Source organism: Konateibacter massiliensis (assembly GCF_900184995.1).
Taxonomy (GTDB): domain Bacteria; phylum Bacillota; class Clostridia; order Lachnospirales; family Lachnospiraceae; genus Lachnotalea; species Lachnotalea massiliensis.
Map to the genome: position 1 here is coordinate 401,487 of NZ_LT860099.1, position 115,343 is coordinate 516,829.

Annotated in this window: 102 protein-coding genes and 1 other annotated feature (1 of these 103 only partly in view); of the genes, 94 read left to right on the forward strand and 8 right to left on the reverse strand. The window is 40.9% G+C overall.

Translation table 11 applies throughout. From position 1 onward, the window contains the following. Nucleotides 1-354: 354 nt before the first annotated feature. The 9 genes from CTY48_RS07645 to CTY48_RS07685 all read left to right on the forward strand — a co-directional run bounded on the left by CTY48_RS07645 (nt 355) and on the right by CTY48_RS07685 (nt 12,204). Nucleotides 355-2,238, forward strand: coding sequence for a hypothetical protein (locus tag CTY48_RS07645; protein ID WP_099467917.1), 1,884 nt, complete (start codon nt 355-357; stop codon nt 2,236-2,238). An 88-nt stretch (nt 2,239-2,326) separates the two neighbouring features. Then, on the forward strand, nt 2,327-2,668 hold the full coding sequence (locus CTY48_RS07650) for a zf-HC2 domain-containing protein (RefSeq protein WP_099467918.1): 342 nt from the start codon (nt 2,327-2,329) through the stop codon (nt 2,666-2,668). Nucleotides 2,669-2,683: 15 nt separating this feature from the next. Further along, the gene (polA, locus tag CTY48_RS07655) at nt 2,684-5,317 is read left to right on the forward strand and encodes a DNA polymerase I (protein ID WP_099467919.1); all 2,634 of its coding nucleotides are present in this window, start codon (nt 2,684-2,686) and stop codon (nt 5,315-5,317) included. A gap of 28 nt (nt 5,318-5,345) precedes the next feature. Further along, complete coding sequence (gene coaE / locus CTY48_RS07660; protein WP_099467920.1) at nt 5,346-5,942, forward strand: dephospho-CoA kinase; 597 nt, start codon at nt 5,346-5,348, stop codon at nt 5,940-5,942. 1 nt (nt 5,943) lies between these two features. Further along, a complete protein-coding gene (locus CTY48_RS07665; RefSeq protein WP_328587796.1) occupies nt 5,944-8,013 on the forward strand; it encodes a cell division protein FtsA in 2,070 nt (689 codons plus the stop codon). Between the two features lie 6 nt (nt 8,014-8,019). Continuing rightward, nucleotides 8,020-9,675 (forward strand): GGDEF domain-containing protein, encoded by a 1,656-nt coding sequence (locus tag CTY48_RS07670; RefSeq protein WP_099467921.1) that lies wholly within the window; start codon nt 8,020-8,022, stop codon nt 9,673-9,675. Between the two features lie 26 nt (nt 9,676-9,701). Continuing rightward, nucleotides 9,702-10,499, forward strand: coding sequence for an MBL fold metallo-hydrolase (locus CTY48_RS07675; RefSeq protein ID WP_099467922.1), 798 nt, complete (start codon nt 9,702-9,704; stop codon nt 10,497-10,499). A gap of 46 nt (nt 10,500-10,545) precedes the next feature. Further along, nucleotides 10,546-10,818, forward strand: a complete 273-nt coding sequence (locus CTY48_RS07680; RefSeq protein WP_099467923.1) for an ACT domain-containing protein — start codon at nt 10,546-10,548, stop codon at nt 10,816-10,818. A 21-nt stretch (nt 10,819-10,839) separates the two neighbouring features. Then, nucleotides 10,840-12,204 (forward strand): PFL family protein, encoded by a 1,365-nt coding sequence (locus tag CTY48_RS07685; RefSeq protein WP_099467924.1) that lies wholly within the window; start codon nt 10,840-10,842, stop codon nt 12,202-12,204. Between the two features lie 46 nt (nt 12,205-12,250). On the opposite strand, the gene CTY48_RS07690 is transcribed toward CTY48_RS07685, so the two are convergent. Further along, entirely contained in the window at nt 12,251-13,495 is a 1,245-nt protein-coding gene (locus CTY48_RS07690; RefSeq protein WP_099467925.1) for a nucleotidyltransferase, read from the reverse strand. Nucleotides 13,496-13,604: 109 nt separating this feature from the next. On the opposite strand from CTY48_RS07690, the gene CTY48_RS07695 reads away from it, so the two are divergent. The 25 genes from CTY48_RS07695 (at nt 13,605) to CTY48_RS07820 (ending at nt 42,463) form a co-directional block, all read left to right on the forward strand. Further along, nucleotides 13,605-14,012, forward strand: a complete 408-nt coding sequence (locus CTY48_RS07695; protein ID WP_099467926.1) for a CBS domain-containing protein — start codon at nt 13,605-13,607, stop codon at nt 14,010-14,012. A gap of 258 nt (nt 14,013-14,270) precedes the next feature. Beyond that, nucleotides 14,271-15,083: an FHA domain-containing protein gene (locus CTY48_RS07700; protein WP_099467927.1), complete on the forward strand. Its 813-nt coding sequence runs from the start codon at nt 14,271-14,273 to the stop codon at nt 15,081-15,083. Nucleotides 15,084-15,105: 22 nt separating this feature from the next. Beyond that, the gene (locus CTY48_RS07705) at nt 15,106-15,873 is read left to right on the forward strand and encodes a PP2C family protein-serine/threonine phosphatase (RefSeq protein WP_099467928.1); all 768 of its coding nucleotides are present in this window, start codon (nt 15,106-15,108) and stop codon (nt 15,871-15,873) included. A gap of 61 nt (nt 15,874-15,934) precedes the next feature. After that, a complete protein-coding gene (locus CTY48_RS07710; RefSeq protein ID WP_099467929.1) occupies nt 15,935-17,617 on the forward strand; it encodes a serine/threonine-protein kinase in 1,683 nt (560 codons plus the stop codon). Between the two features lie 12 nt (nt 17,618-17,629). After that, nucleotides 17,630-18,166 (forward strand): hypothetical protein, encoded by a 537-nt coding sequence (locus CTY48_RS07715; RefSeq protein ID WP_099467930.1) that lies wholly within the window; start codon nt 17,630-17,632, stop codon nt 18,164-18,166. 17 nt (nt 18,167-18,183) lie between these two features. Next, nucleotides 18,184-21,018, forward strand: coding sequence for a fibronectin type III domain-containing protein (locus tag CTY48_RS07720; RefSeq protein ID WP_099467931.1), 2,835 nt, complete (start codon nt 18,184-18,186; stop codon nt 21,016-21,018). A 929-nt stretch (nt 21,019-21,947) separates the two neighbouring features. After that, entirely contained in the window at nt 21,948-22,349 is a 402-nt protein-coding gene (locus CTY48_RS07730) for an Imm44 family immunity protein (RefSeq protein ID WP_099467933.1), read from the forward strand. A gap of 472 nt (nt 22,350-22,821) precedes the next feature. Next, on the forward strand, nt 22,822-23,130 hold the full coding sequence (locus tag CTY48_RS07735) for a hypothetical protein (RefSeq protein WP_099467934.1): 309 nt from the start codon (nt 22,822-22,824) through the stop codon (nt 23,128-23,130). A gap of 183 nt (nt 23,131-23,313) precedes the next feature. Next, a complete protein-coding gene (locus tag CTY48_RS19850) occupies nt 23,314-23,547 on the forward strand; it encodes a hypothetical protein (protein WP_236354814.1) in 234 nt (77 codons plus the stop codon). A 601-nt stretch (nt 23,548-24,148) separates the two neighbouring features. Then, the gene (locus CTY48_RS07745) at nt 24,149-24,805 is read left to right on the forward strand and encodes a hypothetical protein (RefSeq protein ID WP_099467935.1); all 657 of its coding nucleotides are present in this window, start codon (nt 24,149-24,151) and stop codon (nt 24,803-24,805) included. A 314-nt stretch (nt 24,806-25,119) separates the two neighbouring features. Continuing rightward, nucleotides 25,120-26,115: a phosphate acetyltransferase gene (gene pta, locus CTY48_RS07750; RefSeq protein WP_099467936.1), complete on the forward strand. Its 996-nt coding sequence runs from the start codon at nt 25,120-25,122 to the stop codon at nt 26,113-26,115. 31 nt (nt 26,116-26,146) lie between these two features. Next, nucleotides 26,147-27,340, forward strand: a complete 1,194-nt coding sequence (locus tag CTY48_RS07755; protein WP_099467937.1) for an acetate/propionate family kinase — start codon at nt 26,147-26,149, stop codon at nt 27,338-27,340. 122 nt (nt 27,341-27,462) lie between these two features. Beyond that, nucleotides 27,463-27,987, forward strand: coding sequence for a YceD family protein (locus CTY48_RS07760; RefSeq protein WP_099467938.1), 525 nt, complete (start codon nt 27,463-27,465; stop codon nt 27,985-27,987). Between the two features lie 63 nt (nt 27,988-28,050). Then, the gene (gene rpmF / locus CTY48_RS07765) at nt 28,051-28,230 is read left to right on the forward strand and encodes a 50S ribosomal protein L32 (RefSeq protein WP_099467939.1); all 180 of its coding nucleotides are present in this window, start codon (nt 28,051-28,053) and stop codon (nt 28,228-28,230) included. Nucleotides 28,231-28,312: 82 nt separating this feature from the next. After that, nucleotides 28,313-28,963 (forward strand): lactate utilization protein, encoded by a 651-nt coding sequence (locus CTY48_RS07770; RefSeq protein ID WP_099467940.1) that lies wholly within the window; start codon nt 28,313-28,315, stop codon nt 28,961-28,963. A gap of 137 nt (nt 28,964-29,100) precedes the next feature. After that, nucleotides 29,101-30,114 carry a phosphate acyltransferase PlsX gene (gene plsX, locus CTY48_RS07775; RefSeq protein ID WP_099467941.1) on the forward strand — a complete coding sequence of 338 codons (1,014 nt, stop codon included), beginning with the start codon at nt 29,101-29,103 and terminating at the stop codon, nt 30,112-30,114. A 20-nt stretch (nt 30,115-30,134) separates the two neighbouring features. After that, nucleotides 30,135-30,365, forward strand: a complete 231-nt coding sequence (acpP, locus tag CTY48_RS07780) for an acyl carrier protein (RefSeq protein WP_099467942.1) — start codon at nt 30,135-30,137, stop codon at nt 30,363-30,365. 119 nt (nt 30,366-30,484) lie between these two features. Continuing rightward, nucleotides 30,485-31,177 carry a ribonuclease III gene (gene rnc, locus CTY48_RS07785; RefSeq protein ID WP_099467943.1) on the forward strand — a complete coding sequence of 231 codons (693 nt, stop codon included), beginning with the start codon at nt 30,485-30,487 and terminating at the stop codon, nt 31,175-31,177. Between the two features lie 12 nt (nt 31,178-31,189). Continuing rightward, nucleotides 31,190-34,750, forward strand: a complete 3,561-nt coding sequence (gene smc / locus CTY48_RS07790; protein WP_099467944.1) for a chromosome segregation protein SMC — start codon at nt 31,190-31,192, stop codon at nt 34,748-34,750. An 11-nt stretch (nt 34,751-34,761) separates the two neighbouring features. Further along, complete coding sequence (gene ftsY / locus CTY48_RS07795; RefSeq protein WP_099467945.1) at nt 34,762-35,712, forward strand: signal recognition particle-docking protein FtsY; 951 nt, start codon at nt 34,762-34,764, stop codon at nt 35,710-35,712. Beyond that, nucleotides 35,712-36,923 (forward strand): threonine ammonia-lyase, encoded by a 1,212-nt coding sequence (gene ilvA / locus CTY48_RS07800; RefSeq protein WP_099467946.1) that lies wholly within the window; start codon nt 35,712-35,714, stop codon nt 36,921-36,923. The genes ftsY and ilvA overlap by 1 nt, the downstream gene beginning before the upstream one ends. 220 nt (nt 36,924-37,143) lie before the next feature. Next, nucleotides 37,144-37,677, forward strand: a complete 534-nt coding sequence (locus tag CTY48_RS07805; RefSeq protein WP_099467947.1) for a MarR family winged helix-turn-helix transcriptional regulator — start codon at nt 37,144-37,146, stop codon at nt 37,675-37,677. A gap of 13 nt (nt 37,678-37,690) precedes the next feature. After that, nucleotides 37,691-39,853 carry an ABC transporter ATP-binding protein gene (locus tag CTY48_RS07810; protein WP_099467948.1) on the forward strand — a complete coding sequence of 721 codons (2,163 nt, stop codon included), beginning with the start codon at nt 37,691-37,693 and terminating at the stop codon, nt 39,851-39,853. Continuing rightward, nucleotides 39,846-41,690 carry an ABC transporter ATP-binding protein gene (locus CTY48_RS07815; protein WP_099467949.1) on the forward strand — a complete coding sequence of 615 codons (1,845 nt, stop codon included), beginning with the start codon at nt 39,846-39,848 and terminating at the stop codon, nt 41,688-41,690. Before CTY48_RS07810 ends, CTY48_RS07815 begins: the two co-directional genes overlap by 8 nt. Nucleotides 41,691-41,821: 131 nt before the next feature. Beyond that, nucleotides 41,822-42,463, forward strand: coding sequence for a FlxA-like family protein (locus CTY48_RS07820; RefSeq protein ID WP_180272681.1), 642 nt, complete (start codon nt 41,822-41,824; stop codon nt 42,461-42,463). Nucleotides 42,464-42,580: 117 nt separating this feature from the next. Here the strand turns inward: CTY48_RS07820 and aroC are convergent, their stop codons facing one another. Further along, complete coding sequence (gene aroC, locus CTY48_RS07825; protein ID WP_099467951.1) at nt 42,581-43,675, reverse strand: chorismate synthase; 1,095 nt, start codon at nt 43,673-43,675, stop codon at nt 42,581-42,583. A gap of 217 nt (nt 43,676-43,892) precedes the next feature. Between aroC and CTY48_RS07830 the strand changes: the two genes are divergently transcribed. Together CTY48_RS07830 and CTY48_RS07835 are read left to right on the forward strand one after the other, a co-directional pair. Then, the gene (locus tag CTY48_RS07830; RefSeq protein ID WP_099467952.1) at nt 43,893-44,648 is read left to right on the forward strand and encodes a GTP pyrophosphokinase; all 756 of its coding nucleotides are present in this window, start codon (nt 43,893-43,895) and stop codon (nt 44,646-44,648) included. 264 nt (nt 44,649-44,912) lie between these two features. After that, nucleotides 44,913-45,344 (forward strand): MarR family winged helix-turn-helix transcriptional regulator, encoded by a 432-nt coding sequence (locus CTY48_RS07835; RefSeq protein ID WP_099467953.1) that lies wholly within the window; start codon nt 44,913-44,915, stop codon nt 45,342-45,344. A 111-nt stretch (nt 45,345-45,455) separates the two neighbouring features. Here the strand turns inward: CTY48_RS07835 and CTY48_RS07840 are convergent, their stop codons facing one another. Next, nucleotides 45,456-45,713 carry a hypothetical protein gene (locus CTY48_RS07840; protein WP_099467954.1) on the reverse strand — a complete coding sequence of 86 codons (258 nt, stop codon included), beginning with the start codon at nt 45,711-45,713 and terminating at the stop codon, nt 45,456-45,458. A 279-nt stretch (nt 45,714-45,992) separates the two neighbouring features. On the opposite strand from CTY48_RS07840, the gene CTY48_RS07845 reads away from it, so the two are divergent. The 27 genes from CTY48_RS07845 to CTY48_RS07975 all read left to right on the forward strand — a co-directional run bounded on the left by CTY48_RS07845 (nt 45,993) and on the right by CTY48_RS07975 (nt 73,692). Next, nucleotides 45,993-47,243 (forward strand): C40 family peptidase, encoded by a 1,251-nt coding sequence (locus CTY48_RS07845; protein ID WP_099467955.1) that lies wholly within the window; start codon nt 45,993-45,995, stop codon nt 47,241-47,243. 156 nt (nt 47,244-47,399) lie between these two features. Then, nucleotides 47,400-48,164, forward strand: a complete 765-nt coding sequence (locus tag CTY48_RS07850; RefSeq protein WP_099467956.1) for a tRNA threonylcarbamoyladenosine dehydratase — start codon at nt 47,400-47,402, stop codon at nt 48,162-48,164. Nucleotides 48,165-48,572: 408 nt separating this feature from the next. After that, complete coding sequence (locus CTY48_RS19665; protein WP_180272682.1) at nt 48,573-48,740, forward strand: hypothetical protein; 168 nt, start codon at nt 48,573-48,575, stop codon at nt 48,738-48,740. 80 nt (nt 48,741-48,820) lie between these two features. Next, nucleotides 48,821-49,465 (forward strand): YukJ family protein, encoded by a 645-nt coding sequence (locus tag CTY48_RS07860; RefSeq protein WP_099467958.1) that lies wholly within the window; start codon nt 48,821-48,823, stop codon nt 49,463-49,465. A gap of 72 nt (nt 49,466-49,537) precedes the next feature. Then, nucleotides 49,538-50,290, forward strand: coding sequence for a ZIP family metal transporter (locus CTY48_RS07865; RefSeq protein ID WP_099467959.1), 753 nt, complete (start codon nt 49,538-49,540; stop codon nt 50,288-50,290). A 128-nt stretch (nt 50,291-50,418) separates the two neighbouring features. Further along, nucleotides 50,419-51,546, forward strand: a complete 1,128-nt coding sequence (locus tag CTY48_RS07870) for a hypothetical protein (RefSeq protein ID WP_099467960.1) — start codon at nt 50,419-50,421, stop codon at nt 51,544-51,546. A 169-nt stretch (nt 51,547-51,715) separates the two neighbouring features. Beyond that, nucleotides 51,716-51,979: a binding site (T-box leader), on the forward strand. Between the two features lie 193 nt (nt 51,980-52,172). Then, complete coding sequence (gene tyrS, locus CTY48_RS07875) at nt 52,173-53,378, forward strand: tyrosine--tRNA ligase (protein WP_099467961.1); 1,206 nt, start codon at nt 52,173-52,175, stop codon at nt 53,376-53,378. 147 nt (nt 53,379-53,525) lie between these two features. After that, a complete protein-coding gene (locus tag CTY48_RS07880; protein ID WP_099467962.1) occupies nt 53,526-54,068 on the forward strand; it encodes a beta-class carbonic anhydrase in 543 nt (180 codons plus the stop codon). Between the two features lie 197 nt (nt 54,069-54,265). Then, nucleotides 54,266-55,747: a stage IV sporulation protein A gene (gene spoIVA, locus CTY48_RS07885; protein WP_099467963.1), complete on the forward strand. Its 1,482-nt coding sequence runs from the start codon at nt 54,266-54,268 to the stop codon at nt 55,745-55,747. Nucleotides 55,748-55,917: 170 nt separating this feature from the next. Further along, nucleotides 55,918-56,751, forward strand: a complete 834-nt coding sequence (locus CTY48_RS07890; protein WP_099467964.1) for a purine-nucleoside phosphorylase — start codon at nt 55,918-55,920, stop codon at nt 56,749-56,751. Nucleotides 56,752-56,764: 13 nt separating this feature from the next. Next, nucleotides 56,765-57,178 (forward strand): cytidine deaminase, encoded by a 414-nt coding sequence (cdd, locus tag CTY48_RS07895; RefSeq protein ID WP_099467965.1) that lies wholly within the window; start codon nt 56,765-56,767, stop codon nt 57,176-57,178. A 20-nt stretch (nt 57,179-57,198) separates the two neighbouring features. Continuing rightward, entirely contained in the window at nt 57,199-58,350 is a 1,152-nt protein-coding gene (gene cbiD / locus CTY48_RS07900) for a cobalt-precorrin-5B (C(1))-methyltransferase CbiD (protein WP_099467966.1), read from the forward strand. Continuing rightward, on the forward strand, nt 58,350-59,030 hold the full coding sequence (gene cobI / locus CTY48_RS07905) for a precorrin-2 C(20)-methyltransferase (protein ID WP_099467967.1): 681 nt from the start codon (nt 58,350-58,352) through the stop codon (nt 59,028-59,030). Before cbiD ends, cobI begins: the two co-directional genes overlap by 1 nt. Nucleotides 59,031-59,040: 10 nt before the next feature. Next, nucleotides 59,041-59,802, forward strand: coding sequence for a precorrin-4 C(11)-methyltransferase (cobM, locus tag CTY48_RS07910; RefSeq protein ID WP_099467968.1), 762 nt, complete (start codon nt 59,041-59,043; stop codon nt 59,800-59,802). Nucleotides 59,803-59,805: 3 nt separating this feature from the next. Then, complete coding sequence (locus CTY48_RS07915) at nt 59,806-60,912, forward strand: cobalt-precorrin 5A hydrolase (RefSeq protein WP_099467969.1); 1,107 nt, start codon at nt 59,806-59,808, stop codon at nt 60,910-60,912. Beyond that, nucleotides 60,905-61,636 carry a precorrin-3B C(17)-methyltransferase gene (cobJ, locus tag CTY48_RS07920; protein ID WP_099467970.1) on the forward strand — a complete coding sequence of 244 codons (732 nt, stop codon included), beginning with the start codon at nt 60,905-60,907 and terminating at the stop codon, nt 61,634-61,636. The genes CTY48_RS07915 and cobJ overlap by 8 nt, the downstream gene beginning before the upstream one ends. Further along, nucleotides 61,629-63,593 (forward strand): precorrin-6A reductase, encoded by a 1,965-nt coding sequence (gene cobK, locus CTY48_RS07925; RefSeq protein WP_099467971.1) that lies wholly within the window; start codon nt 61,629-61,631, stop codon nt 63,591-63,593. Before cobJ ends, cobK begins: the two co-directional genes overlap by 8 nt. A 9-nt stretch (nt 63,594-63,602) precedes the next feature. Then, nucleotides 63,603-64,949: a cobyrinate a,c-diamide synthase gene (locus CTY48_RS07930; protein WP_099467972.1), complete on the forward strand. Its 1,347-nt coding sequence runs from the start codon at nt 63,603-63,605 to the stop codon at nt 64,947-64,949. Between the two features lie 11 nt (nt 64,950-64,960). Next, the gene (gene cobT, locus CTY48_RS07935; RefSeq protein WP_236354815.1) at nt 64,961-66,043 is read left to right on the forward strand and encodes a nicotinate-nucleotide--dimethylbenzimidazole phosphoribosyltransferase; all 1,083 of its coding nucleotides are present in this window, start codon (nt 64,961-64,963) and stop codon (nt 66,041-66,043) included. Between the two features lie 17 nt (nt 66,044-66,060). Then, a complete protein-coding gene (locus tag CTY48_RS07940) occupies nt 66,061-66,597 on the forward strand; it encodes a bifunctional adenosylcobinamide kinase/adenosylcobinamide-phosphate guanylyltransferase (protein WP_236354816.1) in 537 nt (178 codons plus the stop codon). A 6-nt stretch (nt 66,598-66,603) separates the two neighbouring features. Next, the gene (locus CTY48_RS07945; protein WP_099467974.1) at nt 66,604-67,374 is read left to right on the forward strand and encodes an adenosylcobinamide-GDP ribazoletransferase; all 771 of its coding nucleotides are present in this window, start codon (nt 66,604-66,606) and stop codon (nt 67,372-67,374) included. A gap of 9 nt (nt 67,375-67,383) precedes the next feature. Continuing rightward, nucleotides 67,384-68,361, forward strand: coding sequence for a bifunctional adenosylcobinamide kinase/adenosylcobinamide-phosphate guanylyltransferase (locus tag CTY48_RS07950; RefSeq protein WP_099467975.1), 978 nt, complete (start codon nt 67,384-67,386; stop codon nt 68,359-68,361). Next, a complete protein-coding gene (cbiB, locus tag CTY48_RS07955; RefSeq protein WP_099467976.1) occupies nt 68,349-69,299 on the forward strand; it encodes an adenosylcobinamide-phosphate synthase CbiB in 951 nt (316 codons plus the stop codon). The genes CTY48_RS07950 and cbiB overlap by 13 nt, the downstream gene beginning before the upstream one ends. Nucleotides 69,300-69,310: 11 nt before the next feature. Further along, nucleotides 69,311-70,339 carry a pyridoxal phosphate-dependent aminotransferase gene (locus CTY48_RS07960; RefSeq protein WP_236354818.1) on the forward strand — a complete coding sequence of 343 codons (1,029 nt, stop codon included), beginning with the start codon at nt 69,311-69,313 and terminating at the stop codon, nt 70,337-70,339. Between the two features lie 9 nt (nt 70,340-70,348). Continuing rightward, nucleotides 70,349-71,881 (forward strand): cobyric acid synthase, encoded by a 1,533-nt coding sequence (locus CTY48_RS07965; RefSeq protein ID WP_099467978.1) that lies wholly within the window; start codon nt 70,349-70,351, stop codon nt 71,879-71,881. 22 nt (nt 71,882-71,903) lie between these two features. Next, the gene (locus tag CTY48_RS07970; protein WP_099467979.1) at nt 71,904-72,542 is read left to right on the forward strand and encodes a precorrin-8X methylmutase; all 639 of its coding nucleotides are present in this window, start codon (nt 71,904-71,906) and stop codon (nt 72,540-72,542) included. Between the two features lies 1 nt (nt 72,543). Further along, nucleotides 72,544-73,692 (forward strand): N-acetylmuramoyl-L-alanine amidase, encoded by a 1,149-nt coding sequence (locus CTY48_RS07975; protein WP_236354820.1) that lies wholly within the window; start codon nt 72,544-72,546, stop codon nt 73,690-73,692. A 7-nt stretch (nt 73,693-73,699) separates the two neighbouring features. Here CTY48_RS07975 and CTY48_RS07980 read toward each other — a convergent pair whose 3' ends face one another. Both CTY48_RS07980 and CTY48_RS07985 read right to left on the reverse strand, forming a co-directional pair. Then, nucleotides 73,700-74,482, reverse strand: coding sequence for a sirohydrochlorin cobaltochelatase (locus tag CTY48_RS07980; protein ID WP_099467980.1), 783 nt, complete (start codon nt 74,480-74,482; stop codon nt 73,700-73,702). A 146-nt stretch (nt 74,483-74,628) separates the two neighbouring features. After that, nucleotides 74,629-75,924, reverse strand: a complete 1,296-nt coding sequence (locus tag CTY48_RS07985; RefSeq protein ID WP_099467981.1) for a LysM peptidoglycan-binding domain-containing protein — start codon at nt 75,922-75,924, stop codon at nt 74,629-74,631. A 471-nt stretch (nt 75,925-76,395) separates the two neighbouring features. Between CTY48_RS07985 and hemA the strand changes: the two genes are divergently transcribed. From hemA to hemL, 5 genes are read left to right on the forward strand one after another with little or no spacing between them, the layout of a single operon-like run. Continuing rightward, nucleotides 76,396-77,625, forward strand: coding sequence for a glutamyl-tRNA reductase (hemA, locus tag CTY48_RS07990; RefSeq protein WP_099467982.1), 1,230 nt, complete (start codon nt 76,396-76,398; stop codon nt 77,623-77,625). Nucleotides 77,626-77,646: 21 nt separating this feature from the next. After that, nucleotides 77,647-78,111: a precorrin-2 dehydrogenase/sirohydrochlorin ferrochelatase family protein gene (locus tag CTY48_RS07995; RefSeq protein WP_099467983.1), complete on the forward strand. Its 465-nt coding sequence runs from the start codon at nt 77,647-77,649 to the stop codon at nt 78,109-78,111. Continuing rightward, nucleotides 78,104-80,476 carry a uroporphyrinogen-III C-methyltransferase gene (cobA, locus tag CTY48_RS08000; protein ID WP_099467984.1) on the forward strand — a complete coding sequence of 791 codons (2,373 nt, stop codon included), beginning with the start codon at nt 78,104-78,106 and terminating at the stop codon, nt 80,474-80,476. Before CTY48_RS07995 ends, cobA begins: the two co-directional genes overlap by 8 nt. Then, nucleotides 80,470-81,447 carry a porphobilinogen synthase gene (hemB, locus tag CTY48_RS08005; protein ID WP_099467985.1) on the forward strand — a complete coding sequence of 326 codons (978 nt, stop codon included), beginning with the start codon at nt 80,470-80,472 and terminating at the stop codon, nt 81,445-81,447. The genes cobA and hemB overlap by 7 nt, the downstream gene beginning before the upstream one ends. After that, a complete protein-coding gene (gene hemL, locus CTY48_RS08010) occupies nt 81,447-82,733 on the forward strand; it encodes a glutamate-1-semialdehyde 2,1-aminomutase (RefSeq protein ID WP_099467986.1) in 1,287 nt (428 codons plus the stop codon). Before hemB ends, hemL begins: the two co-directional genes overlap by 1 nt. Here the strand turns inward: hemL and CTY48_RS08015 are convergent. After that, nucleotides 82,711-83,526: a Cof-type HAD-IIB family hydrolase gene (locus tag CTY48_RS08015; protein ID WP_099467987.1), complete on the reverse strand. Its 816-nt coding sequence runs from the start codon at nt 83,524-83,526 to the stop codon at nt 82,711-82,713. The two genes, hemL and CTY48_RS08015, sit on opposite strands and share 23 nt — an antisense overlap. Nucleotides 83,527-83,921: 395 nt before the next feature. On the opposite strand from CTY48_RS08015, the gene CTY48_RS08020 reads away from it, so the two are divergent. The 5 genes from CTY48_RS08020 to CTY48_RS08040 all read left to right on the forward strand — a co-directional run bounded on the left by CTY48_RS08020 (nt 83,922) and on the right by CTY48_RS08040 (nt 89,875). Then, nucleotides 83,922-84,623, forward strand: a complete 702-nt coding sequence (locus CTY48_RS08020) for a response regulator transcription factor (RefSeq protein WP_099467988.1) — start codon at nt 83,922-83,924, stop codon at nt 84,621-84,623. A 43-nt stretch (nt 84,624-84,666) separates the two neighbouring features. After that, nucleotides 84,667-85,773 (forward strand): sensor histidine kinase, encoded by a 1,107-nt coding sequence (locus CTY48_RS08025; protein WP_236354823.1) that lies wholly within the window; start codon nt 84,667-84,669, stop codon nt 85,771-85,773. Between the two features lie 121 nt (nt 85,774-85,894). After that, nucleotides 85,895-88,066, forward strand: a complete 2,172-nt coding sequence (locus CTY48_RS08030) for a hypothetical protein (protein ID WP_099467989.1) — start codon at nt 85,895-85,897, stop codon at nt 88,064-88,066. Then, nucleotides 88,053-88,985 carry an ABC transporter ATP-binding protein gene (locus CTY48_RS08035; protein WP_099467990.1) on the forward strand — a complete coding sequence of 311 codons (933 nt, stop codon included), beginning with the start codon at nt 88,053-88,055 and terminating at the stop codon, nt 88,983-88,985. Before CTY48_RS08030 ends, CTY48_RS08035 begins: the two co-directional genes overlap by 14 nt. Continuing rightward, nucleotides 88,982-89,875 (forward strand): ABC transporter permease, encoded by an 894-nt coding sequence (locus CTY48_RS08040; protein ID WP_099467991.1) that lies wholly within the window; start codon nt 88,982-88,984, stop codon nt 89,873-89,875. Before CTY48_RS08035 ends, CTY48_RS08040 begins: the two co-directional genes overlap by 4 nt. 118 nt (nt 89,876-89,993) lie before the next feature. Here CTY48_RS08040 and CTY48_RS08045 read toward each other — a convergent pair whose 3' ends face one another. Beyond that, entirely contained in the window at nt 89,994-90,830 is an 837-nt protein-coding gene (locus tag CTY48_RS08045; RefSeq protein ID WP_099467992.1) for a PHP domain-containing protein, read from the reverse strand. A gap of 249 nt (nt 90,831-91,079) precedes the next feature. Here CTY48_RS08045 and CTY48_RS08050 point away from each other — a divergent pair, with 249 nt between their 5' ends. The 18 genes from CTY48_RS08050 to CTY48_RS08135 all read left to right on the forward strand — a co-directional run bounded on the left by CTY48_RS08050 (nt 91,080) and on the right by CTY48_RS08135 (nt 111,331). Beyond that, complete coding sequence (locus CTY48_RS08050) at nt 91,080-91,730, forward strand: redox-sensing transcriptional repressor Rex (protein WP_099467993.1); 651 nt, start codon at nt 91,080-91,082, stop codon at nt 91,728-91,730. Nucleotides 91,731-91,781: 51 nt separating this feature from the next. Beyond that, nucleotides 91,782-92,411, forward strand: a complete 630-nt coding sequence (locus tag CTY48_RS08055; RefSeq protein ID WP_099467994.1) for a coiled-coil domain-containing protein — start codon at nt 91,782-91,784, stop codon at nt 92,409-92,411. Then, nucleotides 92,408-92,770 carry a holo-ACP synthase gene (gene acpS, locus CTY48_RS08060; protein WP_099467995.1) on the forward strand — a complete coding sequence of 121 codons (363 nt, stop codon included), beginning with the start codon at nt 92,408-92,410 and terminating at the stop codon, nt 92,768-92,770. The genes CTY48_RS08055 and acpS overlap by 4 nt, the downstream gene beginning before the upstream one ends. Nucleotides 92,771-92,815: 45 nt before the next feature. Further along, nucleotides 92,816-94,294 (forward strand): NAD(P)H-hydrate dehydratase, encoded by a 1,479-nt coding sequence (locus CTY48_RS08065; RefSeq protein ID WP_099467996.1) that lies wholly within the window; start codon nt 92,816-92,818, stop codon nt 94,292-94,294. 32 nt (nt 94,295-94,326) lie between these two features. Continuing rightward, entirely contained in the window at nt 94,327-95,496 is a 1,170-nt protein-coding gene (gene alr, locus CTY48_RS08070) for an alanine racemase (protein ID WP_099467997.1), read from the forward strand. Between the two features lie 99 nt (nt 95,497-95,595). Further along, entirely contained in the window at nt 95,596-95,943 is a 348-nt protein-coding gene (locus CTY48_RS08075) for a type II toxin-antitoxin system PemK/MazF family toxin (protein ID WP_099467998.1), read from the forward strand. Between the two features lie 158 nt (nt 95,944-96,101). Beyond that, a complete protein-coding gene (locus CTY48_RS08080) occupies nt 96,102-96,830 on the forward strand; it encodes a YebC/PmpR family DNA-binding transcriptional regulator (protein ID WP_099467999.1) in 729 nt (242 codons plus the stop codon). 18 nt (nt 96,831-96,848) lie between these two features. After that, nucleotides 96,849-97,784, forward strand: coding sequence for a CFI-box-CTERM domain-containing protein (locus CTY48_RS08085; protein WP_099468000.1), 936 nt, complete (start codon nt 96,849-96,851; stop codon nt 97,782-97,784). A 107-nt stretch (nt 97,785-97,891) separates the two neighbouring features. Next, nucleotides 97,892-99,112, forward strand: coding sequence for a M16 family metallopeptidase (locus CTY48_RS08090; RefSeq protein WP_099468001.1), 1,221 nt, complete (start codon nt 97,892-97,894; stop codon nt 99,110-99,112). A gap of 60 nt (nt 99,113-99,172) precedes the next feature. After that, nucleotides 99,173-100,459: an O-acetylhomoserine aminocarboxypropyltransferase/cysteine synthase family protein gene (locus CTY48_RS08095; protein WP_099468002.1), complete on the forward strand. Its 1,287-nt coding sequence runs from the start codon at nt 99,173-99,175 to the stop codon at nt 100,457-100,459. Between the two features lies 1 nt (nt 100,460). Next, nucleotides 100,461-101,801, forward strand: a complete 1,341-nt coding sequence (locus CTY48_RS08100; RefSeq protein ID WP_099468003.1) for an MATE family efflux transporter — start codon at nt 100,461-100,463, stop codon at nt 101,799-101,801. A 99-nt stretch (nt 101,802-101,900) separates the two neighbouring features. Next, the gene (locus CTY48_RS08105) at nt 101,901-102,647 is read left to right on the forward strand and encodes a ClpP family protease (RefSeq protein ID WP_236354825.1); all 747 of its coding nucleotides are present in this window, start codon (nt 101,901-101,903) and stop codon (nt 102,645-102,647) included. A 177-nt stretch (nt 102,648-102,824) separates the two neighbouring features. Beyond that, the gene (gene tnpA / locus CTY48_RS08110; RefSeq protein WP_099466475.1) at nt 102,825-103,298 is read left to right on the forward strand and encodes an IS200/IS605 family transposase; all 474 of its coding nucleotides are present in this window, start codon (nt 102,825-102,827) and stop codon (nt 103,296-103,298) included. A gap of 339 nt (nt 103,299-103,637) precedes the next feature. After that, on the forward strand, nt 103,638-104,516 hold the full coding sequence (locus CTY48_RS08115; RefSeq protein ID WP_099468005.1) for an undecaprenyl-diphosphate phosphatase: 879 nt from the start codon (nt 103,638-103,640) through the stop codon (nt 104,514-104,516). Nucleotides 104,517-104,541: 25 nt separating this feature from the next. Next, the gene (locus CTY48_RS08120) at nt 104,542-107,151 is read left to right on the forward strand and encodes an FtsK/SpoIIIE family DNA translocase (protein ID WP_099468006.1); all 2,610 of its coding nucleotides are present in this window, start codon (nt 104,542-104,544) and stop codon (nt 107,149-107,151) included. 51 nt (nt 107,152-107,202) lie between these two features. Beyond that, a complete protein-coding gene (locus CTY48_RS08125) occupies nt 107,203-108,873 on the forward strand; it encodes a formate--tetrahydrofolate ligase (RefSeq protein WP_099468007.1) in 1,671 nt (556 codons plus the stop codon). 165 nt (nt 108,874-109,038) lie between these two features. After that, entirely contained in the window at nt 109,039-109,881 is an 843-nt protein-coding gene (gene folD, locus CTY48_RS08130) for a bifunctional methylenetetrahydrofolate dehydrogenase/methenyltetrahydrofolate cyclohydrolase FolD (protein WP_099468008.1), read from the forward strand. A 16-nt stretch (nt 109,882-109,897) separates the two neighbouring features. Further along, nucleotides 109,898-111,331: a chitobiase/beta-hexosaminidase C-terminal domain-containing protein gene (locus CTY48_RS08135; protein ID WP_099468009.1), complete on the forward strand. Its 1,434-nt coding sequence runs from the start codon at nt 109,898-109,900 to the stop codon at nt 111,329-111,331. A gap of 72 nt (nt 111,332-111,403) precedes the next feature. Here the strand turns inward: CTY48_RS08135 and CTY48_RS08140 are convergent, their stop codons facing one another. Then, nucleotides 111,404-111,979: a xanthine phosphoribosyltransferase gene (locus CTY48_RS08140; protein WP_099468010.1), complete on the reverse strand. Its 576-nt coding sequence runs from the start codon at nt 111,977-111,979 to the stop codon at nt 111,404-111,406. Nucleotides 111,980-112,311: 332 nt separating this feature from the next. Here CTY48_RS08140 and CTY48_RS08145 point away from each other — a divergent pair, with 332 nt between their 5' ends. The 3 genes from CTY48_RS08145 to CTY48_RS08155 form a co-directional block, all read left to right on the forward strand. Continuing rightward, the gene (locus CTY48_RS08145; RefSeq protein WP_099468011.1) at nt 112,312-113,202 is read left to right on the forward strand and encodes a sulfide/dihydroorotate dehydrogenase-like FAD/NAD-binding protein; all 891 of its coding nucleotides are present in this window, start codon (nt 112,312-112,314) and stop codon (nt 113,200-113,202) included. Beyond that, a complete protein-coding gene (gene gltA / locus CTY48_RS08150) occupies nt 113,202-114,587 on the forward strand; it encodes an NADPH-dependent glutamate synthase (RefSeq protein ID WP_180272683.1) in 1,386 nt (461 codons plus the stop codon). Before CTY48_RS08145 ends, gltA begins: the two co-directional genes overlap by 1 nt. Nucleotides 114,588-114,672: 85 nt before the next feature. Next, nucleotides 114,673-115,343: the 5' portion of an ABC transporter ATP-binding protein gene (locus CTY48_RS08155; RefSeq protein WP_099468013.1), read on the forward strand. The gene runs 73 nt beyond the window's last position; only the first 671 of its 744 coding nucleotides appear in the window; it begins with the start codon at nt 114,673-114,675; its stop codon lies off the right edge, out of view.

Sequence of the window (115,343 nt, forward strand, 5' to 3'; positions counted from 1 at the left end):
AGGATATGAAAGGAAGCAGTTTTTGATAAACTGCTTTTTTCTTTGAATTATAGAAGACTTACTGAAGACGACTTCTCCAATATAAGCATGGTAGATACAACTGTAATTACGTTACTTCCTACACCGGACAATTGAAAGAGTAAGCAATGATAAGTTTTCTAATGGTAAGAAAATAGTCTCCAGATATCTTTGAGGATTTGGGCTAAGAGGTTTACAGCACATAGAATTTCATGTAGAATATATAAGATATGGCAAAAAGAGGAATAAGGAAGCAAATAGTGGAAGAAGTGGTTTATGTTAAACTACTTCTTTGCTTACTAATATGGAATAGAATTTTAAAGAGGGGAAAATGAGATGACAATAATTGAAGATGCAAAAAAACAACTTGATAATTTGCTAGGGAAGGATGATATATGGAAAGAGGAACAACTTGATATGTATCTGAGATCCGCATTATTTTCGACGGCATGCAAGGAAGAAGAATTTTTAAGATACTTAACACATGCACTGTCTAAGGTAAGATTATCACCAAAGACAGCGAAGGCGTTTGTTGAAGTAATGGAAGAGATAGAGAGAAACGCTAATCTTTCAATGGGTGGTTCAAAAGCAAGGCTGATAGGGGATATAAAAAAACAGTGTAAAAATCCTTATTACAGAAATATAGCAATTGGAAAATCAATACAGGAAAAAGCTAAAATGCCTACGCAGCCTGAACATTATAAGCAACCTGAAAAACCAAAACAATACGAAAAGCCAAAGAAGAAAAATTCGATACCGGTTTTATTGATAGTTCTGTCAAGTGTTTTTGTTTTGGTTGTGATAGCGTTTATAGTGGGGGGGGTGAGATATGTTTATAATGATGCTTACAGTGTAAGCAGTGGACAGGTTTCGCTAAAAATCACAGAAGATGAAGCAAGGCAGATAGCGGTTGCCTATATGAATGAAAAGTATCCGAATTCCTATTATAATGTAAAAGACACCTATGCCAGCGAATATGGCGAATATGAATACAGTGAATATGAGGAAGTTGAAAACAGAATACTCGGATATAATGTTTATATGGGTGATAGCAATGATACAAAGGTTACGGTGGTAAGCGGAACAAGAGAGGCAGAGGATGCCATCTGTTTTGATGATTTGCAGGCAAATGAAATCGGGCTGGCATTGCAGGAAGAAATACTGGCAAGGCTGAACAAGGAAGAAGGGATGAGCTATCTCTCTACCGATAACAATAGTTTTATTTCGATTTTTCTTTCAAAAGTGGTTTATCATACGAATTATGAAGGTGATTTAAAGGATTTCTTTGATAAGGAGGCAGAATTCAGAAATAATATACGGATAAAAACAAACGATGGGACAGAGGAAGTAATAAAAAATCTGAACCGAAAAAATATAAACGGCAGTTGTGTTTTTTATTTTCCTGATGCAGAGGTAACTACGGTAACGCAACGTTTGAATAATCAGGTAAGCAGCACAACAGACGCGGTTGCTTCCGCATTGGAGAGTGTGGCAAGTGACTATCAAATTCAAATTGTGGGAACAAACCTGACTTACGATTTTTATCAAGCTCTCGCAATAAGAGCAGACGATCAAACGCAGTCTTATAATAAAACGGACTCTTACACTAAAATATCGAGCTGGTTAAGCGAGGGAGAAAGTTCATATATTAGCCCTTACTCAGCAAACCCGCCAATTATATCTCCGATGGTGGTAGACTGGTTCATAAGCGAAACTTATATTTTGGATAGAGATGCTTATTATGGCGGAATATATCATACGAATGCGGCTTCTATTTCGGATGGGATTTATGTGATGAAAAAAAATATTCAGATTGAAGAAAATGAAAAGCAGTTAAGTGCCGAAAATGTTGGAAAATTGCAAATGAAAGAAATGTCAGATGGAATGGAAAATTATTTGGAAGAAATAAACATTTCCACAGAAAATACGGTAAGTTTTCAAATAAATTCATATGAAGAAGATTATGATGGGAGTAATTATATTTTAGCAATTGACAAAGAAAAGTTTGGTATTGGAGACAGCGGCTGCTATGTTGCCATTGAAACACCAGAAACAAGCTATTCAGATGCCGAGTATGAGCTTTTTAGTACGGAAGCATATGATGAGAACCGTCAGACAGGATTTAGCGCTGCCGGGGAAGGAGAAGGATATATATTTATCGAATATAGAACTACATATAAAGACGAGCCTTCGCCTATTATTACATTAATTCGAGAATAACTTTTACAAAATTATTTAAAAAATATACATTTTAGTGTATAGTAGTTATGATATCTATATTTAAGTAATAAAAGTAGTGAGGCTCAATATGGAGTGTAAGGAAGCACAAGGATTAATAACAAAATACATATCAGGAAATATTAACGATAAAGAACTGGAACAGGTTTTAGAGCATGTTGGAGGCTGCAAGGAATGCTATGAGGAGCTGGAAATTAATTATACTATTTTTACGGCTCTTATGCAGCTCGAAGATACGCCGCAGGATTTTGACGAGTATGACATGAATTCCATGTTTTTAAAGGAATTAAATACGTCTAAGAAGTACATTCTAAGGAAGAGAACCTACAGACATATCAGAAATATCATTTACATGGTATTAGGGGCTGCCGCAATTCTTGCGGCAATCATACAACTATGGCTTTGGCTTTAAAAATAGGAGGCAGAAATGAAGGAAAAAATTGTTTTGATAGACGGGCATAGTATATTAAACCGTGCGTTTTACGGAGTGCCGGATTTAAGTAACAGCAGGGGCTTCCACACCAATGCCATATATGGATTCTTAAATATCATGTTTAAAATATTGTCGGAGGAGAATCCGCAGTATCTGGCGGTTGCTTTTGACGTGAAGGCGCCGACCTTCCGCCATGAGATGTATGCGGAGTATAAGGGAACGAGAAAGCCGATGCCGGAGGAGCTTAGAGAGCAGGTTCCGGCAATTAAATCTCTGCTGCAGGCGATGGGAATCAAGACGATTGAGCAGGCAGGCTATGAGGCGGATGATTTGCTTGGTACGATATCAAAGCGCGCGTCAAAAGACGGTCTGGAGGTATCTGTGATATCCGGAGACCGAGATCTTTTGCAGTTGGCAGAAAATGATATTAAAATTCGTATTCCGAAGACAAAAAGAGGAACGACTGAGATAGAGGATTACAATATGAAGGAAGTGCTGGAGACTTATCAGGTAACACCGGCACAGATTATAGAGCTTAAGGCACTGATGGGCGATGCGTCGGATAATATTCCGGGAGTACCGGGAATCGGAGAAAAGACGGCGACTAAAATCATAGTAGAGTATGGAAATATTGAAAATGCCTATGCTCACGTGGAGGATATCAAGCCGAATAAAGCAAAGGAAGCGCTGAAGGAGCATTTTGACAAGGCGCAGCTTAGCAAGGTGCTTGCGACAATCAATACAGAGTGTGAGATTGCATTTTCACTCGAAGAGGCAAGACTTGGAAATGTATATACAGACGCGGCATACCAGTTGTTCAAGGAATTTGAATTTAAGAATCTTTTGAGCCGTTTTGAGGCACCGGCAAACGATAACCGCCTTGAAGAGACGTTTCATCTTATCAATGCCCTTGACGAGGCAGAAACGATTCTAAATAAACTAAAAGAGTGCGAGAAAATAGGTCTGAAACTGATTACAGATAAAGGCCTGATTGGTGTGTCCTTTACCTTGAATGAAAAAGAAAGCTATTTTATTGCGGCGGAGGGCTTTATCACGGAGGACTATCTGCTTGGAAAAATAAAAGAGGTTGCAGCGAAGGCAAATCAAATAGCCACAATCGGCTTAAAAGAGCAGCTTTCCTATCTTTCGGTTACAGATATCAATCAATATTTTGACGTAGAAATCGGAGCTTATTTATTGAATCCGATGACTTCTGTGTATCCGTTCAGTGATATTGGCAAGGAATATCTGGGGCTTATGCTGCCGGAAAAAGAAGAACTGATTGGAAAGCTTTCCTTTGCGTCAGCATATGAGCAGAAGCCTGAGGAGCTTTACAAGATGGCATGCTATATGAGCTATGTTTCCTTTTGTTCCTCTGCGGTGATGGAGGAAAAGCTAAAGGAAGCGGGCGAGTGGAATTTATTCAAGGAAATCGAAATGCCGTTGATTGTGACACTCTATGATATGGAGAGAGCAGGAATTGCGGTTGAGAAAGAGACGTTAAAGGTTTATGGGGATCAACTGAGTGTAAAAATTATAGAGCTTGAAAAGAAGATTTATGAGCTGTCAGGAGTAGAGTTTAACATCAACTCACCAAAGCAGCTTGGAGAAATCCTATTTGATAAATTAGGACTTCCGTACGGAAAAAAGACAAAAACAGGCTATTCTACGGCGGCGGATGTACTGGAGCGGCTTGCACCGGAGTATGAGATTGTGTCTTATATTTTGGAATACAGGCAGCTTACCAAGCTGAAATCAACTTATGCGGACGGGCTGGCAAATTACATCGGAGATGACGGAAGAATTCACGGAACTTTTAATCAGACGATTACGGCGACGGGAAGAATCAGCAGTACTGAGCCGAATTTACAGAACATTCCGATTCGTATGGAGCTTGGCAGACTGATACGAAAGGTGTTTGTTCCGAAAGAGGGTTACGTTTTCGTAGATGCCGATTATTCTCAGATTGAGCTAAGGGTTTTGGCACATTTTTCTGGAGATGAGAAACTGATACAGGCATATAAGGAGGAGCAGGATATTCATAAGATAACAGCCTCCGAGGTATTCCACACGCCGCTTGATGAGGTGACAAGCCTCCAAAGAAGAAACGCAAAGGCGGTTAATTTCGGTATTGTCTATGGAATTAGTTCCTTCGGGCTTAGCCAGGACTTGAGTATTTCCAGAAAAGAGGCATCCGAGTATATCGAAAAGTATTTTGAGACTTATCCGGGTGTTAAGAAATTTTTGGATGAGGCAGTTTCGAAGGCGAAGGAGACGGGCGTTTCTACTACGATGTTCGGACGTATCAGACCGATACCGGAGTTGAAATCAAGCAATTTTATGCAGCGTTCCTTTGGGGAGCGTGTGGCAATGAATGCACCAATACAGGGAACTGCCGCAGATATTATAAAAATTGCGATGATACGTGTCAACGACCGCTTGAAAAAGGAGTCCTTCCGGTCACAGCTTATTTTGCAGGTGCATGATGAGCTTTTGATTGAAGCACATAAGGACGAAGTGGAAAAGATAAAGGAAATTCTGAACGAGGAAATGCACGGAGCGGCAAACCTCCTTGTTCCTCTGGAAATTGATATGAATACAGGAAATAGCTGGTATGAGACGAAATAAGGCATAGGCAGTCTTATCGGGGGACGATATGAAGATAATTGGCATAACCGGCGGAATCGGAGCCGGAAAAACGAGTGTTTTAAACTATATTCAAAAAAAATATAAGGCAAGAATCGTCATGGCAGATTTGGTTGCTCATATGCTTGAGGAACCGGGACAAAAGTGCTATTATAGTATCGTTGAGACGTTTGGAAGCGGCATTTTGAACTCTGACATGACGATAAATCGGCAAAAGCTTGCCCAAATTGTCTTTGATGATGAAGCAAAGCGCCTTAAATTAAACGCCATTGTGCATCCCGCTGTCAAAGAATATATCGTGAATGAGATAGGCGAGGAGCGAAAAAATAATAAAATTGATTATTTTATTATAGAAGCAGCATTGCTATTAGACGATAAATATGATTTAATATGTGATAAAGTGTGGTACATTTATACAGAGGAAAACCTGAGAAGAGAACGGCTGAAGGCTTCCAGAGGGTACAGCGACGAAAAAATTACTGATATTGTTAAGACCCAGCTTACAGAGTCGGCATTTCGGGAGAAATGTGATATGGTGATAGATAATAATTTATCAGAAGAGGATACATATGCGCAGATTGATGCGGCATTAAGGGAGGAGCATTAAGTTGGCAGATACAATGAAATATTCCCAGCACTTAGTTTTTGGACTTGATATCGGGACGAGAAGTATTGTGGGGACCGTTGGGTACAAAGAGAGAGAAAAGTTCAATGTAGTAGCTCAATATGTAAAGGAACATGATACACGTGCAATGCGGGACGGTCAGATCCATGACATCAACAAGGTAGGAGAAACCATAGCGCATGTAAAGGGAGAACTGGAACAGCAGATTGGACGTGGGCTTACCGAGGTCTGCATCGCGGCGGCGGGGCGTGTACTTCGAACCGTTACGGTGAATGTGGAGTATGAATTTCCCGAGGAAAGCGTTGTAAATCAGGAGCATATTTATTCGTTGGACATGCTTGGAGTTGAAAAGGCACATGATGAAATTAACGGCAATAAGGAGTCAGATATCCGTTTTTATTGTGTCGGCTATACGGTTGTAAGATATTATTTAAATAACTATATCATCGGCAATCTGGAAAATCACAGGGCGAATAAAATCGGTGCAGAACTGATTGCCACCTTTTTGCCGGAGGACGTTGTATCCGGTTTGAACACTGCTGTAAATCTTGCCGATTTGGAGGTTGCAAACCTCACGCTGGAGCCGATTGCGGCAATCAATATCGCGATTCCTGAGGTATATCGCATGCTGAATATTGCACTTGTCGATGTAGGTGCCGGAACCTCCGATATTTCTATTACAAAGGACGGAAGTATTATTGCCTACGGTATGATACCGAAGGCAGGCGATATCGTGACCGAGACACTCGCAAAACATTGCTTGATTGATTTTCAAACAGCGGAAAAAATTAAATTTGAGATTGGCACGAAGAAAAAAACGGTGACCTATAAAGATATTATGGGAAATACGATAAAGATTCCGCGTGAAGAGCTTTCAAAGCTTGCAGAGCCTGTTATAGAAGAAATCACAAAAGAGATTGCGGATAAAATCATTGAACTAAACGGCGGCAAAGCAGTCAGTGCTGTGTTTGTGGTCGGAGGCGGCGGAAAAATCAACGGCTTTGTTGAAAATCTTGCCCAATTCTTAAAAATTCAAAAAGAGAGAGTGGCACTTCGTGGAGAGGAAGTGTTGGGAGACGTGAACTTTTTCCAGAAGGAGATTAAGAAGGACCCACTTCTTGTCACACCGGTCGGAATCTGCCTGAATTTTTACAACCAGAACAATAATTTTATTTTTGTCAACTTTAACGGGGAACGCATCAAGATGTACAACAACAACCGCCTTACCATTGTGGATGTTGCAATACAGGCAGGCTTCCCGAATGACCAGCTTTTCCCGAGAAGGGGACCGGAGCTTAACTTTAAGGTGAACGGTAAAAACCGTATGGTGCGCGGTGAGTTTGGAGAAGCGGCAATCGTAACGCTGAATGGAAACCCTGTCGGCATCAACAGTGCGATTGAGGCAAATGACAAGATAAAGATTATCGGCTCAACAGCAGGAAAAGCGGCAGAACTTGATATTGAAAAGATACCGGAATTTCACGGAACCATCGATATTATCGTGGAGGGTAAGAAGATACCATGTCCTCAGTATGCGGAGGTAAACGGAAGTATTGTGTCCAACTACTACAGCATTCAGAACAATGATGAGATTGTGATGCGAAATTATTACACAGTGGCACAGATTTTAGAGTTTATGGATATTATTTTGGATGAGGATACCGAAATTTTCGTAAACAATAAGGCTGTGAAAAAGGATGAAAAGGTATATGAGAACTTTTCCATACACTGGACCCAAAAAAGCTGGGAAGAGCCAGAGGATACATATGCTCCGAATGAGGAGACTAAGATAGAAAAAGACAGCAAGGAAGAGACAGAAGTAGTGTTGCAGGAGAAAAAAGAGCCAATCAACTTAGAAGTGACGGTGAATCATAAACTAGTTACGCTGAGCGGAAAAACCGGCTACGTATTTGTCGATGTATTTGATCAGATTAATTTTGATTTAAAAGGTTCAAAGGGAAGAGAGATTGTGACACTGTTAAACGGTGAAAAGCCAAAATATACGCAGGAACTAAATGCTTTCGATGTGATTGAAATTTATTGGAAGGAATAAAGTAAAGTGAATTCTGAAAAAATAATTAAAATTCATACCAATATTGCGAGAATCCGTATTGCTTTCTGGATTGTATTTATGACTCTTTATGGGATAGGTGTCTCGATAGATGTTTGGGATATAAGATATTCACCCAAGCTGCTTCCCGGAATCATTGTTTTTATTTTTATTGTAATTGACGGTATATTTTCGATTAAAAATTATTACTCGAATTTTCGAATTATTCAAATTATTCGTATACCGATGGCAATATGTGCGCTGATTAATATAATTGTGAATCAAACGAACATGCACATTGCGTCGATGTCCGTCTTGTTTTTTGTATTGCTGATGATGCAGCTTTTGTATTTGACGGATATAGCCAGATTGAGGTGGAAGTTGGTCACGTTTTATGCGATGGCGGTACCGATGCTATGCTTAAGTGTGATTCAGATTGTGCAGAAGGGAGAAATCGGTTTTACCTTTAAGACATTGGCGTTTCTTGGTGTTTTTCTCTCTTATATGACATTTTTTATCATACTGGCTTCACGAGTTTTTGCAGAAAACAATCTGGTGATAAAAAAGCTAAAAGGTGAACTTATCAAGATAAAGCAGAGCACTGCCTCGGAACATGACACCAAAAAGGGGCAGGGAAATAACGATTATGAAAAGCTGAGCCATGAAAACTCAGAAATGCTCGTTGAGAATTTAATTCAGCAATATATTTCGTCCTCCCTGGAAATCAGCAATCTGATGAAGCTGATAGCAGAGAGTTTATCAGAGGCACTTGTTGTTAATCTGTGCAGTATCATTGTGAGGGATGAATATAAGGATACCTATCAGTATCATACCCGAACGATGTTTAATAATTTAAAGCTGGAGCATTTTAATTCATATATTGAAGATAAACGCTTAGTTGAAGTGTTTCGGGATTTAAAGGCACCGTTTATTGACAATGAGGTGGATTTTGATGATTACGATTTTTTGTCAGGGATGGATATCAGATCCTTGCTTGTCTATCCGCTTAGAAACGAGGAAGAATGGCTTGGTATGCTTATCATAGGAAAAGACATGTCGGATTACTTTGTGAAAAACATGTCATTCTTTGAGCGCGTGAGCACACAATTTTCCATTGCAATTATGAATGCCAGAACCTACACGAAGATGGAAAATATGGCGATGAAGGACGGACTGACAGGCATTTATAACAAGACTTATATGATACAAAAAATAAATGAGGGAATCACGGATGCGGTTTTAAACAAAAGCACACTTGCTGTTATTTTCTTTGACATTGATAAGTTTAAGAAGGTGAATGATACATATGGTCATATGTTCGGCGATGAAGTGATTCGTGTCTGTGCCAATATTTCAAAAGATGTTGCGAGAAAATACGACGGTTTTGCAGCCCGCTATGGCGGTGAGGAATTTGTTATTATATGTAAGGAGGGGTCAGTGGAAAAGCTTCGCGGTTTGGCGGAGACACTGCACGCAAGAGTCAAAGAGACGGAGATTTCCTATAGGGGGAGCTCAATTTTTGTCGATATCAGTATTGGGGTTGCTACTTTCCCGGAGACATGCAACAATCCTGCTGAGTTGATTGAGAGAGCGGATAGAGCAATGTATCAATCAAAAATCAGCGGAAGAGGGCGCATTACATTTGACGGGGAATATACACCGTAGAAAAAAGTGTGCCAATGGAGGATAAAATGAAACTATGCAGTATAACAAGCGGGAGCAGCGGAAATTGTATTTATATCGGTTCCGATAATACCCACTTAATGATAGACGCAGGCATAAGCGGAAAAAGAATAGAAAACGGGTTAAACCAGATTGGGCTAAAAACCTCGGACATGAATGGAATTTTAATTACACATGAACATTCTGACCACATAAGCGGGCTTGGTGTGGTTGCAAGAAAATATGGAATTCCGATTTATGCGACGCAAGGGACAATAGGGGAAATCAGGAGAAGCAGGTCTTTAGGGGCAATACCCGAGGAGCTGTTTCAGATAATCAGAGAGGACGAGGAATTTTGTATCAACGATCTAACCGTCCATCCTTTTTCAGTTTCCCACGATGCCGCACAACCGGTGGCTTACCGTATTTGCAAGGAAGAAAAATCCATTGCAGTGGCGACAGATCTTGGAAAATATGATGATTATACGATAGAGAATTTAAAGGACTTGGATGTATTGCTGTTGGAGGCAAACCACGATATTAACATGCTTCAGGTTGGCTCTTACCCTTATTATTTAAAACAACGTATCCTTGGAGACAAGGGGCATCTATCGAATGAGCTTTCGGGAAGATTGCTTGGAAGGCTTATGAGCGATAAGCTAAAGGCGGTAGTACTTGGGCATTTAAGCCGCGAAAATAACTATGAGGAGCTTGCCTATGAGACGGTGAGACTTGAGATTTCCATGAGTGAGACGGCATACAAGCCAGAGGATTTTTACATTACGGTAGCAAAGCGTGATGCAGTGTCAGAGCTGATAACGGTTTAAATATATTACATTAATAAATGCAATTGAAAAATGAGGAGATTAGCACATGAAAAAAACAATTATAACTGTCGTAGGAAAAGATACCGTTGGCATTATCGCAAAGGTTTGTACTTATCTGGCTGAGAACAACATTAATATTTTAGATATTTCCCAGACGATTGTACAAGACTATTTTAACATGATGATGATTGTGGATGCAAATAAAGCTGTAAAGCCTTTTGCCGATACAGCCGGAGAGCTTGATAAGCTGGGGGAAGAAATCGGAGTTAAAATTACCTGTCAGCATGAAGAAATTTTCAACAAAATGCACCGAATTTAAGCCAAAGGAGAACCGGATAGTATGATAAATATGTTTGAGGTCAATGAGACCAATAAGATGATAGAGCAGGAAAACCTTGATGTAAGAACCATTACACTTGGTATCAGCCTGTTGGATTGTATCGACTCAGATTTGATAAAGCTAAACAACAATATCTATGAGAAAATAACGAAAACCGCAAAAGATTTAGTAAAAGTCGGAAATGAGATAGAGAGGGATTACGGTATTCCGGTAGTGAACAAGAGAATTTCGGTAACTCCGATTTCTTTGATTGGAGCTTCCGCATGTAAAACGCCGGACGATTACGTTACCATTGCGCAGACACTTGATAAAGCGGCAGTTGAGGTAGGCGTAAATCTGCTGGGCGGTTATTCTGCATTAGTGTCAAAGGGAATGACAAAAAGCGATGAGCTGCTTATCCGTTCCATTCCAAAGGCGCTGGCAGTGACAGAGAGAGTGTGCAGCTCTGTGAATTTAGGTTCCACAAAGACCGGCATTAACATGGATGCGGTGCGTCTGATGGGTGAAATCCTGCTGGAGACAGCGGAGATGACCAAGGAGCAGGATTCTGTGTCTTGTATGAAGCTGGTTGTATTTTGTAATGCTCCGGATGATAACCCGTTTATGGCAGGAGCCTTCCACGGCGTGACGGAAGCGGATGCGATTATAAACGTAGGTGTCAGCGGACCGGGCGTTGTAAAGACTGCACTTTCCAAGGTACGAGGCGAGAGCTTCGAGGTTTTATGTGAGACAATTAAAAAGACGGCCTTTAAGGTAACCAGAGTAGGGCAGCTTGTGGCACAGGAGGCTTCCAAGCGCCTTAACGTACCGTTTGGTATTGTAGATTTATCTTTGGCACCGACACCGGCTATCGGTGACAGTGTTGCGGATATTCTGTGTGAAATCGGCTTAGAATATGCGGGTGCTCCGGGAACGACAGCGGCATTGGCATTGTTAAATGATCAGGTGAAAAAGGGCGGCGTTATGGCATCCTCTTATGTAGGCGGATTGAGCGGCGCATTTATTCCGGTCAGCGAAGACCAAGGAATGATCGATGCAGTACAGGCAGGCGCCCTTACACTGGAAAAATTAGAGGCAATGACCTGTGTTTGTTCCGTAGGACTTGATATGATTGCGATTCCGGGAAGCACGAAGGCAACGACAATATCAGGAATTATTGCGGATGAGATGGCAATCGGTATGATTAATCAGAAGACAACAGCGGTCCGTATTATTCCTGTTATCGGAAAGGATGTCGGAGAAACTGTAGAATTCGGCGGTCTGTTCGGCTATGCACCGATTATGCCGGTAAATCAATTCTCCTGCGATGCATTTGTAAACCGCAAGGGACGTATTCCGGCACCGATTCATAGCTTTAAGAATTAAAAATAAAAAGGAAAAGAATGTGCTGTGCACATTCTTTTTTTATTACTTATACAATAATAATCTGCTGTTTAAATTCATTTGGGATGCGGCAGTCGAATTTATCGGTCACGATTGTATTGTAAAGATCGGCTGCGAAAATATCTTGCTCAAGCATATGGATGCCGAGTGGACTTAACAGCTTCTTGTAATCCGCCAACTTGCTGATAAGAGGAATTTGGGCATTGTTTCCAAGTTCTGTCAGCAAAGGGGCGGAATTTCTTTTAAAGCCCAAAATACGGGCATAAAGGGCATAGCCTTCTTCGATATAGCGGGTCACCATATCACCTTCTATATGGAGGAGAATATGGGTCAGACTTCGGTTGATTCTCGTAAGTGTATATTGCTTATTTTTCAAAAGCTCCATAAAATCCTCTGCATTCCGATAATCAGGAAGCTTGTTCGCGATGGAATTTGCGAGAGCTTCGGAGACATCCCAATATTTTGCAAGTGGTTTCTGGTGCGACAGAATAAGCCTATATTTTAAAACAGAAGAAAAGTCGTTCATATAAATAGGAAAGGTTTTTTTATATTCTTTTGTTAGGATATCATAGACAGCGCTCGGAACCTGCTCCTTAAAATTTGTCAGCCCGCTTTCCTGCAAGGCAGCGCGGATGGCGGAAGCAGAACAAATCACATCGTTGATGCGCGTATCGTGGTAGCCCGAAACAACTCGTTTGATTGTAACTGGTTTGATAGAGCTGTCTAGCTTTTTGATTGCCTTGATATATTCAATTGCAAGAATATTGTTTGGCTCTGACAGAATTTTTTCAAATGTATCATAATCGGAGCCTGTCCTAGAAATAAAGTCAAGCAGTGCCTTCTGTCGCGCCGCAGGAAAGGAGGCTCCTTCCTTTAAATAGCCCTTTAATAGCTCCTGAAAGCGTTCCGGCTCCGTTGTCAGTATATCGGCAATCTCCTCCAAAGCGGCAATGTTACCGCATTCACTTCCAAAGCAGACAGAATCGACGCAGCCTAATTTATGAAAGAGTGAAACGGCACCCATTGCGAAAAACTCAGCGCTTCCTGTTGCAAAAGCACACGGAAGTTCAAGAACCAAGTCAGCGCCGCACTGCAATGCCATCTCTGTTCGTTTGTATTTATCAATAATGGCGGGAGCTCCCCGCTGTAAAAAGTTCCCGCTCATTACTACAATCACATAGTCAGCACTTGTTAAATTTTTAGCTAACTTAATATGGTGCAGATGACCATTGTGAAACGGATTATATTCTGTTATCAAACCTACTATTTTCATGGTCTGTTCGTCCTTTCTGTAACCTAAAAACTAAAACTTCTTCTTTGACTATAACATAAAAAGTTGTATAATAGAAGAATGACATACATAGATGTAGAAAGGAATATGGATGAATATATTATTTTTTTTAATACCCAAAAATAATACGGCATATGTTTACAGCGATTATTCTGTGAGACAAGCTTTAGAGAAGATGAAGCATTATCATTACACTGCCGTTCCGATGATAGACAGAGACGGGAAATATATTGGAAGCATAACGGAGGGCGATTTCCTGTGGGGAATGGCGGAGCAGGCTGATACAATAACGGATTGGGAGCATATTTCGGTTTTAGAGATTAAGAGAAGAGTGGATAATAAAGCAGTCAATATTGATGCTAATATTGAAGATTTAATTGATATGTCGTTGTATCAGAACTTTATTCCGGTTGTGGACGACCATGAAGTGTTCATTGGATTAGTGACAAGAAAAGATATTATACAATATTTGTGTAAAAGATGCTCTGAGCAGAAATAATGTGATAAAAATAATGGGAGTTATCCGGTTTTGTCGGATGACTCCCATTTCATATGAAGGTTTGATTTTACTGGTTATTTGAAACATCAAATGAAAGGCCTGAAGACATAGGATAACAGACATCTCGTCACAGCGTAACTTAAGTACTATTTACAATATGGAAATATTTGGGATATCATTTAAAGAAAAGTTTTTATTATCTAATAACTAAAATCAGATTAAATATAGCATAAATATATTCGTAAGGGGAGAAGACGAATGGATTGCACAAATATAGTAATAAAAAGTAATTTAGAATTATTGGTCGAAAAACTTAAATATCATGTAAATAGAGATACGTTTTTTAATATTATATTAGAAGCAGTAGAAGACTTGAAAAAAACGCAATACGATAATGAGAGAGTCAGAGACTTTTTCTATAATTTAGTGTTCGAAGCAATATTTAATGTAGATGAAGATTATGCATATGTAACAGAGTACTTGGCATATTTTAAAAGTAATGTTCCATTTAATTTAGACGATTTTGAGGTTATGGTGAAAAGGTTGAAAAATGGTACAGTACAATTTAAGAATGCGGAAGAAACCTCTGTACTGGATGAAGAGTTCTGGAAAGCGGATATAGCAGCATCATTTGCTGAGGGTGCGCAGAAAGAATATATGGACGATGACTTTTTATTTGAAGAACAGGAACAAATTGAAAGTGATGACACAATGATATTGAGTGAGTCGTTTTGGAGCGAAAGACAGCAACTCTTTAGCAATGAAGAACAAATGAATCATCAACCATATTTAATTCGAGGAAGCAGTGATGAACGCATAGAAATCGATAAACAGGTGTTTCGTATCGGGAAGGATAGAAACTTGGTTGATTATGCGATTGATGCAAATTCAGCAATAAGCAGACGTCATGCTGAAATAATCATAAAAGGAAAACACTATTTTATTTGTGATAAGTGTTCAACAAATAAGACCTATGTGGAAGATAAAGAGATACCGGCAGAAGAAGTGATTGAGATTTTTAATGGCACAAAGTTTAAAATAGCAGATGAACAATTCACATTTTATGTATAAGCACTGGGGAGAGTAATACAAAATGGATTTTGTAACGGTAGCATGCTCGGACATCGGGATAAAGAAAAAAGTGAATCAGGATAGTTATTGTATTAAGAGTGCCAGAACATGTATTGGAAATATTTTAATGGCTGTTATATGTGATGGAATGGGCGGACTTGCTAAGGGAGAAGTTGCCAGTGCCAGCGTCGTTACAAGATTTTCAAAATGGTTTGATTTAGAATTACCCAAAATAGTGGAAGATTTTTCGGTAGAAGCAGTAAAACAGCAATGGCAGAAGATTGTGAAAGAACAAAATCATAAAATCAAAACATATGGGGAAAGCCTAGATATCAATTTAGGAACAACGCTTACTGTCTTGTTAATCGTGGATGAGTATTATGCAATTATTGGACATGTGGGAGATTCAAGAGCATATAAAATAAATTCAACTGTTCAGATACTAACGGAAGATCAAACTATAGTGGCACGGGAAATGAAGGAAAACAAGCTTACAGCAGGGGAGGCAGAGCTTGATCCAAGAAGGAATATATTATTGCAATGCATTGGAGCGTCTAAAACGGTATTGCCGGATTATATTGTAGAAGGAGTTGAACCAAACTCTATCTATATGTTGTGTACGGATGGCTTTAGACATAAGATAACGGAAGAAGAAATATTTGAATATTTTAATCCTACGGCATTGACAGATGAGAAGTCGATGAAATCAAACTCGGATAAATTAGTTGAACTTAATAAAAAGAGATTGGAAAATGATAATATTACGGTTCTTCTTATTAAGGTGGTTTAAGCTAATAAGAAAAGGATTAAAAATACCGTTAGCATGGGGTTAATTGAGTGGAGGAATAACTATGGCAGAAATAGGGGCTGTTATAGATGGCAAGTACGAAATATTAAAGCAGATTGGCAAGGGGGGAATGTCTAAGGTTTATTTGGCGATGGATCAAAGGCTGAATAAGCAGTGGGCAGTCAAAGAAATTATCAAGTGTACGACAAACAAGAATAATGAAGTTGTAGTGCAAAGTCTAATCGCAGAAGCGAATCTTATGAAAAAACTGGATCATCCAGCATTACCCAGAATTGTTGATATTATAGAAAATAAACATACTATTTATGTAATTATGGATTATATTGAAGGTGAGACATTAAGTACCTTGCTTAAGGATTACAAGGTGCAGTCGCAAGAAGTTGTGATTGAATGGGCAAAACAGCTTTGCCAGGTATTGTATTATTTACATACAAGAAAGCCGCCAATTATTTATCGGGATATGAAACCGGGAAACATTATGCTTAGTCCAGAAGGAAATATTAAGCTGATTGATTTCGGGATTGCAAGAGAATTTAAAGAACAGCAGATGGCAGATACAATCAGTCTTGGCACAAGGGGATATGCCGCGCCGGAACAGTTTGGAGGGAAAGGGCAAACGGATGCAAGGACAGATATCTATTGTCTGGGAGTAACCTTATACCATTTGATAACCGGTCAGAATCCTTGCGAGCCACCTTATGAGTTATATCCAATCAGATATTGGAATCCTAATCTCTCAGGGGGGCTGGAGAAAATTATCACCAAATGCACACAACTAAATCCAGAGGATCGATATCAATCTTGTGCAGAAGTATTATATGCATTGGAACACTTTGAAGAAGTGGATGATGCATATCGAAAGAAACAAAAGAATAAGCTTAAGTTTTTTAGTGCATCAGTTGGAACATGTGCTTTTTTTCTGATTGTTGGTATTTGGGGCCAGCTTATGAAGAACCACGCAGATAATTCGAATTATGAAATTTTAATTACCAGAGCGCAGAACTCAGTTTCGAGTGTACAGTCTTTAGAGACTTACCAGGAAGCGATTGATATCAAACCAGAGGATTTGACCGCATATTTGGATTTGATTGAGTTGTGTAAAGAAGATGCCGTGTTCACAGTTGAAGAACAGGAATTGCTGCTGAAGAAAATAAATAATAACATCGGTGTACTAAGAGAAAATGAAAACTACGCAGACCTTGCTTTTGAAATGGGGAAATTATACTGGTATTACTATAATTATGGGGTTGATACGGGAGAAGACGATAACCAGATAACAAAGATGAAGAGCTCAATCAAATGGTTTGAAGATGTGATTACGTATTCGCCAGCAAACTATGAAAATATAGAAATGGCAAGTATCTATCATGATATTGGTGTATTTAACCGTGATATAACGTTAAATGTGCAGGAAGCATCGGATAAAGGTCAATATTTGCCTTACTTTGAAAATATTAAAAAGCTGATTAGTACCGTGAATGAAGATGAAAATGAAATTGTAAGTCTGGAACTATATAAACTGGCTATGTATTCCATTGACAACTACGCCAGAAAATTTAAAGCGGATGGGGTGTTAGAGGAAGATATCCGTACTGTATATGAGACTGTTAAAACCCGCACCCAAAATATGATTACGACAACGGACAAAACGACACAGATCAAGGAATACATTATGCAAAGATTTGATAGTGCGGATAAATCAATTGTAAATGCTTATACAAAATAGGGAGAGTAATAAATGAACGCATCATTTTATGGAATTGTATCAAACATTGGTTTTTCATTGTCAGGAATTATGTTTGTTGTAACAATTATATTATTTTTCAAGCTTAATGTATTAAAACTCATTGGGGAACTTTCCGGAAGAACGGCCCAAAAAGAAATACAAGAAATCAGCCAGCAGACAATGGCGTACAAAACCGGTTCACTTAGAAAGAGGAGAAATGGTGCATCGGCGTATCTGTCAAGGGGAATTCTGCAAGCCAGAATGGGAGCGGAGAATAATAGTAAAAGGGAGAATAACGTTTATTACGAAGAGGTGACGGAACCGCTTTTTATACAAAATGAGGGAATTGACGTAACACAGCCATTAGAAGAATATGAAGGGGATAATGAAACACAGTTGCTGGAAGTTACAGAAAAACTTGGTACATGGATGAAAGTGCCAATTAAAAATGCAGATACGAGATTTCAAATTGTTAAAGATGAAGTACTCGTGCATACAGAGGATACCGCTGAAACTGAGTTGTTAAATAAGGAAAATATTATATTTTAGGGGAGAAAAGCGTGAGGATGAAACAGGGGAGAAATAATAAGAGGATTGTAAAATGCGGAATAAGTTTAGTTATTTTATGTACGTTGCTAGTGCCAAATGCGCCGATGACAGCATGGGCAGTATCTAGTGCAGATATAACTAATCCCACAGAGGTTGAAGGGCAAATAAACGAAATTGGAGACCGTGAAGTTACAGGTTTAGATACAGATACAGAGGATGTGGGCGACAGCAATACTGAAACAGCAATAGATACAGAAACACAAGCAGAAACCGAAGTGGCAAGCGATATAAGTGAAGATGGTACTAGTTTAACAGATGTGAGCAGTGAGAAGGTAGGGTCTGTTGCTCTTAATAGTACTACCTTTCCGGATGAAATATTTCGAAAGTATATTGCGGATAGATATGATAAAGATAAGAACGGGGAGTTGTCACAGGCTGAGATTAGCAGTGCTGACAGTATTGATGCTAATAAAAAAGGAATCAAGTCTGTTAAAGGCGTTGAGTATTTAAGTGAACTTTTATATTTATGTATTACTAATAACAGCATTGAAAATATAGATTTAAGCAACAATAAAAAATTAATAAGACTTGAATGCTCATTAAATAAATTAACAAGTATAGATATTAGTGCAAATACGGAACTTAGGTTTGTTTGGCTGGTAGGAAATAATATCACGTCATTAAATTTATTGAATAATACGAAAATAGAGGAATTGTATTGTAATAATAATCAATTAACAGAACTTGATGTAAGTAATCTCTCGGAATTAGGTTGGCTAGCTTGTGGTTATAACAAGTTGAATGAACTGAATGTATCAAAAAACCTGAAGTTAAAGCAATTAAATATTAATAGTACAAATATAACAAAAATGGATCTTAGCAGCAATACAAAGCTAAATACATTTGCATGCGCTTACACAGACATGACGTCGATAGATTTAAGAAATAATAATCTTATGGGGAGTCTGATATGTGCATATTCTAAAGTTGCAATCATTCAATGGGGAGACATGTCAAATTATTGGTTTTTGAATTTGTCCGATTGCTTAGTTGGAAATATTGATGTTTCACAATGCCCAGACTTAGCAGTCATATACTGTGAAAATAATAATATGACAGAATTGGATGTTACAAAGAATTCTAAGCTATTGGATTTATATTGCAGTAATAATAATCTAACTAAGCTGGATGTTAGTAATAATCCGTTATTAAACACGCTGGAATGTAGTAATAACCATATCAGCAAATTAGAACTACCGAATCAAAAACAATTATACGATTTGTATTGTGAGTTCAATAACCTGTCGGCATTAGACTTATCAAATACAGATGTAGTACGTGGTGAGTATTACGGTAACAGAAGAGAATTAAGTGCTGATAAAGACGGATATGTAGATTTATCTGTTTTAGAGGCAGATGGATTTGATATCACAAAGACAAGTAACTGGAGCAGCAACGTAGAAGTAAATACGGTGACCAAGAAACTGAAAGTAGATTTTTCCTCATCAACTACAAGACCGAAACAAGTAGACGTAACCTACCATTATAATATTAACAACTCTTATTTGGAAGATGAGGAATTTATATTACGAATCACCCAGTACAGAACCGATATAGCAGATGCCGTAATTGAAATGTATGACTCCCAAACCTACTGGGGGTTGGAAATAAATGGGATAAAAAAGATTACCTATAATGGTGAGGAATTAATTCGCGGAGGTGCGTATTCAATTGAAGGCGGCGGAACAAACATTAATGTAGGAACAGCAACAGTAACCATAAATGGTATCAATGACTTTGCCGGTTCTGTAACAAAAACATTTGAAATTTTACCGGCACCAATCAGTAAAGCGGTACTGGAGAAAATAGGAGATCAAACCTATACAGGAACTGCAATTACACCGAATGTATCGCTAAAGTTAAAATATGCTGATTATATGGTGAAAGACAAAGATTATACATTAAGATACGCAAGTAATACTGCAGCAGGAACAGCCACGGTAACAATAACCGGAAAAGGAAATTATACAGGGGAGGTCACCACAAGCTTTAAAATCAATCCAAGTAAGATAGCGACAGGCAAAATAGGAGACATATCCAAGCAAGCCTACAGCGGAAGTGAGGTAAAGCCGAGTATTACCCTGACAGTGAATAATAGGACATTAATAAACGGTACGGATTATGACTTAAGCTACAGTAATAATATCAATCTTGGGACAGCAACAGTGACAGCAACAGGAAAGGGCAATTATACAGGAAGTATCAGCAAGACCTTTAAAATCAGCATTGCGACTGTTAATAATTTAACAAATTCCAAAGCAACAACATCATCAATTAAGTTGAAATGGGATAAAGCAAGTGGTGTAGATGGATACGAGATATATAGCTGCAAGACCGGAAGCAAGAAATACACAAAGTTAACAACGATAAAGAAAGCATCAACCACAACATATACCAATAAAAAACTTAAAATAGGAACTGCTTATAGCTATAAGATAAGAGCCTATAAGACTATAAATGGAAAAAAACAGTACGGAGAATATACGGCGGTTCTAAATACAGCAACATCCATGGCAAAGCCAAAAATTAATTTGTCAGCCGGAAGTAAGAAAGCAACCATAACCTATCAGAAGGTGAGCGGAGCGAATGGGTATGAAATCTATATGTCAACTTCCAAAAAGGGAACATATGAAAAAGTAAAGACATTAACTAAAGTGAGCAAAATAAAATATACAAAAACAGGTTTAAAGAAGGGTAAGACGTATTATTTCAAAGTAAGGGCGTATAAAAATATAAATGGAGCAAAAGTATATAGCTCCTACAGTGCGGTAAAGAAGATTAAGGTAAAATAGCGTGGAAATTCTAAAATTAATGAATGTGATATTGTAGGTAGGTTTCTAGATTATTCAAATGGAATGAAGAAATTTGATTTTCAATTAAATACTTTTAATGATGAGAAATTAATTGAATGTTTGGATTATAATATGAGTAGTATTGTAGTGCCTGTTATTAATGGGGGAATACAGAAATATTTTGAGTTATTTCCGAATGCTATTTTGACTGCAAAACTTAAGCTTAAAGATTATCTAAATAGCATGGAATAAATTCATTTATTGGAGGTATTAACAGAAATTGATATTGTTGACACACCAAATGACGCAAGAGTAGAGTATGTAGAAATACATACCTGCTCTTTTTGTGAGTAATAAAATAAAAAAGTGATTGACAAACCAACAAAAAATGTAGCACAGCCCTTGATTTATATACAATTCAGGGCAGTAACCTATATGCAAGATTATATTTCATTCGTAAAAGAGGGGGCCAGTCATTAAATTTCTGACGGAGAAACAGAAAGCTTACGCCATAATGTAGAAGAATGTTATAATAAGTTCAGATATCGAAAAAGCTAGAACTTATTATCAGTACGTAAGTGATGAAGCAAACAGCGTAACACACGTAACGGATGAAAATACTGTATTAAATAAGTATGAATATGATGCGTTTGGAAACACAATATCATGTGAAGAGAGCTGTGAAGAAAACGTACATATCCATTTCGGTACAAAGGTCAGCAATTTGCTTCTAATGCAGAAGCCGGTATTACTAAACCTACTGCAAGTACTACAAATGGGGTACATGGAAATTCATTATCAAATCCTAAAACTAATTATGTGATATACATTATTGGCAATATGATATGAATAAATATTATTTTGATAAATACGATATGTATCCGCCATTACTAAAATCTAATGGATGGTAGAAAAATAGGAGGTTTTCAATGGATGTAAATATTAACTCACCGTCATATTACAAAAATATTTATGGTGTGGATGATGAAGTATATTGGATGTGTAGAAGAATTAGTAAATTTTTTAAAGATAAAAAGTATAGTGATATTGTTGAGATTATAGGTATAACTCCAGTTGCAGCTCCAAAGGAATTAATTGCAAATGGTCAATGGAAAGAAGAGATAAAGTTCGATTTGAAATTCAAGCTAGTTTCTGTAAGAAAACAAATTGACTTTGATAAGTATATTAATTCAGATGCAGATGGAAAATGTAAATTAATTGTTGAGAATATCTTAAAATCTATAAAAAGTATTAGTAAGAAAGCTAAGATTGACTATAATCAATTTGAAAAAGATTTACTTGAATTTTTGAAGTACACAACGGATGATTGATGCTTTTAGGGAATGACTTTGATTGAACTATTGTGCTATCACTATCTTAGCATTTAGCGACAGGTTAGTATATGCTGGTGTTAAAGATGCTTTGCAATAGCTAAAAAGAAGGGGGATTGAGCTTAACTATCCGAGGATAATAATAAATTCTTGGGATTATTCTGATACACTAGAAATAGAGTTGGTTGAATTGGCGGAAACGTATAAAGAGGTCAAATAAGTTATGAAAAAGGAAATATTCCGCAGCTTCAAGCAGTGAAATATCTTCGATTTTTGTATCTATTATTCTATGTCCGCCAGTTGCATCAGTAGGGAAACCAAAACTGCATCCCCATGCGGAAAATGATGATAGAATTCCTATGCTTATGGTAGGGCATTAGAAGCATGGTATGTGCTGGAGGATTATTGATTATAGAGCGGTACCAACTGATTGGATTGAAATAACACCAACAATATGGAAGAGAGGATAATTATGAATTGTATTAGTAAACAACATCATGAAGAGTTAGTGGGCATATTGAATGAATTAATAGATACTATTGAACTAATGAGAATGGAAGAGAAAGATTATTTATTAATCCAAAATGAAGAGGAGGCTAAAGATTGGTTGCTTTTTTTGAAAGAGCATACCGATAAAGAAGAATTAAAGTCGTTGGAAGATGAGATATCTAATAGACTATTCTTAAAGTTTGATTTCCTTATTGGAACAATGGAACTTGATAAGAAAAGAGTTAAGCTTATAAAAAATTATATAATAAAATCTAATGAATACTTAAAATAAAATAAGATATAAGGTACACAGACATATAGTACATGTATTTTGCCGGTAGACATAAAAATCTACTGGCTTGCAAGTGGCAACATTCAGATTAATAACTATGATGTAGAAGGTTTATGTCATGATGTAGAAAAAATGCAGGATATCAGTAGATAATATTCCATTAATAAAATAGAGGTGATATTTATGATAGATATTAAAACGGGTATTTTTAAAATTGATGATGACTTGATATTTTCTCCTAATTTTAGTTATGATGATTTCAAAAAGACACCTTATTTTAAAGGGCAAGATAGTATAAGAATGATATATCTGGATAATAAGCAAAGGATTGACGGAAAAACATATATAGTTAGTTTCTTTTTTAGAGAAGAAAAAATCTATATGATTTCATTGATTAATTGCGATGATAGTATATAAAGTGACGAACAAAGACGTAAAGAAATACATGATAAAATTTTATTTCAAAAAGGAATTGAGAATGGAAAGGGATATAGCTGGGGAAAAATCCAATCAGAATATGATACAAGAAACAATGTGAGTTGCATTAATATATTTTACAGAGTATAACAATAGTAACTTCTGTGAAATATCTTCGATAAATAAGAGTATTAGAAAATAAGGTAGTAGAATTTTGTGATGTTAAGATTATAGGAGATTAATAAATATGGATAATAAGATAATAATTCAAAGAATTAAAAAACTGTATATTGAATATGAAGTTGATACAACTTTTTTTGAAAAACTGGATGATGAATGAAAAATAAAAGGTATGAAGGGGGTGTTGGCTGAATTAGATTTAAAGAAAAATAGGAATTATACTCCGGAGGATTTAAAGTTTATTCAGGATGTATATTCTATGTATTGCTAATCATAGCTAATTTGTACAGTCATAAGGAATATAATATAGAACATTTATGTGAAGTGTTAAAACCAATTGACAATGTCACTATATTCCAAATAGCATCAGTTTTTGCCCAATAAGAAGTTGATAAAATTAGGATATTTGAAGGAGTGTATAATGGAAAACCCTATTACAAGAGACAATATAAAGGTTTTGCAAAAAGAATTAGCAGAAGTTATCTTATTGCTGGAGAAAGAGACAACAAATAAATATCCGTCATTTTATCCGGATTTAGAACGAATGAAAAAAAATATTGAAATATGCATTGAATGTAATTTTGATGGGATAAATGATTTATACAAATATCTGCTAGAAGATTGGAAGAAAGTATGTGATATAAATATAGGAATTAGAAATTGGAAGATTTATAAAGAAGAAATTGATGATATGGCGTTTAGCAACAGATTATTTTTTGCTAAAATCGAAAAAATTGACAAAATTTTAAAAGCAAATATGTATATTTCAAGGCAATGGATTGATAAAACAATGATAAGAAATATGGCAATGAGTTTTGAAACATACCGAGAAGGCTGGGCTTCATCAATAGACTCAATACTAAAAGAAGGATTTTTTACTAAATCGGAATTAAATGAAATACCTGATGACATTTGGACTTATGTGAAAAGGAGCGGGATAGCATGCAGCGATGAAGCGCTAATTGAGTGGTTTTGCAGTGAAATACCAGCATTTTATGATGCAAAGCCTATTAACATAGTTCAATATTCTTATGGAGACGATGCATTAAGAGCATTTATAATGACAATTCCATTTTAGGTATAATGAAGCAAGTTTTAGATAAAATTCATTAATAAAATAATTCTTTTGGTGTAAAATAACAGAAAAAAGATTGTTAAAAATTTAATTAAATGTTCAAAATAAAATACTTCTTGTATACAATAAACATTAGTAGTATAATCATACTAGGCGTGAACGAGACATAATTCAGGAAAATGGATAGAAAGGGTTCTATTTATTTGAAAGGGTTATGCTTTTTTACTGGATATAGCAAAGTAATGAGGCGCATTATTAAAATAACCTCTGGTCGGAGGAAATAATAACAAGATACACAGGAAAGGAGTCATACCGTAATGGGATTTATTGACACAATCAAAGAACGTGCGAAAGCAAATAAGCAGACTATTGTTTTGCCAGAAACTGAGGACCGCAGAACATATGAGGCAGTGGCTACAATTTTAAAAGAAGGAATTGCAAATGTTATTTTAGTAGGAACAGAAGCGGCTGTAGCAGAAGGAAGCAAGGGTTTAGATATCACTGGAGCAACAATTGTTGACCCTGCAACATATGGAAAGACAGACGAGTACATTGCAAAATTAGTAGAGCTAAGACAGAGTAAAGGAATGACAGAAGAGCAGGCAAGAGAGATTCTTTTGACAAACTACTTATACTACGGCGTAATGATGGTAAAACAGGGAGATGCAGACGGAATGGTTTCTGGCGCATGTCACTCAACAGCAGATACATTAAGACCATGCTTACAGATATTAAAGACAAAGCCAGGTACAAAATTAGTTTCCGCATTTTTCTTGATGGTTGTTCCAGACTGTGAATTTGGTGCAAACGGAACCTTTATCTTCGGAGATGCAGGCTTAGAGCAGAATCCGGATCCTGAGAAGTTAGCAGCAATCGCAGCTTCTTCAGCAGAATCTTTTAAACTGTTAGTTCAGGAAGAGCCGGTTGTCGCAATGCTTTCTCATTCTACCATGGGAAGTGCAAAGCATGCAGATGTGACGAAGGTTGTGGAAGCAACTAGAATTGCAAAAGAGCAGTATCCAAACATTGAAATTGACGGCGAACTGCAGTTAGACGCAGCGATTGTACCGAGCGTAGGTGCATCCAAGGCTCCGGAAAGCAAGGTTGCAGGACGTGCAAACGTATTGGTATTCCCTGACTTAGATGCAGGAAACATCGGATACAAATTAGTTCAGAGACTTGCAAAGGCAGAGGCTTATGGACCAGTAACCCAGGGTATTGCAAAGCCGGTAAACGATTTGTCAAGAGGATGCAATGCAGATGATATCGTTGGCGTTGTAGCAATCACAGCAGTACAGGCACAGGCGAACTAATTAAAGTTTTTTATAGAAGGAGAAAATTCAAATGAATATTTTAGTTATAAATTGTGGAAGCTCATCACTTAAGTTTCAGTTAATCAATTCCGATACAGAGGCAGTTTTGGCAAAGGGACTTTGCGAGAGAATCGGTATTGACGGAAGATTGGTATATCAGCCGGCAGGCGGAGAAAAAGAGGTTACAGACGCTGCTATGCCTACTCATAAGGAAGCAATCCAGATGGTATTGGATGCCCTGATGAATGCAAAGACAGGTGTTATCAAGAGCCTTGATGAGGTTGGAGCAGTCGGACACAGACTTGTTCACGGCGGAGAAAAATTTGCAAGCTCTGCAATTATTACAGACGAGATGAAAAAAGCAGTGGAGGAGTGTAATGATTTAGCACCTCTTCACAATCCTGCAAACCTGATTGGTGTGGAGGCTTGCCAGGCATTGATGCCAAACACTCCTATGGTTGGTGTATTCGATACAGCATTCCATCAGACAATGCCAAAAGAGGCTTATACTTACGGACTTCCATACAGATATTATGAGCAGTATAAGGTAAGAAAATATGGCTTCCACGGCACAAGCCACAGCTTTGTATCTAAAAGAGCAGCTGAATATATAGGAAAACCGCTTGAGACATGCAAGACAATTGTGTGCCATTTGGGAAATGGTTCTAGTATTTGTGCTGTAAACGGCGGAAAATCAGTAGATACCTCCATGGGACTTACCCCTCTTGAAGGTGTTATGATGGGAACGCGTTCCGGAAGTATTGACCCTGCAATTATGGAGTTTATCGCAAAGAAAGAGAACCTTGATATCGAAGGTGTTATGAATGTTTTAAATAAAGAATCCGGTGTTTATGGTGTATCTGGTGTATCCAGCGACTTTAGAGATCTTGAAATTGCGGCTGAAGAAGGAAACGAAAAAGCACAATTGGCAAGAGAGGCTTTCTGCTATCAGGTTGCAAAGATGGTAGGTGGTTATGCTGCTGCTATGAACGGCGTAGATGTGATTGCATTTACAGCAGGCGTTGGTGAAAATGACGGCTTAGTAAGAAAAGATATCTGTAAGTATCTTGGATACTTAGGATTAGAGTATGACGACGCTTCCACAAGTGTAAGAGGAAAAGAAACATATGTTTCCACAAAGGATTCAAAGGTGAAAGCATTGTTAATTCCGACAAATGAAGAGCTTGCGATTGCAAGAGAGACCTTAGCGTTAGTATCTAAATAATTATAGTGCCACCATGCACCATTGTATAAATATTTCTGCATAGTGGAATGATAATCAAAATAAAATATTGACAAAGTAAGGTAAGGTAGGTATAATAATACAGGTGTGTATAGGAGACTATTATGCTAATTAAGTTAACAGACGTTTTAGCCCACGATAATAAAGTGATACAGACGAAGGTAGCGTTGGAGATGGAGTCCTTTGATTCCAGAATGGGATCATTTGACATCGTTGAAAAAAGTGATGTGGATTTGACGCTTACTCATACGAGTAAGAAGAACATTACAATTGAAGCGAAGGCTGATTTAATCATTGCCGTTCCATGTGACCGATGCTTAGAGCCTGTAAAAACTAACTTCTCTATTGATGTGAATAAGGCAATTAATATGGCACATATAGAGGAAGACAGGGTTGACGAGCTGGAAAAAGACGAGTATATTATTGGATATAACCTTGACGTAGATAAATTGATTTACGATGAGATTTTAATTAACTGGCCTATGAAAGTTCTCTGCAAGGAAAGTTGTGCGGGAATCTGTAATAAGTGCGGTACGAATCTTAATTTTGGAGATTGTGACTGTGACAGAGCAGTACTTGATCCGAGAATGGCAGTTATCCGTGATATTTTTAACAATTCTAAGCAATAATACAAGTTTGTCGGGTAATCGGCGGGCTGTTTGAAGCTTATTGAATAATAAGGAGGTGTAGTCATGTCTATCTGTCCAAAGAATAAATCTTCAAAAGCAAGAAGAGATAAAAGAAGAGCAAACTGGAAAATGAGCGCTCCAAACTTAGTGAAGTGCAGCAAATGTGGTGCGTTAATGATGCCTCACAGAGTTTGCAAGGCTTGTGGTTCTTACAATAAGAAAGAAATCATTGCAGTTGACTAATGTTTGAAAACTAGTGAAAACAAGGGTTGAGACTATATCTTACCCTTGTTTTTTGTTGTTTAAAAAGAAATAGGTGAAGAAAATGAATATAGATGATGATTTAGAAACTTTTGATGTAGACCAGCAAATATCTACATTGATTCATAACTTAAGTGCTCGTAACATGAAGGGATGTTTTGTAAATACACGAGAAGAATTGCTTTCTCTTCTCAAAGAGCTGATCCCTGTCGGCTCATCTGTTGGCTGCGGTGACTCTGTAACCTTGGAAGAGACTGGTATACTTAATTTTCTTCGAAATGGAGACTATATTTTTTATGACAAATATGTCGATGGCTTGTCAAAGGAACAAAAGCGAACTATATATCTGAATAATTTTTCAGCAGATTCCTTTCTGTCCAGTGCAAATGCTGTGACGGTAGACGGTAAAATCTTTAATATTGATGGAAATGGAAGCCGGGTTGCTCCTATGCTATATGGTCCGAATCAGGTTATCATTGTCATTGGAATCAATAAAATTACGAAAGATACGGACGATGCTATAAAAAGAGCACGTCAGATTGCAGCGCCATTGGATGCAAAACGATTGGGAAAGAATACCCCCTGTACATCCTTGGAGCGCTGTATTGATTGTAAGCATAAGGAGCGTATCTGCAACGATTTCGTTTTGATTACCGGACAATTTACAAAAGACAGAATCAAAGTTATCATTCTTGGGGAGAACATCGGTTATTAGTGTTATGACCTTGCTTAAAATAAACATTGTAAAGCTGTAAAAAATAAACTAGAATAAAATAGTAAAAATATATATTGATTTATAAAAGGATATCTAGTATATTGATTATTAGGTATTCAAGGAGGAAGTTGACTCATATGCAAGAGATAGTGAAAGTAGCAGTAGATGCAATGGGCGGAGACAACGCCCCGGTAGAAATTATCAAAGGTGCAATTGAAGCAATTAAGAAGGAAGCCAATATTAAAGTATTTCTTGTAGGAAAAGAAGACATAATAAAGGCAGAGCTTGTGAAATATGAATATAATAAAGAACAGCTTGAAATTGTTCATGCATCAGAAGTAATTGAGACCGAAGAGCCACCTGTTATGGCGATAAGAAGGAAGAAAGATTCATCTTTAGTAAAAGCAATGAACATGGTTAAGAATCAAGAAGCGGATGCGCTTGTGTCAGCCGGCAGTTCAGGAGCTATCCTTGTTGGTGGGCAGGTAATAGTCGGAAGGATTAAAGGTATTGAAAGACCTCCGCTAGCTCCATTGATACCGACCGCTAAGGGTGTTTCGTTATTGGTTGATTGCGGTGCCAATGTAGATGCGAGGGCATCTCATTTAGTACAATTTGCGAAAATGGGGTCCATTTATATGGAAAATATTTTGGGTATCCAAAATCCAAGGGTAGCGATTGTCAATATAGGTGCTGAAGAAGAAAAGGGAAATATGCTGGTTAAGGAGACGTTTCCGCTGTTGAAGGAATGCAGTGATATCAACTTTATAGGAAGTATCGAGGCAAGAGATATTCCTAGCGGTTATGCAGACGTTATTGTCTGTGAGGCATTCGTTGGAAATGTTATTCTTAAATTATATGAAGGTGTTGGTGCGACCCTTATTAGCAAGATTAAGGGCGGAATGATGTCAACACTGAGAAGCAAAATAGGAGCATTGCTTGTAAAGCCTGCTCTAAAGACAACGCTCAAGTCCTTTGATGCCAGCGAATATGGCGGTGCGCCGCTTTTGGGACTTAACGGACTTGTTGTGAAAACACACGGAAGCTCTAAGGCGAAGGAAGTTACCAATTCGATTATTCAGTGTGTAACTTTTAAAAATCAGAAGATTAATGAAAAAATCAAAGCAAATATTATTGTGAAGGATGAGTAAGTAGAAAGGATTGAAAAAATATGGAATTTGAAAAATTACAAAAAATTATCGCAGAGGTGTTAAATGTTGATGCGGATGAAATTACAATGGAGACAACATTTGTTGACGATTTAGGTGCCGATTCTCTTGACATTTTTCAAATTATTATGGGGATAGAGGAAGAGTTTGACATCGAAATCTCAAATGAAGAAGCAGAAAACATTGTATCTGTCGGTGATGTAATTGAGCAGATTAAGAATTTGAATAACTAGTTAGTTGTAACGCGATTTTAAATTTTATTCACAAAAGCCCTTGATATAGGGCTTTTGTGCTGTTAAAATAAGAGGGATTGATTAAAAATGATTGGGTTAAAGTATAAGGAGGTGTCAAAATGGAAAAAAAGGCATCATTAGAGGAGTTAGAAAATAGAATAGGGTATCAGTTCAAGGATTCCAACCTGCTTCGTCAGGCGATGACCCATAGTTCGTTTTCAAACGAGCATCGGTTAAGCAGACTGACAAGCAATGAGAGACTGGAATTTTTAGGGGATGCGGTATTGGAAATTGTGACAAGTGACTATCTGTATGCAAAGTTTCCAAAGCTTCCAGAAGGCGATTTGACAAAGACAAGGGCAAGTATTGTATGTGAGCAGACCTTAGCATTTTGCACAAGGGAGATAGAGCTTGGAAGCTATCTGCTGCTTGGAAAAGGGGAAGATTTGACAGGCGGAAGGGATAGAAATTCCATCGTTTCGGACGCTATGGAAGCCTTGATTGGAGCCATTTATTTAGATGGTGGTTTTGCTAATGCAAAAGAGTTTATCTATAAATTTATTTTATCGGATATTGAACATAAGCAGCTCTTTTATGATAGCAAGACTATCCTGCAAGAAATCGTGCAAAGTGATTACAAGGCGGAATTGGTTTACGAGCTGGTTGGAGAGGAAGGACCGGATCATAATAAGCAGTTCATTGTAAATGCGGTGATAGGCGACGAGGTGGTCGGTCACGGCGTAGGCAGAACGAAGAAGGCGGCAGAACAGGAAGCTGCTTACAGCGCCATTGTAAAACTGAAAAAATCTTAGCAGGAGAGACATATGTATTTAAAAAGTATAGAAGTACAGGGGTTTAAATCATTTGCAAACAAAATAGTATTTGAGTTTCACAATGGAATTACAGGTATTGTCGGACCAAATGGAAGCGGGAAAAGCAACGTAGGTGATGCGGTTCGCTGGGTGCTTGGGGAGCAGAGTGCAAAGCAGTTAAGAGGCTCCAACATGCAGGACATCATTTTTTCTGGAACGGAGAACAGAAAGCCGTTAGGCTTTGCTTATGTGGCGATAACGCTTGACAATTCCGACAGAAAGCTTTCCATTGACTTTGAAGAGGTGACGGTGGCAAGACGTGTTTACCGTTCCGGCGAGAGCGAATATCTGATTAACGGCACAAGCTGCAGATTAAAGGATGTGCAGGAGTTGTTTTACGATACGGGTATCGGCAAGGAAGGCTATTCCATTATCGGACAGGGTCAGATCGATAAGATTCTAAGCGGAAAGCCGGAGGAGCGACGAGAGCTTTTTGACGAGGCGGCTGGTATCGTAAAATTCAAGAGAAGAAAGGCCACGGCACAAAAGAAGCTGGAGGATGAAAAACAGAATCTTCTCCGTGTGACAGATATTTTATCAGAGCTGGAAAAGCAGATAGGACCTCTTGAGAAACAGTCTGAGATTGCAAAGACCTATTTAAAGAAAAAGGAAGAACTAAAGCTCTATGACGTGAATCTGTTTCTGATGGAGACGAACCGAATCAAGGAGCAGCTGGAAGAACTTGACGGGAAGCTTTCCATTGCGGAAAAGGACTTAGAAGAGACAAAGGAAAGCTACGAAAATACAAAAATTGAATATGAAAAGCTGGAAAAGGAAATTGAGGAAATCGATTTCAAAATTGAGGAATATCGAAATCGGCAGAATGAGAGCGGTATTTTAAGCAGAGACATGGAAGGCAAGATGAATGTCTTAAAGGAGCAGATTAATTCAATCCGTCAGAGCGAAGAGCATCTTAAGGAGCGAATGAATGCGGTCAATGCGGAAATTCAGGCAAAAAATGAGCAAAAGACAGAGTTTACCTCTCAGAAGGAAGAGATTAACCGTCAGCTTGATGAGATTGACGATCTGCAGACAAATGCGGCAGGTGTTATGCAGGAAATCCAGAATAAAATCGCAGAGTATAATCGCCAGATTGATGAGAGTAAAAATGAGATTTTTGAGCTTCTGAATGAGAGGGCTTCCACCAAAGGAAAGATACAGCGCTATGACACGATGCTCGAGCAAATCACCTTACAAAAGGCAGAGCTGAGTCAGAGACTTCTAAAGGTAAAAAGTGAGGAAGCTGAGCAGGAGGAACTGTCTGGTGAATACAATAGGGAACTGCAAAGAATATCCGGCATTATTTTAAAGCTCACCGAGGAAGGCAGAGCCAATGAAGAGAATGTCAAGAATATTCAGGAGGAGCTTGCTGCCCTGAATGAGAAGAAGGCACAGGCACAGTCTGATTACCACAGAGAGAAGTCAAGGCTGGATTCCCTTATCAACATCACGGAGAAATATGACGGTTATGGAAACAGTATTCGCCGCATTATGGAGCGAAAGGACACAGCCAAGGGAATCATCGGTGTAGTAGCCGACATCATCAAGGTGGAAAAAGAATATGAGATTGCTCTGGAGACAGCACTTGGCGGTAATATTCAAAATATTGTAACCGAGGACGAAAATACGGCAAAGCAGATGATTGAATATCTAAAAGCCAACAAATTCGGAAGAGCCACATTTTTACCGCTCACGAGTATCGGCAACAAGAACTCCTTCAATCAGGACAGTGCTTTGGCGGAAAAGGGCGTTATCGGGCTTGCCAGTAATCTGGTCACAACCGATGCAAAATACGAGGGCTTATCCAAGTATCTGCTTGGAAGAACCATCGTTGTAGACGGTATTGACAATGCGCTTGCGCTTGCCAGAAAGTATCATTACTCACTTCGTATCGTTACACTGGAAGGTGAATCTTTAAATCCGGGTGGCTCTTTGTCCGGTGGTGCTTTCAAGAATACGAGCAATCTGCTTGGACGAAGACGTGAGATTGATGAATTAAAAGAAGAAACAATTCGATTAAATAAAGAAACAGAAACAATTCAGACAGAGATTGATGCAAAGAAAGAGGCAAGGTCAAAATCCTATGAAGAGATTGACCGCTTGAAAAAGGAGCTTCAGGATCAATTCCTGCTTCAAAATACTGCTAAGATGAATGTGAATCAGGCAGAGGAGAAGAAAAATGAGAGCAGTCAGCTCTTTGAGCGCCTAAAGGCAGAAAGTCATGAGATTGAACAGCAGGTAAAGAGCATTACCGAAGGAAAAACTCAGATTCAGGAAGAACTTTCGGCGTCGGAAGAAAAAGAGAAGGAATTTGAGGCTCTCATTGCAAAGACAGGCGGGCTCTTGGAGACAGAAAGAGCAAAAGAGATTGAATTCTCCAAGAAATCAACCGATATTAACCTAGAGTTTGCAAATCTGAACCAGAAGAACGAATTTATTTTAGAAAACATAAGACGTATCAACCAGGAATTAAACAAGTTAAACGCAGAACTTGAACAATTAGGCGGCAGTTCGAAACGTTCAAAGGAAGAGATTGCCGAGAAGGAAACGGAGATTGTGGCACTTCAGGCAGAAGCTTCCAAGGCGGAAGCGGTTTATGCGGACTGTCAGGAGAATTTAAAACAGTTTACCGCGAAAAAGGAAGAGCTTTCCCAGAACCACAAGGGATTTTTTGCCAGAAGAGAGGAATTATCCAATCGAATCAGTCTGCTTGATAAGGAAGTATTCCGTTTGACGAACCAGAGAGAGAAGCAGGAGGAAGCAAGTGAGAACCAGATTAACTATATGTGGGAGGAATATGAGCTTACTTATAGTGGAGCAATCACAATGCAAAACGAGGAGCTTGACAATCCTTCTGAGCTGAAAAAGAGTATTGCAGGGCTGAAGGAAGAAATCAGGAGGCTTGGAGATGTAAACGTAAATGCCATCGAGGATTATAAAACCTTGTCTGAGCGATATGAATTCTTGAGGACACAAAGAGATGATTTGGTGGAATCAGAGGAGACGCTGCTTAAAATTATTGATGAGCTTGATATCGGTATGAGAAATCAGTTCAAGGAAAAATTTGAGCTGATTCGCGTTGAATTTGACAAGGCATTTAAGGATCTTTTCGGAGGTGGTAAGGGTACGCTTGAGCTGATGGAGGATGAGGATATCCTGGAAGCGGGAATTCGAATTGTCTCCCAGCCGCCGGGCAAGAAGCTGCAAAATATGATGCAGCTATCCGGTGGAGAAAAAGCACTTACAGCGATTGCGCTTCTCTTTGCTATTCAGAACCTAAAGCCATCACCGTTTTGTCTGCTTGATGAAATTGAAGCGGCACTGGATGATTCCAATGTTTCCCGCTTTGCAAAATACCTACATAAATTGACAAAAAACACCCAGTTTATTATTATAACCCATAGAAGGGGAACGATGGCGGCAGCGGACAGACTTTACGGAATTACCATGCAGGAAAAGGGTGTGTCAACTTTGGTATCCGTAAACCTGATAGAAGATGATTTAGATAGCTAAGGGAGGAGAACATGGCTGAAAAAAAAGGATTTTTTGGCAGGCTGGTAGAAGGCCTGACAAAGACAAGAGATAATATTGTATCTGGAATTGATTCCATCTTCAGTGGTTTTTCCAGTATTGACGATGAGTTTTACGAGGAAATTGAAGAGATACTTATAATGGGAGATTTGGGCATCAATGCCACAACCTCCATTATTGAGGATTTAAAGGCGAAGGTGAAGGAAAATAAAATCAAGGAGCCTTCCGCGTGCAAGGAGCTTTTGATTGAGAGCATCAAGGAAGAGATGAATGTCGGAGAAACCGCCTATGAATTTGAAAACCGTAAATCTGTTATTTTAATAATCGGTGTAAACGGGGTAGGAAAGACAACAAGCGTAGGAAAGCTTGCAGGCAAGCTGAAGGATCAGGGCAAAAAGGTGGTTTTGGCAGCGGCAGATACGTTTCGTGCTGCGGCGGGAGAGCAGCTCACCACATGGGCAAACAGAGCCGGTGTGGACATTATCGGTGGACAGGAGGGCGCTGACCCTGCAGCCGTCGTATATGATGCGGTTGCGGCGGCAAAGGCGAGGAATGCTGATGTTTTGCTGTGTGATACAGCGGGAAGACTGCACAATAAGAAAAATCTTATGGAAGAGCTCAAAAAGATTGACCGTGTGCTTGACAGAGAATATCCTGATGCATACCGTGAAACCCTTGTCGTGCTCGATGGTACAACCGGACAAAATGCTCTTGCGCAGGCAAAGCAGTTTAGAGAGGTTGCCGACATTACGGGTATTATTCTGACCAAACTGGATGGAACAGCAAAAGGAGGAATTGCAATTGCCATTCATTCTGAGCTTGGTATTCCGGTAAAATATATTGGAGTTGGAGAAACAATTGATGACTTACAGAAATTTGATGCAAATGATTTTGTAAATGCACTATTTGATGTGAAACAAGACGAGAAAGAAGATGAAGAATAATGTTGACATTAGAAAAATTTGAGGAAGCTACAGAGAGGGTCAATCAGGTTATATTGGAGACAAAGCTGGTATACAGCGATTATTTCAGTGACCAGACAGGAAATAAAGTATATTTAAAGCCGGAAAATATGCAGTTTACCGGTGCCTATAAGGTGCGCGGTGCGTATTATAAAATCAGCACGCTATCAGAGGAAGAGAGAGCAAAGGGACTGATTACCGCCTCAGCCGGAAATCATGCCCAGGGTGTTGCCTATGCAGCAAAATTATTTGGCGTGAAAGCGACTATCGTTATGCCTACGACGACTCCTCTGATGAAGGTAAACCGTACGAAGAGCTATGGGGCAGATGTCGTATTATACGGTAATGTATTTGATGATGCCAGCAGCTATGCATTCCAGCTTGCAGAGGAAAACGGCTATACTTTTATCCACCCTTTTGATGATTTGGACGTTGTGGCAGGTCAGGGAACCATCGCAATGGAAATTATCAAGGAGCTTCCGACTGTCGACTATATTCTTGTTCCAATCGGAGGAGGCGGGCTTGCAACCGGTGTGTCTACCCTTGCAAAGCTTCTGAACCCGAAAATCAAGGTGATTGGCGTGGAGCCTGCCAATGCAAACTGTATGCAGGCATCCCTCAAGAATAAAAAGGTGACAACGCTTTCGACTGTCAACACGATTGCCGATGGCACAGCGGTAAAAACACCGGGCACCACTATCTTCCCATATATCCAGGATAATTTGGACGACATTATTACAATAGAAGACGAGGAACTCATTGTAGCATTCCTTGATATGGTAGAAAACCATAAGATGGTTGTTGAAAACTCAGGACTGTTAAGTGTTGCGGCGCTCAAGCACTTGGATGTAACGGGCAAGAAAATTGTCTCCATTTTAAGCGGTGGAAATATGGACGTGATTACGATGTCCTCCATCGTGCAGCACGGACTGATTCAGAGAGGCAGAATCTTCACAGTTTCCGTTCTTTTGCCGGATAAGCCGGGTGAGCTTGTTCGTGTAGCAGACGTGATTGCAAAAGAGCAGGGAAATATCATCAAGCTGGAGCATAACCAGTTTGTTAGTATCAACCGCAATGCGGCGGTGGAACTGCAGATTACAATGGAAGCATTTGGCCATGAACACAAGGAGCAGATTGTGGACGCCCTGAAGAAAAACGGCTATACACCGAAATTTTTACAGCCGAATTTATAGAAAAGCGAACAAAATTATAAAATTTTGAGATAATAATGAAATATAGTGTTAGAAAAATTAGAACCGAAAATAGCGTATGAAAGCTGTTTTTGGTTCTAAAATTTTTTTTCGATTTCTATTTGTAAAAAAAGTGTGAAATCATAAAAAGTAGGTTGCAATATAAAAAGAATAGGCATATAATATCGATTAGTCGACTAATCAATATAGGGAGGTGAGAAGAATGGACCAGGCGGCATACAAGGATAAGTCAATCAAAGAGCTGTTTATGGAGTTAGCAAGAACATATTTTGCAAAAAAGTATAAGGTGATGTCGGACGGGGGAATCTATCCGGGTCAGGACACTTTGCTCCAGTTGGTGAACACAGAACCGGGGCTCAGCCAGAAGGATCTTGCAAAGAAGCTAAACATTCAACCACCGACTGTGGCAGTCTCCATAAAGAGAATGGAAAAAGCGGGTTGGCTTAAAAAAGAAATGGATGCTGGGGACAAACGGATATCGAGAATTTATATAACGGATAAAGGGCAAAATGCATTAAAAAAGGTTAAAGATAAAACCAAGGAATTAAATGAGGTTTTGTTTAACGGAATATCCGAGGAAGAAAAATGTTTGTTGCGTCGTATTTTAATCCAGTTGATTGAGAATGTGAAATCAACGATGGCTCAAAATGAGATGGATGAAGTGATGGAGCAATTCAGCAAGCACCATGAACATCCCCATTCACATCCGCACCCGATGCATCATAAAAAGGATTAGAAAGGAAAATGCAATGTTAAAACTAGTTAAATATTTAAAAAATTCAACATTATCAATCATTGCGATTATAGTTTTGCTTTTTATACAGGCATACTGTGATTTGTCATTGCCAGGCTATACATCAGACATTATTAATGTCGGAATACAGCAAGGTGGTATTGAAGATGCGGTATTAGACCAAATCAGAGTAAGTGAGATGGATAAACTTTATTTATTCATGGATGAGGAAGACAAAAGTTTCGTGGAGGCCAATTATGAGCTGGATGGAGACTTATACAATTTAAAGAAGATTGACAGTGAGACAAGAGAAGAATTAAACACTGTTTTCGGAAAACCCATGCTGATTACACTGACGCTCTCGGGAGATGGTGAGGAGAGCAAAGCAATTAAGCAGCAAATGGGTATTCAAGAGGGAACTGATGTATTTGAAGTGTTAAAAATGCTTCCGGCTGAACAGTTAAGTGCCATTGTGGATGCTATGTCTGAGAAAATTGATGCGATGTCATCCTCCATCATCACTCAGTCCTCCATTGCCTATGCAAAGGCAGAGTATGAGGCGCAGGGTGTTGATATTGAACATTTGCAGCAGATGTACATTTTGAAAGCAGGATTGAAAATGCTTTCCTTTGCACTTCTTGCCATGGTGGTAGCCGTGACGGTAACCTACCTTTCCTGTCGTGTTGCAGCAAGCTTTAGCAGCAATTTGCGCGAGCGGGTTTACAAGAAGGTAATTTCTTTTTCCAGTATGGAGCTTGATAAATTTTCAACAGCTTCCCTGATTACAAGAAATACAAACGATATTCAGCAGGTACAGCTCCTTATGACGATGGTATTTCGTATTGTGCTCTATGCTCCGATACTTGGTATCGGTGGTGTATTAAAGGTGCTAAAGACCGATACCTCTATGTCATGGATTATCGCAGTGGCAGTCGGAGTTATTTTGTTAGTTGTAATTATACTGATGCAGATTGCAATGCCTCGTTTCAAACAGCTTCAGGTATTGATTGACCGATTGAATCTTGTGACAAGAGAGATATTGACCGGTATTCCGGTAATCCGAGCATTCAGTACACAAAAGCACGAGGAAGAGAGATTTGAGGACGCGAACGCAAGACTTGCAAAGACGAATTTATTTGTAAACCGTTGTATGACATTTATGATGCCGCTTATGATGCTTATCATGAATGGAATTACGGTATTGATTGTATATGAAGGTGCTTTCGGAATTGACGACGGAACAATGCAGGTTGGTGATTTGATGGCATTTATTCAGTATACGATGCAGATTATCATGTCCTTTTTGATGATTACGATGGTATCCATTATGATACCAAGAGCCAGTGTATCGGCTATTCGTATTAACGAAGTGCTTGAGACAAAGGTATCCATCAATGATCCGGTAAATCCGAAGAAAAGTGATAGCAGAGACGGCATATTGGAATTTAGGAATGTCTCCTTTGCCTATCCGGACGCGAAGGAAAATGTATTGTCCCATGTCAATTTTATGACAAATAAGGGTGAGACGACGGCGATTATCGGAAGTACGGGAAGCGGTAAATCCACGCTGGTAAATCTGATACCAAGATTTTTTGACGTGACCGAAGGAGAAATCCTGATTAACGGAATCAACGTGAAGGATTATACGCAGTATGATTTGCACGACAAAATCGGATATGTTCCGCAAAAGGGAGTACTTTTCTCAGGAACAATCGATTCTAACATACGCTACGGCTGTGAGGACTCCTCCAAGGAGAATATCGAGAAAGCGGCTGAAATAGCGCAGGCAATGGAATTCATAAGCGAGAAGCAGGAAAAATTCGACAGTGAGATTGCACAGGGCGGCACAAACGTGTCAGGAGGACAAAAGCAGCGTCTCTCCATAGCAAGAGCAATTGCAAAACAGCCGCAGATTTATATCTTTGATGATAGTTTTTCGGCACTGGATTATAAGACTGACGTAACCCTTCGTAAAGCATTAAAGGCGGAAACAGAAAATGCAATCACAATTATAGTGGCACAAAGAATCAGTACCATTCTTCATGCAGATAAAATTATTGTTCTGGATGAAGGCGAGGTAGTGGGAATCGGAACGCATAAGGAGCTTCTTAAGAATTGTGAAGTTTATCAGCAGATTGCGATGTCTCAGCTCTCAAAGGAGGAATTAGAAAATGAGTAATGAAAGGCCGAGAGGACGAGGACCCATGGGAATGGGAGGAATGTCAGGAGAAAAGGCGAAAAATTTCAAAGGCTCCATGGGAAAAATAATAAAATATATGAGTACGCCCAAATATTTGTCCAGACTCTTTGTCATGTTTGTCTGTGCGATTGCCGGAACAACCTTCAACATTGTAGGACCTACAATATTAGGTAACGCAACGACAGAAATTTTTGAGGGACTTGTGAGAAAAATCAGCGGTACAGGCGGAATTGATTTTGATAAAATTACAAGTATTTTAGTTATGCTGTTGGGGCTTTATGTATTGAGCGCATGTTTTTCCTTTATACAGGGCTTTATTATGAGCGGGATTGCAAACAGCGTCACATACACCCTGCGAAAGGATATTTCAGCAAAAATTAACCGTATGCCGATGAAATATTTTGAGAGCCGCACCCACGGTGAAGTGCTTTCCAGAGTGACAAATGATATTGATACGCTTGGACAGAGCCTGAATCAAAGTGTGACTCAGCTTATCACCTCCGTGACAACGATTATCGGTGTTCTGATTATGATGCTGAGAATCAATGGCTGGATGACATTGGCGGCACTTTGTATTCTTCCGATTTCAATGGGAATGATTGGAACCATCATGAAGCATTCTCAGAAGTTTTTCCAGAGACAGCAGAAGTATCTTGGAGAAATTAACGGACAGGTGGAAGAGGTTTTTTCCGGACATAATATTGTAAAAGTATTTAATAAAGAAGAGTCAGTTGTCTCTGAATTTGAGGCAACCAACCAGAAGCTGTACGACTCTGCATGGAAATCACAGTTTTTCTCTGGTGTTATGATGCCGATTATGCAGTTTGTCGGAAACTTAGGCTATGTTATGGTTGCGCTGCTTGGAGGATATCTGACTATTAAGGGAAGTATTCAGGTTGGTCAGATTCAGTCCTTCTTCCAGTACATCAGAAGCTTTACCCAGCCAATCCAGCAGATTGCTCAGGTCGGAAACATGTTACAGCAGTCAGCAGCGGCAGGCGAGAGAGTATTTGAGTTCTTGGAAGAAGAGGAAGAGGATCAGACAGCAGAAAATGCTGTTTCTATCGAAAACCTGAAAGGAAATGTAGAGTTTGAGAATGTTTCCTTTGGCTACAACAAGGACCAGATTATTATCAATAACTTCTCTGCAAAGGTAGCAGAGGGACAAAAGATTGCCATTGTAGGACCGACAGGTGCCGGTAAAACAACGATGATTAAGCTGCTGATGCGTTTCTACGACGTAAACTCCGGCTCCATCAAGGTAGACGGACATGATTTAAGAAACTTTAACCGCAGTGACCTTCGTGAAATGTTTGGTATGGTTTTGCAGGATACATGGCTGTATAACGGAACAATTATGGAAAATATCCGATACGGACGTCTGGATGCCACTGACGAGGAGGTTATAGCCGCAGCGAAGGCAGCCCACGCTCATCATTTCATTATGACACAGCCTGACGGCTACCAGATGGTTTTGAATGAGGAAACGAGCAATATTTCTCAAGGACAGAAGCAGCTTCTGACAATCGCAAGAGCGATTCTGGCGGACCCTAGTATCCTTATCTTAGATGAGGCAACCAGCTCCGTTGATACGAGAACGGAAATTCGTATCCAAAAGGCAATGGATAACCTGATGAAGGGCAGAACAAGCTTTGTTATTGCTCATCGCCTTTCCACAATCAAGGATGCCGATTTGATTCTTGTTATGAAGGACGGAGATATTATCGAGCAGGGCAGCCATGAAGAATTGTTGCAGGCAAACGGTTTCTATTCCAAGCTTTACAACTCACAGTTTGAGAGGGCGGAAGCGGTTTAAATTATAAAATATGCATGATTTTTGCATTTTAATATTTTGGTTAAGTGAATGTTGGGTGAATGTTAGGTGAAGTTACTTGTTTTGATTTGAAAAACTCCGATAATAGTAATATAAAAGATTGGAGGAAGAAAATGACAATAGGAACAAATACAGTAAGCAGTAATTTTTCTGCATCAAATCAAGCAAGTTTATCAACCGACACTACAAATACAAGCACAAGCACCAGCAGTACATCGGGTTCAAGCACGGGAAAGAGCGCCGTTACTGCGTTAAAAGCGCAGGTTAGCAAGGCACAGCAGGAATTGACAGAGCTTGCTTCAAATACCCAGATGTCTGAAAGCGAGAAGACGGCTGCAAAAAAAGAATTGAACGAAAAGATTTCTGACTTAAATAAGCAAATAAGAGAAGCAGAAGCTCAAATCAGGCAGGAAGAGCAGCAAAAAGCGCAAAAACAGCAAGTGGAACAAAAAAATGAAGATCAGGATACTGTGACCATCTCTCAAAGTGCCATGAGTGCTTTTGCCTCTGCCTCCACGGCAATGAAGCAAGGAGATACCCAGTCTTTATCGGATGCAAGCGAGAAGATAGCGGAATCTAATGAAACAGACAGTACTGCGGAGGAATTAAAGACCAAAAAGCAGGAAGAAAAAGAAGATTCAAAAGAGCAGGAAGATTCCGAACAGAATTCTGACGAACAGTCATTAAGCTATGAGAAGGCAAATCATCTGAGAAACAGAAGTGGAGTTTATCAGCATGTAGATTTTGTTGTATAGGGCTGGCGAAAAAGGTAAGAATATAGTTTTGTATCGTTACTCTTTAGAGAAATAAAAGCAGTAAGAAATCTTATTATATAGATTTCTTACTGCTTTTTAATAGAGCTGAATAAAATTCTAATTAAAAAATTTCTTAACCGAATCCATATTAGAAGTTATACTCATAAACAGCATATCCAGTATGGTAATCGCAACCATAGATTCCACTACCACAACGGCTCTCGGTACAATGACAGGGTCATGTCTTCCTTTGATATTGACATCGATATTCTCACCATCCTTGTTGATTGTGGACTGTGTTGCCAGTATGGAAGGGGTTGGCTTGATCGAAGCGCGGATTAAAATATCGCTTCCGTCACTGATACCGCCGAGTATGCCGCCGGAATGGTTAGTGAGTTTTACAACTTTTCCGGTCTCATCATATTCATACTGATCGTTATTCGTAAGTCCTGTCGCTTTCGCAACGTCGATTCCGTCGCCGATTTCAAATGCCTTAACCGCACCGATGGAGGTGACAGCCTTTGCAAGGTTGGCATTTAATTTTTCAAAAGCAGGTTCCCCGACTCCGGCAGGAAGGTGGGAGACGATGCATTCGATTTTACCGCCCGAAGAATTATGGTTTGCGATGCATTCCTCAAGGTAGTCAGAAGCCTTTTTGGCTGCGTTTGCATCAGGCATATAGAGCGGATTGTTCATGATTTCGCCCTTGTCAAAGCTTGTGATTTCACAATCGCCGATTGACTTTGTATAGGCAAGCACCGAAACTCCAAGCTGTGACAGTATTTTGGAAGCGATGGCGCCGGCAGCAACACGTCCAATGGTTTCCCTTCCGGAGGAGCGTCCGCCGCCTCGATAGTCACGAAAACCATATTTTGTATCATAGGTTAAATCTGCATGACCCGGCCGATAATAGTTTGCAATTTCACTGTAATCACCGGAACGCTGGGTTTTATTGAAAACAATCATTGAAATCGGGGTTCCGGTGGTCTTTCCCTCAAACACACCGGAAAGTATTTCTACGGCATCGGCTTCCTTGCGGGGAGTAGAAAATTTGGACTGTCCCGGCTTTCTCCGGTCTAAAAATAGTTGAATATCTTCCTCACACAGCTCGAGTCCGGCAGGACAGCCATCGACTACAACACCGATGCCCTTGCCGTGAGATTCGCCCCATGTGGAAATGCGAAATAAGTTACCATATATTGAACCTGACATACTTTCCTCCGTCTGCCATCTAAGAAAGTGGCTTATTTTCTCATCGTGTATCAGTGATGCACACACTTTACTCTAGTATAGTGACAGGCTAACTAATTTGCAATATTAAAATAAAAAAATAATAAAAATTCGGTAATATTCTTATTATGTTCACATTTATATGGTATAGTATTTGTGGAAATTTGTTTAAGGATTACTTACTATAGGAGACAATTTTATGGCGGATTTAGAAGAGAATGAAAGTATATTAGGCGGAGAGCTGAGAGTGATAGAACAGAATCAACTGCTTCGAAACTCAGAGATATTAATCAATCAAACGCTGAAATTTCAAGAACTGATGATGATGTACAGCTGCGCAATCAAGGAGGTCAAGACAAAGCTTGAGGTGTTGAATGCTGAGTTATCCGTTCGGTACAAGCGAAACCCGATTGAATTTATCAGCTCCAGAATAAAAAAGCCTGCCAGCATTGCAAAAAAACTGCAGAAAAAAGGAAAAGACATCAACGTACACGAGATAGAAAGCACCTTATCTGACGTAGCAGGAGTGCGTGTGATTTGCTCCTTTGTGGACGATATTTATGAAATTGCATCCATGCTTGTAAGGCAGGATGATATCACACTGGTAGATCAAAAGGATTATATCCATGAGCCAAAGGAAAACGGATATCGCAGTCTGCATCTGATTATCGAAATTCCGGTCTTTTTCTCTGACCAGAAAAAGATGATGCGGGTGGAGGTTCAGATTCGTACGATTGCGATGGATTTCTGGGCAAGCCTTGAGCATCAGCTGCGGTACAAAAGTGTGGTAAACAACGAGGAAGAGATTAACCGTGAGTTAAAGGAATGTGCTGATGTAATTGCTGCAACAGATGTTAAAATGCTGAATATCAGGAACAAAATTCAAGAAAACACGGATGATGAGGAAACCATATTGGACAAGATGGATAAAATGGACTTCTCTAGTTTTTATTAAGGGCTTGAAAATAGATAGAAATAATTGTAACTGTTCAGAGCCAATCTCGAAAACACTGTGTATTTTCGAGATGTGGCGTATCCGCCAAATAAATTTAGATAAAGATATGTTTAAGAATGCTTGCATTCTTAAGTATATTTTCATCTAATTTGCTTGGCTCTGAACAGTTACAAATAATTTTAATAAAATAAATTGATTACAATATAATTGTATGATATAATTATGGCGTAACATGATAAATGAAAAAGGTAAAGGTAGTCGTTTATGAATGAAGATTTATTAAAATTAGAAAATCAATTGTGTTTTCCCTTATATGCATGCGCGAAAGAAGTGGTAAAACAGTATAAGCCATATTTAGATGAAATTGATATCACATATACCCAGTATATCACGATGATGGTTTTGTGGGATAAGAAGTCGTTAAACGTAAAAACTCTCGGAAAATGCCTGTATTTGGATTCCGGAACGCTTACCCCGCTTTTAAAAAAGCTGGAGAAGCAGGGATATATAAAAAGGGAGCGTTCTGTTGAGGATGAGCGTAATCTTATCGTTACGATTACAGAGAAGGGCGAAGAACTGAAACAGAAAGCAGCAGATATCCCTCTCAAAATCGGAGGCTGCATCAATCTGCCGAAGGAAGAGGCAGAATTTTTATATAACGTACTGTATCGCGTTTTGAATCAGATTACGGAATAATAGATCGGAATATAAGATGAAGCTGCAAACAAGCTTGTCAAAATAGAAAATCCTGTCAGAGCAATGCTCGGCAGGATTTTTGTGTCACAGGAATTCCTTTGAATCCCTTATTTAATCAAAGTTTATAAAGTATTTTTGCCCTTCGGTCGTTGTGATAGAGAGGGTAGCAAGATTAAAATCATCGTCATAGACAGTCAGTGTATATTCAAAAACATCATTGTTGTCATGTTTTGACATAAAGATGTAGCTGCCGTTTTCCTTTCCGTCTACTTCATCACAAATTTCATTATAAATATCAAAACCGCTAACCTCGGCTGGATAGCCGGAAGCCTGAATTAGCTGTTCAATCATCTGGTATATTTCGTCCATAAAACCCTCCATTTATTAATCATACAACTTATTTTTGTTTATTGTATCAAATTACTTCGTAATTTATTGGTATCCCCATTCGGGATGATATAATGTCTAACGTCATTATATCATACTGTGTGGTGAATAGAAAACGAAATATAGATTTTAAAGCAAAAAAATGAAAATAGATGGCAGTTGGTGTTGAATATCTTGCCCTGACAAGGTATAATAACAAGTAGGTGCGGGTTCTAGCCGCATGTAACAATGATACGGTAGAGGGAAAACTGAGGTAGACGAATGAAAAAGTTTGTAAATACTATAATTATATTATCACTGGTTACAGCCATGTTTGCGGAAACCGCATTTGCGGCAACCTCTTCGGAGATAAAAAAGCAAAAGGAACAGACAGAGAGTAGTCTGAATTCTATTAAGAATAATATTAACAGTCTGGAGAAGAAGAAGGCGAATATGTCTGCGCAGATTTCTGAGACAAACAGCAAGCTTGTAGATGTACTCGTTGTAATACAGGTTCTTGAGGAGGATATGGCAAACAAGGAGCTGGAAATTGAACAGGCTCAGGCAGACTATGATGAAGCCAAGGCAAAAGAAGAAGAACAGTATGAAGCTATGAAAAAGCGAATCAAGTACATGTACGAACAAGGTAATACGATGTATTTAGAAGCTCTTTTGGAAGCGGATAGCCTATCCGATTTGTTGAATAAAGCAGAATATGTAAATGATATATACAATTATGACAGACAACTGTTGACTGATTTTCAGGAGACAAAACAGCAGGTTGCGGATTATCAGGTAGAACTTGATAATCAAAAAGAAGAGATGGTTGCTTTGGAGGCTGATTATAAAGAACAGCAGGCAAACTTAGAGGATACCATCGCAACGATGCAGGCACAGGTAGAGGATTTTGATACACAGCTTTCATCCGCGAAAGCGCAGGCGAAGTCATATCAGGATATGATAAATAAACAGTCAGAGCAGATTAAGCAATTGGCGGCGGCAGAGAAGAAGGCTGCGGAAGAGGCGGCAAAGAAAGCCGTAGCGCAGCAGGCAAAGAATAGTGAGAAGAGTGCAAATACAACCTCTAACACAAGTACATCTCCAGGTGGCTCTTCCTCTGATAGTAGCTCCTCAGACAGCGGCTCTTCCGGATCTGGTACAACGGGCGGTTCGTCCTCCTCATCGGGAAGCGGAACGGGATCATCCATTGCTTCCTATGCAACCCAGTTTATCGGTAACCCATATGTTCTTGGCGGAACATCGCTGACAAACGGTGCGGATTGCTCCGGCTTTACACAGTCTGTCTATGCGCACTTTGGAATTTCCATTCCGAGAACGTCAGGTGAACAGGCTTCCAGCGGATCAGCGGTATCCTTCTCCGAAATACAGCCCGGAGATATTGTATGCTATGCCGGACATGTGGCTATCTACATAGGAAACGGACAAATTGTTCATGCGAGTACACCGGCAACGGGTATTAAATATGGAAATGTTACATATCGTACAATTTTAAGTATCAGAAGATATTATTAAAAGATTAGGAGAATCAAAAGGTGCTTCGCACAAATTCGGTGCTTTTGACACCTTAACCTGAATAGGTGTAAAGTGCAAATTGTAAATTTACAGTTTGCACTTTTTATATCGTATGAGGCTTACAAAAAATTAAAATAATAGGAAAAGGAATAAATTATGTTAAATCAGTTTTCAAGAACAGAGCTTTTATTAGGAAAAGAAGGAATGGACCGCCTGGAGAATGCGAGAGTAGCGGTGTTTGGAATAGGCGGAGTCGGCGGCTACACGGTTGAAGCACTGGCGCGCAGCGGAGTCGGAAAATTTGACCTTATTGATGATGATAAGGTGTGTTTGACAAATATAAACAGGCAGATTATTGCGACAAGAAAAACAGTCGGAAAATATAAGGTTGATGTTATGGAGGAGCGAATTCTTGAAATCAATCCAAAGGCTGTCGTAAAGAAGCATCAATGCTTCTTTTTACCGGAAAACGTAGAGCAGTTTGACTTTGATGAGTATGATTATATTGTGGATGCCGTGGATACGGTAACAGCCAAGATTGAACTGGTTCTTCAGGCGAAGGCTCACAATGTTCCGATTATCAGCGCGATGGGCGCAGGAAACAAAATGGACCCCACCAGATTCGAGGTAGCAGACATTTATAAAACTTCCGTTTGCCCGCTTGCAAAGGTTATGAGACGCGAACTGAAAAAGCGTGATATTAAGCGCCTAAAGGTAGTATATTCTAAGGAACAGCCGTTAAAGCCGATAGAAGATATGGCAATCAGTTGTCGAAGCAATTGCATCTGCCCTCCGGGAGCAGAACGAAAATGTACCGAGCGAAGAGCGATTCCAGGCAGCAATGCCTTTGTCCCTTCCGTGGTTGGGCTTATTTTAGCTGGTGAAGTAATTAAAGATATGATTGGATATAATAAGAATTAAAATGATAGGAATTTATGTTACAATTTAGCATATCATAAAGTGGAGTTATATTTATGTAGAATCAGGCGTCAGCAAAACGCCTGATTTTATAATAAAAGAAGGGAGAATACGATAATCTCTATCAATCACTTTATTGTTAATTCAAATCAAAATAGTGTAATTTATCCGAAAAATGCAGAAAAAGATTTTTACTTTGATTTAAACGATATCATAACGGAGGCGCAGAGCAGGGATGGTATTGATTTATTAGACCATACTAATTTTAAACTTACAGTGGGAGAAAATTATTATATCGGAAAACTGAGTTTAAAGTACGAAACAAACTATGTTCCCCTATTAATTACGGCAGGCACCTGCGCACAAGATAAACATATGTATGTTTGGAACGAGATTTTAAGAATAAGGGATATGATGTTTCCACTTAGCGATGAAAGAATTACACCTCCGGCAGCACCTTACATCGTAGATATGATAGCTCCCAGCCTATACAATAAACTGGAGGTATTTAGCTGGACGGAGGAGTTTACGAAGTGCGTCGGATGGCATGTATTGTCGCCTGACAGCGTGAATGAATGATAGATAAGATTGATTAAGGTGTCAGAATTCTACCTTCGGTGCTTTTGATACCTTAATCAACATTTAAGGAGCACGAAATTATGCCGATAGAAAATTATGGAGTTTTAAAGGGTAAAATCCTTACAGGTAGACAGGAACGCTATGATAATTCGCCCCATTATCAAATATTGGTGGAAGGGGAGAATAAAACATCATACAGGGTAGCGGTTAATGTAATGTCAAGAACACAGGAATCTGAAATATTATATCTGGCAGATGAACAATATCGGAATGCGGGAATAAAAAATATACAAAAACTCCCGAATGGATTTACCAGGATAAACCAAAATAACCGCGAGCTTGCCTTGGATTATACAAGAGGAAATATGATACACAAGCATCATAAGCTGGTTTTGACACCTCATGATAAGCCGGGTCCTAGAAATGATTTGAATGATTTTATCCATGAATATATAAAAAACTCCAGACAAAGCAATGACGTAATCTATGTATTCGGCTCAAAATTTGGGCCTGAAGATAAGGCCGATCCGGTATTTGGCTTTTATCCTATGCTTGGTATGCACAATGTCCATATGAATCAGGGAAATGACGGAAAATGGAAGAAGGATAACGGGATATGGCAGGATGGAGGGATACTCATTCAAAAAGAAGGCAGGTGGATTGCGATTTTGCTTGCCTTTGTAACGCAGTCTTGGCATACGGATGAAAAGGGAAATCCCAAATAAATACAGAAAATATAATACTTTTTTATTTAAGAAAATATGATATTTATATATGAAAAATAAAAGGGTGTTAAAATGAATGATTTTATAAAAACAATGCTTATAATCGGGCTGTCTGGTTTGTTCACGGAATGGCTGGGACTGTTTTTGGGAGGAACCGCCTCCTTATTTATAAAAGACAAAGGTATAAGGATGAAGGGCTCTGTTTTGGGCTTTTTGGGTGGGCTGACACTTGGAATAGTCTTTTTTGATTTATTGCCCGAAGCGGTAGATTTCGGAAACATTTATATCTCTATAACAGGTGCCTTCTTGGGTCTTGTTTTAGCCGTAATATTGGATGGGAAATTAGAAAACCATGAGGACCCCAGCACATCTGATAAAAGTGGGAATTTATTAAAAGCAGCTATTTTTATGGCGATAGGAATCAGCATACATAATCTGCCCAGTGGTTTGGCATTGGGCTCACTGTTATATCATTCACCCCAGAATGGCATTTACCTTGCAATCGCTTTGATTTTGCACGGAATACCGGAGGGGCTTACCTTGGGAATACTTTTTAGGGAAGGCAAAAAAAGTAAATTAACATTATTATTGATTTCAATTCTTATTTCGCTTCCGACGGGGCTTGGCTCCTCTTTGGGCTGTATATTAAGCTCTCCGTTTCTTATATGCATAAGCCTTTCTTTTGCGGCAGCAATGATGCTTTATGTTACTTTGCGGGAAACACTTCCTACGGCTAATGATTTATGGAAAGGAAGGCTGACTACAATCGGTAACGTACTTGGGATTATTTTAGGAATGTTGTTTGTATATGTATTAGAGGGATAATGAAAAAATGACTGTCTGCTGTTAAGATTTCTTAACAATTCACGCAAGGCAGTTTTTTCTTGCTATGATTTAAGAGAAACATACTTTTGAAAGAAAGCATTTTATTGAAAATAAAGAGGAGATATGAAATGAGATATGAAAAAAAGTTGATTCTTATGATTGCTGTCATGGGAGTATTTTTCCTGACAGGCGGATGCAAGGAAAGTGCACAGACAACAGCCGTTAAAGAAAGTACGGCACAGGTTATTTCTGAACAGCCGCAGACGCAAGAAGTCCAGCCGGAAGCTGTGCAGGTGTCGACAGAAGTCAGTGAGTTGTATCAGAGCCAGACGCTTATGCTGGAGATGCTTGTAAATGAAACATGCGTGATTGAGGATACAGGAGATATGTTAACCATAGCAACGCCGGATGGAATGGCATATATCAGTGTTGGCTTTGTACCGGGAATTCAAAATCTGGGGGCAACTGCTTCTTTGCTTCCGGCTCTGTTGCAAGAAAGCTATAATGCTACTGTGGGAGAAGTATCGGATGGCAGTTTATTCGGGGCACGGGCGAAACGCTGCAATTACAGCGTTGCACAGGAAGATGGAAGTCAGGTTGAAGGCGTTTTTGCGGCGGCGGTTGTGAACCAGTCCTTGTATATGATGGACGCGGCTTTTTTAACAGGGTGTACCGACGAGGATGCAGAGCTTATTATAAATATTTTTTCATCTATGAATGTTCTTATGCCGACTTCTGTAAATACGGAAACAAAAACAGCAACCTACGAATCAAAATATCCAAATGCTGCACCTTCCAAGGCAGCGCAGACAACATATGTACCTGTTACAGAATGGGTTTATCTTCCGTACTATTATTATGGTTGGGATTTAGACTATGATTATACTATTTATGATGCCAGCTTTTATGAGCCGGACTGGAATTATTATTCTGATGGCAATTGGTGGAGTTGGGCTTGGGATGACAACGGTGATTGGGGATTTTATGATGAATATGGTGACTGGTATTCCGAAGATTACTATAGTTATTATGCAGACTATTATGATGGTTATGACCCTTACAGTGATCCTGGGGATTATTATGATTATTACTATGATGATTATGATTACTACAGCGATCCAGGGGATACCTATGATGATTATGACTACTATAGTGATCCGGGAGACACCTATGATGATTACGACTATTACAGCGACCCAGGAGATACTTACGATTACGATGATTCATATATTGATTATGATTATGGTGATTATTAGGAATAGGTTTAGGAATACGTTTTACAAATACGCAACAGTTCAGCTATGTCATTCATAATGTGCCAGGTATACAAATGCTCATAGCTATAAAAAAGTACTTGACAAGAATTTTGAAAGCTTATATAATAAACGCAATTAAGCGAGATTAATAAAATTAATATTTAAGATAAGAAAAGCGATGATAAGAAGAAGTAATAGTAAAAAAGCCAGACAGAAAGTTACCGGTTGATGAGAGGTGCACGGCAGATTGCTATGAATACATCTTTGAGCTTCACACCAAAAGACGAAAGTCGAGTAGGCTGTTGACGGTTCCCGCACACGTTATAGTGCTAGAGTATAACCCATATGTTAAGATGGAGTACTTGAAAAGGTAAACAGTGTGAGCTGTTTATGAACTTAAGGTGGTAACACGAGATATACTCTCGTCCTTTTGATTAAGGACGGGAGTTTTTTGTATTGCAGGAAATTGCTTTGCAACCCGCTCGGGCACGAAGTGTGAGCAAAGCACATACTTTCTTGCGCATATAGGGTATATATCAAATTCGCCACCGCCAATCTTCACGAACGCAAATTCATTCTATGCTTTTTCAAAATCTTACCGCTTATGAAAAAAGGAGAGATGAAAAATGAAGTCAGTAGAAGAACAATTTAAAATCATGGCAAAGGGAGTGGATACACTCGTAAACGAGGAGGAGCTAAAAGAAAAGCTGAGGGCTTCCATCGAGCAGAATAAGCCTTTAACCATCAAGCTGGGTCTGGACCCAAGTGCGCCGGATATTCATCTGGGTCATGCAGTTGTGCTTAGAAAAATCAAGCAGATGCAGGACTTGGGACACGAGGCTGTTATCATCATTGGTGATTTTACCGGAAGAATCGGCGATCCTACCGGAAAGGCGAAGGGAAGAAGCGAGCTGTCTGCCGAACAGGTGGAGGAAAATGCAAGAACATACTGTGAGCAGATTTTTAAGGTACTCGACAAGGATAAGACAAAGGTATGTTTTAACAGTGAATGGTTGGCAAAACTAACCTTTGAGGAGATAATCAAGCTTGCCGCTACGACTACGGTTGCGCGAATGATGGAAAGAGACGATTTCCAGAAAAGATACAACAACAACGTGCCGATTGGAATACACGAATTTTTCTACCCGCTTATGCAGGCATATGACTCCATTGCAATCAATGCTGATATCGAGCTTGGAGGAACGGATCAGACCTTTAATATTCTGATGGGACGTACTCTTCAAAAAAGCAGAGGAGAAAAAGCACAGATTGCGATGTTCATGCCAATACTCGAAGGGCTTGACGGAAAAGAAAAGATGAGTAAAAGTCTCGGAAACTACATCGGTGTGCACGAGGATGCAAAGATTATGTTTAAAAAGGTTATGGAAGTGCCGGACGACCTCATTATCAAATACTTTGAGCTTGCCACGGACGAGCACCCGGACACAATAAACAAGATAAAGGAAAAACTTTTAGCGGGCGCCAATCCAAAGGATATCAAGCTTCAGCTTGCGCTTGTCATCACCGGCTTGTACAACAGCGTGGAGGACACGCAGAAGGCATTTGAATTTTACCAGACAGCGTTTGAGCGAAAGGCAATACCGGATGATATTCCAAAGCTCGTAATTGATACCCAGAAGGATATGCTGCTTGACATCATTGGTTTGCTGGCAGAAAACAATTATATCAGCAGCAACAGTGATTTTAGGAGGATGGTACAGCAAGGCGGTGTGAGCATCAATAACGAAAAAGTACAGGACTTATCGGTGGTACTTGCATGTGGAGATGTAATAAAAATCGGAAAAAAGAAATTTGTAGAGATTGTAAAATAAAGGGAGTTTATGCGCCGAATGCAGTCATGTAGTGATATCTTCCACTTGCGTTGCAACGTCCTTTTCGTTATAATAGAAAAAAATCCGTAACTGTAGGTGTACTGGATCGTTGTAAGCATCCAGACAAAACGAGAAGGAGACTTTAGAGTGATTAAAAATATTTTAGCATATAACGAAGAATTTGTGGCGCAGCAAAAATATAAGGAATACCAGACAGGAAGTAAATATCCAAACAAAAAGCTTGCAATTGTATCCTGCATGGACACGAGGTTGACAGAGCTTCTTCCGGCAGCACTCGGAGTAAAAAACGGAGACTGTAAGATTATCAAAAATGCCGGTGGAGTTATTTCGCATCCTTACGGCAGTGTGGTGCGAAGCTTACTGATTGCTATATTTGAATTGGGAGTGGAGGAAATTATGATTATAGGCCATACAGACTGCGGTGTCGGCTATATCGATGTGGAGACGCTTTTGGGTAAAATGAAGGCAAGAAACATATCCGAGGACAGCATCGATATGATACAGTTTGGTGGTATCGATTTTAACAGGTGGCTTGGCGGCTTTGAGTGCGTGGAGCAGTCGGTGAAGGAATCAAAAGAGCTGCTTTGCAAGCATCCTCTTATTCCAAAGGACGTTGCAATAAGAGGTTTTGTCATGGATGTTGAGACCGGTAAACTGACTGAGGTATAAAAAGTGTGAGTTGTGAATATAAGATATTATTGGGAAAGCTTGCTTTCCCAGCAATATTTTGTATCATAATTTCACCGTCGGTATTTTTGGCATCTTAATCCACATAATAAAATCCCCCTAAGCATAATCTATACGTTTTCGTGCATATACTATATCAGCACATTCCGTTAGATTATGGCAAGGGGGTATTTTGATACATGGAGTTAAATAAAGAGTTCAATCTATACAAAGATATACAAATGCGGACGGGTGGAGAAATCTACATAGGAGTGGTAGGTCCGGTGAGAACCGGAAAATCGACCTTTATCAAGCGGTTTATGGACTTGATGGTTCTCCCGAATATGGACAACGAGCATAGCAGACAGAGAACACAGGATGAATTGCCTCAGTCGGCGGCAGGAAAAACAATTATGACCACGGAGCCTAAATTTATCCCGAAGGAAGCGGCAAACATCAAGCTGGCTGATGATGTCAATGTGGACGTGAGACTTATCGACTGCGTCGGCTATATGGTGGATGGCGCAACGGGACATATTGAGGATAACGAAGAACGGATGGTAAAAACTCCTTGGTTTGACTATGAAATCCCCTTTACGCAAGCGGCAGAGCTTGGAACGAAGAAGGTAATCAACGACCATTCCACAATCGGCATCGTGATTACATGCGATGGCTCCTTTGGCGAGCTACCACGAGAAAATTATGGTAAACCGGAAGAAAAAACAATTATGGAGCTGAAAAAGCTCGGAAAGCCGTTTATCGTGCTTGTAAATAGCCAGAAACCTTACAGTGAGGATACAATCAATCTCACCAAAAACATCAGCGAGAAATACAAGGTAACGACGATGGCGGTGAATTGCGAACAGCTTAGAAGAGAAGATATCAATAAAATTTTAGAGAGCATTCTCTATGAATTTCCTGTCTCAGAAATAGAATTTTATATTCCGAAGTGGGCCGAAATGCTTCCGGCAGACCATAAAATCAAAGCTGACCTGATTTCCAAAATCAAGGATACAATCAGACCGATCAGGATGATTCGGGATGCAAATAATGAGAGCTTGCAGATGGACAGTGAATACATAAAACGCCTGAAGGTAGATGCTATTTCAATGGCTACCGGCGTAATCAAAGTTATCATTGAGATTTTTGATAAATTTTATTATGAAATCATAAGCGATATGACAGGAACCCAGATAGACGGGGAGTATCAGATGATTGCTATGCTAAAAGAGCTTGCCAAGATGAAAAAAGAGTATGTGAAGGTGCTCGGTGCAATTGACTCGGTGCGGCAGAGAGGCTATGGCGTAGTAACACCGGATCAGAGCGAGATTGTGCTGGAAGAGCCTGTACTTATCAAGCACGGCAATAAATTTGGAGTGAAAATCAAGGCGGAGAGTCCGTCCATTCATATGATTCGTGCCAATATCGAGACGGAGATTGCTCCGATTGTCGGAAGCGAGGCACAGGCGGAAGATTTGATTAAATTTATCAAAAATACAAACAATAGTGAGGAAGGCATCTGGAAGGCAAATATTTTTGGAAAATCGGTGGAACAGCTTGTCGAGGACGGAATCAACAGCAAGATTGCACAAATGTCCGATGAGAGCCAGCTTAAGCTCCAGGAAACCATGCAAAAAATTGTCAACGACAGCAACGGCGGACTTGTCTGCATTATCATCTAAACCGTTACTTTGAATGTCCTTTGCACATTCTTTGTTCTAGAAAAGAATAAGGCTATATGCTATAATAAGATTGTCACGCTGTGGCAGTCTTATTTGCGTCTAATGGGCAGATAAGATGTTTCTTCATATTATAAAATGTATCAATACAATAAAATTTGCGGAGGTAGAATATGAGTGAAGAATATGTAAAATTACAAAAATGTTTTGAAAGTGTAAAAGCAAAGATAGATTTTAAACCGAAGGTAGCCTTAATCTTGGGCTCCGGCTTGGGTGATTATGCAGAGACGATAAAAGTAGAGGCAACGCTTGACTATCATGAGATTGAGGGCTTTCCGATTTCAACCGTTCCGGGACACAAGGGCAGATTTATTTTCGGCTATGTGGAAGAGGTTCCGGTTGTTATTATGCAGGGAAGAGTTCACTATTATGAGGGATATCCGATTTCCGACGTAGTGCTTCCGGTCAGATTGATGAAGCTGATGGGTGCCGAGGTGCTTTTCCTTACGAATGCAGCAGGCGGTGTGAATTATGATTTCAGCGCCGGAGATTTCATGCTGATTAATGATCATATTTCCAGCTTTGTACCGTCTCCATTGATTGGCAGAAATATGGACGAGCTTGGAACACGTTTTCCGGATATGAGCGATGTCTATGACAAGCAATTGAGAGACATTATCAAAGATACTGCAAAAGGACTTGATATTGCATTGCAGGAAGGTGTCTATGTACAGCTTACCGGACCGGCATACGAATCCCCTGCGGAGGTTAGAATGTGCCGTATTCTCGGCGGCGATGCTGTCGGTATGAGCACGGCATGTGAGGCTGTTGCAGCAAACCATATGAAAATGAAAATCTGCGGTATCTCCTGTATCTCTAATTTGGCATGCGGAATGAGCGATGCACCGCTTAACCATAAGGAAGTACAAGAGGTGGCAGACAAAGTAGCGCCGTTGTTTAAAAAGCTTGTTACGGCTTCCATCATCAATATTAGCAAAAGCCTGTAGTGAGGAGCCGCCAATGGATAAAAAAGAGTTAATCAAAGAGGCTTTTTTGGCAAGGAGCAAATCTTACTCCCCCTATTCTAATTTCAGTGTAGGGGCTGCACTGCTTGCGAAAAACGGAACAGTCTATCAGGGCTGCAACATCGAAAGTGCATCCTACACACCGACCAACTGTGCAGAGAGAACGGCATTCTTTAAAGCCGTGAGCGAAGGTGTCACAGAATTTGAGGCAATTGCAGTTGTGGGAGGCAAAACAGGAGCAACGACAGACTACTGCGCGCCTTGCGGCGTGTGCCGGCAGGTAATGATGGAATTTTGCAATCCGAAGGAATTTAAGGTGATTCTTGCTAAGAACGAGGACGAATACAAGGAGTTTACGTTGGAGGAAATACTTCCGCTCGGATTTGGTCCCAAAAATATTTTTGGTTAAAGAAAGCATGAAGTGATGACATGGAAAATATTTATACCTTTAAAAATAATAAAAAGCTAAGATATGGTTACACCACAGGTTCTTGTGCGGCGGCTGCCTCTAAGGCAGCTGCCATCATGCTTTTTCGAAAATGTGAAATCAGAAAGATATCGATCATGACTCCCAAGGGGATACCACTGGATTTAGAGGTGCATGATATTAAAATAGAAGAGGATTATGTAAGCTGCGCCATTCAAAAAGACAGCGGAGATGATCCCGATGTGACGGATGGTGCTTTCGTCTATTCCAAGGTTTGCAAAATAAGTAAGCCTGAGATTGAAATCGATGGGGGTATCGGTGTCGGAAGAGTGACAAAGCCCGGACTGGAACAGCCAATCGGGAATGCTGCAATCAACCGTGTTCCGCGGGAAATGATTAAGCATGAGATCGAGGAGATTTGCAGTGAGTTTGACTATTACGGCGGTATCCGGGTTGAGATAAGCATACCAAAGGGCGTAGAGCTTGCAAAACGAACCTTCAATCCAAGATTAGGAATTGAGGGTGGCATTTCGGTACTTGGAACGAGTGGAATCGTGGAGCCGATGAGTGAGGAGGCTTTGGTAGAAAGCATTAAAATCGAGATGAGAATGCTGAAAGCTTGGGGCTGTGAGCATATGCTCGTAACACTCGGCAACTACGGAGAAAATTTTACAAGCAAGGAACTAAGCGTTAATATCCAAAACGGTATCAAATGCAGTAATTTTATCGGCGAGACCATCGACTATGCGGTGGAGCTGGAGCTGAAAAGCCTTATGTTTATCGGGCATATCGGTAAACTTGTGAAGGTGGCAGGCGGTATTATGAATACCCACTCCAGAAATGCTGATTCAAGAATGGAAATTATGGCGGCTTCGGCGCTTCGGGCAGGCATATCGGTCAAGGGAGCCGGGAAAATACTGGACTGTATCACGACAGACGAAGCAATTGCTATTTTAATAGAAGAAAAAATACAAAGAGAAACGATGGATTTATTGGCAGAAAAAATACAGTTTTATATGAAAAAACGTGCGTATGACAGGCTGGAAATTGAAGTGATTGTCTTTTCCAATGAATACGGATTATTGAGTAAAACGCGTAGAGCAGACGAGTTGCTTGCAAAGATAGATGCCGCTCAAATCAGAAAGGACAGATAATGGCAGGAATGTTATATGGAGTAGGAGTAGGACCGGGGGATCCCGAGCTTTTGACGATAAAGGCAGTGAGAATCATAAAGGAAAGCGATGTAATCATCGTTCCGGGAGAGATGCCGCAAAGCAGTGTCGCATACAAAATAGCGGTTCAGGCGGTGGATTTATCAGACAAGGAGATTGTGGGTGTGTCCATGCCGATGACGAAGGACGAGGCTGTGCTAGAGCAATCTCATCAGGCAGCGGCCGATATCATTTTGCAGTATTTAAAGGAAGGAAAGCAGGTAGCCTTTTTGACGCTTGGAGACCCTTGTGTCTATTCTACCTATATTTATGTGCATAAAAAAATTCAAAATGCAGGAGGGCAGGCGGGTATCGTGAGCGGTATTACATCCTTTTGTGCGGCGGCAGCACTTGTAAACGACAGTCTGGTAGAAAAGTCAGAGCCTCTTCACATTTTGCCTGCATCCTATGATATCGAGGGCGCTTTGAAGCTTAGTGGGACAAAGGTGCTGATGAAATCGGGAAAGAAGATGACTGCGGTAAAAGAGGCACTTCTGACACATGACCTGCAAACCGTTATGGTGGAAAATTGCGGGATGGAGAATGAAAAGGTATTCTATGGCGCAGAAAACATTGACGAAAATGCAGGATATTATTCATTAATTATCGCAAAAGAGAAGTAGGAGGGAAAGCATGGTACATTTTGTAGGAGCCGGATCGGGCGCTGTGGACTTGATTACAGTGCGTGGACAAAGGCTGATTCAGGAGGCAGACGTCATCATTTATGCCGGATCTCTTGTCAATAAAGAACTGCTGGAATACAAAAAAGAGGATTGCCAGACCCACAACAGCGCAACTATGACATTGGAACAAGTCATAGAGGTAATGAAGGAAGCGGACGAAAAAGGCAGGACGACCGTGCGTCTTCATACGGGGGACCCGTCCATTTATGGAGCGATTCGGGAGCAGATGGATGCCTTGGACGAGCTTCATATCGAGTATGATTACTGTCCGGGCGTCAGCTCCTTTTGCGGTGCGGCTTCGGCTTTAAATTTAGAATACACCCTGCCGGATGTTTCTCAGACAGTTATTTTGACGAGGATGGGAGGCAGAACGCCGGTGCCGGAGAAGGAAAGCATTGAAAAACTGGCATCACATCAAGCTACTATGGTGATTTTCTTAAGTACCGGAATGCTTAAGGAGCTTTCAAGGCGGCTTATTGAGGGCGGATATGCAAAAGATACCCCTGCCGCTATTGTATACAAAGCAACATGGCCGGATGAGAAAAAGTTCATATGTACGGTAGGAACGCTTGCTCAGACAGCCGAAGAAAACAAGATTACGAAAACGGCGTTAATTATCATTGGGGATGTGATTGACAGCGAATACAGACGCTCGGATTTATATCATCCCAATTTTGAAACAGAATTTCGAAAAGCAGAGGAGAAAGCATAAGTCATGAAACTAGCGATTGTCTCTTTTACAAAGGCAGGAAGTATATTAAACGACAAGATGGTACGTTTGCTGGAGCCTGCTCACTCCTGTATGGGCTATTACAAGGGACGCTGTGAAGCCGGAGTGGAACTGACGAAAATAGAAGAGGATTTACAGGACTGGTGTGAAAGACAGTTTGCGGATATGGACGGCATTATCTTTATCGGCGCCTGTGGTATTGCAGTCAGAACTATTGCGCCGTTTGTCAAGGACAAGACGAAGGACCCGCTTGTACTTGTTATCGATGAGGGAGCGTCCTTTGTCATTTCACTGCTGTCAGGGCATATCGGGGGAGGCAATGAGCTTACCTTAGAGATCAGCAGATTGTTGCAGGCGACTCCGGTGATTACGACCGCAACGGATATAAATGGGCGTTTTGCGGTGGATGTATTTGCAAAAAGGGAAGGGCTTTTTATTACTGATATGAAGATGGCAAAAGAGGTGTCTGCTGCTGTGCTAGAGGGGCAGAGGATAGGTTTGTCAACCCGCCTTCAGATTGAGGGAGAAATTCCGAAAGAACTTGTATTACCACCTGTCTCTGACGTGGTGATGCCTTTTGACGTATTCGAGCTTAATTTGGCAAACGACGATGAAAATACGATTGATACAGGGATTTGCATATCTTATGACGAGGAAAAACCTTTTACCAATACACTAAACCTGATTCCGAAGCGATTTATACTTGGAATTGGTTGTAAGAAAAATATTGAAAGCAAAAAGCTTGAAGAATTTTTGTTGAATCTATTGCAGGAAGTACAGATTTCGGTTCATGCAATCAAAACGATAGCCAGCATCGACTTAAAGGTAGATGAGGCATGTATTCGGGCTTTTTCAGATAAATATGAAATACCCTTTGTCACTTATACAGCGGAAGAATTAAAGGCTGTGGAAGGTGACTTTCAAGAATCAGACTTTGTGAAACAGGTAACCGGTGTCGGAAGTGTATGCGAACGATCCGCCATAAAAGCATGTAGGAAGCCTGCAACGCTTTTTATGAGAAAAAGGGCTTATGAGGGAATGACAGCCGCACTTGCAATAGAAGAAGAAACGAGAGGAATTCGATTTGAATAAATTATATGTAGTAGGAATTGGACCGGGAAATTATGAACAGATGACGATTGAGGCAGCACAGGTGCTAAAGGACTGTGATGTTATCGTGGGCTATACCGTATATGTAGACCTTGTAAAGGAGCATTTTTCGGATAAGGAGTTTTTGACAACGCCGATGACAAAAGAGACGGAGAGATGTGAGCTTGCCTTTGAGCAGGCTTCTTCAGGAAAAACGACAGCTATGATATGCAGCGGCGATGCAGGGGTTTACGGAATGTCAGGGCTTATTTTGGAAATCGGACAGCGCTATCCAAACGTGGAGGTTTCCATTGTAGGCGGAGTGACGGCGGCACTTTCCGGTGCCTGCGTGCTTGGTGCTCCGCTTATCCATGATTTTGCGGTTATCAGCTTAAGCGATTTGCTGACCCCGATGGAAAAAATAGAAAAAAGGCTGGAATGTGCGGCACAGGCGGACTTTGTTATCTGCCTATACAATCCGTCCAGCAAAAAACGCCACGACTATTTAAAGCGTGCTTGTGATATCGTATTGAAGCATGCCGATTCAAATACCGTTTGCGGCTATGTCAAAAATATAGGGCGTGAAGGAGAAGCTTCTGTTATCCTTACGCTAGGAGAATTGCGGGAATGTGAGGTAGATATGTTCACAACCGTCTTTATCGGAAACTCTCAGACAAAGGAAGTTGGCGGCAAGATGGTAACACCGAGAGGATACAAGAATGTGTAAAGTAATTATTTTTGCAGGAACAACAGAGGGGAGAGAGCTTTCTGAATATCTAGACAGGCAGAAGGTGAGCACGATGGTATGCGTTGCCACAGAATATGGGGAAAGTCTGCTCAAAAAATCGGATTATCTCTCGGTATCAGGAAAAAGACTGACCGAAGAGGAGATGGAACAGCTTTTTGAGACAGAAAAGCCTGTTGTGGTGGTGGATGCAACTCACCCCTATGCGACGGTAGTGTCTGCTCATATCAAGGAGGCGTGTAAGGCAAAAAATACTGCGTATATCAGGCTTCTTCGAGAGGAAACGAAGCAAAGCGAGACAAAGTCTGATCTTGTCTATGTCGATTCTGTTGCGGAGGCTTGCGCATATCTGGAGGATAAGGCAGGCAATGTATTTATCACAACAGGAAGCAAGGAATTAAAGGAATATATGAAGCTGTCCGATTACAAGGAACGGACCTATGCCCGTGTTTTGTCAAGTAAGGAGGCAATGCAACAGGTTATGGAGCTTGGTTTTGAGGGAAAGAACCTAATCTGCATGCAGGGACCTTTTAGCGAAGAAATGAATTATATCATGCTGAAGGAGATAAATGCCAAATATTTAGTGACAAAGGAAGCGGGAAGAGCGGGGGGCTTTTTGGAAAAGATAAATGCGGCAAAGCGCCTGAATATCACGTCGATTGTGATCGGACGCCCAAAGGAGGAAGAGGGATTTTCCTATTTTCAGGTTGTGAAACATTTGAATGAAATGTTTTCTCTAAAATCAGAACCGAGGGAAATATCTGTGGTCGGAATCGGGATGGGAAGCTTGGCGCAGATGACAAGAGAGGCGGAACATGCTGTTCGGGAAGCCGACGTAGTGTTTGGTGCGAGCCGTATGCTTGAGACGGTGGAGGAGTTTGGAAAGCCTGCCGTGCCACTTTATAAAAAAGAGGAAATTGATGCGTTTTTAAAGGAGCATTTGGAATATAGAAAAATAGTCGTACTTGTATCAGGTGATGTGGGCTTTTACAGCGCAGCAAGCGGGCTTTCTGACTATTTTGCAGAATATAAAACCTCGTATGTTTGCGGTATCTCTTCCCTTTCCTATTTTTGCGGGAAAATCGCAAAACCGTGGGAGGCAGCGAAGCTAATCAGCGCTCATGGCAGACAGGTAAACACGGTCGATATCGTGCGCAGAAATGACAAGGTATTTTCGTTGATGGGCGGAGACAGAAGTGTTGTTCGTTTGATGCAGGAGCTTTTAGATTATGGCTTTGAGGAGCTTCTGGTATGGGTTGGTGAGAACTTAGGCTATGAAACCGAGAAAATCACCTATGGAAGTCCAAGGGAGCTTGCAGCACTTGAATTTGACAAGCTTTGCGTTGTTTATATCGAGAATCCGAATGCAAGGGCAGATGGAGAGAGAATCAAAGACGAGGCTTTTTTGCGCGGCGACGTACCGATGACCAAGGAAGAGATAAGAACGGTAGCGTTGTCAAAACTGGAATTAGAAAAAGGCTCCATCCTCTATGATATTGGGGCGGGAACAGGCTCCGTTTCTATTCAGGCGGCGCAGAAGGCATATGAGGGTGTTGTCTATGCCGTTGAGAAAAATGCAGAGGGAATTTTACTGATTGAAGAGAATAAAAAGAGATTTCAGGTATCCAATGTCTGGGCAGTCGAAGGAGTGGCACCGGAGGCACTTTGGGATTTACCTGCACCGACCCATGCCTTTATCGGGGGAAGCGGCGGTAAATTGGGTGAAATGATACGTCTGTTGCAGGAGAAAAATCCTCAGATTAAAATTGTTATCACGGCAATTACACTGGAAACGGTTTCGGAGGCAATGCAGGGGATAAAAGAACTTGCAATCAAGGATTATGAAGTGATTCAACTGCAATGTGCGAGGGCGAAAAAGGCAGGTCCTTATCATATGATGATGGGTCAGAATCCTGTGACCGTCATCACGATAGGATAGGAGGACAGCATGCGTATTCCAAGAGTTATGATTGCGGCAGCTTCAAGCGGAAGCGGAAAGACGCTCATTACCTGCGGACTTTTGCAGGCATTAAAAAATAGAGAAAAAAGAGTGACAGCATTTAAATGCGGACCGGACTATATAGACCCCATGTTTCATAAAACCGTATTGGAGCTTCCGTCCAGAAATCTGGACACCTTTTTTACAGATGATAGGACAACGAACTATCTGTTTCAAAACGGGGCGAAAAATAGTGACATATCTGTGATAGAAGGAGTGATGGGATATTACGACGGTGTCGGAGGAACATCTGACCAGGCAAGCAGCTATGAGGTTTCCAAGGTGTTAGATGCCCCTGTTATTTTAATCATCAATGCAAAGGGGATGAGCTTGTCTGCGGCGGCAATGATAAAGGGATTTCTTACTTTTCGGGAGGACAGCAATATAAGAGGCGTGATATTGAATCAGGTATCGCAGATGTTTTATCCGGAACTGAAAAGGGCGATTGAGGCGGAAACCTCCATTCCGGTTCTTGGCTATGTGCCGCGTGTATCAGAGCTTGTACTCGAGAGTAGGCATTTGGGCTTAGTTATGCCGAAGGAAATCAGTCAGATACGAGAAAAGCTGGAAGGACTTTCTCATATCTTGGAGGAGACGCTTGATATAGACAAAATATTTGGCATTGCAGAGCAGGCACCGGAGCTGGAAAAGGTTGAGTATCCGGGTACAAAGCTTGAACATACACCTAGAATAGCGGTTGCCCGTGATGAGGCATTTTGCTTTTATTATGAAGATAATTTGGAACTGATGCAGAAGATGGGAGCTGAGCTTGTTTTCTTTTCTCCGATTCATGACAAGAAGCTTCCTGAATCCATTCAGGGGCTTATGCTCGGGGGCGGTTATCCGGAGCTTTATGCGGCACAGTTAAGCAAGAACCATGAGATGCTAACAAGCATCAAAACATATATGGATAAGGCGAAGCCTGTTTTGGCGGAATGCGGGGGCTTTATGTATCTGCATAATACCATGGAGGATAATGAAAAAAACGCTTATCCGATGGTTGGCGCGATAGAAGGGCAAGCTTACAAAACAGATAAGCTGGGGCGGTTTGGCTATATTGAACTGAGCACAAATAAGAAAGATGCCCTTCTGCCTTTGGAAAAGCAAATAAAAGGGCATGAATTCCACTATTTTGACAGTACAAGCTGCGGAGAAGACTATCAGGCAAAAAAGCCTTTGCGAAACAGGGAATGGAGCTGTATTCACGGCTCAATAAACCAATGTATGGGATTTCCGCATATTTATTATTATTCAAATCCGGAATTTATCTATAGATTTTTAAGTAATTGCAAGTAATGGAGACAAACATGAGTGAACTGATAGAATATGAAAATAAGAAAATAACGCTGGAGGAAGCCTTAACACAAATAAAGCCTCCCTCCCTAAAATCCATGCAGGAGAGCAGAATTCGCTGGGACAGCATTGCAAAGCCGCTTAGAAGCCTTGGAAAGCTGGAGGATGCGGTTGTAAAAATTGCAGGTGTCACGGGAAGCAATGAGGTTGTGCTAAAGAAAAAAGCACTTGTGATTATGTGTGCAGACAATGGCATCGTTGCGGAGGGTGTGACGCAGACCGGGCAGGAGGTCACGGCGATTGTTGCGGAAAATTTTCTGCAAAGGAAAGCCAGTGTAAGTATCATGGCAAGCTGTGCGGGCGCAGACATTTATCCAGTTGATATCGGTATGGTGAAGGACACAAGCATTATCGATAAAAAAGTGGCATACGGCACGAAAAATTTTGCAAAAGAGCCAGCTATGACTGCTGAAGAGGCAAGAAGTGCCGTGATAAACGGTATCCAAATGGTTTATGAGCTGAAGGAAAAAGGATATCATATGATTGCGACCGGAGAGATGGGAATTGGAAATACAACAACAAGCAGTGCCATTGCCTCCGTTCTTCTTGGAAAAAGCGTTGAGGAAGTGACGGGAAAAGGTGCCGGTCTGTCAACGGAAGGTTTAAACCGTAAAATTCAGGTAATCAAGGATGCCCTACTTTTTCACCAACCGGACAAAACGGATATGATTGACCTTCTTAGCAAGGTAGGCGGTCTTGATATCGCCGGCTTGGCAGGAGTATTTCTTGGCGGTGCCTTATATCGGGTTCCCATCGTGATAGACGGGTTTATATCAGCCGTGGCAGCTCTTATAGCGGTGAAGATGAATAGCTTTTCAAAGGAATATATGCTTGCCTCTCACGTATCCAAGGAGCCTGCCGCACATTTTGTGCTTGAAGAGCTTGGACTTGATCCATTTCTCACATGCGATATGTGTCTTGGCGAGGGGACCGGTGCGATAGCTCTGATTCCCATTTTAGATATGGCAGTGGCGGTATACAGCGAGATGAGTACCTTTGAGCAGATAGATGTGGAGGCATATCAGCCTCTTAGTTAATATCATAGGAAATAGAAATGGAGGTGTTTCACATGGTGGCTCTCATAACGGGAGGAAGCGGAAGCGGCAAATCGGAGTTTGCAGAAAATCTGGCGGTAAAATTAAAGGGAAGCTATGAAGCTGTCTATATTGCAACCATGTATCCTTATGGAGAAGAAACCCTGCAAAAGATACAAAGACATAAGGAAATGAGAGCGGGAAAGGGCTTTGAAACGTTGGAATGCTTTTATGGTCTGCAAGATATTGCAGTCCCTCTTCAATCAACCGTCTTGCTTGAATGTATGTCGAATCTGTTGGCAAACGAGCTTTACATGGAGGAGGGAGCCAAGGAAAATGCTGTAACATACATAATGGATGGTATCTTACGCCTTGCGCAGCAGGCAGAAAATCTGATTATTGTATCCAATGAGGTGTTTGGCGATATTGCAAATCCTGATCCGGAAATGGTAAACTATATACAGCAGCTTGGTGTGATTAATCAGGAAATCGGAAAAATGGCGGATGTGATATGTGAGGTTGTTTATTCCATACCAATCTATCATAAGAAAGTGTGAGATAATATGAAAATGATTTGGAGCGGATTTAAAATTTCTTTTTCCATGTATTCAAAAATACCAATGCCAAAAACAGAGTGGAATGAGGCAAACATGAAATATTCCATGTGCTTTTTTCCGCTGATAGGAGCCGTAATCGGTGTCCTTTTGTTTGGCTGGTACTGTCTTTGCGATTATCTGGGCTTTGGCACTATTTTGCGGCTTGCGGGAACTTTGGTGCTTCCCATCCTTATTACGGGAGGAATTCACTTGGACGGCTTTATCGATACGCAGGATGCGCTTAGCTCTTATCAGCCAAAGGAGAGAAAGCTTGAGATATTAAAGGATTCTCATATTGGTGCATTTGCCTTGATCAGCAGCATCGTATATTTTATTGTGCTTGGCGGAGTTTGGAGTGAGCTTGCGAAGGAAGCAGTTTTTGTGCTTTGCTTTGGCTTTATCCTGTCAAGGGCACTGAGCGGCTTTGCGGTTGTCACTTTTGAGCTTGCAAAAGACAGCGGACTGGCACATGCGTTTTCTGATTCGGCGCAAAAAAGGGCGGTTCGGATTGTGATGCTTCTGTTTGCAATCAGCTCCGGCGCCGCGATGGTGGCGATAGGAGGAGCAATCGGAGTGAGTGCTTTGATGTTTGCCATTCTTTCCTTTCATTTTTACCGAGTAAAGGCGTATAAGGAGTTTGGCGGCATCACGGGAGATTTGGCAGGCTGGTTTTTACAGCTGTGTGAGCTTGCGATGGCAGTAGGCACCTTGGTTGGACAAAGCTTTATCGGTAGATAGGAGGCAGCGATGATATTTGTAATAGGCAGTGCATATCAGGGAAAAACAGCGTTTGTAAAAGAGCGCTTTTCAATAAAGGAAGAAGAGATAGCAGACGGTGAGAGCTGCAGCTATGGGGAACTTTATAAGGCTAAGGCGGTCAATCATTTTGAGTGGCTTATTTACCGGCTTATGAAGGAAGAACGCCCAGTTGAAGCGTTTGTGGAAGAGCTTCTTATGAAAAATAAAGAGCTGATTATTATTTTGGCAGAAATCGGAAGCGGTCTTGTGCCTGTGGATGCTTTTGACCGCATTTATCGGGAAAAGGTCGGAAGGACAGGCTGCCTTATCGTGAAATACGCGGATGAAGTATACCGGATTCATTGCGGCATCGGAACGAAGATTTATGAAAAAAAATCAGGACAGGATGAGTCTGAGAGTCCAAGCAAGATTCAGGTATATTTAATCAGACATTCCACGACTAAAGGGAATTTGGAAAAACGCTATGTCGGCAGTACGGACGAGCCTTTGTGTGATGAAGGAATTGAGCTTGCAATGGAAAAGAAGCTGCCGCAGGTTGACAAGGTGTATACAAGTCCGCTGTGCCGCTGTATACAGACAACAGAAATTTTGTATCCGCATCTAAAAAAAGCGATTATTCCGGGGCTTCGAGAGACAGATTTCGGAGTGTTTGAGTATAAAAACCATGTGGAATTGGACGGCAGTGAAGATTATCAAAGCTGGATTGACAGTGGCGGAAAAAGCGGGTTTCCGCAGGGTGAGAGCTTTGAGGAGGCAAATGAAAGAGCGGGTGCAGTATTTCGCTTCATTATAAAAGATGCGTTTGAACATAAGCATGAGAGTATTGCCATTGTGACGCACGGCGGGACGATTATGGCAATCATGTCTCAATTTTCCGGAGAAAAAAGAGACTATTTTGACTGGAAAGCAGGAAACTGCGAGGGATATTTATTGGAGATTGATGGAGGCAGCAAATGTTATCGGTAATACTTGGATTTGTGATTGATATGTTAATCGGAGACCCTTTTGGCAAATGGCATCCCATATGTGCAATCGGAAACCTAATCAGCTTTCTGAAAAAAGGGATTAGAAAAAGGCTGCCAAAAAGCAAGAGCTGGGAGCTTGCAGGAGGAGCGCTTCTTGTCATCGTGACGGTTTCTTTGTCTGCAGCCGTTCCGTTTCTTATTCTCTATCTATGTTTTAGCATCAACCGCTATCTGGGCTTTTTCGTTGAAACAATTATGTGTTACCAGATACTTGCGACAAAATCTCTGAAAACAGAGAGTATGAAGGTGTATCATGCCTTTTTGACAGGAGATACCGAGCAGGCAAGAACAGCGGTATCCATGATTGTCGGAAGGGACACCTCCGTGCTTGATAGGAAGGGAATTGTAAAGGCAACCGTCGAAACTGTGGCAGAGAATACAACGGACGGGGTCATAGCGCCTCTTTTCTATCTTATGCTCGGAGGCCCGGTGCTTGGTTTTGCTTACAAAGCTGTGAATACATTGGATTCTATGGTAGGCTATAAAAATGAAGAGAATTTATATTTTGGAAGAATAAGTGCAAAGCTTGATGATATACTCAATTATATACCGGCTCGCATGTCAGGTCTTCTTATGGTGGCGGCAGCCTTTCTAGGCGGCTTTGACGGAAAACAATCATGGAAAATCTTTGTGAGGGACCGCTATAACCATGCAAGCCCTAACTCTGCACAGACAGAGGCGGCATGTGCAGGTGCATTAAATATCATGCTTGCAGGAAATGCATATTATTTTGGAAAATTATATGAAAAAAAGACAATTGGTGATGATAATCGAGAGATTGAGCCCGAGGACATTAAAAAGGTAAACAAACTAATGTATACAACGGCTCTGTTAGGGCTTATAATAGTTTTTAGTGTCAGATTTTTATTTGCATTGTAAAAGGAGTTATTATGGAAAACGTACACGGCGGAGATATTTATCAATACGAGAATGTAACAGATTTTTCGGCAAACATAAATCCACTTGGGCTGCCAAGGGGAGTGAAGATGGCATTGATGGATAGCATTGACAAAACCGTTCATTATCCGGATATTCACTGCCGAAAGCTCCGAAAAAAACTTGCTTTGGAATATGGGGTGAAGGAGGAATATATCCTCTTTGGAAATGGCGCGGCGGATATTATTTTTACCGTGACTACGGCGTTAAAGCCAAGAAAATCTTTAATTCTTGCCCCTACCTTTGTTGAATATAAGCAGGCATTGCTTGCAGTCGGCTCTAAAGTCGTAAGCTATGAATTGAAAAAGGAATACGGCTTTCAGGTCAGAGAGGATTTTCTCAACTATATCAGCGCAGACTTGGATATGTTGTTTTTGTGCAATCCGAATAATCCCACCGGCGAGGTGATTCCGAAGCCATTTTTAATGCGGATTATTGAAAAATGCCATAGAAATAATGTGCTTCTTGTTATAGATGAGTGCTTCAACAGCTTTTTGGATGACGGAGAGATGCAAAGTGCGATAAAGGAAGTTGCACAGTATGGCAATCTGATTATCGTCAATGCATTTACAAAGCTCTATGCTATGCCGGGTGTCCGCTTAGGCTTTGGCATTGTCAGCAATAAACGTATTCATGAGTTCATTACCCGCTGCTCTCAGCCTTGGAATGTGTCGATATTGGCACAGGAAGCCGGGCTTGCTGCGTTGGAGGAGCGAGGCTATGTGCAAAAATCCAAGGAATTGATAGCAAAGGAGCGTAGCTATCTCATCGAGGAAATAGAGAAGGCGGGCTGTCAAGTATATGGCTCGCGCGCAAACTATATCTTTTTCAAGGCAAAGGCAGGATTGTTTGAGCACTGTCTGAAAAGACAGATTCTCATTCGGGACTGCAGCAATTATGAAGGCTTGGAGGAAGGCTATTACAGGGTTGCGGTGAGGACACACGAGGAAAATGTAAGACTGATAGAGGCTTTGCAGCGTTAGGAGAGGAAAATGGCAAAATCGATTATGATACAAGGCACAATGTCGAATGCGGGGAAAAGCCTTCTCGTAGCCGGCTTGTGCAGAATATTTAAGCAGGACGGCTATAAGGTAGCGCCGTTTAAATCCCAGAACATGGCACTCAATTCCTACATCACAAGTGACGGTCTGGAGATGGGACGGGCACAGGTCATGCAGGCGGAGGCAGCAAAAATCGCACCGCGTGTACAGATGAATCCGATTTTACTAAAACCTACCAATGACGTAGGTTCACAGGTTATTGTAAATGGTGAAGTAATCGGGAACATGAAGGCTGTGGACTATTTTAAATATAAGAAAAAGCTGATTCCGGACATTATGAAGGCGTACCGTGCCTTGGAGGAAGAATACGATATCATTGTGATTGAAGGAGCGGGGAGTCCGGCGGAAATTAATTTAAAGAGCGAGGATATCGTAAATATGGGAATGGCAAAAATGGCGAAAGCTCCTGTGCTTTTGGTTGGTGATATCGATAGGGGCGGTGTATTTGCACAGCTTGTCGGGACGTCAATTCTTCTGGAGGAAGAAGAGCAAGCCATGATAAAAGGTACCATTATCAATAAATTTCGTGGAGATAAAACGATTTTGGAGCCGGGACTTCGTATGCTGGAGGATAAGACAAATATTCCGGTTATCGGTGTGGTGCCTTATATGTATGTCGATATCGAAGATGAGGACAGCTTGAGCGAGCGGTTTGACAAGACAAAACAGGCGGCAAGCATTGACATTGCAGTAATTAAGCTTCCAAGAATTTCGAATTTTACGGATTTTAATACACTGGAACGAATCGATGGCGTGTCACTTCGCTTTGTGAATCGTGTTTCGGAACTTCAAAATCCTGATATGATTATTCTGCCGGGAACCAAAAATACGATGGGTGACCTTTTGTGGATGCGCCAAAATGGGCTCGAAGCGGCTGTTTTAAAAGAGGCGGCAAAAGGAACCGTTATTTTTGGTGTATGCGGCGGCTATCAGATGCTTGGCGAGGAGCTGAGTGACCCTTATGCGGTTGAGGCAGGAGGAGATTTAAAGGGGATGGGACTTTTGCCGATGAAAACAATTTTCAAGGAGCAAAAGACAAGAACACAGGTTGAAGGCAGTTTTGAAGAAATTCAGGGAACACTTGACTTGTTATCCGGTATTTCTCTGAAGGGATATGAGATTCATATGGGTGCCACAACGGCACTAAACGATAAGGTGAAGCCTTTGACCAAGATAAAAGAAGTGAACACGAACCGTCATGAGCATTTTGAAAGATATAAGTGGGAGGGAGCATACCAAAATAACATTTATGGTTCCTATCTCCATGGGATTTTTGATGAGGAGGATGTGACGAGAAAGCTTATTCTGTCGCTTGGAGCCAAGCTTGGCTTGAAGGAGGAGGATATCAAGGCTGTCAATTTTTCCGAATATAAAGAAAAGCAGTATGACAGACTGGCGGATTATGTGAGGGAGAGCCTGGACATGAAACAGGTATACGAAATACTCGAAAAGGGACTGGATTAAAAAAGAAAAAGGAAATGATAAGATGAAAATAGAATTAGAAAACGTACTTCCAAGAGATATTGAGAAAAGAAGCTTTGAGATTATTACCGAGGAATTAAACGGCAGAATACCGGAGGATGAGAAAGCTCCTATCATAAAAAGAGCGATACATACGGCGGCAGATTTTGACTATGCAGATACGCTTATGTTTTCAGAGGATGTAGTAAAAAACACGCTGGAGGCGATCAAGAGAGGTGCCTGCATCGTGACGGACACCCAGATGGGAAAGTCCGGCATCAACAAAAAGTCTCTTGCTAAATTCGGCGGGGAGGTTTACTGTTTTATGTCTGATGAGGATGTTGCCGAGACTGCAAAACAAAATGGAACGACAAGGGCAACCGCGAGCATGGATAAGGCAGCACTCCTTGATAAGGAATTAATTTTTGCAATCGGAAATGCCCCGACTGCTTTGGTCCGCCTCTACGAGCTGATTGAAGAAAAAAAGATAAATCCGGCTCTTATTATCGGTGTTCCGGTCGGCTTTGTGAATGTGGTACAGTCCAAGGAGCTGATTATGAGTCTGGATGTACCATACATTGTTGCACGAGGGCGAAAAGGAGGAAGCAATATAGCAGCGGCTATTTGTAATGCCCTGATTTATATGCTGGATGAGGAGAGATAGAATGAGAAAGTATTGGGGTATAGTAGCGGTTATGTGCATGATTTTGGCGTTTGCCGGGTGTTCTGCTGCTCAGACAAAGGGCGAGGCGGGGACACAGGCTGATGTGACAGAACAGGCAAGTGCTGCCAATGCGGATACTGATGAACAGAAAACAAATGATGCGGCAGGCACCGATGCAGATTTGACAGAGGGGGCCGGAGAAGAGTCTGCGGAAGCTGAGAATGCAGAGGAAGAGTCTGCACGGGAAGAGGAAGCATCAGACGACACGAATGAGCAGGAAGCAGATATTTTGTCTCAGATGGAATTTACAAGCACAGAGGAGGTTGTTTATGTTGCCTCCAATGTAAATCTCAGAACACTTCCAAGCACAGAGAGTGAAATACTCACTGTTTTAAGCAGGGGTACCGAGCTTGTGAGAACAGGTATCTCAAATGAGTGGAGCAAAGTCACATATGGGGATTTGGAGGGATATGTTGCAAGCGAATATCTCGCAACGGAAGAACCAACTTTAAACGGTTCCGGGCATATCATTGCCATCGATGCAGGACATCAGGCGAAGGGAAACAGCGAGCTGGAGCCAATCGGTCCGGGAGCCTCTGAAAAAAAGGCGAAGGTAGCATCGGGAACAAGCGGTGTTGCCAGTGGATTGGCAGAATATGAGCTTACGTTAGCGGTCTCTCTTAAATTAAAGGAAGAGCTTATAAGCCGCGGTTATCAGGTTGTAATGATCCGCGAGACAAATGACGTAAATTTAAGCAACGCTGAGCGTGCACAGATTGCCAATGAGTCAGGTGCAGAGGCGTTTGTCAGAATTCACGCAAATGGCTCGGAAAACAGCAGTGTGAACGGAATTTTGACGATGTGTCAGACATCCTCAAATCCTTATGTAAGTGCCTATTACAAGCAGAGTAAAAATCTGTCTGATGTGGTTTTAAGTGAAATGGTAGCGGCGACAGGTGCTAACAGCAAAGGAATTATAGAGACGGATAGTATGAGCGGCATTAATTGGTGCAATCTGCCGGTAACAATCGTGGAGATGGGATTTATGACAAATCCCACAGAGGACGCCTTAATGGAAACAGATGATTACCAGAATAAGCTTTCTGTGGGAATTGCAAATGGATTGGACCGCTATTTTAGCGGACAATAAGTCGTTATTATAAGGATACCGCTTCCTTCAAGTGATCTAAATATAGCTGACGGAATTCTTTTATCTCACCAAGACCTTTTACGATGGTCTGAACGGAGAAGCCTTCCTGGATAAAACGAGATTTCCAAGAATCTTTCTCGCTTCCGTCCATATCATTTTTGGCATGGTCTCCGGCGACGAGCATAAGGGGAAGGAGCTTGACATTGGTGACATTTTGCTCTTTTACAAGGGAAATAACGTCCTCAAGCTCAGGATAGCCCTCCACAGTGCCCACATAGACATTGGAGTAGCCCTGCTGCCGAAACGTGTAGTCAAGTGCCGGATAGGAGGCATTCGCATAGTGGATGGAGCCGTGGCCCATCAAAACAAGCGCTTCGTCGTCTTTTGGCTTATATTTTTCCATAAGGATAGCAACCGCTTTTTTGTAATCCTCAAAGGAGGAAAGAAGAGGTGTTCCAAGCTTTATGGAAGTAAAATCATCTTTAAAACGACTGATATCGTTTATCATATTATCATTTTCAATGCCGTGAATGATATGAGTAGGCTGGACGAGAAGTTCTGTGATGCCGTCTTTTTTCATTCGCTCCATCGCCTCGGTTACCGTATCGATGGAGATTTGACAGACTGATTGCAGCTTTTTAATAATCATCTGGCTTGTAAATGCGCGATAGATGTGATAATCTGGATAATTCTCCTGGATTTCATCCTCAATCTGTTTTATATTTTTTTCTAACGTATCTAAATAGCTTGTACCAAAGCTTACGACTAAAATTGCTTTCTTGCTTAACATAAAAATCTCCTTAATTTCACTCATTCTCATTCGAGTCTAACATTGTAGAAATATAATGTCAATGCCAAGGAGATAAGAAAGATTGTTTTCCTATTATAGAATAAACGGACGGGTGTCTGCCAATTTTGCAGAAACCGTCCGTTTGCTTAAACATCAAATTTACTGGGAAGTAATTTCTCAATATCAAACTGAGAATTGATTACAAGCCAGATAGGAGAGGAATAAAACATCAAATTCCAAAGTCTGACTCCGTTCAAATTATAGGTTCGTACCAACTCCACCAAAGCATTGATAGTTCTGGCGTCCGTTGTCCAGACAATATGTTCCTCTCCATTTGCAATTGTATAGTTAAAATAAGGGGACTGTGATATTTCATCAAACTGAATGACAGCTCCTGTATCGGAGGCAAGCCTGAGTGCAGAGCTTAAGCTTAAGGAATTGGCATAGGAAAGTCCGGGCGTGTAGGGAAGCCGCCAGTCATAGCTGATTAGGGAGGCACCGGCTGAAAGTTTTTCAGGCTGCATCGTTTGCGTCACATATTCCACTAATGACTTTAATAGTGCAATGGAATTGGCGGGCATGGGGGGACCGTAGTTGACACCCCAGACGAACTGGATAAAAGTAATTCCGTCAATCAATGGGGATAAAGGGCTATAGTCAATTTTTTCAAAGCTCAGTTCGTTACTGACATATTGAGAGTTTGAATTAACAGTTACAAAAAGTAAAAGGTTTTCTTTGTCTAAATCAGTCTTTAAATTGTAGAGAAGAGCTATGTACAAATCAATATTAAGGAGAGTTAAATAATTGAAAATAATATTTAATCCCATATATCCTTTTTGTTTTATAAGAGCAATTGAATTATCAATAAATGATTGTTGGTAGACTTCATTTGAAAGTATGCTGGAAACGGCTTCATAATCCGGTTCACCTTGTGCAGACATGGTAGTAGCCATAAAAAGGGGAATTACACCGTATTCTTTGGAGCGTTGTATGACAATCTCATCATCATAGTAGGTGATGATTTCTCCGCTTACAGTTATTTTATAATTATAGATAGAATTATAGGTTAAATTTGGAAGAGTCTTAAGCAATGTATTGTTGTCAATATAGGGATACATATAGCCTCCTGTAGATATTTTTCCTGAGGTATCGTAACGAATCGTCAATATTCTGTCCGGAGCAATGGGGGTGGTAGCAAGAATGGGGTTGTTTTGAAGCAGCTTCATCTGTGAAACATTGTTTTTTTGGGCAATTGTTTCCAATGTATCACCTGCCACCGTAACATATGTCTGCGCAGGAGGAGCGATGACAATCGCCTGGCCCGGAACAAGAGAGTTTGGGGCGTCTAAATCGTTGTCTTGCATCAGTCTCCTTGACGAAATATTAAATTTACTGGCGATACCGTAGACCGTATCATTGGGCTGAACAACATATATTTCCATAGAAGTATCCTTGTCGTTTTAGTCTTATTATATGCATAATAAATGGGGAATACGATTGATTTCAAGAAAAGAAAGTTATATCTTGTTTGTGGAAGATATCTCTTTTATAATAAGAGGAAAGAACAAAATAGGGTGCCGGTTAACGGCACCCCTTGAATTCATTTAAAAACGAACCATATATCATTTGTCTATTTGCAGTACTGAGAAATCAGATTTAAAAGGTCGCTTAAGTTACATGAACTGAAAGTAAAACACATAACACATTTCCTCCTTTATATTTTTTTTGTGTTTCTTAAGAACAAAATAATTGTAACATATTTGTAACAAGTATGTAATATTTAAAGAATGGAAACAACGGTACAATATGGAAAATAGATACCATGCTGGGCACAACACCTTAACCATAGACATTCTCACACAAAAAGAGTATAATTGACAGGAAATATCAAAAGCAATAAGAGGAGCAATACAGTGAACATAAGAATGGTAGGTATCGACCATGACAAAGCGTCGGTAGAATATAGAGAACAATTTGCTTTGACGAAAACCAATTGTATCAAAGCGATGATGAAATTAAAAGAGACAAATGGCATCAACGGATGTGTAATTTTGTCCACTTGCAACAGAACAGAGATATGGATTAGCCATGAGGAGCATTTGGATCTTCCGCTAAAGGAATATTTCTGCAAGCTGAAGGGGCTTGACTATGCCTCTTATGAAAAATTTTTGACGGAGCGCCGCGAACTGGAGGCAGTAAACCATTTATTCAATCTGGCGTGCGGAATCAAATCAAAGGTATTCGGTGAGGATCAGATTATCTCGCAGGTAAAAGAGGCTTTAGCGCTTGCAAGGGATAATTATTGTACAGATAATGTGCTAGAGGTGCTGTTTCGAATGGCGGTTACCGCGGCAAAAAAAGTAAAGACAAACGTGAAGCTTTCACATGTAAATTACTCGGTGATAGACGAAGCGGTTTCCTGTTTGAAAAGGGAGCAGATAGAGCTAAGGAATAAAACATGTATGGTAATCGGAAACGGGGAGATGGGAAAGCTTTCCGCTATGGCGTTAAAAAAAGAGGGTGCGGATGTAACCGTGACGGTCAGACAATACAAGAGCGGTGTAGTTGAAATTCCGGAAGGCTGCAGACGTATCCATTACGGAGAACGAATGAGCTATATCAACAATTGTGACATTGTAATCAGTGCGACGGCAAGCCCGAATTGTACGATAAGCATGGAGGATTTAGGGCTGGTTGAACTGCGAAAGCCGCTTTTATTACTTGATTTGGCAGTGCCAAGAGACATTGATCCAAGGGTGACAGAGCTAAACCGGGTGAAGCTCTATGATATAGATGATTTTAAGCTTGACATTTCGGATGAAAAGCTGGAAGAAAATTTAAGACAGATAGAAGCAATTTTACAAGCACAGATAGATGAATTTGTGGAGTGGTACGAATGCAGAGATCTGATTTTGGTTGTCCAGCAGATTGCAGATTTGGCGGCAAAGGACATCGGAAACAGAGTATGGGGTGTGTCAGGAAAATTAAATATTGAAGAAGACAGCCGGGAAAGCCTTGAGAATACGATACAGGAAGCATCCAAAAAGGTAGTGGATAAGTTGATATTTGGCTTGCGTGATAATCTAAACGTCGATACATGGAGAGAATGCGTCGAAGGAATGAATAAAATTTATACGGAATAGACCGTTTTTTAGGAGGCAAGGATGAGTGAACTAAAATTTCCCTTGTTTATACCCTTGGAGCAAAAAAAAATAATGATATTTGGTGCAGGCAAGGTAGCTTATCGAAGAATAAACACCTTGCTTTTGTTTCATGCGGATATTACTGTGGTTGCACCAAAGGTATACAGGGAGTTAGAAAGCCTGATAGCAGACAATAAAATTCAGTGGATACCGAACAGCTATCCTGCTCATGGCATAGAAGAGGATGCCTTTCTTGTGCTTGCAGCCACAGATGACGAGGCGATAAATGAGAAAATTTATAAGGAATGTAAAAGACTTCATATATTAGGAAACAATGCAGGGAACCAGAAGCAATGTGATTTCTTTTTTCCGGCGGTTGTAACGACCGAGGATGTCTCAATCGGTATAGCAGGAGACGGAACCAATCACAAAAAGGTAAGAGAAATTGCAGAGAAAATAAGAAAAGAGAGGGAAAGCAATGCGTAAAATCAGGGTGGGAAGCCGGGAGAGTAAGCTGGCTGTCGTGCAGTCACAGCTCATTATAGACGGAATTAAAAAGCATCATCCCGAGCTGGAGATTGAGTTAATCACGATGAAGACGACAGGGGATAAAATTCTTGACAGAACGCTTGACAAGGTTGGCGGCAAAGGACTTTTTGTCAAGGAGCTTGATAAGGCTTTGTTAAACAATGAGATAGATTTGGCGGTTCACTCTTTAAAGGATATGCCGATGGAAACCGATGAGAGACTTCCGATTCTTGCCTATTCAAAGAGAGAGGATGCAAGAGATGTGCTTATATTGCCAAAGGGAGTGAGCGAATTAAATAAGGAGCTTCCGATTGGCTGCTCGAGTCTTAGGAGAACCTTACAGTTAAGAGCGCTGTTTCCGGATATGGAGGTAAAGCCTGTTCGAGGAAATGTGCTGACGCGTCTGGAAAAATTAGACTCAGGTGAATTTTCTGCCTTGATTCTGGCGGCAGCAGGAATGAAAAGGCTGAAGTTGGAAAAACGGATATCAAGAGAATTTACAGTGGAAGAGATGCTTCCGGCAGCAGGGCAGGGTATCTTGGCAATGCAAGGAAGGGCGGGAGAGGATTATTCCTTTCTTGAATGCGTAAATAACAGGGAAAGTGAGCTTGCGGCAACAAGTGAGCGAGCTTTTATCAAAGCCTTAAATGGAGGCTGTACATCACCCGTTGCGGCATATGCGACGGTGCAGGGGGAAACCATCACCTTAAACTGTATGTTTGAGGACGGGAAAAAGGGGCAGTGGAAGGATAATGCTGAGCATGCTAAGGAGCTTGGTGAATATGCGGCAGGTAAAAAAGAAAAGAAGATTGGAAAGGTATGGCTTGTGGGTGCAGGACCATCGGACCCGGAGCTTCTTACGCTAAAGGCAAAGCGGATATTAGAGCAGGCAGATACCATCGTATATGACAGACTTGTAGGGGACGGTATCCTTAGTATGCTTTCTGATACAGCACAAAAGTTCTATGTCGGAAAACAGGCGGGAAATCATGCTGTATCGCAGGATAAAATCAATGAGCTTCTTTTGGAGGAGGCACAAAAAGGGAAAAAGGTCGTAAGGCTAAAGGGCGGCGATCCGTTTGTTTTTGGAAGAGGCGGTGAGGAGCTGGAGCTATTGGTGGAGAATAAGGTTCCGTTTGAAATTATTCCGGGCATCACAAGTGCGGTTTCTGTGCCTGCCTATCAAGGGATCCCTGTAACCTATCGGGATTACTGTTCCTCTCTTCATATTATCACAGGGCATAAAAAACAAGATGAGCCGCTTGATATTGATTTTGAGGCATTGGTCAGAACGAAGGGAACACTTGTCTTTTTGATGAGTGTCTCTTCGCTGGAGGAAATCTGTGAGGGTCTGATAGCCGGAGGAATGGAGGCGGATATACCTGCGGCTGTGCTTGAAAACGGAACAAAGGCACATCAAAGAAAGGTTGTCTCTACTCTTTCTCATCTGCACGAGGAGGCAGAAAAAGCGAAAATCCAGTCTCCGTCCATTATCGTAGTCGGAAAGGTGTGTGCCCTATCTGAAAAATTTGCATGGTATGATAAAAATACCTTATCAGGCCAAAAAATAGTGATTACAAGACCAAGAGAGCTTACCTCAAAACTATCCTTGATGCTGCGGGAAAGAGGGGCAGAGGTATTGGAGCTTCCAAGCATCAAAACAGTTCAAATTCCGAACAATGAGGAATTATACAGCTGTATAACGAAACTTACAGACATTCACTGGATTGCATTGACAAGTCCGACAGGAGCAAAAATATTTTTTGAGGAGCTGCAAGCCTGCAAGGTTGATATCAGAAGCCTAAACCATATTAAATTTGCGGTGATTGGCAGGGCGACCGGCAAAATTTTAGAGGAAAAAGGTATTTTTCCGGAGCTTATGCCAGAGATTTATACGGGAGAGGAGCTTGGAAAGCTGCTTGCAGCCACAATAAGGGAGAAGGAAGTACTTCTGATTCCGAGGGCAAAAGCAGGCGCAAAGGAAATCATAGAGGAGCTTTCTGATACAGGAGCGGTTATCTATGATGTGCCAACCTATGAGACGGTATATGAAACACCGCTGGTTGATGTGGAAGAGGGCTTTTTAAAAGGAGAGATTGACTGTGCTGTTTTTACAAGTGCGTCGACTGTGGAAGGCTTTATAAACGCCAACCCAAATATCGATTATGCGAAGATTAAGGCATTTTGCATCGGACATAAGACCGAAGAAGCGGCAAAAAGATATCAAATGCAGACCTTTGTTTCCAAGGAGGCTACGATGGAAAGTCTTGTGGAATGCTTGGAAAAGGTTGTCAATAATAAGACGGAGGCAAAAATATGTTAAACAGACCGAGAAGAAACAGAAGCAGTGAAATCTTAAGAAAAATGGTGCGGGAGACGAGAATGGATAAGGCTTCCCTGATGTACCCAATTTTTGTGCAGGAGGGTACGAATATCGAGGAGGAGATTGCCTCGATGAGAGGACAGTACCGTTACAGTGTGGACCGCTTAAAATATGAGCTGGAGAGAGTGTCGGATGCAGGGATATCAAGCGTTATGCTGTTTGGAATTCCTGACCATAAAGATGCATGCGGAAGTGAAGCTTATGCGGAGGATGGTATCATTCAAAGGGCGCTTCGCGAGGCGAAAAAAGAATTTCCGAATCTCTACTATGTGACCGATGTTTGCCTGTGTGAATATACCTCCCACGGACATTGCGGAATCTTAAAGGGGAATACGGTAGACAATGACGAGACACTAAAAATTCTTGCGAAAACCGCGCTTTCCCATGTGCAGGCAGGTGCCGATATGGTGGCGCCGTCCGACATGATGGATGCGAGAGTTGCCGCAATTCGAAACGAGCTGGAGACAAGCGGTTATACCGATATTCCGATTATGAGCTATACGGTAAAATATGCTTCCTCCTTTTATGGGCCGTTTCGTGAGGCTGCAGGTTCTACACCGTCTTTTGGAGACAGAAAGAGCTACCAGATGGATTACCACAATAAAAAAGAGGCAATCCGTGAAGCACTCCTTGACGTCGACGAAGGTGCAGATATTATTATGGTAAAGCCCGCACTTTCCTATTTGGACGTAATCAGGGATGTGGCGGAGACGGTAAATCTTCCGGTTGCGGCATACAGCGTGAGCGGGGAATATGCAATGGTGAAGGCGGCTGCTGAGATGGGCTATATTGACGAGGCATCGATTGTGTGCGAGATGGCAACAAGCGCTTATCGCGCGGGAACAGATATTTACATTACTTATTTTGCCAAGGAGCTTGCAAGATATATGAAGGAAGGAAGAATAGGCTAATGACGAAATCAGAGCAGTTATATGAGGAAGCACGAAACTATATTCCGGGCGGCGTGAACAGCCCGGTACGAGCATATGGTTCGGTTGGACTAACCCCTCGTTTTATTGCGAAGGCAGATGGGGCATATATCACAGACGTGGACGGGAAAGAATACATTGATTTTATCGGCTCATGGGGACCGATGATACTTGGAAGCAACCATAAAGCTGTATATGAAAAGGTAGTAGAGGCGTGCAAAAACGGTCTGAGCTTTGGGGCTGCCACCGAATACGAGGTGAAAATGGCAAAGCTTATCTGCGAGCTTGTTCCGTCCATTGAGATGATTCGAATGGTAAACTCAGGAACAGAGGCTGTTATGAGTGCCATCCGTGTCGCAAGAGGCTTTACCGGACGAAACAAGATTGTAAAGTTTGAGGGCTGCTATCACGGGCATAGCGATTCCATGCTTGTAAAGGCAGGATCCGGCGTTATGACGGCAGGTGTACCAGACAGTGCAGGTGTTCCAAAGGGCTGTGCTACCGATACGCTCACCGCCGGCTATAACGACCTTGCAAGTGTTGAAGAACTGTTTGAGCAGTGGGGAGAGGATATTGCTGCAATTATCATTGAGCCGGTTGCAGCCAATATGGGAGTGGTATTGCCGGAAAAAGGATTTTTGGAGGGGCTTCGAAAAATATGTGACGAGAATCAGACACTTCTTATTTTTGATGAGGTCATTACAGGCTTTCGTCTCGGAATTGATGGGGCCCAGGGGTATTTTGGCATAAAGCCTGATTTGACTACATTCGGTAAAATTATAGGCGGCGGTATGCCTGTGGGTGCCTACGGCGGCAGAAGAGATATCATGGAAATGGTTGCTCCTCTCGGTACAGTTTATCAGGCGGGAACACTGAGTGGAAATCCGGTTGCGATGGCAGCAGGCTATGCACAGCTTACCATGTTAAAGGATAATTCATCTTTTTATGAGGAATTAAATAAAAAGGCCCAAAAGCTGTTTGAGGGGATGAAGGAAATTTTAAAAGAGAAAAAGGTAGATGCGACGCTTAATTACACAGGCTCCCTCGGCTGTATCTTTTTTACAAAGGAGCCTGTACGCGACTACACAACGGCTAAGACCGCTGACACAAAGAAATTCGGTGAATATTTCAAACATATGCTGGAAAACGGAATCTATATTGCACCATCCCAGTTTGAAGCAATGTTTGTCTCGGGCGCAATGACAGATAAGGAAGTGGAAGAGACACTCCGGGTGTTTGAACAAACTATAACAAAAATTTCTCGATAATCTCTGCAATTCCGTGATTATTGTTATTGTTTTCGGTCACATAGTCGGCATATCTCTTGATTTCATCGGAGGCATTTGCCATTACCGCACCGATTCCTGCCGCTTGCAGCATAGAAATATCATTTTCCTCATCGCCTGCCGCAATGGAATTTTCGACCGGAACACCTAAGTGATTACAGAGAAATTTGAGGGCATTTCCCTTTGAGGCATCAAGCGAGCCAAACTCAAGCAGATAAGGGCTTGAAAAATAGCAGTTTATTTTATCTTGACAAAAGGCTTCCAGCTCCTGCTTGATTTTTGATAAGCGGTCTCTGCCTTCAAAATTAATCATAATAGCCTTGATCGGATTCTCGGTCAGGGCTTCTTCTATTTTTTCCACAACCTGATATGGTATTTTAATGTGATCGCAGTACCGTGTAAGCTCGTCCGTCAAATGCTCCGATACAACGTTTTTATCAGAATAACTGTGATAGTGCACTTGATGCCTTCTTGCCGCATCAAAGAGTGTGCCGAGATATTCCTTTGAAAGGGTAGCTTTGGAAATAGCCTGCTTTGCGCCGCAGTCGTAAATAAGTCCGCCGTTGAATGTGATGGCATAGCAGCCGTCACCGTCAAGCCCTAACTCCTCTGTAAGCAGCAGCGTACTTGCAAGAGGACGTCCAGTCGTAATCACAATCTTATGCCCCATATCCAGAGCTTTTTGGATTGCCTGTTTATTTTGATAGGAAATTTTTCTTTCATCATTTAATAAGGTACCGTCTAAATCTGTAAAAAGAATTTTAGTTGCATTCATAAGTCATTCTCCTTTGCATACACGTTCTGATTTTAGTATACCATATAATTCCGGCAAAAACTCGTTCGAATATTGTAATGGAATTTTAATGATTTCTAACAATAATTGTGATAATATTGTAATATAATTTATCGGAAGAAAACCAAGCACGAACGGAGTGAGTATTTGGTTTTACCCGATAAATTAGCGACGAAACGAAGTTTTGGAGCATTATCAGAAGCGTTTTTCTTCTGATAATAAGTTTTATCGGAAGAAAACCAAGCACGAACGAAGTGAGTATTTGGTTTTACCCGATAAATTAGCGAGAAAACGAAGTTTTGGAGCATTATCAGAAGCATTTTTCTTCTGATAATAGGTTTTATCGGAAGAAAACCAAGCACGAAAGGTGGAAGAAAATGTCAAACATTAATATTTTGGTAGTAGATGATGAAAAAGAAATTGCAGATTTAGTTGAAATATATTTAGTAAGTGACGGATACAAGGTATTTAAGGCATATAGTGCGGAAGAAGGATTGCATCTGTTGGAGGAGAATAAGATTGAGCTTGTTCTTTTAGACATTATGATGCCGGGAATGGACGGGCTTGAAATGTGCCGCTTGATTAGAGAGAAGAATAATATTCCGATTATTATGTTGAGCGCCAAATCTACGGATTTGGATAAAATATTAGGACTCAGCACCGGAGCGGACGATTATGTCGTAAAACCTTTTAATCCGCTTGAGCTGACAGCCAGAGTAAAATCCCAGCTAAGGCGTTACACTCAGTTAAATCCGAGCAAACCGGTTGAAATACTGGAGAGTGATATCACAATCAACGGATTACAGATTAACAGGGATAATCATATGGTGTCAATATTTGGCGAGGAGATAAAGCTTACGCCGATTGAGTTTGATATCTTGTTTTTACTTGCTTCCAATCCGGGCAGGGTATTCAGCACGGATGAGATTTTTGAACGTGTGTGGAATGAAAAGGTATATGAGGCAAACAACACTGTTATGGTGCACATCCGAAGATTGAGAGGAAAGCTTCACGAGGATACGAGAAATAAGAAGATTATTACAACCGTTTGGGGGGTAGGCTACAAAATTGAAAAGTAATTTTTTGAATTCCTTTCGTAAAAAAATAATTGGATATACTATCGTGAGTGGTACGATTACATTGGCGGTAGAGCTGTTTCTCATTATTGACATGAGAATGCTCGTTGATTTTTTGAGAACCCACGGCTATCGAAGCTATGCGGTCGGAAGAGATGGCATTGTGCCTGAAATCCGCATCGGTATTTTGATTGTCTGCGGTGTTGTCGTTTTTTTGATGAGCTTTTTTATTATGATGAGCGATATGTTTTCTTATATCAAGGAAATTTCGGATGCCGTGGAGGAAATTTCCGACGGAAACCTCTATCTTACAATTGAAGAAAAGGGAAACGATGAATTCGAAAAACTGGCTGGAAATATCAACAAAATGACAAGGGAAGTGCTTGTCATCATGGATCGGGAGAGGGAGACGGAGAGAAGCAAAAATGAGCTTATCACAAGTGTGGCACATGACCTTAGAACTCCTCTTACTTCCATTACCGGTTATTTAGAGCTGCTTCGGCGCAATCAGCAGTTGGATGAGGAGACAAGAGAAAAATATATTGAAATTGTCTACAACAAATCAAAGCGTTTGGAAAATCTGATTTATGATCTGTTTGATTTCACAAAGCTAAATCACGGAAAGATTGCAATAAAGTTAGGTACAATTAATATTGTAAAACTGATAGAGCAATTGCTGGATGAGTTTTATCCAAGCTTTCAGGAAAATAATCTGGAATACGAATTTGAAACGGAGCAAAAAGACTTTTTTATTGAGGCGGACGGAGATTTGCTTGCCCGATTGTTTGATAATCTGATCAGCAATGCGATTAAATACGGCTCAGACGGAAAACTGATTAAGGTTCATGTCAAAGAGCGTGCAGATATGGTAAAAATCGAAGTGATAAATTACGGAAAAGTAATTCCGAGCAATGAGTTAGACAATGTGTTTAAGAAATTTTACCGGGTGGAGCAGTCACGTTCTGAAAATACAGGCGGAACAGGACTGGGGCTTGCTATTGCAAAGAATGTGGTCGAAATGCACAACGGAACCATTGAGGTGACAAGCAGTTTAAAAGGGACATCTTTTGCTGTCTGTCTTCCGTTTCACTTAAATGGGCATGAAAGCTCACGATTTGCTTTATCACAGGAAAGTCCTTCGGATTTTCTGTGATAGAACAAATGGTATGCGCACCTCGCGGAGTGGAAGTAGTTGCTTTGCAACCCGCTCGGGCGCAAAGTGTAAGCAGAGCTCACACTTTTTTAAAATATGACATAAATGGAGAGGGTAGAGAATGAAATACGCAAAGATAAACAGGAACATAAACAGGGCAGTTTTTTCTGCTTTCATATGTATTTTTTTGGCGGCGTACCCGGCTTTGCCGGCAAAGGCTGCGGACAACGTATCCATTGAGCTTACCTACGGCTATAACAGTATTGCAAAATCAGATTCAAACACGCCGATTACTATTTCAGTGACAAATGAAGGAGAAGAAATCAAAGGAAGAGTGCAGGTTCTTCTTTATTCTCTCACCTCCTCCAATTCTCTTGTCGATACGGTGTTTTCCAACGGCTATAAGGAAAAAAATTATATGTATGAGGAGGAGGCAGATATTGCCGCCGGTACAATTAAGGATATTTCTATGGTCGTTCCTTTTATGAATCAGGTCAACCGATTGAAAGTTCTGCTTTATGATGAGTATAACAATGTGATTGCTTCCAAAGATATTATGATTGAGGTAGATAATTATTACTATTATATATACACGGGTATTTTGACGGATGTAGAAGAGATAAGGAGCTATTTTGAAAACACGGCACTTTATCAGTATAATGATTATACCCTGCGGGCAGTTCTCTTAGAGGATGAAGATATTCCATCTAAAACATACGGGCTAGACACCTTTAATGTGCTTATCACAGATGATGAGCATTTAGACATGCTTACTAAGGAACAGCGGGAGGTCATCTACAATTGGATTAAAAACGGCGGTTATCTCGTGAATTTAAGCAAAACCGGCGTTCCTTCCGAGGTTTCATGGGAAAATCTGATACCGGATGCCCAGTTGAAAAAGATGAATTATTCCTATCCAAGCTATTCAAACTGGTCAATTACCTATGCGCTGAGTAACGTGTTTATGGGAAAGCTGCCGAGTTTTGGCGTGTATGTAATTGTATTAATTTTATATCTTATTTTAATTGGACCTTTTCTTTATATTGTTTTGAAAAAGCTGAACAAAAGGAAATATTTCTGGATGTGTGAGATTGCAGGCTCGCTTTTGTTTATGACGATTATTATCGCACTCGGAAGCAGTACGAGATTAAAGGCGCCGTTTATCAACTATTTTAAAATTGTTACATACAACGATAACACGGTAGATAACAGCGTTTATTTTAATATCAGGGCACCTTATAACAACGGTTACAAACTCTATGTAGACAAAGATTACTCCATAAAGCCGCTCTATGATTATACCTATTACAGTGATCCGAAAAAATCTGTGAAGGTCGAGAACTATAATGTCGGCATTACAAAGGGTGAGAATGAGAGCACGATAACGGTTCAAAATGATGTGGCTTTTACAAAAGAGACCTTTTATGCAGAGAAAACAGAGCATATTGAAGGGGAAAGTCTTGTCAAAGTAGATATGAATGTGTTTGAGGATAAGGTGAGCGGAAGCGTTACAAACGGACTTGATTCTGTGATCGAAAATGCTGCGATCATTATATATAACAAGATTATTTTTCTGGATACGATTCCTGCTGGCTCGACAATCGACTTGGGAGAGATGAGTGTATATACCTACAATCCCAAATTTAAATACGGATTGACAAATGAAATTACGGGAGTCGAAATGGATAAAAAAGGCTTTATCAAGGACGGCTATACGCTGCAAAACCAGAAGAAAGCAATCCTGGATTTTTATTTGGAAAAGAATTTTGGCGTATATACGAAATGTGCTTATTTAATCGGCTTTACAGCCGATCGAAATCAATTGGATATACAGCTTGATTCCTCCTATGATGCTTACGGCATGACGATGGTGGAGGTTCCGGTCAAGATAAATTATACAAGTGACGGATATCTTTATACGACCTATGTCCCGATTAAAAACGAGGAATACAGCTCCTCCGGCGATATCATGTACACGGATGAAATGATATTGACCTACAATCTTGGAAGGGATTTATCCGATATCAGTCTTTATTTCCATGATTTAAGCTATTATGATGAAGAGTATTACAAGAATTTTACGGGAAACGTATACTTTTATAATAGAAACAGCGGTCTGTATGACCCGTTTGAGCTATCGGAAAAAAAGCTTACGGAGAGTGAATTAAAGCCTTATTTAAATGAAGGAAATGAAATTATCATCAAATACGTGGAGCCGTTTGACAAAGAAGGAAAACAAGCATTGCTGCCTTCCTTATCCACGACAGGGAGGGTAAATAATGCTAAAAATTGAAAATCTCTCAAAATCCTACGGAAAATTTAAGGCGGTGGAAGACTTTAACCTTTCCATAAACGAAGGGGAAATCTACGGTTTTGTAGGTCCAAACGGAGCCGGAAAGACAACGATTATGAAGATTATGTCAGGTCTTTTGGCGGCGGACTCCGGTACGATTACCTTTGGAGAAGAAAACATTCTTAAAGATACGACAAAGCTGAAAAAGACAATCGGCTACATGCCGGATTTCTTTGGGGTCTATGACAACTTGACCGTGATGGAATATCTTCAGTTTTACAGCTCTGCCTATGGAATAACGGATGATGTTGCGATTGCAAGGGCAAAAGAGCTTTTGGAACTCGTAGATTTGCAGGAAAAGGCGGATGATTACGTGGACGGATTGTCAAGGGGAATGAAGCAGAGACTTTGCCTTGCCCGTACACTCGTGCATAATCCGGATATACTAATCCTGGATGAGCCGGCTTCCGGACTGGACCCGCATACGAGACATCAGCTTAAATTTATACTGAAGCACTTGAGTGAGACCGGAAAAACAATTATTATCAGCTCCCATATTCTGACGGAGCTGTCAGAGATGTGCCAGAGCATCTGTATCATGGAGAAGGGCAAGGCGATCATGAGCGGGAATATTGAAGAAATTTTATTCCAGGTGGATTCCTCCAACCCGCTTTTGATACATGTGATAAGCGATATCAATGAGGCAGTTGCCATTTTAAAGAAAAACAAATATGTGCGAACTGTATCGGTTGACGGTAACAATATTATGTTAACTTTTATCGGAAGAAAAGAAGATGAAGCAAAGCTTTTGAAGGATTTGATTGAACACAATGTACTTGTCGTAGCATTTCGAAGGGAACAGAGTAATCTGGAATCCTTGTTTTTGAAAATTATTGAAAAAGGAAGTGATTTTGAGTGAAATTGAATCCGGTTTTTGAAAAAGAACTTCGCATGTTTGAGAGAACAATTAAATTATCTTGGGTTATACTGGTGTATAATTTAATTCTTGCGGTTGTCGCGATGATAATCTTTTATGAAATGCTATATACATCCGGTTATACAGGTTCTGTCGAATACACAAATATGATTCAGATTTATATCATTATGGCATATATTCAGTTTGGAATGCTGCTACTTATTATTCCGGGGCTGACTGCCGGTGCAATTTCCGGTGAACGGGAGAGGCAGACACTTGATATTTTGCTCTCCACGCAGATGAAGCCCTGGCAGATTATTGTGGGAAAATTGCAAAGTTCCTTAAGTATTGTACTTTTGCTTGCATTTACAAGTCTGCCTGTTGTATCGATTGTGTTTGTGTTTGGCGGTATCAAGCTGGTGGATTTGGGGATTTTGATTGTGCTTCTTTTGGTGGAGGCGATTTTTATAGGAACGGTAGGGCTGCTTTATTCAGCTTTGTTTAAAAAAACGACAACGGCGACCGTCATGACCTACGGAACACTTATTTTTATGTTTATCGGAACATACCTTGCCGTGCAGGGTTATTATTCCATTGAGCAGGCGAGAAACTTAGGCGTGGAAGGTGCTGTATCAGACATTCAGGGGTTCGTTTATATTTTACTGATCAATCCGGTTGTTACATTCTCCGGTTTAATCAGCGGACAGGCAGGCAATGCGGACGGAATTTTGTCCATCTGCAATAAGTTTGGAAATTATGATAATGATTTGATTGTAAAATACTGGATTGGAATCAGCATGGTAATTCAGCTTGTGCTATCCGGTCTGTTCATCGCAATAGCGCAAGCCAAAATTAATCCGTTGAGAGAGCATAAGATTTTTAAAAAAATATAAGGTGAGCATCTTGGCACAAAGTGCCTTTTGCGCCGAATGCAGCCACGCAGTGACATCTTCCGCTTGCATTCGTGCGCATGATATTCTACTATGATAGGAAATTACTTCGAATTTCCTATCATAGTAGAGAAAAGGGAAATAAAAGGGAAGATGGAATGCGCAGATTTCCCTTTCCGACGCCAAGGTCTATGTCAGGCTTGTTGCTGCCGTGAAAATCAGAGCCTCCCGTGACCTTTAAATTATATTTTTTTGCAAGGGAGAGCATGTTTTTTTCATCGTCGTCTTTGTTTAAGGAATAGATGGCCTCTATTCCTACAAGTCCTGCCTTTTTGAGAAAAATAATCAATTCCTCCAGCTCCTCCATTGAAAAACGGTACAGAAGAGGATGGGCAAGAACAGAAATACCCTTAGCGTTTGATATAATTTCAAGCGCTTTTTCCGGCGGAATTTTTACCTTCGGAATATAACAGCAGCAGCCCTTGTTTAAATATTTTTCGAACCCCTCACTCAAGGAAGAAATATAGCCCTTATCAAATAAATATCGGGCAAAATGTGCTCTTGTGATTACCGTATCGCCGAATTTTTCCTCCATTCTTTTTAGAGAAATGTCAAAACCTTGCAGAAAAAGCAGCTCACACATCTTTTCATTTCGCTGTTTTCTCAGATTGTTTAGCTCATTTAGTTGATTTATAAGAGCTTCGCTAGTATAATCAATAAATAGTCCTAAAATATGAACATCGCGTCCCTTGTAGGAGGTTGACAGCTCTACGCCGGGAATTACCTGAAGTTTTGAGCCTGCCGCGGCATCAATGGCTTCTTTGACACCGGCAACGGTATCGTGGTCTGTCAGCGCGAAGGCGGATAATTGTTTTTTTGTGGCATAGTCCACCAGCTCTTTTGGCGTATAGGTGCCGTCAGAAGCGTTAGAATGGACATGCAAATCAATATATGACATAAAAATGATTCCTTTCATTATGGATTATATTTTTATGCGTACCTCGCAGAGTGGAAGTTGTTGCTTCCGGGCTCGCTCGGGCGCAAAAAGTGAGCAACGCTCACATTTTTTACTACAATTAGATTATAACACGATAAAATACAAAAAACTTTATGGAAATTGTTAGAATAATAACAAAAGATTGACATCTTTTTATCACTTCTATATAATAAAAGTATGTTTGTATATGTTAGATAGGAGGAAGAACCCGTGGAAGAAAAAGAGATTTCAAAAGCGGTCATTAAAAGATTGCCTAGATATTACAGATATTTGGGTGAACTATTAGAAAGCGGAGTGGAGAGAATATCTTCGAATGAATTAAGTTCAAAGATGAAGGTTACGGCTTCACAGATAAGACAGGATTTAAATAATTTTGGTGGCTTTGGCCAGCAAGGCTATGGATATAATGTAAAGCACCTTCATACGGAGATTGGTAAAATCTTAGGCGTGGATAAAAACCACAATGTCATCATCATCGGTGCAGGTAATTTAGGACAGGCGATTGCCAATTACGGCGCATTCGAGAAGAGAGGTTTTATCATCAAGGGCATCTTTGATGTAAATCCAAGACTTCAGGGCGTTACGGTGAGAGGCATTGAAATACGTATGGTTGATGAGCTGGAGCAGTTTGTCAAGGAAAATGATATTCAGATAGCTGCCCTCACTATCCCGAAGATGAAGGCTCCGGAGATGGCTGAACTGTTAGTAAAATGCGGAGTGAAGGCTATTTGGAATTTTGCACATACCGACTTAAATCTTCCTGAAGATGTGCTGATTGAGAATGTACATTTGTCAGAGAGTTTGATGAGACTGTCTTATAACATCACCCGTTATGAGAAGGAGCATCCAAACGGTAAATAGGCAAGAAAACCGTTTTGTTTAACATCAGATAAAGAAGTGAGGATATTTGGAGTGAAGGATAGGGAGAGAAACTTAGAGAAATTTGAGGAGGCCTTGAAGGGTAAAAAAGTACCTCTTGTCACATTGGATAATAAATGGTACGAGCTATTCGACAAGGAGTTGAGAACCTTCACAATGACAAGCTTGGAGAAAAAGTTAAATAAACTGATTCGGCGTCAGGGACAGCTTTATAATGAGCTCAAGGAAATGGAAAGCGCCAAAAAAACCTTGATGGATAAAATATTGGAAAATATGGATCCGAATGAGGACGAGAGTATCAGTGATTTAAAAAACAAAAAGCTAGATGCAAGCCAGAAGCTGATTAAAGATTTAAATAACAAAATAACAAGCGGTGAACAAGAACTGGAACAACTGCCCATTGAAATTGATATGGTGAACCGGACACTTTTAATAGAAGGAATGAGAGTTTGCTACAATGCGATGAAGGAAGATAAAAAGCACATTGAAGCAATTGATGCATGGATAGAGGATGTTCGGGAAAAGCTAAAAGAAAATGTGGGAATGAAGCAGGATATCAAGGATGAAATAAATCGAATCTATTCTTATATGCATGACATTTTAGGCTTTGAGGTTTTGAATGTTTTTGATTTATATCACGAAGAGGCTCCGACAGAAGAATGATAATAGGAATCGGAACAGATATAATAGAAGTGCAACGCATAAAGAAAGCCTGTGAAAAAGAGGCTTTCTTTATGCGTTGTTTTACAGAGAGGGAAAGAGAGTTAATCGGAGACAATGGCGTGCGTGCCGCCGGTAATTTTGCGGTAAAGGAAGCAGTAGCAAAGGTGTTTGGTACAGGCTTTCGCGGCTTTAAGCTGACAGATATTGAGGTTTTGCGCGACGAGCTTGGAAAACCTTATGTAAACCTTTACGGCAATGCGTCAAAGCTTGCAAAAAAGCAGGGGATTAACAAACTTCATATCAGTATTTCCAACACAAAGGATTATGCAATTGCATATGTCATTGGGGAAGCGCTATAACTGCAAAGGCTGAACAATGCCGGAGAATCAGAAGGAGGTATTTGAATGGAATATTTACTCACCAGTAATGAAATGAAAAAACTTGATTCTGATACGATAGAGAAAATCGGAATTCCCTCGGCTGTTTTGATGGAAAAAGCGGCTCTCGGGGTAATTGCTGAGATGAAAAAGAATTGTGGTGATTTTGAGAGTGTGCTTGTCGTCTGCGGAAGCGGAAATAACGGCGGTGATGGGATTGCTATAGGAAGAATTCTTGCGTTGCAGGGAAAAACGGTTCGAATTGTCTTTGTAGGAGAGGAAGAAAAGGCAAGTGTTGAGACAAAAAGGCAGCTTCAAATTGCAAGAAAATATAATTTTAAAATATATAACACCTTTGGAAATTCTGAATATAATGTGATAATAGACGCTGTATTTGGAATTGGGCTGACAAGAGAAATAACAGGTGTCTACCGAGACGCCATTGAAAATATAAACAAGGCAGACGGATATAAGGTTGCGGTTGATATTCCGTCAGGTATATCAGCCGATACAGGTAAGGCTATGGGCTGTGCTGTGAAAGCGGATTTGACTGTTGCCATCGCCTTTAAAAAGATAGGGCATGTTCTCTATCCAGGTGCAGGATATTGCGGCGAAACAGCAGTGTGTGACATCGGTATCTATCCGCCTCTAAACTCTGACTTTGCTTTTTCCTATGATAAGACAGATTCATGCAGGCTGCCGGCAAGAACGCCGTATTCCAACAAGGGAACCTATGGAAAGGCACTGATTATCGCCGGAGGCATCAATATGGCGGGGGCGGCATATTTGGCGGCAATTTCAGCTTATAAAACGGGATGCGGGCTGGTTAGACTTCTGATACCCGAGGAAAACAGGGAAATATTGCAGACGCTTATTCCGGAGGCAATTTTGACTACCTATGATTCGAAAAATCTGGATTTGGTAGAGATTGAAAAGGCAGTGTCATGGGCAAACGTCATTGATATCGGGCCCGGGCTCGGAACAGGTGAGCCATCAAGGAAGCTGATGGAAACAGTGCTAAAAAGAAAGAAATGTCCTCTTATCATAGATGCTGACGGAATCAATCTTTTGGCTTTAGATAGTAAATTATGGGAAGAAAATTTAAAGGATATTGTGATAACACCGCATTTAAAAGAGATGTCGGTCATCTGTAAAAGCGAAATAGAAGAGATAAAAGAGGATTTAATCGGTACTGCAGTTTCCTTTGCCAAGAAGCATAAATTGGTATGTGTTTTAAAAGATGCAAGAACAGTGGTTGCAGATTATGAGAAAAAGGTATATATTAATCAAAACGGTAACAATGGCATGGCAAAGGCAGGCTCCGGCGATATTTTATCAGGAATCATCGCAGGGCTTTTGGCACAGGGGATGGCACCTTTTGACGGAGCGACTCTCGGTGTTTATATTCATGCAGCGGCAGGGGATGAAGCGGCAAAAAGGCTGGGAACATACAGTATGCTTGCAAGGGATATTGCAGAGATGATAAGCAATGTTACGTCGGAATAAAAGCGAAGCTTAACGCACGGACGGAGGGAAACATGGATCAGTATAAAAGAGTGTATGCGGCGATAAATTTAGATGCCGTGGCACACAATATAAAACAAATGAAAGCGAATATTGCAGAAGAGACACAGATTATTGCAGTGATTAAGGCGGATGGCTACGGACACGGTGCCGTGCAGATTGCGCATTTGATAGAGGATTATGATTATATATGGGGCTTTGCCGTAGCAACGGCGGAAGAGGCACTTGTATTGAGAAATAACAAGATAAAAAAGCCTGTTCTGATACTGGGGTTTGTATTCTGTGAGCATTACCCAAAATTGATTGAGCAGGATGTTGAGTTTACTGTATTTACGCTTGAGATGGCAAAGGAGCTTTCTAAGGCTGCACAAAAGCTGAATAAAAACGCAAAAATTCATATTAAGCTGGATACCGGTATGCGCCGGATTGGCTTTCAGTGCGAAGAAGAAAGTTTGTCAATTATAAAGGAAATCAGCCAGCTTCCGAATATAGAAATAAGAGCGGCTTTCACTCATTTTGCCAAGGCAGATGAGCGAGATAAGACAGCGGCAAACATGCAGCTTTCCTTATATAAAAGCTTTGTCGAAGAAATCGAGAAGGCGGGTGTTAAAATTCCGTTAAAGCACTGCTCAAACAGCGCCGGCATTGTCGACATAAAGGAGGCAAATATGGACGCGGTGAGAGCGGGTATTATTATTTACGGCCTGTATCCTTCCGACGAGGTTATAAAGGAAAATGTGAAGCTGCAGCCGGTTATGGAGATAAAGAGCCATATCGTTCATATCAAGGAGATACCGGAAGGCAGCGGAGTAAGCTATGGTTGGATTTGCAAGACCGATAGGATTACAAAGGTGGCAACGATACCGGTCGGCTATGCAGATGGCTATCCGCGAAGTCTGTCCAACAAAGGATGGGTTTTAATCAAGGGACAGAGAGCACCAGTGCTTGGAAGAGTCTGTATGGATCAGTTTATGGTGGATGTGACGGATATCGAAGATGTGCAGCCGGGGGATGAGGCTGTCTTAATTGGAAGAAGCGGGGACGATTTTATTGCCGTGGAGGACATGAGCAGTCTGTCGGGGCGTTTTAACTATGAATTTGTATGTGATATAGGAAAGAGAGTGCCGAGAGTATTTTGGAAGGATAACAAAATAGTGGCGACGAAGGATTATTTTCACGAATAAGGTCGACAAAAAATAATTACGTTTTGGAATACGTCTGATGAAACAGTCAATAATAAAAGTAGCGGTACATAAACTACAATCATCGGAGTGTGAAGAAAAGTGATTATTAAAAGAGGAGATATTTTTTATGCGGATTTAAGACCCGTAATAGGCTCGGAGCAGGGCGGAATAAGACCTGTTTTGATTATTCAGAATGATGTGGGCAACAAGCACAGTCCAACTGTAATCTGTGCAGCGATAACTTCTAAAATGAATAAAGCAAAGCTGCCGACTCATGTTGAAATAGATTCCAAGAGATATGCTATTGTAAAGGATTCCGTTATCCTGCTGGAACAGCTTCGGACAATAGACAAAAAAAGGCTGAAAGATAAGGTTTGTCATCTGGACAGCGAGATACTTGAAAAAGTAGATAAAGCATTACTGGTAAGTCTTGAACTGAGTACATAAGGAAGTTAGTGAGATACGGATTACCATAGTTTGTAATATTCTTCTTGAAATCATGTTAATTCAGTGTTAAAATAAAGCAGAGTGTCAACCTTTGTTGGCATTTCTGTGCTTAAAAAGAATTACAATTATGAATTATACATTGAAAAGGAGTTATGTTCATGTCAGGACATTCAAAGTTTGCGAATATTAAACATAAAAAAGAGAAGAATGATGCGGCAAAGGGAAAAATATTTACCATTATAGGAAGAGAGATTGCGGTAGCCGTTAAAGAGGGCGGAGCGGATATCAATAATAACAGCAGACTTCGCGACATTGTGGCAAAGGCAAAAGCCAATAACATGCCAAATGACACGATTGACAGAGGAATTAAGAAGGCGGCAGGCGATATCAATTCCGTTAATTATGAGGTTGTAACCTATGAAGGCTACGGTCCAAACGGAACTGCTGTTATCGTAGATGCGCTGACGGACAATAAAAACAGAACTGCAGCAAACGTGAGAAGTGCTTTTACAAAAGGAAAAGGAAGCATCGGAACACAGGGCTGCGTATCCTTTATGTTTGATAAAAAGGGTCAAATTATTATCGACAAAGAGGAATGCAGCATGGATGCAGATGAGCTGATGATGATTGCTCTGGATGCGGGAGCGGAAGATTTCAACGAAGAGGACGACAGCTATGAGATTACAACTGTACCGGAGGATTTTTCACAGGTAAGACAGGCCTTGGAGGAAGCAGGAATTCCGATGGTGGAAGCTGATGTGACGATGATTCCGCAGACTTGGGTAGAGCTTACGGATGAGGCGGCTGTTGCAAATCTTCAGAAAACCTTGGATTTATTAGACGCCGATGATGACGTTCAAGCAGTGTATCATAACTGGGACGAATAGGAAGCAGTGGAGGGAAACATGGACTTTAAAGAAGGGAAATGCCCAAAATGTAATGGTGTACTTCAGGTTCCCCAGGATAGGGATAGTATTATTTGTATGTACTGCGGGGAGACACTTCAGGTTTCAGATATATTAGGCGGTGAGGATAAGGACGTAGTTTCCAAGCCTCATGCAAAGCCAGAAGATTATGAGAAGTACTTAGAACGAGCAATAAATGATTTTCCGAAGTTTTTAACCAGTATGGAGAACCCGTTATTTGCTTTCAAAAAAGAACATTATGAACCATACTTCAGAAGCTTGTGCGAGGAAAATGAGGACATGCTCAATGAGGTATGGCAGACGATATATTATGCCTCCGATGAGGGGGAGACGCTGCAAAAGATTGCATCAGAATTTGTTAATCAGGCTGCTTCGAACATCAATGCGGTTGCGAAAAAGGGTGCAAGAGAGCAAAAGCTGATGGACTACAATCTGAGTCTTGCCGTTTATATTATTCCGGTTATATTGGAATATAAAGATCGTTCATTGGAAGAACTGGCAGATAAAATATTGGAGGAATGGAAAAATAAATTTCCAAAAACCAATGTTGGAAAATCAGATTTTAACAGTATTAACAGTGGCTTTCGAAAGAAGCTTTGCTATATCACAACTGCTGTCTGTGAGACGCTTGGCAAAGAGGATGACTGCTATGAGCTTGTTCTGCTCAGACAGTACCGTGACCATTTCCTTTTGAAACAGGAGGATGGGGAAGAAGTAATCAGCGAATATTATAATATTGCGCCGACAATCGTAAAACGCATTAATAAAATGTCCAATTCCGGCGAAATTTATAAATCAGTCTGGGAAAATTATTTGAATCCTTGCATCAAACTGATTGAAGAGGATAAAAATCTCGAATGTAAAGAAGTTTATTATAAAATGGTAAGGGATTTACAGAAGGAGTATTGCCATTAATGAAAGGGACCGTAGGCTTTGCCTTCGGTCGCTTTTTCATAGCATAGGAAAGTTTTTCGAACTTCCCTATGTGATTAAAAAAGAAAACGGTTGGAAGGAATTACTGCATGATTAATTGTTTTACCCTATCAAATCAAATCAGAGTGGTATGTGAGCCGATACCATATTTAAAATCGGTGTCATTAGGAATATGGATAAAGGCAGGCTCCGCATACGAGACACCGAAGCTAAACGGAATTTCCCATGTGATTGAACATATGATGTTTAAGGGGACGACGACAAAGAGCGCGAAGGATATCGCAGACATCACGACAAGTCTTGGAGGAAATATCAATGCTTTTACAAGCAAGGAATACACCTCCTATTACATAAGGACACTGGACAAGCATCTGGAAGCCGGAATTGAGCTTTTAAGCGACATGCTCCTTCATTCCACTATCACGAAAGAGGATATTGAAAAGGAAAAGAGCGTTATTTTGGATGAGATTGATATGTATGAGGATTCGCCGGAGGATATGGTGCATGAGGTATTACAGCAATATGTCTGGAAGGACAATCCGCATGGCTATATTATCTCAGGTGACAAAGATACGGTAAAAAGCTTTACAAGAGAGCAGATTATCTCATTTAAGGAGAATTATTATACAGGTGAAAACATTGTGATATCCGTTGCAGGAAGCTTTGAACAAAGCTGGCTGGCGGATAAGCTTGAGAGATTCTTTGGTAAAATTCCGGCAAAAGGAAACACGAGTCCTCTTATTACGCCTGATTTTGTGAGGTGCGATTATAAGAAGAATAAGGATACGGAACAGGCACACTTAAATGTGGCATATAATGCAATAACCTCACTGTCCGAGGAGAGGTATCCGTTTTACATTGTCAATTCCGTTCTTGGAGGAAGTGTCAATTCCAGATTGTTTCAGAAAATTCGTGAGGAGGAAGGGATGGTCTACTCCATTTATTCCTATGAAAGCTCTTACGATAAATGCGGCTTATTCCAGATTTATGCGGCGATGAATCCGGGGCTGATAACGGACGTTTTGGATAGAGTTTATGAGACAATAGACGAGTTTGTGAAAAATAAATTTTCCGTGGAAGAGCTTAATAATGCAAGGGAAGAATTAAAAACCGAACTGATTATCAATGTGGAAAGTACCCAGTGCAGAATGGAGAATAATGCAAAGTCAATTCTTCAATTTAATCGTATCATCACGTTGGACGAGACGCTTTGGGAGCTTGACAAGGTGAGTCTTGAGGACACTTCCTATATTATAGATAAATATTTAAAGAATATACAACCGGCAACAGCGATGATAGGGAAATTGTAAAGTTAATTGTTACTGCGGCGTTCGCAGTAACGTTTCATTTCCAAAAGGAGGACATTTTTAATGAAAGAGAACTACAGACGTGAGACAAAATGCATTCAGTCCGGCTGGACACCAAAAAATGGAGAACCAAGGGTGCTTCCGATTTATCAGTCAACCACCTTCAAATATGAATCCAGCGAGCAGATGGGAAGGCTGTTTGATTTGGAGGAAAGCGGTTATTTTTATACCCGCCTGCAAAATCCGACCAATGATGCGGTAGCAAGCAAAATATGTGAATTAGAGGGCGGTTATGCGGCTATGCTCACCTCCTCCGGGCAGTCCGCAACCTTTTATGCTGTATTTAATATTTGTGAAGCGGGAGACCATGTGATCTGCTCCTCCACCATATATGGCGGAACCTTCAACCTCCTTGGTACAACACTGAAAAAATGCGGTATCGAATGTACCTTTGTAGATCCGGATTCCTCTCTGGAAGAGCTTAACAAGGCATTTAAAGAAAATACTAAGGCAGTTTTTGCAGAGTCAGTTTCCAACCCGACACTGGTTGTGCTGGATATTGAAAAATTTGCGACGGCAGCGCACAGCCACGGAGTGCCGCTCATCATTGATAATACGTTTGCGACTCCGATTAATTGCAGACCTTTCGAGTGGGGAGCAGATATTGTGACACATTCCACAAGCAAATATATGGACGGACATGCAGTCAGCGTAGGCGGCTGTATCGTTGACAGCGGCAATTTTGACTGGCTCGCCCATGCGGATAAATTTCCGGGTCTGACAACACCGGATGAATCTTATCACGGGATTGTCTATGCAGAAAAATTCGGAAAGGGCGCCTATATCACAAAGGCAACCTCCCAGCTTATGCGTGACTTAGGAGCGATTGCTTCTCCGCAAAATGCATTTTTATTAAATTTGGGGCTGGAAACCTTGCATCTGAGAGTTCCAAGACATTGTGAGAACGCTCAAAGAGTGGCAGAGTATCTGAAACAGCATGAAGCGGTTGCATGGGTAAATTATGCAGGACTTCCGGATAATAAATATTACGAAATGGCACAAAAATATATGCCAAATGGTATTTGCGGTGTTATTTCCTTTGGCTTAAAAGGCGGAAGAGAGGCTTCCGGTAAAATGATGGATTCTTTGGAGCTGGTGGCGATTGTAACTCATGTTGCCGATGCCAGAACCTCTGTTTTACATCCGGCAAGCCACACACACCGTCAGATGACGGATGAGCAGCTTATGGAGTCTGGTGTTGCACCGGATTTAATCCGTTTATCTGTAGGAATTGAAAACGTAGACGACATTATTGAAGACTTAGAACAGGCGATAGAGAAGATAAAATAATATGGCAAAAAATATGAATGAAGGGAATCCTGCGAAGCTTATTTTATCCTTTGCAGGTCCCATGGTGTTAGGAAATATATTTCAACAGTTTTACAACCTGATAGATGCTATTGTGGTGGGACGTTTTGTAGGTGCAAATGCCCTCGCTGCCGTAGGCTCTTCAGGATCTACTAACTTTTTACTCATTTCCCTTATGATGGGACTCACAAATGGTGCGTCCATTATCATTGCCCAGTATTTTGGGCATGAGGATTTAAAGACCATGCGAAAAGCGATTGTGTCCCTGATACATATCATACTTATCGTAGGGGTTATCACCTCCATTGTAGGTGTCGCAGCGTCAAGGTCAATTCTCACCTTTTTGCATACGCCGGAGGTCATTATTGAAGATGCCGTGTTATTTATGCGCATTTTCTTCGCCGGAGTGCTTGCGATGGCGATTTATAATATGTGCTCGGCGGTTTTAAGAAGCATAGGAGACTCTAAAACGCCTCTGTTTTCCCTTATATTTGCTTCCCTTGTAAACGTGGCTCTGGATTTACTTTTTGTTGTGGTATTCCACTGGGGTGTTGCAGGGGTGGCAGTTGCAACCTTGATTGCGCAGATTTGCTCAGCAGTTTTTTGTATTTTTATCATTGTAAAAAAACACCCGATTTTGCATATTCAAAAGGATGAGATACAATGGCATGGAGATTTGGTGAAGAAGATTGCCCAGTTAGGCGTACCTACCGCATTGCAAAGCTCTCTGATTGCCATCGGAAATATGAGTGTGCAAAGTCTTGTAAACTCCTGCGGAGAAATAACGATGGCGGCTTATACTGCCGCAAGTAAGATTGACAGTATTGCGATTCAGCCGATTGTATCGGTCGGAACGGCAATGTCCATATTCACAGGGCAAAACATTGGCGGCGGAAACATCGACCGTATCAAGAAGGCACTCAAACAGGTTCTTGCAATTATGGTGACAGGCTGTATTGTTGTTGCAGGCTTCATTGTCATTTTCCGTGTGCAGCTTCTTAGCCTATTCCTTGATAAAGAGGAAGCTTATGAGGCAATTTTAATCGGTTCTGAGTATTTGCAAATTGTTTGTGTTGCATATATTATTGCAGGAATCATGCAAACATTTTTAAACGTAATCCGTGGTGCAGGAGATGTTAATGCGTCGATGGCGGCAGGCTTGGTTGAACTCTCCACAAGAGTAAGCCTTTCCTATCTATTAATCCACTATTTAGGCTCCACAGGTTTATGGCTTGCCATTCCGCTTTCATGGGGCTCGGCATGTACCGTTACCGTTATCCGCTATCTGTCAGGCAAGTGGAAGGCGAAAGCAGTTGTCAGATAAAAAGGAATTAAATTTTGTATAAAATAATGAGAATCCTCCATAATAAAGGTAATGAGGCAAAGGAAAATTTGCCTCTTAACGGATATGGAGGATTTCTTTATGGGAAAGAATGAAAATGAAAACGAGAAGGAAAAGGTAAAGGAAGAGGTTCAGGAAAAGAAGGACGAGAAAATAAAAGCAACAGGCCAAATTACATTAGATAAAAATAAAAGCAATTATAAAATTCATCTGCTTAGCATTATCGGTGAAATTGAAGGACATGAGTGCCTTCCACCAAACACAAAGACAACAAAATACGAGCATGTACTGCCTAATATGGCATCCATTGAGGACAGTGATGAGGTGGACGGTGTTCTTATCATCATAAATACAGTAGGCGGTGACGTAGAAAGTGGTCTTGCAATCGCTGAGATGATAGCCTCACTGAGCAAACCAACCGTGTCTCTTGTTTTGGGAGGCAGCCATTCCATCGGAGTTCCGCTTGCAGTTGCAACTGATTATTCCTTTATTGTTCCAAGCGGCACGATGATTATTCATCCTGTTCGGGTAAATGGTCTGGTTATCGGAGTTCCGCAGACGTTTGACTATTTTAAGATTATTCAGGACAGAATATTAAAATTCATTGCCGACCACTGTAAAATTGAGGCAGAGAGACTGGAGAAGCTTATGATGGAGACCGGAATTCTCACAAAGGATGTCGGAACGATTCTGGTGGGAGGAGAAGCCGTTGAGGAAGGTCTGATTGATGAGGTTGGCGGCATCAAGGATGCTTTAAAAAAGCTTTATCTTATGATTGGAGAAGAGAAGGGTACGGAAGAGAGTAAAGAAGAGGAAAAGCTGGAGTAAAAAGGATAGCTGGGAGACCGAAGGTTTCCCGGCTATATTTTTGTATAAACAGAAAAAATAAACCTCCGGCTATGCCGGTGGTCCCACGGTTTTGCTTTAGCTTCAAGCAAAAAACCTCCTATGTTATAATAATTGCGGGTTTAGCCAACCACAAAAAAGACATAGGAGGTATCCAAAATGGATATGAATAGTTTAGCCCATACTAAATGGGAATGCAAGTATCATTTGGTATTTGCACCAAAATACAGAAGACAGATAGTATATGGAAAAATTAAAGCAGATATTGCTCAAATATTAAGTACATTATGTAAGCGTAAAGGAATAGAGATAATGGAAGCAGAATGTTGTGTGGATCATATTCACATGTTAGTTAGAATACCACCCAAATATAGTGTGTCTGAAATAATGGGATATCTAAAAGGAAAAAGTTCACTGATGATATTTGAAAGACATGCTAATCTAAAATATAAGTATGGAAATCGCCATTTTTGGTGTAGAGGATATTATGTAGATACGGTAGGAAAAAATACAAAGAAGATACAAGAATATATTGCAAATCAATTGAAAGAAGATCATGAATCGGATCAAATGACATTGAATGAATATATAGACCCGTTCACGGGTGAGCCAGTACAAAAAAGCAAGAAGTAGTCCCTGAAAGGGAAGCTAGGGAATAAAGCTATAATGAAAGGCTCAAGGAGCTTGCAGGAGTAAGGAGGCAATAAAAAAGGCCCTTTAGGGCTGCCTGAGAAGGAAGTGCGGTTGGCAAAACCATCAGGCGCCTCCGGGCGCAAGCAGGGAATAGACCCTTACAGGGTCAGAGCAAGCCACCGGCTAAGCCGGTGGTCTTGACTAATATTAAAAACTATTTATGCGCACGAATGCAAGTGGAAGATGTCAATAGGTAATGACAAGTTTAACGGAAAATGTTATAATAAAGGATAATGACAACATAAGATGAGTTGATAGGGACACTTAGGAGGAAAGATAATGTCACTTTTTCAAGCGATTTTGATGGGGATTATACAGGGAGTTACGGAATTTTTGCCGGTGAGTAGTTCGGGGCATCTGGCAATTTTTAAAGAGCTGTTTCAGATTGATTTAGAGACCGGCATGCTGTTTGATGTTCTGTTGCATTTGGGAACGCTGGCGGCTGTGTTTGTTGTTTATTTTAAGGATATTAAGCGATTGGTCATAGAGGGCTTTGCCATTCTATTTGACTGTATTTGCAATATAAAAATTTTTATTACGAATAAAATACATAGGGAGGACGAGCCTTATCGGGAAATCGTCCGAAATGCATACCGAAAGTTTGTTATGCTGATCATCGTGTCAACGATACCGACCGGCATCATCGGTTATGCGGCAAAGGATTTGATTGAGACGGTTTCCGGCATCCTCATTGTTCCGGGTGTATGTCTGATTATAACGGGAATTTTGCTTTTTATTGCAGACCGCTACAATGACGGAACGAAGACGCCGAAGCATGTCTCCTACAACAATGCATTTATCATCGGTATTTGTCAGGGAATTGCGACCTTGCCGGGTATTTCTCGCTCGGGTACGACGATTACAGCTTGTTTAATCAGTGGGTTTGATAAACGGTTTGCGGTAAAATATTCCTTTATCATGTCCATTCCGGCGATACTTGGAGCAGTGCTGTTGGAGCTAAAGGATGTTTCCAGCATGACATTTCGCTCGGGCGAAATTATCAACTATGTCGCAGGCTCTGTAGTAGCTGCGGTTGTTGGTTACATATGTATTAAAACCATGCTTGTTGTGGTAAGAAAGAAAAAATTTAAGGTATTTGCGGTTTACTGTATTTTAGCAGGTATTTTGACAAGTGCCGGATATTTTGTAATGTTATAAGAAGAGGAACATGGGAGGCAGTGTAATGAGTGCAAGCAGCAACAAGAAGACAAGTACATCACGAAAGACAAAAGCGACGTCGGCAAAAGGACGCACCAAAGGAAAGACGAAGAAGGATGTACAGCAGGATAACAGCTTTTTAAGGGCAGAGGTGGTACTGTTATTGATTTTGGCGTTTTCCCTTATTCTGTTATTAAGTAACTTCGGGATAGGAGGAATTGTAGGGAATTCTATCAGCAGTGTTGCCTTTGGTATCTTTGGATTGATGGCATATGTGCTTCCTTTTATTTTATTTTTTGGCTGTGCTTTATTTATCTCCAACAAGGACAATGCCAGAGTTGTGATAAAGGTAATCAGCGGAATTATATTATTTTTACTTCTGTGTGCATTGGCGCAGCTAATCAGCAAAGCATATGAGCAGACGAGCACCATCAAGGAGTTTTATGAGTTTTCGTCCATACATAAGGGTGCCGGCGGTGTAATCGGCGGGGGACTTAGCAAGCTCTTTTCTATGGCATTTGGTGTGGTAGGAGCTTATGTAATTGATATTACACTAATCATCATCTCACTTGTGGTTATCACAGAGCGTTCCTTCTTAAAGGTCGTGAAGAAAAGCAGTGATAAGATGTATTCCACGGCTAAGACAACTGCGGTCGCAGGTAATGAAAGACGTAAGGAGCGGGCACAGCAAAGAAAGCTTGAGACAGAAAACAGACGTATTGACAAGAAAATAGAGGGGGTCAGCGTAGACACCTCTATTAAAAAGGGTAAAAAAGCGGCGAAAGAGGATATTCATGAGATTACAATGGATTTCATACCGGAGACAAATGTAAATCCGACAATTGCAAGAAGTGAGCCGTTTATAGAGGAGATTTTGCCGGAGCAGCCGGAAGTAAGTGCTGTGGATGATTCCTTGGATTTAGAGGAGGCATTATATCAGAATGCAATACGGGAGGCGCCTATTTTCCGTGCCTCTGCACCTGGCTTTGAGGAGACTGAGCAGGGATTTGAACATGAAAACCGTTCTGCGCTCGAGGAGGATGCGCTGTCTGCTGTGATAACGGCGGATTCACCTAAGAGACAAAGGGAAAAAGTTTCAGACAGTGCCGAGACAAAGCTTCATACGGAAGAAATATCAAAGCAAATTGCGGCGAAAGAGCCGATTAAGGAATATGTATTTCCTCCGATTGATTTATTGAAGAAGGGTGCAGCAAGAGGAAACGGTGATTCTGACAGCCATTTAAGAGATACCGCCGCAAAATTACAGCAGACACTTCAAAATTTTGGAGTCCGTGTCAATGTGACAAACATAAGCTGTGGTCCTACCGTTACCCGCTATGAATTACAGCCTGAGATGGGCGTGAAGGTGAGTAAAATCGTGAGCCTTTCCGATGATATTAAGCTTAATTTGGCAGCGGCGGATATCCGAATTGAAGCACCGATTCCGGGTAAGGCAGCGGTCGGAATTGAGGTTCCAAACAAGGAAAACAGTACGGTTATGCTTCGTGATTTGTTAGAGTCCAATGATTTTAAAAAGCATAGTTCCAATATCGCATTTGCAGCCGGTAAAGATATAAGCGGGCAGACTGTTGTGACCGATATTGCAAAGATGCCTCATTTATTGATTGCCGGTTCGACAGGCTCCGGTAAATCGGTATGTATCAATACGCTGATTATGAGTATTCTATATAAGGCAAAACCGGATGATGTCAAGCTGATTATGATTGATCCGAAGGTCGTGGAGTTAAGTGTATACAATGGTATTCCCCACCTGTTCATTCCGGTTGTAACGGACCCGAAAAAGGCTGCGGGCGCGCTTAACTGGGCAGTTGCTGAGATGACAGAGCGCTATAAGAAGTTTGCGGATTTTAACGTGAGAGACTTAAAGGGCTATAATGAAAAAATTAAATCCATAGAGGATATTGACGAGGAGAGCAAGCCGGAAAAGCTTCCTCAAATCGTTATTATCGTGGACGAGCTTGCTGATTTAATGATGGTAGCACCGGGAGAGGTGGAGGATTCAATCTGTCGACTGGCACAGCTGGCAAGAGCTGCCGGACTTCATTTGATTATTGCGACACAGAGACCGAGTGTAAATGTCATTACCGGTTTGATTAAGGCAAATATGCCGTCCAGAATTGCATTTGCTGTTTCATCAGGTGTAGATTCCAGAACCATTATCGACATGAACGGAGCGGAGAAGCTTCTTGGAAAGGGAGATATGCTCTTTTATCCGCAAGGTTATCAAAAGCCGGCACGTGTGCAAGGCGCTTTTGTATCGGATAAAGAAGTCAGCGATGTTGTAGAATTTTTAACAAAGGAACATGGAGTTGCAGAGTACAGCAAGGAAATCGAATCCTCCATTACCGCCTCCGCGCAGGTTGCTGCTGACGGAGGAAGCGTCGGAGCAGAGAGGGATGCTTATTTTGAGGAAGCAGGTAAGTTTATTATTGAGAAGGATAAGGCTTCTATTGGAATGCTGCAGCGTGTATTTAAAGTCGGTTTTAACAGAGCCGCAAGGATTATGGATCAGCTCTGTGACGCAGGTGTGGTCGGGGAAGAGGAAGGTACAAAGCCTCGTAAGGTGTTAATGTCAATGGAAGAATTTGAACAATTTATTGACGAATGCTTATAAGCTGTGGTAAAAGTATTTCAGGATGATTGTTAAATTCAGAGGAGGAAGAATATGAAAACAGATATACAGATCGCACAGGATGCACAGATGATTCATATTAAGGAAGTTGCCAAAACATTAGAGATTGCGGAAGATGATTTGGAGCTATACGGAAAATATAAGGCTAAATTGTCGGACGATTTATGGGATAAAATAAAAGGAAACAAAGACGGCAAGCTGGTATTGGTGACAGCCATCAATCCTACCCCTGCCGGAGAGGGAAAGACAACGACCACGGTAGGACTTGGTCAGGCACTTGGAAAGCTCAATAAAAAGGCGGTTATTGCGCTTCGTGAGCCATCTCTTGGTCCATGCTTTGGTGTAAAGGGCGGCGCTGCCGGAGGCGGTTATGCACAGGTTGTGCCGATGGAGGATTTAAATCTTCATTTTACGGGAGATTTTCATGCAATAACCTCCGCCAATAATCTGCTTGCAGCATTGTTGGACAACCATATCCAGCAAGGAAATGAACTGAATATTGACACAAGACAGGTTGTGTGGAAGCGGTGTGTCGATATGAATGACCGCGTCCTTAGAAACACTGTAGTCGGTCTTGGAAATAAGATGGATGGTGTGGTAAGAGAAGATCACTTTGTTATCACGGTGGCATCTGAGATTATGGCAATCCTATGTCTCGCAGAGGATATGAAGGATTTAAAGGAGAGATTAGGACGAATCATCGTCGCATATAATATTAAGGGAGAGCCGGTTACAGCGAACGAATTACAGGCTACAGGCGCAATGGCGGCATTGTTAAAGGATGCGATGAAGCCGAATCTGATTCAGACATTGGAGCACACACCTGCTTTGATACACGGAGGACCGTTTGCGAATATTGCGCACGGCTGCAACAGTGTGAGAGCCACGAGAACCGCATTAAAGCTCGCAGATATCGTTGTGACGGAGGCGGGCTTTGGAGCTGATTTAGGAGCGGAGAAGTTCTTCGATATAAAATGCCGGAAAGCGGATTTAAAGCCGGATGCTGTTGTTTTGGTGGCAACCGTTCGTGCTTTAAAATATAACGGCGGTGTCGCGAAGGCTGATTTATCAGAGGAGAATCTCGAAGCGTTGAAAAAAGGTATTGTGAATTTAGAAAAACACATTGAGAATCTGCAAAAATATCAAGTTCCGGTTGTTGTGACGCTAAACTCTTTTGTCACTGACACGGAGAAAGAATATGAGTATATCAAAGCATTTTGCGAAGAAAAGGGTTGTGAATTTGCCCTGTCAAAGGTTTGGGAGCACGGCGGAGAGGGCGGCATTGAGCTTGCGAAGAAGGTGCTTGAAACATTGGAGACAAAGCAGAGTGATTTCAAGCCGATTTACGAGGATAATCTGTCCTTAAAGGAAAAAATAAGCAAGGTTGCCGTTGAAATTTACGGTGCAGATAAAGTAACCTATGATTCACAGGCTAACAAAGCGCTTGCGCGTATTGAGGCGCTAGGCTTTGGAAATCTTCCGGTTTGTATGGCAAAAAATCAGTATTCCTTATCGGATGATGCATCTTTGCTTGGAAGACCGACAGGGTTTGACATCCATGTGAGGGATGTATATGTATCGGCAGGAGCAGGCTTTGTCGTTGTTTTGACAGGCGCCATTATGACGATGCCGGGGCTTCCGAAGGTACCTGCGGCAAACAGGATTGATGTAGATGAAAACGGTGTAATTACAGGATTATTTTAATCTTATCAAGGAAGACCCCGCTTCTTCAAGCGGGGGTGTAAATTGCTTGTTTCAGTAGGTGCTCAGGCACCTACTGAAATACCACGAAGTGGTAATAAGGTTATGAGTAAGCAGCGTAGCGGATTACGAATATCCGCTTTGACAAAACGGAAAGGACGAACTACAATGGCACAAATCATTGACGGAAAGTTAATATCACAGCAGATTAAGGATGAGCTGAAGGAGAAGGTTTCAGCATTAAAGGAAGAGGGAAAAGAAATTTCACTGGCAGTTATTCAGGTGGGAAAGGACCCTGCCTCCAGTGTTTATGTCAATAATAAGAAGAAGGCATGTGCTTATATCGGAATCAATTCTCTTTCCTATGAGCTGGAGGAAACCATTTCGGAGACTGAGCTCTTAAAGCTGATTTACGATTTAAACGACAATCCTGTGGTAAACGGGATTTTGGTTCAATTGCCATTGCCGTCTCATATAAAAGAGGATAAAATTATAAACGCTATCGTTCCTGAAAAGGATGTAGACGGCTTCCATCCACAAAATGTGGGTGCCTTGTGTATTGGAGAGAAAGGTTTTGTATCCTGCACACCGGCAGGAATTATCCAGCTTTTAAAGCGTTCAAACATTGAGATTGCAGGAAAAGAGTGCGTTGTGATAGGAAGAAGTAATATTGTCGGGAAACCGATGTCCTTATTGCTGCTTGCTGAAAACGGAACCGTCACCATTGCCCATTCTAGGACGAAGGATTTAAAAGAGGTTGCAAGGCGGGCAGATATTTTGGTTGTGGCAATCGGCAAGCCTCAGTTTATCACAGCGGATTATGTAAAGAAAGGCGCTGTTGTGATTGATGTGGGTATTCACCGTGATGAGAACAATAAATTATGCGGTGATGTTGACTATGAGGGAGTCATTCATAAGGTAAGCGCCATCACTCCGGTACCGGGTGGGGTCGGTCCGATGACCATTGCGATGTTAATGAATAATTGCGTGGAATCAGCATTAAATTTTTAGAAATGAGGAAAAAATTATGGTTTGCACTAAATGCGGTGCTGAACTAAAGGAGAGCGATTTATTTTGTCTGCATTGCGGCAAGGAAGTTCAAATTGTTCCTGACTACAATCCTGTGGAAGAGATTGTGATACAAAACATTGCACAGGCACAGCAGAGCGAAATAATATCAGATAGTACAGGGGTTACGAAGGAAATCGTACCGATAAAGCCTAGTCAGAAGGATAAGGAAACCGATTTACATAAAAAAAAGACAAAGAAGAAGAGAAAAATCACTTTTTCGAAAGTGTTTATCGGGGTGATGATACTTACTGTTATCATTGCAGTTACGGCATTTTCTTTATGGGCGAGACACAAAAATTCATTTGAATACCAATATCATTTGGCAGAAAAATGTGTGGAAGAGGAAGACTATCAAGGTGCCTGTATTTATTTGGAAAAAGCGCTTTTCATAAAGAGCAGCGACATGAATGCACGTCTTTTGATGGCGGAGGCATATATCGGCTTAAATGAGATTGAAAATGCTATTGACTGTTTGAAGGAGGCTTTGAAGTTTGATCCTGAAAACGGTAAGGTGGCAAAGCAATTGATTGAAATCTATTCCGATTATAATTATATGGACGAGTTAAATGGATTTGTGACGGATTTAAAGGGAAGCAACTTGGCAGAAGCATTGGGAGATTTTTATGAAAACCGCCCGGTATTTAGTGTCGAGGGCGGAACATATGACAAATATATTTCTGTGGAACTGACCTCAAAAGGAAAGGGAGAAATTTATTATACCGTTGACGGAACAAAGCCTACCAAACAGGCAAATATATATTCCGGACAGATAAGACTTAGAAGCGGAAGCACAACAGTCCGGGCAATATTTATCGGGGAAAACGGAAGTTATAGTATTGAAAATATTCAGAAATATACGGTCAATTCCACCGTACCGGATAACCCCATAATCAATCTGGCATCCGGCACTTATACCTTGCCGGCAGCTATTTCGATTATAGTACCTGAAAACTGCAAGGTATATTATACATTGGACGGAAGCACTCCGACGGAGGAATCCATGCCGTATACGAGAGCCCTTGACATGCCGCTTGGACAGAGTACCATATCCGCGGTTGCAATTGACGGAAACGGGATTGAGAGCAACACCATCAAAGGCAGCTATAATCTTCAGCTTGATGCCATTTTTACAGTTGATCAGGCATATGATATTCTGATACAGAGACTTGGAGATGAGCTTGTCGATGAGAGAGGAGCCTTCTCATTGGAATGTCATGCAGCAATTGAGATTGGCGGTTACAGCCTCTATGCTTTTGAAAAGGTATATGGAACAGATTCAAACGGAAATAAGATTTACGGCAAGGATAAGTATGCCTTTGATGTGCAGACAGCAGAGACGTTCCATGCGGTTGTCAATCCGGCGAACGGCTATGATTTAGAACCGTTTTGATACTTATCCGCTTTGTTCTCGGAAAAAAAGAAGTCCTCAGCTTTTTGAAAGCGAAGGACTTCTTTTTTGTAACTAGTTTTGTTTAAATTGAATGTTTCCGCCTATTAGGGAAGCGATGCGTGCCAAGGAATAAACCTCCACTTTAGCTTCCTCCAATTTTTCTCTTCCAGGCTGAAAGGATTTCTCAATTAAGATACCAAGCCCTGCAATAGTGGCATTGGCTTTGCGGATAAGACGGATAGCCCCGGTGGATGCTTCTCCGTTTGCAAGAAAATCATCAATAATAAGTACGTGATCCTCTTCGCTAATATGAGACTTTGATACGGTTAATTCATAGCTGGTGCCTTTTGTAAAAGAAACTACCTCTGTGTTATAAAAGTCTGTTTTCAATACCTTAGACGGAGATTTTTTCATAATAATCAGAGGAACTTCCATTTCCATAGCGGTCATGAGTGCCGGGGCAATCCCTGAGCTTTCTATCGTGGCAATTTTTGTAATACCTCTGTCCTTAAAATGATTGGCAAATTCTTTGCCGATTTCCAGCATCAACTGGGGGTCTACCTGCTGATTGATAAAACCGTCCACCTTAAGGATATCATCACCTAATACCTTGCCTTCTTCACAAATTCTTTCTTCTAATAGTCTCATACCATCACTCCATTATTTTCGTCATTCAATGAAAAATCAGTTTGGCTGTTTCATTGTTATGGAGATTATACCATAAATTCTAAGCTCGTGGAATACCTCACTAAGAATTTAGGTATATGTCTTGCTAAGCTCGAAAGAACCTCGCTAAGCGTGAGCAAAGATACCATAAATTCTAAGCTCGTGGAATACCTCACTAAGAATTGTAATGTTTTGCTGAGAATTTAGTCGAATTGGTAAATATAGTTAATATATTAACATTAACTGAAAGTCAATATTGAAATTTTTGCGATAATGAATTATCATATATATAGTATCTAAGAAGGAGGATTTCTATGTATAAAATAGTGAAAGCCGAAGAACTTGCTAAGAATATCTATCTTATGGAAGTTGAGGCAAAAAGAGTTGCACATTCCTGTAAACCGGGACAATTTGTTATTGTAAAGCTGGATGAGAAGGGGGAACGTATTCCGCTCACAATATGTGACTATGATAGAGAAGCAGGAACTATTACCATCGTGTTCCAAACCTTAGGAGCATCAACCCAGAGAATGGCTGAGCTTGGTGTAGGTGATAGCTTCAGAGATTTTTCAGGTCCGCTTGGATGTCCTTCTGAGTTTCTTGACGAGAACATCGAAGAGTTAAAGAACAAAAAAATGCTGTTTGTAGCGGGTGGAGTTGGAACAGCACCGGTATATCCACAGGTAAAGTGGCTGCATGAGAACGGAATTGAAGCCGATGTTATTGTGGGAAGCAAATCAAAGGATATGCTTATCTTAGAAGAGGAAATGAAGGCAGTTGCCGCTAATTTATATATAACGACAGATGACGGTTCCTATGAGAGAAAAGGGTTAGTTACTGATGTTTTAAAGGACTTGGTTCAAAATCAGGGCAAAAAATATGATGTAGTCGTTGCAATCGGACCGATGATTATGATGAAATTTGTTAGTTTATTAACAAAGGAACTCGAAATCCCTACGATTGTCAGCTTGAACCCAATTATGGTTGACGGTACAGGTATGTGTGGTGCCTGTCGTGTTACCGTTGGTGGACAGGTTAAATTTGCCTGTGTAGACGGTCCTGAGTTTGACGGACATTTGATCAACTTTGACGAGGCAATGAAGAGACAGCAGATGTACAAATCTGACGAAGGACGAGCTGTCTTAAAGCTGGAAGAGGGCGAAACCCATCATGGCGGATGCGGTGAATGCGGAGGTGACGAATAATGGATGTATTAAAGAAAGTACCTGTAAGAGAGCAGGATCCAAAGGTAAGAGCTGCAAACTTTGAAGAGGTTTGTTTAGGATATAACAAAGAGGAAGCAATGGAGGAGGCAATTCGTTGCTTAAACTGTAAAAATGCAAAATGTATTGTCGGCTGTCCGGTTTCTATCGATATCCCTGCATTTATTCAGCAGGTAAAAGCGGGAGAGATTGAGGAAGCGGCTAAGATTATCGGTAAGTCATCTGCACTTCCGGCTGTCTGTGGACGTGTATGCCCGCAAGAGTCACAGTGTGAAGGTGTATGTATCAGAGGAATCAAGGGTGAGCCGGTTTCCATCGGTAAGCTTGAGAGATTTGTGGCTGACTGGTCAAGAGAAAACAACATTGAACCGGAAGCTCCAAAGCCTGCAAACGGCAAAAAGGTAGCAGTTATCGGTTCCGGTCCGGCAGGACTTACCTGTGCAGGGGATTTGGCAAAAGAAGGCTTTGACGTAACCATTTTCGAGGCACTTCATGAGCCGGGCGGAGTTTTGGTATATGGTATCCCAGAGTTTCGTCTTCCAAAGGAAACTGTTGTTAAGTATGAAATTGACAACGTTAGAAAATTAGGTGTTAAGATTGAGACAAACGTAGTAATCGGTAAATCTACAACAATCGATGAGCTGTTAAACGAAGAAGGTTTTGATGCTGTATTTATCGGTTCCGGTGCCGGACTTCCTAAATTTATGGGAATTCCAGGCGAAAATGCAAACGGTGTATTCTCTGCAAATGAATATTTGACCAGAAACAACCTGATGAAGGCGTTTGTACAGGGCTATGACACACCAATTCTTGCCGGAACCAAGGTAGCGGTAGTCGGCGGCGGAAACGTTGCAATGGACGCTGCAAGAACAGCACTCCGCTTGGGCGCTGAGGTGCATATTGTATATAGAAGAAGTGAGGAAGAACTTCCGGCGAGAGTCGAAGAAGTTCATCACGCAAAAGAAGAAGGCATCATCTTTGACCTTCTGACCAACCCGATTGAAATTCTTGTAAATGAGAACGGCTGGGTTAAGGGAATGAAATGTGTGAAGATGGAGCTTGGCGAGGCGGACGCTTCTGGAAGAAGAAGACCGGTTGAGGTAAAGGGCTCTGAATTCGTAATCGACTTGGATACCGTTATCATGTCACTTGGAACCTCTCCAAACCCATTGATTTCTTCTACAACCGACGGTTTAGAGGTAAACAAATGGCAGTGTATCGTTGCCGACGAAGAGCATGGAAAGACGACCAAAGAAGGCGTTTATGCAGGCGGTGACGCCGTAACAGGTGCTGCTACGGTAATTCTTGCAATGGAGGCCGGTAAGGTTGGAGCGAAAGGTATTATTGAATATTTAAAGGATAAATAAGTTTTAATCCAAAAGAAAAGGGCTGCTGTCAAGGTTTATTGACGGCGGTCCTTCTTTACACTTTTTTACTGAAAGGAGGAGCACAATGGAAAAAGCATATGGGATTTGGGCAGATTCTATCAATAAAAGCTATGGGAAACGCCAAGTATTGTATGAGGTATCATTAGCAATCCCAGAAGGAAAAATATATGGGCTGCTCGGTCCGTCTGGCTGTGGAAAGACAACACTCGTAAAGATTATTTCCGGTATCTTAACGCCTGATAAGGGAACGGTAATGGTAAACAATCAGAGGATGCCTTCCCTGGAAATTATGGGACAGATTGGTTATATGGCGCAGGCGGCAGCACTTTATCCGACTCTTACCGGATATGAAAACCTCAAATTTTTTGGCAGACTGTACGGATTGAAAGGAAAAGAATTAAATGAGCGTATCTCTCATGTGGCTGCTTTGGTTAATTTGACAGATGATCTGCAAAGAAGGGCTGACAATTATTCGGGCGGAATGAAGCAGAGACTTTCGCTTGGCATTGCACTGCTTCCAAATCCTAAGGTATTGATTTTGGATGAGCCTACCGTGGGAATCGATCCGTTGCTGAGACAGGATATCTGGTCTGAGTTATATTCACTTTCTGAGCAAGGAGTTACCATTCTTGTCACCACCCATGTTATGGATGAGGCTGAGCGCTGTCATGAACTTGCCATGATGCGAAACGGACAGATTTTGGCAACAGGTACGGCGGCTGAATTAAAGCATAC

What these genes read in the sequence shown, in the direction of transcription:
- CTY48_RS07645 (WP_099467917.1), top strand. Translation starts at nt 355, where the DNA reads ATGACAATAATTGAAGATGCAAAAAAACAACTTGATAATTTGCTAGGG.
- CTY48_RS07650 (WP_099467918.1), top strand. Translation starts at nt 2,327, where the DNA reads ATGGAGTGTAAGGAAGCACAAGGATTAATAACAAAATACATATCAGGA.
- polA (WP_099467919.1), top strand. Translation starts at nt 2,684, where the DNA reads ATGAAGGAAAAAATTGTTTTGATAGACGGGCATAGTATATTAAACCGT.
- coaE (WP_099467920.1), top strand. Translation starts at nt 5,346, where the DNA reads ATGAAGATAATTGGCATAACCGGCGGAATCGGAGCCGGAAAAACGAGT.
- CTY48_RS07675 (WP_099467922.1), top strand. Translation starts at nt 9,702, where the DNA reads ATGAAACTATGCAGTATAACAAGCGGGAGCAGCGGAAATTGTATTTAT.
- CTY48_RS07680 (WP_099467923.1), top strand. Translation starts at nt 10,546, where the DNA reads ATGAAAAAAACAATTATAACTGTCGTAGGAAAAGATACCGTTGGCATT.
- CTY48_RS07685 (WP_099467924.1), top strand. Translation starts at nt 10,840, where the DNA reads ATGATAAATATGTTTGAGGTCAATGAGACCAATAAGATGATAGAGCAG.
- CTY48_RS07690 (WP_099467925.1), bottom strand. Translation starts at nt 13,495, where the DNA reads ATGAAAATAGTAGGTTTGATAACAGAATATAATCCGTTTCACAATGGT.
- CTY48_RS07695 (WP_099467926.1), top strand. Translation starts at nt 13,605, where the DNA reads ATGAATATATTATTTTTTTTAATACCCAAAAATAATACGGCATATGTT.
- CTY48_RS07700 (WP_099467927.1), top strand. Translation starts at nt 14,271, where the DNA reads ATGGATTGCACAAATATAGTAATAAAAAGTAATTTAGAATTATTGGTC.
- CTY48_RS07705 (WP_099467928.1), top strand. Translation starts at nt 15,106, where the DNA reads ATGGATTTTGTAACGGTAGCATGCTCGGACATCGGGATAAAGAAAAAA.
- CTY48_RS07710 (WP_099467929.1), top strand. Translation starts at nt 15,935, where the DNA reads ATGGCAGAAATAGGGGCTGTTATAGATGGCAAGTACGAAATATTAAAG.
- CTY48_RS07715 (WP_099467930.1), top strand. Translation starts at nt 17,630, where the DNA reads ATGAACGCATCATTTTATGGAATTGTATCAAACATTGGTTTTTCATTG.
- CTY48_RS07720 (WP_099467931.1), top strand. Translation starts at nt 18,184, where the DNA reads ATGAAACAGGGGAGAAATAATAAGAGGATTGTAAAATGCGGAATAAGT.
- CTY48_RS07730 (WP_099467933.1), top strand. Translation starts at nt 21,948, where the DNA reads ATGGATGTAAATATTAACTCACCGTCATATTACAAAAATATTTATGGT.
- CTY48_RS07735 (WP_099467934.1), top strand. Translation starts at nt 22,822, where the DNA reads ATGAATTGTATTAGTAAACAACATCATGAAGAGTTAGTGGGCATATTG.
- CTY48_RS19850 (WP_236354814.1), top strand. Translation starts at nt 23,314, where the DNA reads ATGATAGATATTAAAACGGGTATTTTTAAAATTGATGATGACTTGATA.
- CTY48_RS07745 (WP_099467935.1), top strand. Translation starts at nt 24,149, where the DNA reads ATGGAAAACCCTATTACAAGAGACAATATAAAGGTTTTGCAAAAAGAA.
- pta (WP_099467936.1), top strand. Translation starts at nt 25,120, where the DNA reads ATGGGATTTATTGACACAATCAAAGAACGTGCGAAAGCAAATAAGCAG.
- CTY48_RS07755 (WP_099467937.1), top strand. Translation starts at nt 26,147, where the DNA reads ATGAATATTTTAGTTATAAATTGTGGAAGCTCATCACTTAAGTTTCAG.
- CTY48_RS07760 (WP_099467938.1), top strand. Translation starts at nt 27,463, where the DNA reads ATGCTAATTAAGTTAACAGACGTTTTAGCCCACGATAATAAAGTGATA.
- rpmF (WP_099467939.1), top strand. Translation starts at nt 28,051, where the DNA reads ATGTCTATCTGTCCAAAGAATAAATCTTCAAAAGCAAGAAGAGATAAA.
- CTY48_RS07770 (WP_099467940.1), top strand. Translation starts at nt 28,313, where the DNA reads ATGAATATAGATGATGATTTAGAAACTTTTGATGTAGACCAGCAAATA.
- plsX (WP_099467941.1), top strand. Translation starts at nt 29,101, where the DNA reads ATGCAAGAGATAGTGAAAGTAGCAGTAGATGCAATGGGCGGAGACAAC.
- acpP (WP_099467942.1), top strand. Translation starts at nt 30,135, where the DNA reads ATGGAATTTGAAAAATTACAAAAAATTATCGCAGAGGTGTTAAATGTT.
- rnc (WP_099467943.1), top strand. Translation starts at nt 30,485, where the DNA reads ATGGAAAAAAAGGCATCATTAGAGGAGTTAGAAAATAGAATAGGGTAT.
- smc (WP_099467944.1), top strand. Translation starts at nt 31,190, where the DNA reads ATGTATTTAAAAAGTATAGAAGTACAGGGGTTTAAATCATTTGCAAAC.
- ftsY (WP_099467945.1), top strand. Translation starts at nt 34,762, where the DNA reads ATGGCTGAAAAAAAAGGATTTTTTGGCAGGCTGGTAGAAGGCCTGACA.
- ilvA (WP_099467946.1), top strand. Translation starts at nt 35,712, where the DNA reads ATGTTGACATTAGAAAAATTTGAGGAAGCTACAGAGAGGGTCAATCAG.
- CTY48_RS07805 (WP_099467947.1), top strand. Translation starts at nt 37,144, where the DNA reads ATGGACCAGGCGGCATACAAGGATAAGTCAATCAAAGAGCTGTTTATG.
- CTY48_RS07810 (WP_099467948.1), top strand. Translation starts at nt 37,691, where the DNA reads ATGTTAAAACTAGTTAAATATTTAAAAAATTCAACATTATCAATCATT.
- CTY48_RS07815 (WP_099467949.1), top strand. Translation starts at nt 39,846, where the DNA reads ATGAGTAATGAAAGGCCGAGAGGACGAGGACCCATGGGAATGGGAGGA.
- CTY48_RS07820 (WP_180272681.1), top strand. Translation starts at nt 41,822, where the DNA reads ATGACAATAGGAACAAATACAGTAAGCAGTAATTTTTCTGCATCAAAT.
- aroC (WP_099467951.1), bottom strand. Translation starts at nt 43,675, where the DNA reads ATGTCAGGTTCAATATATGGTAACTTATTTCGCATTTCCACATGGGGC.
- CTY48_RS07830 (WP_099467952.1), top strand. Translation starts at nt 43,893, where the DNA reads ATGGCGGATTTAGAAGAGAATGAAAGTATATTAGGCGGAGAGCTGAGA.
- CTY48_RS07835 (WP_099467953.1), top strand. Translation starts at nt 44,913, where the DNA reads ATGAATGAAGATTTATTAAAATTAGAAAATCAATTGTGTTTTCCCTTA.
- CTY48_RS07840 (WP_099467954.1), bottom strand. Translation starts at nt 45,713, where the DNA reads ATGGACGAAATATACCAGATGATTGAACAGCTAATTCAGGCTTCCGGC.
- CTY48_RS07845 (WP_099467955.1), top strand. Translation starts at nt 45,993, where the DNA reads ATGAAAAAGTTTGTAAATACTATAATTATATTATCACTGGTTACAGCC.
- CTY48_RS07850 (WP_099467956.1), top strand. Translation starts at nt 47,400, where the DNA reads ATGTTAAATCAGTTTTCAAGAACAGAGCTTTTATTAGGAAAAGAAGGA.
- CTY48_RS19665 (WP_180272682.1), top strand. Translation starts at nt 48,573, where the DNA reads ATGATGTTTCCACTTAGCGATGAAAGAATTACACCTCCGGCAGCACCT.
- CTY48_RS07860 (WP_099467958.1), top strand. Translation starts at nt 48,821, where the DNA reads ATGCCGATAGAAAATTATGGAGTTTTAAAGGGTAAAATCCTTACAGGT.
- CTY48_RS07865 (WP_099467959.1), top strand. Translation starts at nt 49,538, where the DNA reads ATGAATGATTTTATAAAAACAATGCTTATAATCGGGCTGTCTGGTTTG.
- CTY48_RS07870 (WP_099467960.1), top strand. Translation starts at nt 50,419, where the DNA reads ATGAGATATGAAAAAAAGTTGATTCTTATGATTGCTGTCATGGGAGTA.
- tyrS (WP_099467961.1), top strand. Translation starts at nt 52,173, where the DNA reads ATGAAGTCAGTAGAAGAACAATTTAAAATCATGGCAAAGGGAGTGGAT.
- spoIVA (WP_099467963.1), top strand. Translation starts at nt 54,266, where the DNA reads ATGGAGTTAAATAAAGAGTTCAATCTATACAAAGATATACAAATGCGG.
- CTY48_RS07890 (WP_099467964.1), top strand. Translation starts at nt 55,918, where the DNA reads ATGAGTGAAGAATATGTAAAATTACAAAAATGTTTTGAAAGTGTAAAA.
- cdd (WP_099467965.1), top strand. Translation starts at nt 56,765, where the DNA reads ATGGATAAAAAAGAGTTAATCAAAGAGGCTTTTTTGGCAAGGAGCAAA.
- cbiD (WP_099467966.1), top strand. Translation starts at nt 57,199, where the DNA reads ATGGAAAATATTTATACCTTTAAAAATAATAAAAAGCTAAGATATGGT.
- cobI (WP_099467967.1), top strand. Translation starts at nt 58,350, where the DNA reads ATGGCAGGAATGTTATATGGAGTAGGAGTAGGACCGGGGGATCCCGAG.
- cobM (WP_099467968.1), top strand. Translation starts at nt 59,041, where the DNA reads ATGGTACATTTTGTAGGAGCCGGATCGGGCGCTGTGGACTTGATTACA.
- CTY48_RS07915 (WP_099467969.1), top strand. Translation starts at nt 59,806, where the DNA reads ATGAAACTAGCGATTGTCTCTTTTACAAAGGCAGGAAGTATATTAAAC.
- cobK (WP_099467971.1), top strand. Translation starts at nt 61,629, where the DNA reads ATGTGTAAAGTAATTATTTTTGCAGGAACAACAGAGGGGAGAGAGCTT.
- CTY48_RS07930 (WP_099467972.1), top strand. Translation starts at nt 63,603, where the DNA reads ATGCGTATTCCAAGAGTTATGATTGCGGCAGCTTCAAGCGGAAGCGGA.
- cobT (WP_236354815.1), top strand. Translation starts at nt 64,961, where the DNA reads ATGAGTGAACTGATAGAATATGAAAATAAGAAAATAACGCTGGAGGAA.
- CTY48_RS07940 (WP_236354816.1), top strand. Translation starts at nt 66,061, where the DNA reads ATGGAGGTGTTTCACATGGTGGCTCTCATAACGGGAGGAAGCGGAAGC.
- CTY48_RS07945 (WP_099467974.1), top strand. Translation starts at nt 66,604, where the DNA reads ATGAAAATGATTTGGAGCGGATTTAAAATTTCTTTTTCCATGTATTCA.
- CTY48_RS07950 (WP_099467975.1), top strand. Translation starts at nt 67,384, where the DNA reads ATGATATTTGTAATAGGCAGTGCATATCAGGGAAAAACAGCGTTTGTA.
- cbiB (WP_099467976.1), top strand. Translation starts at nt 68,349, where the DNA reads ATGTTATCGGTAATACTTGGATTTGTGATTGATATGTTAATCGGAGAC.
- CTY48_RS07960 (WP_236354818.1), top strand. Translation starts at nt 69,311, where the DNA reads ATGGAAAACGTACACGGCGGAGATATTTATCAATACGAGAATGTAACA.
- CTY48_RS07965 (WP_099467978.1), top strand. Translation starts at nt 70,349, where the DNA reads ATGGCAAAATCGATTATGATACAAGGCACAATGTCGAATGCGGGGAAA.
- CTY48_RS07970 (WP_099467979.1), top strand. Translation starts at nt 71,904, where the DNA reads ATGAAAATAGAATTAGAAAACGTACTTCCAAGAGATATTGAGAAAAGA.
- CTY48_RS07975 (WP_236354820.1), top strand. Translation starts at nt 72,544, where the DNA reads ATGAGAAAGTATTGGGGTATAGTAGCGGTTATGTGCATGATTTTGGCG.
- CTY48_RS07980 (WP_099467980.1), bottom strand. Translation starts at nt 74,482, where the DNA reads ATGTTAAGCAAGAAAGCAATTTTAGTCGTAAGCTTTGGTACAAGCTAT.
- CTY48_RS07985 (WP_099467981.1), bottom strand. Translation starts at nt 75,924, where the DNA reads ATGGAAATATATGTTGTTCAGCCCAATGATACGGTCTACGGTATCGCC.
- CTY48_RS07995 (WP_099467983.1), top strand. Translation starts at nt 77,647, where the DNA reads ATGAGTGAACTAAAATTTCCCTTGTTTATACCCTTGGAGCAAAAAAAA.
- cobA (WP_099467984.1), top strand. Translation starts at nt 78,104, where the DNA reads ATGCGTAAAATCAGGGTGGGAAGCCGGGAGAGTAAGCTGGCTGTCGTG.
- hemB (WP_099467985.1), top strand. Translation starts at nt 80,470, where the DNA reads ATGTTAAACAGACCGAGAAGAAACAGAAGCAGTGAAATCTTAAGAAAA.
- hemL (WP_099467986.1), top strand. Translation starts at nt 81,447, where the DNA reads ATGACGAAATCAGAGCAGTTATATGAGGAAGCACGAAACTATATTCCG.
- CTY48_RS08015 (WP_099467987.1), bottom strand. Translation starts at nt 83,526, where the DNA reads ATGAATGCAACTAAAATTCTTTTTACAGATTTAGACGGTACCTTATTA.
- CTY48_RS08020 (WP_099467988.1), top strand. Translation starts at nt 83,922, where the DNA reads ATGTCAAACATTAATATTTTGGTAGTAGATGATGAAAAAGAAATTGCA.
- CTY48_RS08030 (WP_099467989.1), top strand. Translation starts at nt 85,895, where the DNA reads ATGAAATACGCAAAGATAAACAGGAACATAAACAGGGCAGTTTTTTCT.
- CTY48_RS08035 (WP_099467990.1), top strand. Translation starts at nt 88,053, where the DNA reads ATGCTAAAAATTGAAAATCTCTCAAAATCCTACGGAAAATTTAAGGCG.
- CTY48_RS08045 (WP_099467992.1), bottom strand. Translation starts at nt 90,830, where the DNA reads ATGTCATATATTGATTTGCATGTCCATTCTAACGCTTCTGACGGCACC.
- acpS (WP_099467995.1), top strand. Translation starts at nt 92,408, where the DNA reads ATGATAATAGGAATCGGAACAGATATAATAGAAGTGCAACGCATAAAG.
- CTY48_RS08065 (WP_099467996.1), top strand. Translation starts at nt 92,816, where the DNA reads ATGGAATATTTACTCACCAGTAATGAAATGAAAAAACTTGATTCTGAT.
- alr (WP_099467997.1), top strand. Translation starts at nt 94,327, where the DNA reads ATGGATCAGTATAAAAGAGTGTATGCGGCGATAAATTTAGATGCCGTG.
- CTY48_RS08080 (WP_099467999.1), top strand. Translation starts at nt 96,102, where the DNA reads ATGTCAGGACATTCAAAGTTTGCGAATATTAAACATAAAAAAGAGAAG.
- CTY48_RS08085 (WP_099468000.1), top strand. Translation starts at nt 96,849, where the DNA reads ATGGACTTTAAAGAAGGGAAATGCCCAAAATGTAATGGTGTACTTCAG.
- CTY48_RS08090 (WP_099468001.1), top strand. Translation starts at nt 97,892, where the DNA reads ATGATTAATTGTTTTACCCTATCAAATCAAATCAGAGTGGTATGTGAG.
- CTY48_RS08095 (WP_099468002.1), top strand. Translation starts at nt 99,173, where the DNA reads ATGAAAGAGAACTACAGACGTGAGACAAAATGCATTCAGTCCGGCTGG.
- CTY48_RS08100 (WP_099468003.1), top strand. Translation starts at nt 100,461, where the DNA reads ATGGCAAAAAATATGAATGAAGGGAATCCTGCGAAGCTTATTTTATCC.
- CTY48_RS08105 (WP_236354825.1), top strand. Translation starts at nt 101,901, where the DNA reads ATGGGAAAGAATGAAAATGAAAACGAGAAGGAAAAGGTAAAGGAAGAG.
- tnpA (WP_099466475.1), top strand. Translation starts at nt 102,825, where the DNA reads ATGGATATGAATAGTTTAGCCCATACTAAATGGGAATGCAAGTATCAT.
- CTY48_RS08115 (WP_099468005.1), top strand. Translation starts at nt 103,638, where the DNA reads ATGTCACTTTTTCAAGCGATTTTGATGGGGATTATACAGGGAGTTACG.
- CTY48_RS08120 (WP_099468006.1), top strand. Translation starts at nt 104,542, where the DNA reads ATGAGTGCAAGCAGCAACAAGAAGACAAGTACATCACGAAAGACAAAA.
- CTY48_RS08125 (WP_099468007.1), top strand. Translation starts at nt 107,203, where the DNA reads ATGAAAACAGATATACAGATCGCACAGGATGCACAGATGATTCATATT.
- folD (WP_099468008.1), top strand. Translation starts at nt 109,039, where the DNA reads ATGGCACAAATCATTGACGGAAAGTTAATATCACAGCAGATTAAGGAT.
- CTY48_RS08135 (WP_099468009.1), top strand. Translation starts at nt 109,898, where the DNA reads ATGGTTTGCACTAAATGCGGTGCTGAACTAAAGGAGAGCGATTTATTT.
- CTY48_RS08140 (WP_099468010.1), bottom strand. Translation starts at nt 111,979, where the DNA reads ATGAGACTATTAGAAGAAAGAATTTGTGAAGAAGGCAAGGTATTAGGT.
- CTY48_RS08145 (WP_099468011.1), top strand. Translation starts at nt 112,312, where the DNA reads ATGTATAAAATAGTGAAAGCCGAAGAACTTGCTAAGAATATCTATCTT.
- gltA (WP_180272683.1), top strand. Translation starts at nt 113,202, where the DNA reads ATGGATGTATTAAAGAAAGTACCTGTAAGAGAGCAGGATCCAAAGGTA.